This window comes from Yersinia vastinensis, assembly GCF_902726565.1.
GTDB classification, from domain to species: domain Bacteria; phylum Pseudomonadota; class Gammaproteobacteria; order Enterobacterales; family Enterobacteriaceae; genus Yersinia; species Yersinia vastinensis.
Window position 1 is genome coordinate 115,344 of record NZ_CACVAF010000007.1, and the last position, 115,343, is coordinate 230,686.

Below are 115,343 nucleotides of genomic sequence, written 5' to 3' on the forward strand. Positions count from 1 at the left end.
AGCCCTCTACGATGGCATTCAACATTGCACCATTGTAGCGTTGAATTTCGGTATAGCCGGTAACAGGTTGCCCGCCTTGCTGTAAACCAAGGGATTTCACCACCAATGCCAACTGATAACCTTGTTCTTGTACGCTTATCTGATAACGGCCTTCAAACTGAACGTCTTCATCTGCACGGTTCCATTTGATCCAATCAGTTGTCAGCGTTTGGTTGGCATCCTGACGGCTGGCGATCGTCCAGTTTTTGTCCTGAAGAACGCGCGTAACCTGCGTCCACAGATTACGATTCTGCGGGCTATTTTCTAACAATAGCTTGCTGGTATCGTTGGCATTTTCAGCGCGAGAACCGCTTAACAATGCCAGTGGCTGTACAGGAGGACGAATATCCAACTGTTTGCCCACAGCGCCTTGAGAGTTGACGGAACGGACATCATACTCGCCATTTTGCACAGGCAGAATCATCCCCGCCGGTGAGTTCAGAGGTTTTAACCCCGGAGCTTCAAGATAAGACTCGTCACCGCCAACCTGGCGTTTGTAGCGTTGGTCTGTGGTACAACCTGCCAGCAACATTGCCAGCGAGACACCCACAACCGTTACCACCGTCGACTTTTGCAATGATATTGCCATCAAATTTCCCTAAGAGTTACAGCAAACCTGCGCTTTTCAGCGCGTCTTCCACAATCCGTTCCGCCGGAGAGGTCAACGGAGTCATTGGCAGACGCAATGTATCATTTGCCATGAGCCCCAGTCTCTTCGCGGCCCATTTCACCGGAATTGGGTTTGCTTCTACAAATAAATGCTGATGCAACGGCATCAAGCGCTGATTCAAACGGCGTGCTTGGGCAAAGTTACCTTGCGCAGCCAGTGCACAAAGTTCAACCATTTCACGTGCAGCAATGTTTGCTGTCACCGAAATAACACCTTTGCCGCCCAGTTGCATAAAGTCCAGCCCGCTCGCATCGTCACCACTAAGCAGGATGAAATTTTCATCATCAACCAGCACTTGGATCTGACTTACACGACTTAAGTTCCCTGTTGCCTCTTTAACGGCAACAATATTTTTAATCTTGGCTAAGCGGGCAATCGTTGGCGGTAGCATATCGCAACCTGTACGCGATGGCACATTATAGAGAATTTGTGGCAAATCGGTACTTTCTGCGATCGCTTTAAAATGCTGATATAACCCTTCCTGCATAGGACGGTTATAATATGGCGTCACCGTCAGGCAACCCACTACACCGGTATTATTAAAGCGCTGTGTGAGCGAAATGGCTTCGGAGGTAGCATTAGCCCCGGTTCCGGCAATCACAGGAATCCGGCCATCGGCCAGTTCGAGCGTCTGCATGACCACATCAACGTGCTCGTCATGGTTCAGTGTTGCTGATTCGCCCGTCGTTCCCACGGAAACAATCGCCGCAGTTCCACTGGCTACATGATAATCAATAAGTTTCTTCAGGCTCGCACGATCGACAGCACCTTTGTCGTCCATCGGCGTTACCAGTGCAACTATGCTTCCTGTAAACATCGGACTTCCCGTAAACATTGCCCACCCCCTACTTAAACAAGTCCCTCATGGTACTTTTGACCTCTATCCAAAAGCAAGCAAACAACTGTGTTGTAAGCGCTTGGCAGCAGGTTTTTTTTATGTTTACCATGGTAACCCCAAAGAGCATGACAGGAAGAGCGATTTTGCCGCAGCTTGACGAACATTATCTGGTCATTACCGCACTCGGTGCTGACCGCCCTGGAATCGTGAATACCATCACCCGCCATGTCAGTAGCTGCGGTTGCAATATTGAAGATAGCCGGCTGGCCATGTTTGGTGAAGAGTTCACATTTATTATGCTGCTATCAGGCAGTTGGAACGCAATTACCTTATTGGAATCAACCTTGCCGCAAAAAGGGGCAGAGCTTGATTTACTGATTGTCATGAAGCGGACCAATGCTCAAAATCAGAAAGCAATGCCTGCCACAGTATGGGTCAAAGTGGAAGTGAATGACTCCCCTCATATTATTGAACGGTTTACCAACCTGTTCCATTGTCACAATATGAATATTGCGGAGTTGGTTTCTAAGACTCAACCGGCTGAAGGTGACATTCCTCCTCGGTTGCATATCCAGATCAGTGCACACAGTCCCGCCAGCCAAAACAGTTCATTAATAGAACAAGCCTTTTATCAGCTATGTACAGAACTCAACGCGCAAGGCAGTATTAGCGTTGTGAACTATCCACAGCATGACTCACGAATGGAGAGTTAGTAATGAGCCCATTGAAAGCCGGTGATATTGCGCCGAAGTTTAGTTTGCCCGACCAAGATGGCGAGCAGATTAGTTTGGCCGACTTCCAGGGACAACGTGTCTTAGTCTATTTTTATCCTAAAGCCATGACACCAGGCTGTACTGTCCAAGCCTGTGGTCTGCGCGATAATATGGATGAATTGAAGAAAGCGGGTGTCGAGGTGCTGGGTATTAGCACCGATAAGCCTGAAAAACTGTCGCGTTTCGCCGAAAAAGAACTGCTAAATTTCACTCTGTTGTCTGATGAAGACCATCAGGTTTCCGAGCAATTTGGCGTTTGGGGTGAGAAAAGTTTTATGGGGAAAACCTACGATGGCATCCATCGTATCAGTTTCTTAATTGATGCTGATGGTAAGGTGGAGCATGTGTTTGATAACTTCAAAACCACTAACCACCACGATATCGTTATGGATTACTTGCGCCAAAGTGCCTAAGTTATGATGCACGCGTCATTATCCTTCATTGCAAAAAAGAGCGCTTAAGCGCTCTTTTTATTGACACCTGTCAGTGATTCGGGGGAGTGAGTGCAGCTAACACCGCTACAGCATCAAGGGCAATATATCCCCAAAGCCATTGCTGTTGCAGCAAGGCAGCCAACAAACTCATCCCGATGAGCTGACACCTGTCAGTGATTCGGGGGAGTGAGCGCAGCTAACACCGCTGCAGCATCAAGGGCAATATATCCCCAAAGCCATTGCTGTTGCAGCAAGGCAGCCAGCAAACTCATCCCGATGAGCTGACACCGGTCAGTGATTCGGGGGAGTGAGCGCAGCTAACACCGCTGCAGCATCAAGGGCGCAGGGGATAGTCAATCTGCGTCAGGGATAAACTCCTCCGGCCACGCATGAATAACCGCTTTAATCAATGTCGCCAACGGGATAGCAAAGAATACGCCCCAAAAACCCCACATGCCGCCAAAGATGATAACTGACAGAATAATGACCAACGGATGCAGGTTTACGGCTTCAGAGAACAGAACGGGCACCAGTAAGTTGCCATCCAGCCCTTGAACGACCAAATAGGCGACAAACAGAGTCCAGAAATCAGCACCAATACCCCATTGGAATAACGCGACTAGTACGACTGGGATCGTCACAATCACTGCACCAATGTAGGGAATCAGAACAGAAAAACCGACCAATACCGCCAGCAACAACGCATAATTCATGCCCATCACGAAGAACACTAAATATGTGGCAATACCGACCACCACCATTTCCAGCACTTTTCCGCGAATATAGTTGGTAATCTGCTGGTTCATTTCCAACCACACTTGCCCGGCTAAACCACGGTTACGTGGCAAGATACGCCGCACGGCATTCAGCATCTGCTCTTTGTCTTTAAGCAGAAAAAACAGCATCAATGGCACTAAAATCAAATAGATTGCCAACGTCAGTAAGCCGATAAGTGAAGCCAGAGAGATTTTAACCACCGACTCGCCCATGCCAGACAACTTGTTGCGCAGGTTTTCTGCCATCATGTCAACAATGCCAGCATCCACCAATGCGGGATAGCGAGAAGGCAATGTCTGAGCAAAGGCATTGAATTTATTCAGCATTTTTGGCATATCGGATATCAGAAGATTGCCCTGCTGCCAGACAGTCGGCGCCACTACAAATACCGCCAGCAGCATAATGCCACCGAAAACAACCAAGACGATACTGGCCGCCCACGGGCGCGAACAACCGATACGTTGTAACCGAGCCGTTGGCCACTCCAATAAATACGCCAGCACAATCGCGGCCAGCAGAGGCGCCAAGATACCGCTGAAGAAGTAGATAATGCAGAATCCGGCCAACAGAATAACCAGTAAGGCGATAACCTGCGGGTCAGTAAAACGCCGACGATACCATTGTAACAACAGCTCTAGCATCCGAAATTGCTCCTTAAGTACCATGAGAAACCCGCAAGTTGGCGAATTCCTTTAATCGCCCCGATAAACAGAGGCTGAACCCGAAGGCCATTTTTGCGCGACAGCCATTCTTTTATCGCCATTGCCTTAGCCACCATTCCTTTATATAACTGTTCCTTTATAACGATAGGCTGACTAAGATAGTTGCAAGTCTCAGCAACGGATGAAGAGCTTAACCTTTGACCTATTTGAGCCTTTTTTTGTGATCTAACTCGCTTTCGTGATGATTGTACTGGAGAGCAGACCAAGGAAGAAGAACTCTTACACATCTCGGAGTCTAATTGTCATTACATTAGTAGGGGCAACCTCGTTTATGACATATTGGTTACGTAAAACAAGTCGGTTACGTCAAACAGGCCAGTTAAGTAAAACGGGTCGGTTAAGCAAAACAGTGATCGCCACACTCCTGAGTAGTTTACTGCTCACAGGCTCCATGCCTGTGAAAGCTGAGAGTCAAGACTTGCTACCTGATATCGGTACCTCGGCAGGCGCGACCTTGAGCATTGATCAGGAAAAAGCCATGGGGGATTTCTATGTCCGCCAAATGCGCGCTAGCACCCCGCTGATTTATGACCCGCTCTTAACTCAATACGTAAATACGTTAGGCAATCGCCTCGTCGCCAATGCCTACTCTGTACGTACCCCCTTTCATTTCTACCTGGTTAATAACGATCAGATAAACGCCTTTGCTTTCTTTGGCGGCAATGTGGTGCTCCACTCAGCCTTGTTCCGTTATACCGACAACGAAAGTGAGCTTGCTTCTGTCTTAGCCCATGAAATATCCCATGTCACACAGCGCCATCTGGCGCGGGCCATGGAAGAACAGCAACGTATGGCCCCGCTGACATGGGTTGGCGTATTAGGGTCTATTCTATTGACGATGGCCAGCCCTCAAGCGGGTATGGCAGGCTTAAGCGGCACGCTGGCAGGCGCCCAGCAAGGTATTATCAGTTTTACACAAGGCAATGAGCAAGAAGCTGATCGCATTGGTATCCAAGTGCTGCAACGATCAGGATTTGATCCACAAGCTATGCCTAATTTCCTGCAAAAATTAGCCGATCAGTCACGATATGCGTCAAAACCACCCGAAATGTTGCTGACTCACCCCTTACCTGACAGCCGATTATCCGATGCTCGCAACCGTGCCAATCAGATGAAACCGCACCCGATTGCCTCATCGCAAGACTATTTATTTGCCAAAGTGCGTATTCTGGGGATGTATGGTTCAACTGAAAATAGTCTGACGCCAGACCTGCTAGACACCTTGAGTAAAGGCACTACACGTGAGCAACTGGCGGCTAAATATGGCCAAGCCATATTGTGGTATCAAGCCAAAAAGTATGATGAAGCCCGTAACCAACTACAGCCCCTATTAACCCAACAGCCTGGCAATATTTGGTTCCTTGATTTGATGACAGATATCGATTTAGGCCAGAACAAACCAGCACCGGCTATTGAACGGCTACAAAAAGCCATTGCGGCTCAAAAAGTTGAACAACCGGTGTTGCAGCTCAACTTGGCTAATGCGTATGTTCAAGGTGGGCAACCCGCTGCCGCCGTTAAATTATTGAACCGCTATACTTTTGCCAATCCAAATGACCCTAATGGTTGGGATTTACTGGCACAAGCGGCGGCGGCGCAAGGTTTACGCGACCAAGAATTAGCCGCTCGTGCGGAAAGTTTGGCGCTCAGTGGCAAGCTGACACAAGCCATCGGGCTACTCAGTGATGCCAGTGCACGCGTAAAATTAGGGAGTTTGGAACAGGCTCGTTATGATGCCCGCATCGACCAGCTGCGCCAATTGAATGAGCGCTTCCGCAAGTACCAGAAGTCTTAAGGAAAGTTACAATGAAAGACGTCACGATTTATCACAATCCGCGTTGTTCCAAAAGCCGAGAGACCCTCGCTCTTCTGGAACAACATGATATTAAGCCACGGGTGGTTTTGTATTTAGATACTCCCCCCTCGGTGGCTACACTGAAAGAATTACTGCAACAGCTAGATTTTAGTGATGCTCGTCAATTGATGCGCACCAAAGAAGAACTCTACAAAACACTAAATCTGGCCGATAAAGCGCTAACGCAGGCGCAGTTGCTACAAGCGATGAGTGATAATCCTAAGCTTATCGAACGCCCCATTGTGGTCTATCAGGGCCAAGCACGCATTGGCCGCCCACCAGAACAGGTGCTTGAGATTTTATCGTGATTTAGATGGCCTCGAAGAGGCGAAGCCCATGGAGGGGCTGAGTAACTGAATGTAGTTAACATTGCAGCGCCCCAAGGATGCAGAGGGTTACAACCCCAAAATCTCTTTCACAAAAGGAATAGTCAGCTTACGTTGGGCGGTGATAGAAGCGCGATCAAGTTGATCTAGCGTCATAAAAAGGGTGCGCATTTCTCGATCTAGGCGTTTGAGCAGAAAACGGCCCACATCTTCTGGTAATTCAAAACCACGTAATTTGGCGCGCAGTTGCAAAGCCTGCAATTTTTCATCATCTGACAGCGGCTGCAATTTATAAATCTGGCCCCAATCAAGGCGAGAAGCCAAATCTGGCAAACCAAGATTTAATTGGCGCGGCGGGCGATCACCGGTAATGAATAAGCGAGTACGGCCGGTTTCCACAATGCGGTTATAGAGATTAAATATCGCCATTTCCCACTGTTCATCACCCGCAATGCACTCAATATTATCAATACAAACCAGAGCTAACTGCTCCATGCCATCAAGGACTTCCGGCACAAAATAGGCCCGTTTATCTAGTGGAACATAACCGACAGCCTCGCCTTTTTGTGATAACTCAGCGCAAGCGGCATGTAACAGATGGCTGCGGCCACCGCCTTCGCGTGACCAGAAATAGATATAACTACCATGAGACTGGTGAACAGCAGACTGGATCGCCGCTAATAGAGACGGGTTCTCCCCCGGATAAAAACTGGCAAAAGTTTCATCATCGGGAAGATAGAGTGGCAGTGAAAGCTGTGCCGGCGTATTCAGAAGCACCTCAACCAACAAAACGGGCGGGAAAACATGGCAAGCTTACCACAAAAAATTCCAACAGCATAAAAACCTGAACTGAGGCGAAAAACTGGCCGAACCGACAATAACCGCTCGGCCAGATATCACTTTTACTTAAGCACCGATTCTTCTTCCGGCGCGTCAATAATCTCTTCTTCGGTACGAACCATACTGATCACTTTGAACAGCAAACTCAGGCCAATACCTACAACCGTTGCCAGTGCCATACCTTTCAATTCAGTTGCACCGATGTTCACTTTCGCGCCACTGACACCGATAATCAGGATAACTGAGGTTAAGATCAAGTTTTGTGCTTTGTTATAATCAACTTTTGACTCGATCAATACACGGATCCCAGAAGCAGCAATCACTCCGTACAGCAATAATGAGACACCGCCCATGACCGGTACTGGGACCGCCTGAATAGCCGCAGCAAGTTTACCGACACAAGAGAGCATAATGGCCAAAACGGCAGCTCCGCCGATAACCCAAGTACTGTAAACACGGGTAATCGCCATAACGCCAATATTCTCGCCATAAGTGGTATTCGGTGTTGAGCCAAAGAAACCGGAAATGACTGTCGAAATACCATTAGCAAACATAGAGCGATGCAGACCTGGGTCACGAATCAAATCTTTCTTCACAATATTCGCCGTCACTACCAAATGTCCAATGTGCTCGGCAATGACAACCAATGCCGCTGGCAAGATAGTCAAAATTGCGAACCACTCAAAGCGAGGTGTATAGAACGTCGGTAAGGCAAACCAGTGAGCATCACGGATAGGTGTTAAATCCACCACGCCCATCACGAATGACAAGGCATAACCAACCAACACACCAATTAGGATAGGGATAATGGCAAAGAAACCACGGAACAGCACCGACCCAAGAATAGTCACACCCAATGTCACCATTGAGATGATGATGGTGGTTGAATCGACTGTCACTCCTTGAGCTGGCAGTAACCCCGCCATTCCGGCAGCAACGCCGGCTAGCTCAAGGCCAATAACAGCAACAATCGCCCCCATCGCCGCGGGCGGGAAGAGAACATTTAACCAGCCAGTGCCCGCTCTTTTTACAATCAGCGCCACCAGACAAAACAGCACGCCGCACATGATAAAACCACCCAATGCGACTTCATACCCCAGCGGGAGTAACAGCAAAACCGGAGAAATAAAAGCAAAACTAGACCCCAGATAAGCCGGGATTTTTCCCTTACAAATAAACAAATACAGCAATGTACCGATGCCGTTAAACAGTAATACCGTTGCCGGGTTAATCTTAAATAAAATCGGCACTAAAACGGTGGCACCAAACATGGCGAACAGGTGTTGAAAACTCAAGGGAATCGTTTGCAATAATGGCGGACGTTCACTGACCCCAATGGTGCGACGGCTCATTTTCTCTTATCCTCTGGCAAGGTTATTTAATTCTGGACGGCAGACCAAAAAAAAGCCGACTATCAAGTCGGCCATCACTTATTATTTTGTTCCGAAAATCTTATCACCGGCATCACCCAACCCTGGGATAATGTAACCGTGTTCGTTCAAGCCCTGATCGATTGAAGCGGTGTATAGCTCGACGTCTGGATGTGCTTCCTCCAACGCTTTGATACCTTCAGGCGCGGCAACCAATACCAAGACTTTAATACTCTGGCAGCCGGCTTTTTTCAGCAGATCAATGGTTGCAATCATTGAACCACCGGTTGCCAACATCGGGTCGACAACTAATGCCATGCGCTCATTGATATTGGAAACCAGCTTTTGGAAATATGGCACTGGTTTTAGGGTCACTTCATCACGATAAACACCCACCACACTGATACGGGCGCTCGGTACGTTTTCCAATACCCCTTCCATCATGCCCAAACCGGCACGTAGGATAGGCACCACCGTAATTTTCTTACCTTTAATCTGATCTACCTCAACCGGCCCGTTCCAACCTTCGATGGTCACTTTTTCAGTTTCCAGATCAGAGGTTGCCACGTAAGTCAGCAAACTTCCCACTTCAGACGCTAACTCGCGAAAGCGCTTCGTACTGATGTCATTCTCACGCATCAAACCAAGTTTATGTTTTACTAGCGGGTGTTTCACCTCAACGATCTTCATTATTTTTCTCCTGGTTAGGCGGCTGACGGCCAAAAAAATCGCGAGATTATACCGCCTTTTTTTTTGAACGCCACAATGAATAGCCTGATTCAGATCAATAGAAAATCATTATTAAGTCAAGAAAGCTAAAAATCAGGGTGATATCACAAGCTACTCGCAAACGTTTGCCTGCGCTGTTAGAATTGTCGCGTTTTCTTCCTAAGCTCAAACAGCCAACCGCCGTGGGGACCTCGCAGTGACCAACAAAACCTCTCTCAGCTATAAAGACGCAGGTGTAGATATTGATGCCGGCAATGACCTTGTTGATCGCATAAAAGGTGTGGTTAAACAGACCCGTCGCCCTGAAGTCATGGGTGGACTGGGCGGGTTCGGTGCCCTGTGCGCTTTGCCGCAAAAATACCGTGAACCTATTTTAGTTTCAGGCACCGATGGCGTAGGCACCAAGCTACGTCTAGCAATGGACCTGAAACGCCACGATACCATCGGTATCGATTTAGTCGCTATGTGCGTCAATGACTTGGTTGTTCAAGGCGCAGAACCGCTATTCTTCCTTGACTATTTTGCTACAGGCAAACTGGATGTAGACACTGCCGCCAGTGTCATTACCGGGATTGCCGAAGGGTGTAAACAATCAGGTTGTGCACTGGTTGGTGGCGAAACTGCCGAAATGCCGGGCATGTACCACGGTGAAGATTATGACGTCGCTGGCTTCTGTGTCGGCGTGGTCGAAAAATCTGAAATTATCGATGGCAGCAAAGTTGCCCCCGGTGATGTTCTGGTTGCTTTAGGTGCCAGCGGCCCACATTCCAATGGGTATTCACTGGTACGTAAAATTCTGGAAGTGAGTCATACCAACCCGGAACAGACCCAATTAGAAGGTAAATCTTTGGCTGACCATCTGCTGGAGCCGACCAAAATTTACGTCAAATCAATCCTTAGTCTGATTGAGCAACTGGAGATCCACGCTATTGCTCACCTGACCGGTGGCGGTTTCTGGGAAAATATCCCGCGCGTGTTGCCACAAGGGACTCAAGCTGTCATCGACGAAACAAGCTGGCAGTGGCCTGCGGTATTTAGCTGGTTACAGCAAGCCGGCAATGTTAGCCGCCACGAAATGTATCGGACATTTAACTGCGGTGTCGGGATGGTTGTTGCCCTTCCGGCGGAACTGGCTGACCGTGCAGTTGAGTTACTGACGGCATCGGGTGAGAAAGCCTGGAAAATTGGCGTAATTGCTGCTGCGAATGAAGGCGCAGAGCAGGTTATTATTAACCAATAATATTATTTACGGCATTAGCCCCTGCAGCTTCAAGTCGAAGGGTATACCCAAAGTTATTGAAGTGGCAGGTAGGCAGCAAGTAAATGAATCCCGATGAGCCTACTTAGGTAAGTGATTCGGGTGAGTGAGCGTAGCTAACACCCCTGTAGCTTCAAGTCGAAGGGTATACCCAAAGTTATTGAAGTGGCAGGCAGGCAGCAAGTAAATGAATCCCGATGAGCTTACTTAGGTAAGTGATTCGGGTGAGTGAGCGCAGCTAACACCCCTGCAGCTTCAAGTACGAAGGGTATATGAAAAAAATCGTAGTTTTGGTCTCCGGCCAGGGCAGCAACTTGCAAGCACTGATAGACGCCCAGCAGCAAGGGCGTATTGCAGGCACAATCAGTGCAGTGTTCAGCAATAATCCGCAGGCTTATGGTTTGGAACGTGCGGCACAAGCTGAGATTCCGGCTCACGCGCTGGATGCTCAAGCATTCTCTGACCGTGCTAGTTTTGATTTAGCATTGGCGCAGGCTATTGATCAATATCAGCCTGATTTACTGGTGTTGGCGGGTTACATGCGTATTCTCAGCCCGGAATTTGTGCAGCATTATGCTGGCCGGATGTTGAATATCCACCCTTCCTTATTGCCGAAGTATCCCGGTTTGCACACCCATCGGCAGGCTCTGGAAAATGGTGATCAGGAACATGGCACTTCGGTACATTTTGTTACTGAAGAGCTGGATGGCGGCCCCGTTATCCTGCAAGCCAAAGTCCCGATTTTCAGTGATGATAGTGAAGAGGATGTGGTCGAGAGAGTGCAAACTCAAGAACACAATATTTATCCACTGGTAGTTAGTTGGTTCACCGATGGCCGTCTGTTGATGCGTGATAATGCGGCCTGGTTGGATGGTGAGCGCTTACCTATACAAGGTTACGCGGCTGAATAGTCACCAATAAAGCACATAATAAAGGCGCAACCCGTGATAAGGTCTGCGCCTTTTTGCTTATTCTTTTATGATACCCAAAGTCATTAAAATTGCAGGAAGTCGGTAAGGGAACGCATCCCAATGAGCTTACGAAGCCAAGTGATTCGGATAACTGACCGCAACCAACACACCTGTAACTTCAAGTACGAAGGGTATAAGAGTATAATTTTCAGAGGCAGCAATCGCTGTCGCCCTATGAGGAATAAGTATGTCTACCACCAGCAGCGTCCGGTTACGTCCACTGGAACGGGATGATCTGCCGTTTGTTCATCAGTTAGATAATAATGCCAGTGTTATGCGCTACTGGTTTGAAGAACCTTACGAAGCCTTTGTCGAACTGTCTGATCTGTACGACAAACATATTCATGATCAGAGTGAACGCCGCTTTATTATTGAAGGTCAGGGAGTCAAAGTCGGTTTGGTTGAATTGGTCGAAATTAACCATATTCACCGGCGCGCTGAGTTTCAAATTATTATCGACCCAGCCCATCAAGGCAAAGGTTATGCTGGTTCGGCTGCCAGACTTGCGATGGAATACGGTTTTTCTGTACTGAACTTGTATAAACTTTATCTGATCGTCGATAAAGAGAATAAAAAAGCCATCCATATCTATAGCAAATTAGGCTTTGAACTGGAAGGTGAGCTGAAACAAGAGTTCTTTATCAATGGTGAATACCGCACAGCCATTCGTATGTGCATTTTCCAGCCCCAATACTTGGCTAAATATAAAACGCCATCGATAAAGAGTGCTTAGTCGATTGGGGCCACATGGCCCCAATACATATGAATACAATCAATTCAATAAGTTAAGCAAGGTGATATTATCATTCTCATTAACTGCATCTATGTTTGATAACAAAAAGTTTTGGGCACCTTTATTATGTAATCTAAAGATATTATATGAATAAACAATATTGATAATATCGTCCTCACTTAAAGAGTCATTATGTATCACAAAAGCGCTAATAACCGATTTAATAATGAAGTAATCAATAGTATAGGCGTAAAAATCTTTATTTAACGCTTCGGTTTCACTCAATGCAAACTGATTATGGTAGAAGTTATACTGAAATAAATTACGTAAAATATGTGGATGTTGATTAAGTAAAGGCATCACTTTGTTATTCCATGTGGAGCTCAGCAACGCCATGCGTACTTCTAGCTGATTAATATCCACATCATTCATTAAGTGATGAATTAAGAAGGCCATATAATTAAACAACATTTTTTGACCTCTAACCTGTAAAGCGCTCACCGTCCGCCGTTGAAACATCATCAAAAAATGCCAGCGTGCATTTGCATTGAATGGAATATTAACCATTTCATTGCCTATCTCGCCCGATACCAACTTGGTATAAATTGCCTCATATAGCCCTGTGATTGTCGGTATTTTATCTTCTAAATTTTTATCAATATCTTGGCAACAGTGAATAAAAATATTCGCCCCATAAATATTCTCTTCAAAGTTCTCATTAGGGACAAGGATAAGTTGATTGCAATAAAAATTAATCATCTGCCCTTCAGGGCTAATATTCCTCTCGTTAAAATAATTTTTCTGGTTTATCACTTCATGGTTAAAGTGAAATGCATCAGGATTAAACAGGACTAATCGGGTCACCTCTGGGCAGGACAACGTCAACGTATTAAATTTCTCGGATTGATATTGATGATGACTTCGTGGGTAAGTTGAACATGTATGGCTCAATGCCTCCCCCCCCAATCGCTTATGAACTTCACACAAGCGAGCTTCATCAAGATAAGGACAATTGCCATCTTCTTTAAGGCGAATTTTAGCCCAGTCATCTAAGCTAGTACGAGTGACTAAAATATTCTTTATTGCAATATTCCGAATGGTTTTGTTTTGGCTACTTTTATATTTACGATAAGTATTTTTATCGATACCAATATCCCAGCCGTTGCAACAATGATCACGGCAATCTGAACCGATACAATTGAAGTTTTTGACAAAGTCCGGTTGAATAATCTGTAATTCTTTCACGAAATAGAGTCCTGTTTATCACTGCTCATTTATAGATAACTAGCGACACAATCACAGGCCAACTTAAATCGCATGAGAAAATGTTCTTTCACACGAGTAAAGATAATATGGAAAAATCATCTCTTACCGCAAAATCGGTCAGTTGTTGCATAAACTGCTGACTGACGCTGTCAGTGGACTCACGACAAGCATGATACGAATAGATAATATCAACCACATCATCGTCACTAATTTGTTCATTTTTAGCGAGGTGAGCACTGATTAATAATTTTAAATAAAAATAATCAATAATCTGTAGATTAAATACTGTGGCTGCTGGCTTTTCCCCCATAGCTAATTGATCATGGTGAATACGATAGAGAAAATAATGACGAAAGACTAAATTGTGTTGTATGAAAAAAGGCCATATATGCTGCGGCCATAAGTTACTTAATTTCTGTTCATTATTATCAACATCACGATGTCTATCGGCGAAGTTTTCCAGCAATGTATCCGTATAAATAGACAGTGTTTTTCTTCCACGAATATTAGGCAGTTGAGTCATAAAGTCTCGTAAGCAATCTAAGAGTTCACGACGAATTAGCGGTGCGTCATCTACAACCATTAATGCATCAGCAGCCTCCCCCGCCTCTATTTTTGCCGTTAATTCAATGCGCAGATTGTCTATCTCGGCTATTTTATTTTTGTTCACATCATAGCTGACTTGATAACTGTACAAAAATTGGTTTATCGCCCACAGGTTTTCTTCAATAGAGGCCCGTGGAATGGTCACTGTTATTGTGGCACAGGCACGATTGACCAACCGCTCCTCAGTCACAATCTCAGGTGCTTTGTAATAGTCATATTGGTTGATAGTAGAAAAACGTAATGTTAATGCATTAGATGAAAATAAAACCTGCCGGGTAACCTCCGGGCAGGAAAGTAACATACTTTTAATTTTTTGATTTTTATAAATATGGTCAACTTGGGGGTAAGTGGCGCAACGATGACTTAATGCGTTCATACCTGCATGTTTATAAATCTGACATAACTGTTGTTCATCAAGGAAGGGACAATTCCCTTGGTTATCAGGGATAATATTGGCCCAACTCGCAAGGCTGGCTTGAGTGACAGAAATCTCGGTAACGGCAATACGTTTAATATCGGAATAAGGGCTTTTGATATATTTCTGATAACGGTTTCTATCAAGCATGACATGCTGATTTTTACAACAGTGCTCCCGACATGCTGTTCCCGCACAGCGAAATGTATCCATAAAATCAGGCTGAGTTATCAGTAATTCTTTCACTTAACGCTTCCATTCAATAGTCACTTAGATAAGCAGCGACACATGAAAGTGTAAACTTAAATCACGCGAGATAAATAAAGTGAAAACCTGAGAAATGCTTATTGCTACCCAATGACCAGAAGCAGCCAACACCCCTGCGGCTTGAAAGATGTCGACCACATAGACCCAAAAGATGTCGAGTTGCAGGAAGGCGGCAAGAGAGAGAATCCCGATGAGCTTACATCGGTAAGTGATTCGGGTGAATGAAAGCAGCCAACACCCCTGCGGCTTGAAAGATGAAGGGTGCTAGCCATAACGCCCGGTAATATAATCCTCCGTCCGCCGCTGATGCGGTGAAGTAAACAAAGCATCGGTATCATTGTATTCCACCAGCGTCCCTTGATGAATAAAGGCGGTGTAGTCTGAAACTCGGGCTGCCTGCTGCATATTATGAGTGACTAATACCACGGTATATTGCTGCTTTAATGTGGTGATTAACTCTTCAATAGTTAGGGTTGAGATAGGGTCTAGCGCCGATGTTGGCTCATCCAATAACAATACTTCTGGCTCAATCGCAATAGCTCTGGCTATCACTAAACGCTGCTGCTGCCCACTAGAGAGACGAAACGCATTTTCACGCAGTCGGTCTTTGACCTCGTGCCACAAGGCCGCTGCGCGCAGAGAGCGCTCGACAGCATCATCCAGCACCCGCCTATCACGCATTCCTTGTAAGCGCAGGCCGTATACCACGTTTTCATAAATTGATTTGGGGAATGGGTTAGGTCGCTGAAACACCATCCCTACCCGCCGGCGCAATGCGGCAACATCGGTAGTTTTATCTGTGATAATTTCGTCGCCAAGGCGAATTTCACCTTCAAGATGACAGTTATCCAACAAATCATTCATGCGATTGAAACAGCGCAATAATGTTGACTTGCCACAGCCGGAAGGGCCAATAAGCGCAGTAACACGATGTTTGGGCACATTAAATGAAATATCGTGCAGCACCTGTTTATCGCCATAAAATAAATTGAGCTTCTCTACCGCCAGTGCAGTTTGCTCGTGGGTCAATTGCTGCACATCAAATAACGGCAGCGAATCAGGCATCAGAAGTCCCATATGTTATCCTGCGGGTTAAACAATTCAATCACAGCATCAAACCTCGGTATTTTTCACGTAGATGATGACGAATTCCGATAGCGGCCAAATTAAGTCCAACAACAATAATAACCAACAACAGTGCAGTGGCGAAAACTAATGGCCGTGCCGCTTCCACATTGGGGCTTTGGAAAGCCATATCGTAAATCTGGAAGCTTAAATGCATAAATTTGCGTTCTAAATGGAGGAACGGAAAAACCCCATCAACCGGCAGGAGTGGTGCAGATTTGACAACACCAACCAGCATCAACGGAGCCGTCTCCCCTGCGGCACGCGCTACCGCAAGAATTAGCCCGGTAATCATCGCAGGAGCGGCCATTGGTAATACAATATGCCACAAGGTCTCGGCCTTACTGGCACCGAGAGCTAACGAACCTTGCCGCAAGCTGGCAGGAATACGTGATAGCCCCTCTTCCGTGGCCACAATCACCACCGGCAATGTCAATAAGGCCAGCGTTAATGCCGCCCATAGCACGCCCGGCGTGCCGAATGTCGGGTTGGGGAGCGCTTCGGGGTAAAACAGTTTATCCAGCGAGCCGCCAATCAAATAGACAAAGAAACCGAGGCCAAATACACCATAAACAATGGAAGGTACCCCAGCCAGATTCACCACAGAAATACGGATCATCCGAGTGAGCCAGTTTTTACCTGCATACTCATGTAAATACACCGCTGCGATCACCCCCAATGGCATGACCACGATAGACATCAATATCACCATTAATACGGTGCCAAAAATAGCGGGGAATACACCCCCTTCCGTGTTGGTATTACGGGGGTTGTCAGTCAGAAACTTATGTGTTTGTGCCGCCCAATGGCTCAACTTCTGCGAAAAGCTCATATCATTGGGATACCAAGCCCGATTGATCTGGCTCAGTGACAGTGGATGAATTTGCCCATTCATATCTCGCAACAGCAGGGTATAGCGGTCTTGGTCCATTTGCAGACCACGCAATTTCTCCATCATCGCCTGATAACTACGCTGCAACTCCCCCCACTCCGCCTCAAAACGGTCTTGTGATTTGCTGTCAAAATCACCGGTCATTTGCAGGCGTTTTTTCTCCAGCCGAAGTGCCTCAAATTGCTGATTAAGCATATTCATTTGGCGAAACTGAATATCTTTAGACTGCTGAACCAAGGCTTGGACCACCGGAATCCGTTTTTGCAGTTCCTGAGCCAAGTCATTCCCCACCACCGGCTGGCCGTTATCAAGCATTCCTGCCAGAAAACCGTAAGCAGTGCCATTGTGCTGGCGGTCTAATACCAGCAAATCTTTAGGTTGGCTGCGCTGCTGAATATCGCTGTCCAAAAGACGATGGAAATCTTGCCCTTGCACCTCACGGTTACCCGTTTTAATCAGATAACGGGTTACGGTATCTCCCGCCTCTGGCGGTAAAACAACTCCCGATTGCGCTAATTGCTGGCGCGACAGTGATTGTTGTTGGTAAATCTCACCAATCACGTTGACGGGGCCTGCTGCCGTTTGCTTGAGTTCAAACAGATAAACCGGGCTGGGCCAGAAATAGCGCATTCCTTGGCCGGCTAACAATAAGACGATACCTAACAGGGCCAACAAACTGATGCTGACTGCCCCCGCCGTTAGCCAAATCCACGGTGACCCAGATGCAAACCATTTTTTGGTCAACCCCGCCGTTACACTCTTTGTCATCACGCAACCTGCTCCGTCTGATAGCGTTCACGCAACCGCAGACGAATTGACTCGGCAAGTGTGTTGACTAAGAACGTGAAACAAAACAGAACCAAGGCCGTCAGGAATAGCACCCGATAGTGACCACTCCCGACCACAGCTTCCGGCATTTCAATGGCAATATTGGCCGCCATCGCTCGTAACCCCTGAAAAATGCTGCCATCAATAATAGGGGTGTTGCCAGTCGCCATCAGTACAATCATGGTCTCGCCTACCGCACGGGCAAAACCAATCATTAATGCAGAAAAAATACCCGCATAAGCCGAGGGCAATACCACATGAATTAACGTCTGCCACGGTGTGGCCCCCAACGCCAGCGAACCTTGGCTCAATGACGGTGGCACACTGAATAAAGCATCTTCGGCCAGCGAGAAAATGACGGGGATTAGGGCAAATCCCATGGCGATACCAACCACTAGCGCGTTGCGCTGAGAATAGTTATCGCCCAACCATTCATGTAACGGCACGCCCAATACCCCTACGGCCAGTTTTGGTCCCAACCACAATGCCAGCCAACCCGTCAACACAATAACGGGCAGCAATATCATCACATCCCAACCCGCAGGTAATGGCCGCTGTGTTTTTGCCGACAACCAAGCGCTACCCCAACCACACAATAAAATAGTCAGAGCCAATAAGGGCGGTAGCAATAAAACCCCGGTCAGATAATGTTCAATTACCGGTGCTAACCAAATGCCAGCGACCAGACCGATAACCACCGTGGGGAATGCGCCCATCATCTCAATAGTCGGTTTCACGACTCGGCGTAGGCCTGCCGACATAAAATAGGCGGTATAAATCGCCCCTGCTAATGCCAGCGGAACGGCGAATAACATGGCGTAACCTGCCGCCTTTAAGGTGCCGAAGATAATGGGTATTAGGCTGAATTTGGCTTGATAACTCTCTTGTGCTGAACTCGACTGCCAAACATAAGCGGGTTCAGGATAATCTTCGTACCATACCCGTTGCCATAAGCTACGCCAGCTAATGTCAGGGTAGCGATTCTCAACAGAGTAAGCTGACCAACCTGCGGCGTTCTCAACCAGCAGATTATCCCCCCAAGGCGAGAACGCGGCATGGGTGATGCCTTGTGCCAGTTGATGTTGCAATAGCGGCGCTGACTGAATACTGGAGAAGAGTGATAACTCACCTTGTGGAGACAGTGAAGCAAATACCCGACGCGTATTTTCAGTCGTGAGTAAGCCCTTACCTGAGGGAGTAAAGCTACGAATGCGTGTCAGATGGTATTGATTATCTGGCGCTTTTGGCACATCTTGCCATTGGCTTAATACCCCATCAGGCGATTGTACCAACAGTGATTTTCCCCCCACCAGTAAAGAGAGGTTTAATGCACCTTTTAATGGCGATGGGTCATCAAGCAAAGGCACTATTTCGCGCAATGTCGGCTCCGTGCCGAATTGGTAGATATACAGCTGATGCTCGGACAAGAGATAAAGTAAACGCCCATCTGGCGTCAACAATAACTGGTTGATGGTCTTGGGCGCGTTCGCCAGTTCAGTGACCTGCTGCCCCTGCGCGTTAAACCTCCCGGCCATCACTCGGCCATCCTCGGTCACGGCAGCAATAGAAAATTGTTGTGGTTGCGGCTCTGCCAGAACCAATTGACTCAGGCGCTGGCCTGTTAAATCCATAAAACGCGGTGATTCACCAAGCGGAAATTGCCAGCGCGGCGGTGTGGTAGAAAAATCGGGTTGTAGCAGCAGAAAACGGCCATTACTTAGCCCTACACCATACAGCGGTTGCCCACCCGCAGCACGGCTGATCGAGACCGGCGGTGGTGATAGCACCTGTTCACTAATTAAACTCCCGGCGGGATATTCCCCCATGGCCTTGAGTCGAATAAAATAACCTTTGCCTTGTTGATCAATGCGATATCCTATCTGCCCCGAAGCATCAACCCCCAGCACAAGCGTGGGCGCACTGCGATTCACGGCAAAGGGTTCTTGCCACGCGATGGAGGCCGATTTAAACAGGGGCAGCACCGCGTACAATAAATAAACGAAAATTAGCATTAGGGTGAGTAAAACCAGTAGGCCACTACCCGTGACGACCATACGCACAAGACGTTCAATGACAGCCCGGCGTTTATCTCTCCCTGATTGTGTTACTACGCCCGCTTGCTGCATAATCTTCGATTGCCCCATGCCCTTACGCCATATCCCGTCTATCTTGTTATTAATCCAATCAATCATCTATACCCTAAGATGACCGAGTATCTTATGTCAGTTTTGTGGCGTTTGCATGACAATGTTTATGACGGCGGTCAATCAAGTTAACTCATGATATCTGTTGGACTTTCTTGTCAATCTTTCGCAATAATGATTATGGACACTAAATACTCCCACAATAATCTTACTGGAGTTGCAATGGGTCAGGAAAAGCTCTACACCGAAAAAGAACTCAGTTGGTTATCTTTTAATGAGCGGGTATTGCAGGAAGCGGCGGATAAGAGCAATCCACTCATTGAGCGGATGCGGTTCCTTGGTATTTACTCCAATAATCTTGATGAGTTTTATAAAGTCCGTTTCGCTGATCTGAAACGGCGCATTCTGATTAGTGAAGAGCAAGGCTCTGCTGTAACGTCTCGCCATTTGCTGAAAAAAATTCAAAGCAAAGTGGTTAAAGCTGATCAAGAATTTGACGGGCTATATAACGACTTATTGCTGGAGATGGCGCGTAATCAAATATTCTTGATTAATGAGCGGCAAATTTCCGAAAATCAGCAAGTCTGGCTAAAACAATATTTTAAACAGCATCTGCGCCAACACATCACGCCGATCCTGATTAACCACGACACCAATTTGGTGCAATTTCTCAAAGATGATTACACCTATTTGGCGGTAGAGATTATCCGAGGTCAGGACATTGCTTATGCCCTGTTGGAAATCCCGTCAGATAAAGTCCCGCGCTTTGTTAATTTACCACCAGAAGCCCCTCGCCGACGCAAGCCAATGATATTGTTAGATAATATTTTAAGGTATTGCCTTGACGAGATTTTTAAAGGCTTCTTTGATTATGATGCGCTCAATGCCTACTCCATGAAGATGACCCGTGATGCCGAATATGATTTGGTCACAGAAATGGAATCCAGCCTGTTGGAATTGATGTCATCGAGCCTGAAACAACGTCTCACTGCCGAGCCGGTGCGCTTTGTTTATCAGCGGGATATGCCCGATGAAATGGTGGAGTTACTGCGCGATAAATTGGGGATCTCGAACGATGATTCCGTCATCGCCGGTGGTCGTTATCATAATTTCAAAGATTTTATTAACTTCCCCAATGTAGGCAAAAGCAATTTGGTTAACCGGCCAATGCCGCGCCTGCGCCATATTTGGTTTGATAAATTCCGCAACGGTTTTGATGCCATTCGTGAACAGGATGTATTGCTGTATTACCCCTATCACACCTTCGAGCACGTTTTAGAATTGCTACGCCAGGCATCATTCGACCCAAGCGTATTGGCGATTAAAATCAATATTTATCGCGTCGCGAAAGATTCTCGTATTATCGAATCAATGATCCATGCCGCCCATAATGGTAAGAAAGTGACGGTGGTCGTGGAATTACAGGCGCGGTTTGATGAAGAAGCCAATATTCATTGGGCCAAAAGTCTAACGGCTGCCGGTGTACACGTTATTTTCTCCGCGCCGGGTTTGAAGATTCACGCCAAGTTATTCCTTATCTCCCGTCTTGAAGGCGAAGAGATCGTGCGCTATGCCCATATCGGCACCGGCAATTTTAACGAAAAAACGGCGCGTATTTATACCGACTATTCTTTATTAACAGCAGATGCCCGTATTACCAATGAAGTGCGTCGGGTATTTAACTTTATTGAAAATCCATACCGCCCGGTCAAGTTCGATAATCTGATGGTGTCCCCGCAGAATTCGCGCTTAATGCTGTATCAATTGATTGATCAGGAAATTATTCATGCTCAAGCGGGGGAAAGTGCCGGGATTACCCTGAAGATAAATAATTTAGTGGATAAAGGCCTGGTAGATAGGTTATATAGCGCCTCCAGTGCGGGGGTGAAAATACGCCTTTTAGTCCGTGGGATGTGTTCATTAATCCCAAATATGCCGGGGATCAGCGATAATATTCAGGTCACCAGTATTGTTGATCGTTTCTTAGAGCATGACCGGGTTTACGTCTTTGAGAATAAAGGCGACAAACTGGTCTATCTCTCTTCCGCTGACTGGATGACACGTAACATTGATTATCGTATCGAAGTCGCAGTTTCATTGCTGGACCCGAGATTAAAACAGCGGGTACTGGATATTTTAGAGCTGCTATTCAACGACACGGTAAAAGCCCGTTATATTGATAAAGAACTGAGTAATCGTTATGTACCGCGTGGAAACAGGCGCAAAGTACGTGCACAGATTGCCATCTATGATTATTTAAAAGCGCTGGAACAACCAGAGCAGTAAGGCTAAAACTATGCCGCTAACCAATAATTCGACTACCACAAAACCGCAAGAAATTGCCGCTATCGATTTGGGATCTAACAGCTTCCATATGGTGATTGCCCGCGTTGTCAACGGTGCCTTGCAGGTTTTAGGCCGCCTGAAGCAGCGGGTGCATCTGGCTGATGGTCTAGATAGCAATAATATGCTCAGTGAAGAGGCCATCGAGCGAGGGCTGGCTTGTTTGGCGCTATTTGCAGAGCGTTTGCAGGGTTTCTCACCAGACAACGTCTGCATTGTCGGTACCCACTCATTGCGTCAAGCCGCGAATGCTGAGACTTTCCTCAAGCGCGCAGCTGAGGTCATCCCTTATCCGATTGAAATCATTTCTGGTCATGAAGAAGCGCGTCTGATTTTTATGGGCGTTGAACATACCCAGCCAGAGAAAGGTCGCAAACTGGTCATTGATATTGGTGGTGGTTCCACCGAATTGGTTATTGGCGAAGATTTTGAGCCACTGCTGGTCGAAAGCCGTCGTATGGGGTGCGTCAGTTTTGCTCAACAGTTTTTCCCACACGGCGAAATAAGTAAGGCGAATTTCAAACGTGCGCGTTTGGCCGCGGCACAGAAGCTGGAAAACTTGGCCTGGCAGTACCGGATTCAAGGCTGGCAATATGCGCTAGGGGCATCTGGCACCATTAAAGCGACTTACGAAGTACTGGTAGAGATGGGCGAGAAAGACGGTTTGATCACGCCTGAACGCCTCGAAATGCTAGTTGAGCAAGTATTGCAATTTAAGCATTTCTCCGCGCTGAGTTTGCCGGGGTTATCTGAAGATCGCCAGTCGGTATTCGTGCCGGGGCTGGCTATCTTGTGTGGTGTGTTCGATGCTTTAGCCGTCAAAGAGCTACGCTTATCCGATGGTGCACTGCGTGAGGGGGTGCTGTATGAAATGGAAGGCCGTTTCCGCCATCAGGATATCCGTCAACGCACGGCACAAAGTCTGGCCGAGCACTACAACATTGATAGGGAACAAGCCCGTCGAGTGCTAGAAACCACCGAACAACTTTATGGTCAGTGGTTGGCGCAGAATACCAAGCTGGCCTTGCCACAGCTCGAGGCTTTACTGAGATGGGCGGCACTGTTGCACGAAGTCGGTCTGAGCATTAATCACAGCGGAATGCACCGCCATTCGGCTTATATTCTGCAAAACACCAACTTACCTGGCTTCAATCAGGAACAGCAATTATTGCTGGCAACTTTGGTACGTATGCACCGTAAAGGTATTAAGCTCGATGAGCTACCCCGCTTGAATTTATTCAAGAAAAAACACTATTTGCCGTTAATTCAGTTATTACGTTTGAGTACATTGCTGAATAATCAACGTCAGTCGACCACCACGCCGGAAAGTCTGCAACTGATTACCGATGACAGTCACTGGACATTACGTTTCCCAGCCGGTTATCTGGCGCAAAATAATCTGGTACAGCTAGATTTTGAACGCGAGCAAGCTTACTGGGACGATGTGGTTGGTTGGAAACTGATTATTGAAGAAGCACCGCAAGAGACTGAAGCCGAAGCTCCGAAAGCATCATAAGAGTCAATCCCGAATCACTGACTCAAGTCAGTGATTCGGGTGAATGAAAGCAGCTAACATAGCTGAATCGTCAAATACGAAGGGCTTGCCCAAAGTCATTGGTGATGCAGCAAGGCAGCAAACGAATGAATCCCGATGAGCTGACTCAAGTCAGTAATTCGGGTGAATGAAAGCAGCTAACACAGCTGAATCGCCAAATGCGAAGGGCAAGAGATGAAAAGAAGACCCTCAACACAACTCACAAAAATCATCTTGCTGGTGAGTTTTCTCATTTTATTTGGCCGCTTATTGTATGCGGGGATCGCCTCTATTTCTCACCATCAAGAACGTAGGCAATCACAAGAACTTGAGCAAACTGTGGACGGCGAGCTGCCGGGGCCTCATGAGACTGATCTTAGCCCATAGATTCATATCCATAGGTTTCAAGACACAGGATCGCCTTCGAGAAAGACTCGATAAACGAAAGTAGCCAATGCTCCTACAACTTGAAAGTTGAAGGATATATTTAGAATCAAGGACACACTATGCCAGTGCCTATCATCCCAACGCCCCTTTCTGGTGTTGTAAAAAATAAAGCTAAAAATAATGCTAAAAAACTGGCTGAAGTACGCAATCGAATTCTTTCCCTGTTATTGAATAATAAAGACTTGGTTGACAGTATTCTTGGCCGTCAGGATGACAAAAACACACTCAGTGATGAGCAACTAATTGAAAAAACAGCTGAAATAAAAAGCCTGCTTGATGACCTGCACGCAGCTGACCTTGCTGACTTACTCGAAGCATTACCCAATGACGAACGTTTGGCATTATGGCGGTTAGTCAAAAACGAGAAACGCGGCCACACACTGGTTGAAGTCTCTGAAACTGTGTGGGATACCCTGATCAAAGAGATGAGCGATAAAGACCTGTTAAAGGCAATGCGTACCTTGCATGTCGACGAACAGGCTTATCTGGCTGAATATCTGCCGCGAAACTTGATGGGTCGGTTGCTCACGTCATTGGATCCGGCCCAGCGCGCCCGCGTACGTGAAGTGATTCAGTATGCTCGCGATACCGTCGGTCAGATGATGGATTTCGAGCTGGTGACTGTGCGTGCTGACGTTACGTTGGCAACAGTGCAGCGCTATTTGCGCTATCGAAAGAATATTCCTGATGCCACAGATAAACTCTTCGTCATTGATCGCAAAAATACCCTGCTCGGTGAACTTCCCCTGACAGCGATTCTCCTCAATGCACCTGATACCAAAGTTTTTCAGGTGATGGAGAGCAATCCGACAACGTTCCAGCCGGAGCAGAAAGCGGAAGACGCCGCGGGTGCCTTTGAACGTTATGACTTAATCAGTGCCGCGGTCATTGATGCCAAAGGTAAACTGATGGGCCGCTTGACCATCGAAGAGATCGTTGACGTGGTCAATGAAGAGAGTGATACCACGTTAAGACGAATGGGGGGCTTAAGCCCAGAGGAAGATGTGTTCTCCCCCGTCGGCCGCGCGGTTCGGACTCGCTGGTCATGGCTGGCTATCAATCTCTGTACCGCCTTTGTTGCTTCAAGGGTTATCGGCTTATTTGAAGATACCATCTCACAGTTAGTTGCACTGGCAGCATTGATGCCCATTGTCGCCGGTATTGGCGGAAATACGGGGAATCAAACCATTACCATGATTGTTCGTGCTTTGGCTCTACACCATATTCAGCAAGGTAACGTCACCTTCCTAATGCTGAGAGAATTGGGTGTCGCACTGATTAATGGTTTAGTCTGGGGAGGGATTATGGGCGTTGTGACCTACTTCCTCTATAACGATCCCGCTATGGGCGGCGTAATGACGTTGGCGATGATCTTAAACTTATTAATGGCCGCCTTGATGGGCGTGATTATCCCGATGACCATGGCTCGTTTAGGTCGTGATCCGGCCATCGGCTCCAGTGTCATGATCACAGCTATCACTGATACTGGCGGCTTTTTCATCTTTCTGGGGCTCGCCACCATATTCTTAGTTTAGTGGTGATGATAATCAAATAATTAATTGAGCATTGAGTGATGTGAATATCACTTGTTCGTATTCATCTATACTAAACTGCTGAATATGACCGTATTTTAAATATGACGTATTGTTATACGAGGGTTTTTCCTATTCTCGGGCAAAATAAGGCGGTATATGGATCTCAGCGCAGCTGAAAAACCGGCACCTGATAATAATACTCTTATACACATTACTATCATCAGTATAGTGGTGTTTTTGCTCGCACTTTTTTGTATCCAACTCTCTGAGCAGTCTGAAAATTTGGCTCCACTGTGGTTCCCTACCGCAGTATTGATGGTGGCTTTATTCCACCATCCGACACGCTATTGGTCGTTGCAGTTATTGACGGCAGGGATATGTATCGTCGCTGCCAATTTTATTTTATATGGTATCAGTTGGTTCCCGTTGCCATTAACCATCATCAATCTTGCAGAGTCGGCAACTGGGGCTTGGTTGCTGCGCAAATTCCTGCAACCCAAAGATCCGCTTAATAATCTGTTTAGTTGGCTCAAGTTCTCAATTTGTACTGTGGTTATTGTCCCTCTATTGAGTGGATTGGCCGCAGCATGGTACTTGTCGCCCCAAAACGGGTATTTTATGCACGTCTTGACGGTATGGTTTATGTCAGAGGCCATCGGCATGCTGGCTTTAGGGCCAGTCGGGCTACTTTACCGCCGTGGTTACTTCAATATTGCCACTAAAACCAAAGCCCTGTTCGATATGATGTGGATGATGATATTGTCGCTAGCGGCTTGCTATATCGGATTGATTTATTTTCCTTTTCCTTTCACTTTCGTCATCATGGCGTTGATATGGGTTTCCATCCGATTACCGCGATTTGAGACATTTATCCTCTGTTTTCTGTCCACATTGCTCATTGCGCTAATGATCAATTTCAACCTATTTACACTCCCGCCCGACCCCAAAATGTCGGTTCAGGCATTTTCCTTTATTCCACTGTTGATGGTATTGATCCCGCCTCACGCAATGGCAATGGTGATGCACTCATTTCGGATGGAAAAAGAGCATATTGTTGAGAGTGAAAACCGTTTTCGTAATGCCATGGAGTACTCCGCCATTGGCATGGCGCTGGTTTCACCGGAAGGTAAATGGATGCAGGTTAATCAGGCTCTGTGTAAGTTGCTCGGCTACAATCAGGATACCTTGCTCACCCTGACCTTCCAGCAAATTACCCACCCCGATGATCTTTCCGCCGACCTGAAATTACTCGATGATTTGTATTATGGTCGCATCCCCAGCTATTCGATGGAGAAACGCTACGTCCGCAGCGATGGCGAGATTGTTTGGACATTGCTCGTGGTCAGTGTGGTACGGGATCATGAACAACAACCGCTCTATTACATCTCGCAAGTCGAAGATATTAATGATCTGAAAAAGACCGAAATTATTAATCGGCGCTTGATGGAGCGCATCACTCTGGCCAATGAGGCGGGTGGAATTGGTATCTGGGAATTGGATCTCAGAACACAAGTGATCAGTTGGGATAAGCGGATGTATGAACTCTACCATGTCCCGCTAAATACCCCAGTTACTGATGATGTCTGGAAACAATATATTCACCCTGAAGATATCGACTATGTCATCAATGAATACAGTGCCGCACTTAAACAGCGCAAGCCCTACCGCTTGGAATTTAGATTACTGCTGCCGAACGGTGAAATAGTCCACCTGCGCAATCAGGCCAATATGGTGTGCGATAAAAATGGCAATATTCTGCGCCTGATTGGCACCACGCTGGATATGACCGAAATCAGGAATCTGACAGAAGCCCTGCACGAAGAGAAAGAGCGCCTACATATTACACTCGATTCCATCGGCGAGGCCGTGGTCTGTACTGATCAGGAAATGAGAATTACCTTTATGAACCCGGTGGCCGAGAAAATGACCGGCTGGGCAAATACCATCGCGCTAGGCCAGCCCATCAACCAAATCGTCAAGCTCACTAATGGAGTCGATGGCCCGGAAATTGATAACCCGATAGAGCATTGCCTTACCCACCGCCCCTACTCTTCACTGAATGAGTCAATGGTACTGCATCACCGTGATGGGCAGTACTATGACATCCAAGAGTCGGTCGCGCCGTTAAAAACACTGGAAGGAGCCGCCGTAGGGGCCGTTTTAGTTTTCCAAGATGTTGGGGAATCTCGTGCCATGATGCGCAAACTCAGCCATAGCGCGTCACACGATAATCTGACCGGCCTGCCCAATCGTGCCAATTTTGAAAATAAATTGAAGATGGCAATCCAACAAAGCATCGACCAAAACCAGCAACACGCATTGGCCTTCCTGGATTTGGACTATTTTAAAGCCGTTAATGATACAGCAGGGCACCCGGCAGGTGACGCGCTACTCAAAGAACTCAGCCAGTTGATGCGTCAGCATTTGCGCAACAGTGATTGCGTTGCGCGCCTTGGTGGCGATGAATTTGGCTTACTGATGCTTAATTGCACCCTGCCTCACGCCAAAGCCATTACCCAAAATCTGGTCACGTTGATCAACGGCTATCATTTTTACTGGGAAGAGAAGCTGTATCGCATTGGTGCCAGTGCTGGCGTGACTCAAATTAGCAGCAACAACAGCCAGCGCAGTGAAATCATGGCGCAGGCTGATATTGCCTGTTATACCGCCAAGCACAGTGGTCGTGGGCAGGTTTATCTCTATCAGCCACGGCAAAAGCAGCTACTGGCTCGCCAGCACGAGCTGCTCAGTAGAGACGATGTTGAAAGTATTCTCAATCATGACCAACTGCGGCTACAGGTGACTCCTGCCGCCCCCCCCAAAACACCACTCTCAGTGTGTTTTTATCAAGTCAGTTACGAAGTTTATCAACCACAAAGCATGATTGTCAGTCAATCGGCATTTGAAGAAGCTGCGCTGCTGTATCACTTGCAGGGGAACGTCGACGGCTGGGTGTGCGAAAAATTGTTAGTGGGACACGCCGAGGCCATTAGTCACAAAGGGTTGGCGCTGGCAATTCCGCTATCGGAGGTGGCGTTGCTCAAAGAAGACTTCCGCCAATCACTCCTGACCTTAGTACAGAACACGGTGCTACCCGCACAAAGTTTGCACTGGATGGTTGATGAGTCCACCTTGCTGCAATATCCATTTGCAATTGGGAATTTTCTTGCCAAATTACAGCAATTAGGTTGCAAGCTAATCATTAAAGAGTTTGGTCATAATCTGAATGATTTTGAGTTATTGGCGGAACACCATATTGATTATCTCAAATTTAACAGTGAATTAATTGCCCATATCCATATCAATCAAATGGACGAAGTTCTGGTGTCCATTATCAACGGTACAGCACAACGGGCCAATATCGCCACACTAGCAGGCCCTGCAGATTTAGCCCCCACTCTCAATAAATTGATCACAATTGGGGTCGATTTAGCTGACGGCGAAACCATTGGCCGCACACAACCGTTATCCGATGTGCTGAATAATGGCTATTTCGCTATCAAGTAATCCGAGACGATTGCTCCGCTGCTCACTCTAGGGTAAAGTCGGCCCCTTTTATTTGGCCTGGGGGGCAATTATGTTCATCGGATTTGACTACGGCACAGCCAACTGCTCGGTTGCCGTGATGCGGGAAGGTGCTCCCGAATTGCTGACGCTGGAAAATAATGACGTCTATTTGCCATCCATGTTGTGCGCGCCTACCCGAGAAGCGGTAAGTGAGTGCCTGCATCGTCACTGGCAAGTGCCAACAGGCAGTGACGAAAACCAGCAACTCTTACGCCGGGCCATGGCGTTTAATCGCGAAGAAGATATTCCTGTTGCTGCCGATAGCCTGACGTTCGGTCTATCCGCGCTGGCCCAATATATCGAAGACCCCGAAGACGTTTACTTTGTTAAGTCGCCTAAATCTTTCTTGGGTGCCAATGGTTTGAAGCCTCAACAATTGGCACTATTTGAAGATTTGGTCTGCGCCATGATGTTTCATATTAAACGTCAGGCAGAAACCGTGTTGGCATCAGACATCAGCCAGACTGTTATTGGTCGTCCGGTTAACTTTCAAGGTTCCGGTGGTGAAGAAGCAAACCAGCAAGCCGAAGGGATTTTATTACGGGCCGCACAACGTGCCGGTTTTCGTGATATTGCTTTTCAGTTCGAGCCTGTCGCGGCGGGGTTGGATTTTGAGGCGACATTAACTGAAGAGAAAACCGTGCTAGTGGTGGATATCGGCGGCGGGACAACAGACTGTTCAGTGCTCTTGATGGGGCCTAAATGGCAGGGACTGGCAGACCGTCAACAAAGCCTATTAGGCCACAGCGGTTGTCGCGTTGGCGGGAACGATCTGGATATCATGTTGGCTTTTAAACAACTGATGCCACTGTTTGGCATGGGCGGCGAGACTGAAAAAGGGATTGCCCTGCCATCACTGCCTTACTGGAATGCTGTTGCCACTAACGATGTCCCGGCACAAAGCGACTTCTACAGCACCGTCAATGGCCGTTTCCTGCGTGATTTGATTCGTGATGCTGCAAATCCACATCAAGTTGAACGCTTGCTAAAAGTGTATCAGCAACGCCTGAGTTATCGCTTGGTTCGTACCGCAGAAGAGAGCAAAATTGCGTTGTCTGAACAAGAGCACGTCGCCGCTGCACTGGATTTCGTCCAGCCAGAATTGGGTCAGACAGTCAGTCAACAACAACTGGCCGAGGCTATCTCTCAGCCCTTGCAACGCATTCAAGAGCAAGTCAGTCAGGCATTGGCAACCAGCCATATCAAGCCCGATGTGATTTATCTGACCGGCGGTAGCGCACGTTCCCCATTACTGCGGGCAGCTTTGCAACAACAACTGCCGGGTATCCCATTAGTGGGGGGAAATGATTTTGGTTCCGTGACGGCAGGGTTGGCGCGCTGGGCACAGACGCTTTTTCGCTAGAAGTTGATATTGGTTCAGGTGATCCGGTTCGGATGTTGAGTATTGGATCGGGTTTCGGTTGATCTTCATTCAATGATCTCCTGTTCTCCGTCGCCTCAACTGAGTTGGGCCGCAAGGCGGCGGCCCAACTCCCGCGCCTTGTGCGAAATATTGCCCTACGGGTAAACCTACTGTGTCTTTCGGGCTTCACGAGCCAGCGCAACGGGGCATCCTTGCCCGAGTGTGCTTTTCGCCTCCATCCTTGTCGGCAATATTCCTGATTGTGCTTAAGATCAACACCCAAACCAGCGCCCTTCCCCCTCTAATCCCCTAAAATTAAAAACTTTCCCCCCACAAACCCTGACAATATTTTCATATTTCCTCCATTTTGTTCCAGCGCATTACCGCTAAACTAGTAACATATCCAAAAACTCACTTATTGCACCTCTATGTGCAGATAATCAGAACATCAAAAGGGACACTTCAACATAATGAAAGCTCAATCCAAACGCACTTCCCGGTTACTGACGTTGTTGGGAATAGTGGTGGTGATTATTGTTGCGGTGTTTGTCTGGCGTCACTTCAGTACCACACCTGAAACCCAAGCCCCGGGAGCACGACAAGCGGCTGGCAGCAGCAGCCCTGCACGCGCCGGTGGCCGCCGCAATATGCCAATGTCTCCAGTGCAAGCAGCAACAGCAACCGAGCAAGCCGTACCCCGCTACCTCACAGGTTTAGGGACTGTGATTGCCGCCAATACGGTGACAGTGACCAGCCGAGTTGATGGTCAGTTGATGGCTATCCACTTTATCGAAGGGCAACAAGTCAATGCCGGTGACTTACTGGTGGAAATTGACCCGCGCCCGTATGAAGTGCAATTAACCCAAGCTCAAGGGCAGCTCGCCAAAGATCAAGCGACGCTGGACAATGCACGACGTGACTTGGCCCGCTATCAGAAACTGGCCAAAACAGGCCTTATTTCACAACAAGATCTGGATACCCAAGCCTCATTGGTGCGCCAGAGCGAAGGAAGTGTGAAAGCGGATCAGGGGGCGATTGACAGCGCCAAGCTGCAATTGACGTATAGCCGCATTACTGCACCTATCTCCGGGAAAGTCGGGCTAAAACAAGTGGATGTGGGTAATTATATTACCAGTGGTACTGCCACGCCGATTGTCGTGATTACTCAAACACACCCGGTTGATGTGGTCTTTACCTTGCCCGAAAGTGACATCCCGGCAATCATGCAAGCACAGAAAAATGCAGAAAAAAACAAAACGACAGTGCCGGTTGAAGCTTGGGATCGCACCAATAAGCAGATGCTAGCCCAAGGCCACTTGCTCAGTATTGATAACCAAATAGATACTGCTACCGGTACCATTAAACTGAAAGCTCGCTTTGCCAATGAAGATGACGTGCTGTTCCCCAATCAGTTTGTTAATGCCCGAATCAAAGTAGATTTACTGCAAAATGCCGTGGTAGTTCCTACCGCTGCAGTACAAATGGGCAACGAAGGAAGCTTTGTCTGGGTATTAAATGACGAAAATAAAGTCAGCAAGCATCTGGTGACTACCGGGATCCAAGACAGTCAACAAGTGGTGATAAGCGCCGGGCTGGATGCTGGTCAGCGTGTGGTTACCGATGGGATTGATCGCCTGACCGAAGGTTTGCAAGTTGAGGTGGTCACTCCACGTTCCGCAGATGCCACTCAAACCGATGCGGCAGGAAAATCGAGTACCACAGAGAAAGCGGCACACACACGGGGCGGCAGAAAACCGGCAACGGATGCAGCGACTAGCGCTCAACCTGCTGCGGAGAAATCCTAATGCAAGTGATGCCTCCAACACCCGGTGGCGGGCCATCACGGCTGTTTATCTTACGCCCGGTTGCCACAACGTTATTTATGGTTGCCATTCTGCTGGCAGGAATTATCGGTTACCGTGCGTTGCCGGTATCGGCCCTGCCCGAAGTGGATTACCCGACGATTCAGGTCGTGACACTCTACCCCGGAGCTAGCCCGGATGTCGTGACATCCTCCATTACTGCGCCATTGGAACGCCAGTTTGGCCAGATGTCTGGCCTCAAACAGATGGCATCGCAAAGCTCAGGCGGTGCATCAGTCATTACCCTACAATTTCAATTAACTCTGCCACTGGATGTGGCGGAGCAAGAGGTACAGGCGGCGATTAACTCCGCCACAAATCTATTACCCAATGACCTGCCTTATCCACCAATTTACAGCAAAGTAAACCCTGCTGATCCACCGATTCTGACATTGGCGGTCACCTCCACGGCTATCCCAATGACACAAGTGGAAGACATGGTTGAAACTCGTATTGCGCAGAAGATCTCGCAAGTCACTGGGGTCGGTCTGGTCACGATTTCTGGCGGTCAGCGCCCTGCTGTTCGAGTAAAACTCAATGCGCCAGCAGTGGCTGCATTGGGGCTGGACAGTGAAACCATTCGTACCGCCATTAGCAATGCCAACGTCAATTCAGCGAAAGGGAGTCTGGATGGACCAACTCGTTCAGTAACACTGTCTGCTAATGATCAGATGAAATCCGCCGAGGATTACCGTGACCTGATTATCGCCTATCAAAATGGCGCACCAATCCGTTTGCAGGATGTCGCTACCATTGAGCAAGGTGCGGAGAATAATAAGCTGGCGGCGTGGGCCAACACCCAGCAGGCCATCGTGCTGAATATCCAGCGTCAGCCTGGGGTAAACGTCATTGAGACTGCCGACAGTATCCGCGAGATGCTGCCAGATCTTATCAAAAGTCTGCCCAAATCCGTTGATGTCAAAGTTCTGACTGACCGTACAACCACCATCCGCGCGTCTGTCAGTGATGTACAGTTTGAGTTGTTGCTGGCGATAGCACTGGTGGTCATGGTTATCTATCTGTTTCTGCGCAATGCCGCCGCTACGATTATCCCCAGTATTGCCGTACCGCTGTCATTAATTGGCACGTTCGCTGCCATGTATTTTCTGGGGTTTTCGGTCAACAACTTGACGCTCATGGCTCTGACCATCGCCACCGGTTTTGTGGTCGACGATGCTATTGTGGTGATTGAAAATATCTCCCGCTATATCGAGAAAGGCGAAAAGCCACTGGATGCAGCACTAAAAGGGGCCGGTGAGATTGGTTTTACCATTATTTCACTGACCTTCTCATTGATTGCAGTATTGATTCCGCTGCTGTTTATGGGCGATATCGTGGGTCGTTTGTTCCGCGAATTTGCCGTCACACTGGCGATAGCCATTCTGATTTCAGCCGTTGTCTCTTTGACGTTAACACCGATGATGTGCGCACGAATGCTGAGTTATGAGTCATTGCGTAAACAAAATCGCCTGTCCCGCGCTAGTGAAAAATTCTTTGATTGGGTCATCGCCCACTATGCCGTGGCGCTAAAAAAAGTCCTTAACCATCAATGGATCACCTTGAGCGTGGCACTCAGTACGCTGGTGCTGACGGTGCTCCTTTACTTGCTGATCCCCAAAGGCTTTTTCCCATTACAGGACAACGGATTAATTCAAGGTGTACTGGAAGCGCCGCAGTCTGTTTCGTTCAGCAATATGGCAGAGCGTCAGCAGCAAGTGGCCGCGATTATTCTAAAAGATCCGGCGGTTGAAAGCCTGACCTCATTTGTCGGGGTTGATGGGACCAACGCCACACTCAACAATGGTCGGTTGCAAATTAACCTTAAACCCCTCAAAAGCCGTGATGACCGCATTCCAGAGGTCATCACCCGCTTACAAGAGAGTGTCGCTGGCGTACCGGGCGTTAAACTTTATTTACAACCAGTGCAAGATTTGACCATTGATACCCAACTGAGCAGAACGCAATATCAGTTCACGCTACAGGCCACATCGCTGGAAGAGTTGAGTACTTGGGTGCCTAAATTGGTCAATGAGTTACAGCAGCAAGCACCTTTCCAAGAAGTCACTAGTGATTGGCAGGATCAAGGGTTAGTGGCGTTTGTGAATGTCGATCGCGACAGTGCCAGCCGTTTGGGGATCACTATGGCCGCCATCGACAGCGCGCTGTATAACGCGTTTGGTCAACGCTTGATTTCTACCATTTATACCCAAGCCAATCAGTATCGGGTGGTGCTGGAGCATGATGTGCAAGCCACGCCGGGTCTGGCTGCATTCAATGATATCCGCCTCACTGGTAGTGATGGCAAAGGGGTGCCACTGAGCAGTATTGCGACCATTGAAGAACGCTTCGGGCCACTATCTATCAACCATTTGAATCAGTTCCCGTCAGCCACTATCTCGTTTAATGTGGCGCAGGGATATTCTCTGGGTGAGGCTGTTGAAGCAGTGACGCAAGCTGAAAAAGCTATCCAGTTACCCGCAGATATTATGACTCGCTTCCAAGGCTCCACGCTGGCGTTTCAGGCAGCGTTGGGCGGAACATTGTGGCTAATTATCGCCGCTATTGTGGCAATGTATATCGTGCTCGGCGTGCTGTATGAGAGCTTCATTCATCCGGTCACTATTTTGTCGACTCTGCCGACGGCAGGTGTCGGGGCATTGTTGGCGCTGATGCTCACCGGCAATGAACTGGACGTGATTGCCATCATTGGGATTATTTTGCTGATCGGTATCGTGAAGAAGAATGCCATCATGATGATCGACTTTGCGCTGGCTGCCGAGCGAGATCAGGGCATGTCTGCCTATGATGCTATTTATCAAGCCTGTTTGCTGCGTTTCCGCCCAATTCTGATGACCACATTAGCCGCCCTGTTTGGTGCCTTGCCCTTGATGCTCAGTACCGGTGCTGGGGCTGAACTCCGCCAACCGCTGGGGGTGTGTATGGTCGGCGGGTTGATAGTCAGCCAGGTACTGACTTTGTTTACCACGCCGGTCATTTATCTGCTGTTCGATAGGATGGCGCGCAACACCCATGGTAAAGGTGGCCTACATAATGAGGACATTGATTTATCCTGCCCGCAATCTGAGTTACCTCATGGACGGGATCCACAGTGAAATTCTTTGCCCTATTCATCCAGCGCCCGGTAGCGACCATTTTGCTCACACTGGCCATCACCCTCAGCGGGATTATCGGTTTTAGTTTGTTGCCGGTATCGCCGCTGCCGCAGGTGGATTATCCGGTGATAATGGTGAGTGCCTCGATGCCCGGCGCAGACCCAGAAACCATGGCGTCCTCCATTGCCACGCCGCTGGAACGTGCATTGGGAAGAATTGCTGGGGTCAATGAAATGACCTCGACCAGTTCACTGGGCAGCACGCGGATCATTTTACAATTTGACCTTAATCGCGATATTAACGGCGCTGCGCGTGATGTGCAGGCGGCACTGAATGCTGCCCAAAGTTTGCTGCCATCAGGGATGCCAAACCGCCCGACTTATCGCAAGATGAACCCCTCTGATGCGCCAATCATGATAATGACGCTGACCTCAGATACTTTCACTCAAGGGCAATTGTATGACTTTGCCTCCACCAAACTGGCGCAAAAAATCGCCCAGACCGAGGGGGTCAGTGATGTTAGCGTCGGCGGGAGTTCTTTACCTGCGGTGCGTGTTGAACTCAATCCCAGTGCGCTGTTCAATCAAGGGGTATCTCTGGATGCCGTCCGTCAGGCAATCAGTTCCGCCAACGTTCGTCGTCCGCAAGGCTCCATCGACGACAACCAACAGCATTGGCAAGTTCAAGCCAATGATGAGATCAAAACAGCCGAGGGCTACCGCCCACTGGTGATTAACTACAACAATGGCGCGGCGGTTCGGTTGCAGGATGTCGCGAATGTTGTCGACTCGGTACAAGATGTGCGCAATGCCGGGATGTCGGATGGAAAGCCCGCTGTACTGTTAGTGATCAGTCGTGAGCCGGGAGCGAACATCATTGCGACCGTCGATCGTATTCGGGCAGAACTTCCTGCGTTGCGAGCCTCGATCCCCGCCTCGATTCAATTGAGCATCGCCCAAGATCGATCCCCAACAATTCGAGCATCGCTAGATGAAGTAGAGCAATCACTGGTGATCGCCGTAGCATTGGTGATTCTGGTCGTGTTCCTGTTCCTAAGATCAGGCCGAGCCACACTGATCCCTGCTGTCGCCGTGCCGGTTTCACTCATTGGGACGTTCACCGCCATGTATCTGTGCGGTTTTAGTCTCAATAACCTATCGCTAATGGCGCTGACCATTGCCACGGGTTTCGTCGTCGACGATGCCATCGTGGTACTGGAAAATATTTCTCGCCATCTGGAGGCGGGGGTTAAACCGATGGTTGCCGCACTAAAGGGGGTACGTGAAGTCGGTTTTACCGTGCTCTCCATGAGTATTTCACTCGTGGCGGTCTTTATTCCGCTGCTCTTGATGGAAGGGTTGCCGGGCCGCTTATTCCGCGAATTTGCCGTCACACTCTCGGTGGCCATTGGCATTTCACTGGTGATTTCCCTAACGCTCACCCCCATGATGTGCGCCCACTTGCTACGCGCCCAGCCCGCGGGCCAGCAGCAGCGTATTCGCGGTTTTGGTAAGGTGCTGCTGAGTATTCAGCAAGGTTATGGTCGCTCCCTCAATTGGGTGTTGGGTCATACACGCTGGGTAATGGTTGTGCTGCTCTCTACTATTGCTCTGAATGTCTGGCTGTACATCAGTATTCCGAAAACCTTTTTCCCCGAGCAAGATACCGGCCGCATGATGGGTTTTATCCAAGCTGACCAAAGTATCTCTTTCCAAGCAATGCAGCAAAAACTGAAAGATTTTATGAAGATTGTCAGTGATGATCCGGCAGTCGACAATGTCACCGGTTTTACGGGAGGGTCTCGCACCAATAGCGGCTCGATGTTTATTTCCCTTAAACCATTGAGTGAACGTCATGAAAGCGCACAGCAGATTATCACCCGCTTACGTGGCAAATTGTCGAAAGAACCGGGGGCAAGCCTCTTTCTGGCACCGGTACAAGATATTCGGGTCGGTGGCCGTCAAGCTAATGCCAGCTATCAATTTACGTTACTGGCAGACGATCTAGCCGCATTACGGGAATGGGAGCCGAAAGTTCGGGCGGCATTGGCCAAATTACCCGAACTGGCAGATGTTAACTCCGATCAGCAAGATAAAGGCTCGGAAGTGGCACTGACTTATGATCGAGAAACTATGGCACGGCTGGGCATTGATGTTTCCGACGCCAATGCCCTACTCAATAACGCCTTTGGTCAGCGGCAAATCTCCACCATTTATCAGCCGTTAAACCAATATAAGGTGGTGATGGAAGTCGCTCCGCAATACACACAGGATGTCAGTTCACTGGACAAAATGTTTGTAATTAATAACAGCGGCCAATCAATTCCGCTGTCCTATTTTGCCAAATGGCGGCCTGCCAACGCCCCATTGTCGGTAAACCATCAAGGTTTATCCGCCTCTTCGACCATCTCATTTAACTTACCTGAAGGTGGCAGCCTGTCTGAAGCGACTGCGGCTGTCGAGCGGGCGATGACCGAACTGGGTGTTCCAGCCAGTGTTCGTGGCACCTTTAGCGGGACTGCGCAGGTATTCCAAGAAACCTTGAGATCTCAGTTATGGCTGATTATGGCAGCGATCGCCACGGTGTATATCGTGCTGGGGATTTTGTATGAGAGCTACGTTCACCCGCTGACGATTCTCTCAACATTGCCCTCTGCAGGAGTCGGGGCGTTGCTGGCGCTGGAGCTGTTCAATGCGCCGTTTAGCTTAATCGCACTTATCGGCATTATGTTATTGATTGGTATTGTGAAAAAGAACGCCATCATGATGGTGGACTTTGCCCTTGATGCGCAACGCAATGGCAATCTCAGCGCCCGCGAGGCTATTTTCCAGGCCAGTTTATTGCGTTTCAGACCGATTATGATGACCACGTTAGCCGCCTTGTTTGGCGCGTTACCATTGGTATTAGGCAGTGGCGATGGCGCGGAATTACGCCAACCGCTTGGGATAACGATTGTCGGTGGGCTGGTCATGAGCCAATTACTGACCTTGTACACCACGCCAGTGGTCTATCTCTATTTTGACCGACTCCGCAGCCGCTTTAGTCAGAAGCCGTTAATGAGGTTGGAATAATGAATAGGCTATACCCAATAGATTTCAACGTGCAGGAAGGTGGCCAAAGAGTGCAGCCAATGCATCGGCGGGTTGAAAGATGACGAATATACGGTGGCAATTGTGGATAGTTGCCTTCGGTTTCTTCATGCAAACGCTGGATACCACCATCGTCAACACCGCCCTGCCCTCAATGGCTGCCAGTCTGGGTGAAAATCCGCTGCATATGCAATCAGTGATTGTCTCTTATGTATTGACGGTGGCGGTGATGCTGCCAGCCAGTGGGTGGTTGGCTGATCGCGTCGGCGTGAAGTGGGTTTTCTTTTCGGCCATCATTCTGTTTACCCTCGGTTCGTTGATGTGTGCCCAAGCAGAAACTCTGAATGAGTTGATCTCCTCCCGCGTAATTCAAGGGATAGGGGGGGCGATGATGGTGCCCGTTGGCCGCCTGACGGTCATGAAAATCGTCCCGCGTGAGCAATATATGTCAGCAATGGCTTTCGTCACATTACCCGGCCAAATTGGGCCATTAGTCGGCCCGGCACTGGGGGGATTCTTAGTGCAATACGCCAGTTGGCATTGGATTTTCCTGATTAATCTACCTGTAGGTATCATCGGTGCTCTGGCCACGTTGCTGCTGATGCCAAATTACACCATGCGTACCCGACGCTTCGATATTAGCGGCTTTATTATGCTGGCGATCGGTATGGCAACCCTAACACTGGCGTTGGATGGTCATAAAGGATTGGGCTTACCACCACTGGCAATTCTGGGTTTAGTGTTGTGTGGGATAGTGGCTCTGGTGGGCTACTGGTGGCATGCGCGCGGCAATAATTCTGCCCTGTTTTCTCTACGATTATTCAAGAATAAATCTTATGCTCTGGGCTTGACCGCCAGTATGACCGCCCGCATCGGCAGTGGCATGTTGCCGTTCATGACGCCCGTTTTTCTGCAAATCGGGCTAGGATATACCCCCTTTCACGCCGGATTGATGATGATCCCGATGATTATTGGCAGTATGGGCATGAAGCGGATTATTGTACGGGTGGTTAACCGCTTTGGTTACCGGCAAGTACTGGTCAGTGCCACATTGCTGCTCGCGGTCGTCAGCTTAAGTTTACCGATGGTGGCACTCATGGGGTGGACGTTATTGTTACCGGTGGTGCTATTTTTCCAGGGAATGCTCAATGCGCTGCGCTTCTCCACGATGAATACTTTAACCTTAAAAGATTTACCAAACCGCCTCGCCAGTAGCGGTAATAGCCTGTTATCCATGGTGATGCAGTTGTCTATGAGTTTAGGGGTTAGCACCGCCGGGATATTACTCGGGATCTTTGCACACAATCAGGTCGTCACCAATACCCCGGCAACACACAGTGCGTTCCTCTACAGCTACTTGTGTATGGCAATCATTATTGCTTTGCCAGCGCTGATATTTAACCGAGTGCCACCAGATACTGGCACTAACCGCAACCTGTCCCGCCAGCCGGCCAACCGATAAAACAGGTGGAAAGCATGAGAATCGGCATCACCGGAAAACTGTTTATGGCTATATTTGCTACTTGTATGTTGGTACTGATCACCATGCATTGGGGCATTAGAGCCAGCTTCGAGCGCGGTTTTATCGATTATATTAAGCAAAGTAATGAGCAACGGATAAATATGCTGGGAGATGCACTTGAGGTGCAATACCAGCGCTACGGAAACTGGGATTTTTTGCGCAATAATGATCAGGTTGTATATCAGATTATGCGTTCCTTTGACCAAGGCGGTGATAGCAGCCGCAACATGCCGCCACGCGGCTGGCGCTCCCAATTTTGGGTCGTTGATAACCATAAAAATCTGCTGGTCGGGCATACAGGTCAACTCCCTAAAGAAGTCAGTCGCCGAGCAATAACGGTCAATAAACAGATTGTGGGCTGGGTGATGTCGACCCCACCTGCCAAACTGACCCGCAACGCCGATATTAACTTTGACCAACAACAGCGTCGAACCAGTTGGATTATTGTTGGGTTGTCGACCCTACTGGCCGCGGCCGTAACTTGGATTTTATCCCGTGGAATGTTGGCCCCGGTCAAGCGCTTGGTCGAGGGCACCCATCGGCTGGCGGCCGGCGATTTTAGTACCCGTGTGGCTGTCAGCAGCCGTGATGAGTTGGGTCATTTAGCGCAAGATTTTAACCAGCTTGCCCGTTCACTGGAGAAAAATGAACAAATGCGGCGTGATTTTATGGCGGATGTTTCCCATGAATTACGCACCCCGCTGGCGGTGTTACGTGGTGAACTGGAGGCATTGCAGGATGGTGTGCGCCAGCCAACACCGGAATCGTTAATGTCGCTACAAGCGGAGGTCGGTATTTTGACCAAACTGGTCAATGATTTGCATCAGTTATCACTGTCTGATCGCGGTGCTTTGGCTTACCGAAAAACCCAATTAGATGCCGTGCGGCTATTACAAATTGCTATTGCCAGTTTTCGTGGCCGTTTTCAAAGTAAAAATATGGTCATCACCGCTCATCTGCCTGAACATGCGGTTATATTTGGTGATCCCGACCGGCTAAATCAACTGTTTCACAATTTGCTAGAAAACAGTTTGCGCTATACCAACGAAGGTGGGCAATTAGAGATAATCGCTCAATTGCAGGAAAAAACCGTCACACTGGTTTGGCAGGACAGTAAACCCGGCCTTAGCGACGAACAATTACAGCGCATTTTTGAGCGTTTTTATCGCACCGAAAGTTCACGCAACCGTGCCAGCGGCGGTTCTGGGCTAGGTCTGGCTATTTGTCACAATATTGTCGAGGCTCATGGCGGAACGATTAGCGCTGAACATTCACCTTTGGGTGGCTTGCGGATTACGGTAGTATTTCCACTACTCACGTCCATAGGGTAATTCATTGCAATGCACGAGCCACTTCAGTCTACCAGCCAGTCTGGTTACGTATTGATTGTTGAAGATGAACCCAAACTTGGCCAGTTGCTGGTCGACTATCTGCAAGCTGCGGGTTACCGCACTCAGTGGCTGACCAATGGGGCCGAGGTTGCCGGAGCAGTACGCCAAGCACCGCCCTCCATCATTTTGCTGGATTTAATGTTACCCGGTAGCGATGGCATCAGCATTTGTCGTGAAATTCGCCGATTCTCAGATGTCCCCATCATGATGGTCACAGCCAAAACGGAAGAAATTGATCGGTTGCTAGGGCTGGAGATTGGTGCCGACGACTATATTTGTAAACCCTATAGTCCACGAGAAGTGGTCGCTCGGGTGAAAACTATCTTGCGCCGCTGCCAACAGCAGCGAGAGCAGCCCAGTGCTGCCGCGGCACTGATTATCGACGAATCCCGCTTTCAAGCCAGTTATCAGGGGCATCTACTGGAGCTGACCCCGGCGGAATTTCGGTTACTGAAAATATTGGCAACTCAACCGGGTCACGTATTTAGCCGTGAACAATTATTAAATAATCTGTATGACGACTATCGTGTGGTCACTGACCGCACCATTGACAGCCATATCAAAAATTTGCGGCGAAAGTTAGAAGCTCTTGATGGTGAAAAGCCATTTATTCGCGCAGTTTATGGCATGGGGTATCGTTGGGAAGCAGAGATCTGCCGTTTACTGTAATTTCATCTCGGCTAAATTTGCATTATGTTGGTGGAGTATGGGCCGTTGACTACACTCATTAGAGGTACCACAACCAACAGGAGCATCACTATGGCCATGGGTCACTATGAGATTAAAAAGGCAAAGAATGGGCAGTACCATTTCAATCTGAAAGCCAGCAATGGTGAAATTATTCTCTCCAGTGAGATGTATGCCAGCAAAGCTTCGGCGGAAAATGGCATATCATCCGTGCAAAGTAACTCTCCGCAAGAAAGCCAATATGAGCTGAAGCACAATACGAAAAATGAGCCTTATTTCGTATTAAAAGCAAAAAACCATCAGGTTATTGGTGTTAGCGAATCTTACAGTTCCGAAACCGCTGCCAAAAATGGCATAGCTTCTGTAATGAAAAATGGCCCGACCACGACAATTAAAGATCTGACGCTGTAATTTTTAATGATTTGATAGAGCTATTTTTACCTAAGAGTAGATGCGCGGGGTATGTGACCGCGCATTGACTCCGGACTCAGACACATCAGCATGTTTAAAACTCTTTCCCCAGTATTTTTTAATATCTGTTGGTTTCGTAGTAACAATCCAATTATCAAATCAAATGGCCGAAAGGCCCGCCTGAGAACAGAGAATGTCTAGCTCTCTTTGTCCGCCTTAATATCAGATTGTGTTCTCCGGCTAATCTTAACTATCGATGAGAACTCATCCTAAGACATATTCAGCATCTCTTTTCTCAATTGACGCAGTAACTCACCCATTGAAATGTGATCTGGTAAAGTCGCAAAAGTCAGCTCGGCGGCATCATGTCAGGCACCGTGATTAAAAATGGGTATCGTCGACACAACCATTGTCATTCCATGAGTCATATTTGGCTCGGTTGATATGTGATTTTTTTGGGAAAAAACGACCCAAAATAGCTTAAATTGATCCAGATCATTTAAACCTTACAAAGATTGTGCGATGGCTGATTTTCCTGAAGCTCAAGGTTACAATCCCCAGCTTTTATCCCCTTCGTTCTTGAAGTTGCACGGTTGTTTGAAACTCCCGCCCCCGAATCACTGGCCTAAAGCCTACTTATCGGGATGCGTTTACTGACAACCTACTGGTAGCACCAATAACGTTGGGTTAAGCCACGCCTTCAGGCGTGGTTCTGACTTGAACTCAGACTGAGAGCTATTATTTATGTCTTCATCTACACCAGTAAATATGCCTTTTACACCAGAATTATTATCGCCTGCCGGTACGCTGAAAAATATGCGTTACGCCTTTGCTTATGGCGCGGATGCGGTTTATGCCGGTCAGCCACGTTATAGCCTGCGAGTGCGAAATAATGAATTCAATCACGAAAATCTGGCATTAGGTATTCAGGAAGCGCATGCACTTGGCAAACGCTTTTATGTGGTAGTGAATATCGCCCCCCATAACTCTAAACTGAAAACGTTCCTGCGCGATTTAAAACCGGTGATTGATATGGGGCCGGATGCACTAATTATGTCTGATCCCGGCTTAATCATGATGGTACGCGAGGCTTTTCCACAGATGGATATTCACCTGTCTGTGCAAGCCAATGCTGTTAACTGGGCCACCGTCAAATTCTGGCAGCAGATGGGATTGACGCGCGTAATCCTTTCCCGTGAGCTATCACTGGAAGAGATTGCTGAAATCCGTGCACAAGTTCCCGACATGGAATTGGAAATTTTTGTCCACGGCGCACTGTGTATGGCCTACTCTGGCCGTTGCCTACTCTCCGGCTATATCAATAAGCGTGACCCGAATCAGGGAACGTGCACCAATGCCTGCCGCTGGGAATACAATGTCCAGGAAGGGAAAGAAGATGATATTGGCAATATCGTACATATCCACCAGCCCATCGCAGTAAAAAATGTTGAGCCGACATTAGGCATCGGCGCCCCTACTGACAAGGTGTTTATGATTGAAGAAGCCCAGCGCCCCGGTGAATATATGACGGCATCCGAGGATGAGCATGGTACTTACATCATGAACTCCAAAGATCTGCGTGCTATTCAGCATGTGGAACGCCTAACTCAGCTGGGTGTGCATTCACTGAAAATTGAGGGGCGGACTAAATCATTTTATTATTGCGCCCGTACAGCACAAGTGTATCGCCGCGCCATCGATGATGCCGTTGCCGGTAAACCTTTCGACCCGACCCTGTTGACCACACTGGAAGGTCTGGCTCACCGTGGCTATACCGAGGGTTTCCTGCGCCGTCATGTACATGAAGAACAACAAACTTATGAATATGGCTATTCAGTATCCGAGCGCCAGCAGTTCGTCGGCGAGTTCACTGGCGTGCGCCGTGATGGCTTGGCTGAAGTGTTAGTCAAAAATAAATTCTCAGTCGGTGATAGTGTTGAGCTGATGACACCGGGCGGTAATATTCAGTTCACACTTGAAAGCATGCTGGATAAAAAAGACCAACCCGCCGATATTGCTCCGGGAAATGGTCATATCATGTATTTACCGATCCCAGAGGACATTAATGTAGAATATGGCTTACTGATACGTAATCTGAACGGGACAAATAGCCGTAATCCCCATGAAAAAGCGTAACGGAAAGCAATAAAAAATAATGCCATCGCAAAGGTGGCATTTTTAGCAAATATTAGAAATGGATCACATCAATTATAATTACACTGGGGTAGCATAGTTCGAGTACAATCAAGAACTAAAAAAGTTTTAAAGCAAGACTAGGAACCACCTCCTTGGCTAGCCCAATCTCCCTTGGGCTGGCCTTTTCTTTTATCATCTTAACCCATTGATTGTAATGGATTTAAATTAAAACTTTATTATTAATGATTCTTATTAAGGCAGTGACTAATAATAAGAAAAACCTGAAAATTTGAATTATCCCACGCAGAATTATAATTATTCCCGCAAAATAAATGTCGCCATGAAAAATTAAGCCTATCTTTATTAAGCCTAACTATTCGTTATATTTGCCATTATTCTTTGAATAATCTGATAGGTAAATTAAACAGGTATAAGGTATTGTTATCCTTATTGCAGAAATGATCTGGAGCAAGTTATGACGCCAGTACCACATGCCCTTCTCATCCTCAACGGTAAAGAATCGGGTAATATTGATGTTCGCAATGCCGTCAAAAACTTGCGTGAGGAAGGTATTACCCTGCATGTTCGTGTTACTTGGGAACAGGGAGACGCAAAGCGTTATGTTAACGAGGCCGCCAAGCTCAATGTTGATACAGTCATTGCCGGTGGTGGAGATGGCACCATAAATGAGGTCGCCACCGCACTGATGGCCATCCCCGACGCTCACCGTCCCAGCTTGGGCATCGTGCCACTGGGCACCGCCAATGATTTTGCCACGAGCTGCAATATTCCACTGCAAATAGACAATGCAATGCAATTAGCCGTCAAAGGGCGGAGTGTTGATATCGATTTAGCGCAAGTGAATAACGAACACTACTTTATCAATATGGCTACGGGTGGCTTTGGTACCCGAATTACCACCGAAACACCGGACAAACTCAAAGCTGTTCTCGGCGGCGCGTCTTACTTTATTCATGGGTTAATGCGTATGGATGCAATCAAAGCCGATAGCTGTGAAATCCGTGGCCCTGACTTCGAGTGGTCTGGGGATGCATTAGTGATAGGGATTGGTAATGGTAGGCAAGCTGGCGGTGGGCAACCTCTCTGCCCTGATGCGCTGATTAATGATGGGCTGCTGCAATTACGTTTATTGATCGCCGAAGAACTATTACCCGCATTTCTCGCCAGCGTGTTCAGCGGTGAGAAAAACAAAAATGTCATTGAAACCACGTTACCTTGGCTCGAAATCACCGCGCCACATGAAATCACCTTCAATCTCGATGGCGAACCTCTCTCTGGCAAACATTTCCGTATTGCGATTATCCCCAACGCTATTCAGTGCCGCCTTCCCCCTAATTGTGAACTACTGGGCTAGTGACTATTTGATGGGTTACCCTTGGTTAACCCATGATAACACTCAATTTTATTAATTCCTTGGACATAACCCCTTCAACTCAAGCCTAGCTTTTGCTTAGTCTTATATGCTTTTTTACATGAAAACCTTTCATTTCAATTCAATTTTCTTTCATTTTTAATATTCACTTTGAAAGCTTTATCTTTCAAAGTGTGATCTATATGCGATAAATAGATCTAAAAAATGATTATGGTAGTGCACATGGCGACAGACAAGATGATGAAGTTCATTCTGATACTTCAGCATTTTGAAACCGCTTTATCATGCGGTGTCTTAAAATTCTTTTTATAACAAAAGTTTATAAAAAAGATTCATAAAAACAGCCATAACCTCGATTACAGGAGAAGAAGAATGATTGAACTTATAACCCATGGAGCCGAATGGTTTATCGGACTCTTCCAAAAAGGGGGAGAAGTTTTTGTTGGAATGGTCACCGGGATTTTACCTTTATTAATTAGTTTGTTAGTCATCATGAATGCCCTGATCAAGTTCGTCGGCCAGGACAGAATTGAACGATTAGCACAACGTTGCGCGGGCAACCCAGTTTCCCGTTATCTGTTACTGCCACTGATCGGTACTTTTGTATTCTGTAACCCGATGACATTAAGTCTTGGGCGTTTTATGCCAGAAAAATACAAGCCAAGTTATTACGCGGCAGCCTCTTATAGCTGCCATTCAATGAATGGTTTGTTTCCACACATTAACCCTGGCGAATTGTTCGTCTATCTCGGTATAGCCAGTGGCTTAACCACACTGGGCCTGCCATTAGGCCCGCTGGCGGTGAGCTACTTCTTGGTCGGGTTGGTCACCAACTTCTTCCGCGGCTGGATTACTGACCTGACGACTTCCATCTTCGAACGCAAGATGGGTATCCGTCTGGATCGTACTGTACAACTTTAATGTGTCAGTTAACTTTTAATGCCTGTTAACGGCAGACTGTGTGGAGCAGATCATGAGTGAATTTATCCGGATTGAAAAAGGCGAAGGCGGTTGGGGTGGCCCATTAGTATTGCCCATCGTCCCCGGTAAAAAAATTGTCTACATCACTGCGGGGACTCGCCCGGCCATTATTGACCGTATTAGTGAACTGACAGGCTGGGAAGCCGTCGATGGATTTAAAGAAGGCGAACCACCAGCAGAAGAAATTGCAGTCGCCATCATTGATTGTGGTGGCACTTTGCGCTGCGGCCTTTATCCAAAGCGCCGCATTCCAACAGTGAATATCCATTCAACCGGGCAGTCCGGTCCGATGGCACAGTACATACTGGAAGATATTTATGTTTCTGGCGTCCGTGAAAAGAATATTCAAAAAATCAGTGGAACTGACAGTGCCACAGCAACCGTTTCGAAAGTAGAACCTGTTGAAGTTGAACAAAAAGCCACTGAACCCAAAGCCGCTGAAACCCATACCGCCAAGGGCGGCCGAGATTACGATACCAGCAAGAAAATCACCGAACAAAGTGATGGTTTGCTGGCAAAAGTGGGGATGGGCATGGGTTCTGTCGTTGCCGTCTTCTTCCAGTCAGGCCGTGACACTATTGATACCGTACTGAAAACCATCCTGCCATTTATGGCTTTCGTCTCAGCATTAATCGGCATCATCATGGCATCCGGCTTGGGCGACTTTATTGCCCATGGCTTAACACCGCTGGCCAGCAGCCCAATAGGATTAGTGCTCTTGGCACTGATTTGCTCCTTCCCACTGCTGTCACCATTCTTAGGCCCAGGAGCTGTTATTGCACAAGTTATCGGCGTATTGGTTGGGGTACAAATTGGTTTGGGGAATATTCCACCACAATTAGCCCTGCCAGCGTTATTTGCGATTAATGCTCAGGCGGCATGTGACTTTATCCCAGTCGGTCTGTCTCTGGCAGAAGCGAAGCAAGATACCGTCCGCGTAGGGGTTCCATCAGTACTGGTTGGCCGGTTCCTGACGGGTGCACCGACAGTATTGATTGCCTGGGCCGCATCAGCCTTTATTTATCAGTAAGACGTAGAACACCATAACAAAAATTTCTGTAATACATTCAACGGTTAAGGATGTACGTATGAATACTATTTATCAGACAACCATTATCAATATCGGCGACAGCGCCCGCGAGGCGCTGTTGGATGACATGCTCATCACCTTCCGTGAAGGAGCGCCTAAAGATATTGAAGAGTTCTGTTTTATCCACCAGCACAGCACCACCGATGGGGAGTTACAGGCGGGCAACATCATGGAACTGGCACAAAAGCGCTATGTCATCACTGCGGTAGGTGAAGTTGCTACCCAGAATCTACGCGAGCTAGGCCACGTGACAATCCGTTTTAACGGCGATGAGCAACCTGAATTCCCCGGCTCTATACATGTTATCGGCCCGACACCCAGTGATATTCCTGTCGGCAGCTCATTGAAATTTATTCGCTAATTTATTTATTCATTTATACCCAATGTCATTGAAGAAGTCGTAACACTCGAAATGGCGCCGAATCACTGACTCGCACCGGTGATTCGGCGCTAACACCGCGGCAACATCAAGCACAGAGGGTATTGGAGGTGTATATGTCACAAGCACAAGTAGCAGTTGTTATCGGCGGTGGACAAACTCTGGGCGCATTCTTGTGCCATGGTCTGGCCGAGTCAGGTTATAAAGTGGCCGTTGCTGATTTAAATTCAGATAACGCACGGTTGGTCGCCGATCAGATTAATGCCGAGTATGGTGCTGGCAGCGCGCAAGGTTTTCAGGTTGATGCAACCAACGAAAACAGTGTGAAAATGCTGGCTGAAGCTGTCGATCAGAGTTTCCACCAGACAAATTTACTGGTTTACAGTGCCGGTATTGCCAAAGCCGCTCCCATTACTGACTTCCCTCTGGATGATTTCGACCGTTCATTGCAAGTGAATCTGGTGGGCTATTTCTTATGTGCCCGTGAGTTCTCCCGTTTGATGATTCGTGATGGTATTCCCGGCCGCATCATCCAAATCAACTCCAAATCAGGTAAAGTGGGCAGCAAACACAACTCAGGTTACAGTGCCGCAAAATTTGGTGGTGTTGGTCTGACGCAGTCATTGGCACTGGATTTGGCAGATTACGGTATCACCGTGCATTCACTGATGTTAGGCAATCTGTTAAAATCGCCGATGTTCCAGTCACTTTTGCCGCAGTATGCAGCGAAATTGGGCATCAAACCGGAAGAAGTTGAAAAATACTATACCGATAAAGTGCCACTAAAACGTGGCTGCGATTACCAAGATGTATTAAACACTCTGCTGTTCTATGCCAGTGATAAAGCGGCCTACTGCACCGGCCAATCAATCAATATCACCGGCGGGCAGGTTATGTTTTAAAGCCCGTATAACGTTATTGACTCAAAGTTCTTGGTGTTACAGCGCAGCAGCGAACACCGCTGTAGCACCCAGAGCGCAGAGTAAAGAGGCAAAATATGACACCAACATCTGCACTAATTACCGTTGTTATTATTGCCTGGGTACTGCAAATCTTGCTCGGCTGGTGGCAAATCAATCGGTTTAACCGCGCTTTTGACCGATTATGTCAGCACAGTAAATCAGTCGGTGTGGGCCGTTCTGGTGGTCGATTTAAACCCAGAGTGGTGATGGCACTGGCTTTTGATGAAAATATGCGCGTCAGCGACAGCATGATCATGCGCGGAATCAGTGTTTTTGCCCGCCCGCGCACATTACCGCACCTTCATGGACTCCATCAGCAGGATTTAATCCCGGATGTGATCTTCCCTACGGATACCACATGTCAAACTGCACTATCATTAGCGATTAAACCGAAATCATGATATTTTCACAATGAAAGTTATTCTTTTTCATGTGAAAGTTATGCCTGAAAAAGAGGCAATGGAAATACTTGAGCAGGAATCGTTATGAAACCAAAGCAGCGACAAGTCGCTATCCTGGAATACCTCCAGCAGCACGGTAAAACGGCCGTAGATCAACTCGCCGCCAACTTTTCAACGACGGGCACCACTATCCGTAAAGATTTAACTAGCCTTGAAAATGAAGGGGCGGTTATTCGAACCTACGGAGGAGTGGTATTAAATCGCGACGATGTTGAACAACCTATTGATCGTAAAACACATATTAATACCGAAAAGAAAAAACAGATTGCCAAAGCCGCCAGCAAATTGATTAAAGACGGTGATAGTTTGGTTTTTGATGCGGGCAGTACAGTACTGCAAATGGTGCCGCACCTGACAAAATTCAACAACATTACGGTGATGACCAATAGTCTGCACATCGTCAATGAGTTGGTTGAACTGGATAACGACCAAACCATCTTGATGCCAGGCGGCACTTACCGTAAAGGCTCCGCATCTTTTCACGGTAGTCTGGCAGAGTCCGCTTTTGATAAGTTTAGTTTTGATAAGCTATTTATTGGTGCAGATGGTGTTGATCTTAATGCCGGTGTCACCACGTTCAACGAAGTTTATCATGTCAGCACCGCAATGTGTCACGCCGCCAGCCACATTATCCTGTTGGTTGACTCTTCCAAATTTGGCCGTAAAAGCCCCAATGTCGTTTGTCCACTCAGTGCCGTCGATACCCTAATTACTGATAAAGGCATTAGCGACGAATATTTTCAGGCACTATTGAAAATGGGCATTAACATCATTCTGGTTGATAAAGATGACTAATCCACTGATTACCTATGCCCGTGAAACACTGGAGATTGAGCTGACTGAAGCTCAACGTTTGTTATCGCGGTTAGATGATAATTTTGTCCGCGCCTGTGAATTATTGCTGGCTTGTACCGGTAAGGCCGTCGTTTCCGGTATTGGCAAATCCGGTCATATCGGTAAAAAAATCGCCGCTTCACTGGCCAGTACCGGCACCCCCGCCTTCTTTGTTCATCCCGCGGAAGCATTACACGGGGATCTGGGCATGATTGGCCCACAGGACGTGCTAATTTTTATCTCCTATTCAGGTCGAGCCAAAGAGTTAGACTTGATCCTACCTTTGTTAGCCGATAGCCATATTCCGGTCATTGCGATTACTGGGGGGAAAGAGTCGCCATTAGCGCAGGGCGCCGCCTGTGTGCTGGATATCAGTGTTGAGCACGAAGCCTGCCCAATGGGGTTAGCACCAACATCCAGCGCAGTGAACACTCTGATGATGGGTGATGCATTGGCAATGGCATTAATGCGCCATCGCGGTTTCAATGCAGAAGACTTTGCCCGTTCGCACCCCGGTGGCAGTTTGGGCGCGCGGCTGCTTAATCGCGTTCATCATTTAATGAGAACCGGTGATCGCCTGCCAGTAGTCAATGAATCCGACACTGTCATGGAAGCCATGCTGGAGTTGAGCCGTACCGGGTTGGGTCTGGTGGCCGTTTGTGATCCACAACAGCGAGTGGTCGGTGTCTTTACCGATGGTGACTTACGCCGCTGGCTGGTTAAGGGCGGAACACTGCAGCAACCTCTCGCGGGCGCAATGACTCGCCCCGGCTACCGATTACCAGAACAATGGCGTGCCGGCGAAGCGCTGGAAGCGCTGCATCAGCACCATATCAGTGCTGCACCGGTAGTCAATCTTGATGGGAAGTTGGTTGGCGCGATTAATCTGCATGATCTGCATCAGGCCGGAGTGGGCTGACTCTGACACGCCCAGATCACTGGAGCATGGTAATTGAGGAAAATTATCATGCTCCGCGCGATAAATTAGTGCCAGTTTGGGTCTTGTTGTAACTGATTTTTCAGCATGGCTTGCACGCGCTCATCAGGGCGGCCCAACCATTGGTATGTCGCAAACTGGCTTGGGTTATCGAGTGCTTGTGGCTTATCATCTACCGAAACCCGCATCCCCCACGCCTGCCAAACTTGTTTCTTATCCTGACTGAATGCAACCCACATAAATTGATTGCTGCAATCATGAGGTTTGCAGATTCGCCCCACTTTGTACACCTTCCCTTCCCATGTAATGACCTCATACGGTGCGGATGTCCCAACCCCTTTGCGCGCCCACGCTGGCAAGTTTTTCTGGCTCTTCACCATTTTTTGCCAACTGTTTTTATAAACCGGCTGTTGCAAAAGATCGGCGGTGGTCGGAAGCGGCTTGGCAGATGCAGTTTGCGCTGACGCCACAGAGGTCGCTGGCTGCGCAATAGCCCAGGAGCTTGCGCTGAGTATTGCTGCTGCAACAAGACAATGGAGGGCTTTGTGACCTTTCATTATCGAAAATCCTTATTATTTGATTGATCTACTCGCCGGGCCTTGAACTAGCCTCTGTGCAATGAATTTGCAGGCGTGATGTTAGTTTGCATGTCTAGGACCACTAACTGTAGAAAAAGTTGATCCATAGCACGATTTTTCATCCTAATTCTCGGTATACCACAATCTGTATGACAGGTTGATGTAAGCTATAAACCAGATAATGATGAGTCGATCACCCTCTCGTCCATAAACTTTCGAAGAAGGCCATAGCATGTTGACCCTTGAGTTACCCGAAGCTCCCGAGAAACTGTATTACTCTGCCGGGGATGCCCATCCACTGGATAAGCTTGAGAGCGATAAAATCATCCAAATGGTGATAGATCTGGATGTCGCCAACTCAGACAGTGAACACTATGTCACTGGTTGGATGGGGCTAAACAGCGTGGTTGTGGTACGGAATTATCAGAACAAACGTGGCACTGCAAATGGCTTTGTGGTGAATAAAGGGGACAGCTATCGGCTCAGTATCCAGTCGATTGAATTTCGTATTCCTAAAATGGTGCTGTGGATGAGTTTTCGCCGTAAGCCGCGCACGATGGAGTTAATCACTTATGAAACACTGGGTGACCAACCCAGTGGGATGCAGCAGTACCGCAATATTCTTGATGAAGAATTACGCCAACAGTTGGATGATGACTGGCGCGAATTGAATGATTATCTGGGTGCTGCTTGCTGGCAGTTAGAACATGATACTCCGCTGTGGCAGCAAGCACATCAAGACATCACCGCAGATGCAATCAGCCAACTGGCGGCGGCCCCTATTTTCAAGACCAAACATTTGCAAGCTGATGGCGATTATACGGGTTTCTGGGCTGGGGAATATTTCTTTGCCATTAGGCAGCCAACAACAGAAAATCCATTACCTGCAGTACAAATTTCCTGGCGAGAAAATGAAAAAGAGATTGGCAGCTATCAGTTTGACCTCATAAAGGACGAAGCTGGCGAGCCAAAACTGTCACTGCGTATTCGCCCGCGTAAAGGGGCCGATAGCTACCTTCTGAATCGTTTTGATGCACATCATCTACAGCGCGCCATGGCGATGTTTGCAATGACACAGCGTTATTTGCTGGCACAGATAGCGGATATCAATTAAATACAGCATTTAATGTGTTTAATAATAAAGTTTGTAATAAGGCCGAGATACTCGGGCCTAGCACAGCGTGGGGCACTCCGGTGGCTTACGCCACTACGACCCCATCACTGTGCTCTCCCTAAAAATTGACTTTATCAATCAGCAGCCTGACTTAATTATGTTCAACACAATATCAAATCATTGGCACATGAACGCCGCTAACACCGCGGCAATGTCAAGGATGAAGGATATATCCAAAATCATTGGCATTGCGGCAAGGCAGCAAGCGAATAAGTCCCGATGAGCTTACTTGAGTAAGTGATTCGGGCGCATGAACGCCGCTAACACCGCGGCAATATCAAGGATGAAGGATATTACCACCATTGATGAAAATGGTGCACCGGCCCAATCCCCTCACCCACTTCAAGGCTATCGGCCTGCTCCAAAGCCCCTTGTAAATATTGCTTGGCGGCATTCGTCGTATCTGCCCAATTGGTGTACCGGGGGCGCAATGCTGCCAGTGCTGCAGATAACGTACACCCCGTCCCGTGGGTATGTCGGGTGTCAACCCGACGAGTGACAAAGCGCTGTTCGCTGTGTGGGGTAAACAGCCAGTCTGGGCTGTCTTTACCATTTAAGTGGCCCCCTTTCATCAATACACCTTGGCAGCCTAATGCCAGCAGCGCCCGCCCCTGTTCACACATTTCTTGCTCATCTCTCGCTGGTTGAGAATCAAGTAATGCTGCTGCTTCCGGCAAATTAGGTGTAATCAAGGCAACCTGAGGCAACAGTAATCGGCGTACCGCATCGACAGCCTCTGGTGCCAGTAGTGGGTCACCACTTTTGGCGACCATCACAGTGTCTAATACCACAAATGGGATGGGATAACGGCGCAGTTGAGTGGCAACAATATCGACAATATCTGCATTTGCCAGCATACCTATTTTGGCGCTATCAATGCGTACATCGCTTAAAACGGAATCTAATTGAGCCGCCACAAAAGCAGGTTCGATAGAATAGACCGACTGCACGCCACGGGTATTTTGCGCCACCAATGCGGTGATAACGCTGGTGCCATAGGCCTGTAATGCAGAAAATGTTTTCAGGTCAGCTTGAATTCCAGCACCACCACTTGGGTCTGTCCCTGCAATCGTGAGTGCATTAATGCGTTTCATAAATACGCCCTCACACTCGGGTGTCGAGCGAAGGATGAGGTACGAAAGGGGATAACTGAAGAAAAAACGGCAGGTTGAACGAACATATTCCTCCTAACCGGCGGTCAAGAAGGCGGTACACTGCGATACCGAGACTTCCCTACGCTGGCATAATCCAGATCAGGTAATACGGGTAATATCTCAGCCTTATCACTGTTTGTGACAGGCACCCCGAGTCAGAATTGTTATTATCACTAGCAGGTGATAGAAGATCAATCATGTATTGGCTAGCGTAATGATAAATCCGATAAATACGCCCTATCTTGGAGGTATTACCACAGGATGAGTATCAACATTCGTGAGTATGACAAGAGTGACCGCCCGTTTCTGCGCAGCTTGTATTTAGCATCACGCCGCGCGGCATTCACTTGGCTGGACGAAGAGCGTTTTCATCTAGAAGATTTTGACCGCTCCACGATGGGCGAAACTGTTCTGGTGGCTATCGAGGGTGATAAACACGTCGGTTTTGCTTCCATCTTCATGGAAGAAAGCTTTCTGCATAATTTGTTTGTTGATCCCAGAATACAGCATCGCGGGGTGGGCAAAGCGTTATTACAAGCAGCGCAAAACCTATTTAACAGCCATGGTTCATTAAAATGTTTGGCAAAAAACCAGCATGCGTTAGCGTTTTATCAAAAACAAGGTTGGATCGCCATTGCGACCGGTAAAAGCAATGACGGCGATTACATTTTAATGCATTGGCATAATGAAAAGATTAAATAACTTTATATCTGTATAGGATGAAAACCAGATAAAAACCTGAATAGTAAATTTGAATTTATTCAATACAATAGATTTTCAATTCAGTTAATTTTAAAAGGACTATTTATGAGCCCTATATCAAATGCACCGAACCTTACAACAACGCATATCAATCAATTAAATAGTGTATCATCAGAAAAAAACAACCACAGTGAAATATTAGAAAGCAGAAAACATGCAATAGAACATATTATAAATTCAATCAGTCACGCCGCGACTCCCCAATTCGAACCAGAAGACACCGTTGGGAAGTTAGGTGATAGAAAAGTAATCCAGCTTAACTCGGTTAAATTAGAAAGTGGCGAGGAACAATATTACGTCAAGGCAAACATGGGAAGCCCACAAATTTCCGACCTTATGAATAAAAATGTAACATCATTTAAATTCAGTCAGTTAGATACAGATAATAGTCAAGTAAATAAGGTGGTATTTATTTTTGACCCTGATATTTCCTTTGACACCATCCCATCAATTAAGAGACTTTTCACCTATGACACTCGAGTTGAAAATGAAATAAATTATATATCCTGTGGCGGAGGGGTGCGTTTTAATTTAAATGAAGAAAGACTTAGCTCTGACAGAATAAATAAAAAAGCACATACACTAAACAACATAATATTAAACGAAGAAAACAAGTCAAACCTGATCATGCAATTACGAAACTGCGTATCCAACAGCTTACATTGCAATAATGAACAGGCAGTGAAAATTAGCGAGGAATTCCCTAATTTTTTTGATAGTATGAATAATGTAACACCAAACTTGCAGATAAATGCTCATAAACTGGCGAACGAACTTGAAAAGAGCAATTAACGAAAACTCAAAAGGGAGCCTCAGCTCCCTTATATTTTTATAAATAATGAGCGAAATTACTCTCCGCGCAATGTTTTGACATCATCAGCTTTGATATTCAGTGCCGGTTGCCCAAACTGTTGCAGCAAATAATTACTCAAACTCACCACCTGTTCATCCGTCAATGTGTTTGCAAAACCCGGCATAAATACCTCGCCCTCATTAGTTTTACGCGACACGCCGTGGAGAATCACATTAATCAGGTTATTCGGCGCTGATGCCCCCACCACAGAATTCTTCATTAAAGATGGATAGTAACCATCTTTCACTCCGCCCCCTGTAAACCCATGACAAGAAGCACAGTTCCCCAGATACAGGCGCGCACCGTCAGTGGTGTTATCTGCCATGAAAGGCATGCCGCGTAATGTATTGACGCTAGTCGCTGCTTGCCCCCAATCCGAGCGACTCTTGGTTTCATCGTCCGGGTTGAGTGGTTTCAGTGTTCGCAAGTAAACCGCCATAGCATTCAGATCACTGTCAGTCAGATGTCGGGTACTGTTTTCAATCACTTCGGCCATTGGCCCGGCAGCCTGGGCTTTGCCATCAACATGGCCGTTACGCAGGTATTGCACAATCTGCTCCTGACTCCAGCCGCCAATCCCGGCATGGGGGTCTGAGGTAATATTGAATGCCGTCCAGCCATCGACCTCTGTGCCTGCATAAGCTTTACTGTCTTTCATTCCCATCGTGATATTGCGTGGCGTGTGACATTCACCACAGTGCCCTAACGCCTCGACAAAATAAGCGCCTTGATTCCACTGCGCATCTTTACTGCTATCTGGTTCAAAACGCTGTCCGTCGAAGTTCACCAGATTCCAAAACCACAATCCCCAGCGCTGATTAAAGGGGAACGGCATATCATTCTCACGGTTTGGTTGATGCACTGCAGGCAGGCTGAATAGATAGGCTTTAATGGCCTTGACGTCATCATCTTTCAGCAAGGTATAGGAGGTATAAGGGAATGCCGGGTAGAGATTTTCGCCGTTTTTGCCTTTCCCTTCATGTAATGCACGCAAAAACTCCTCATCCGTCCAACCACCAATTCCCGTTTCTTTGTCGGGCGTAATGTTCGGCGAATATAACGTGCCCATCGGGGTTTTAAACGCCAAGCCACCGGCAAAAGGTTTGCCGTCTTTGGTGGTATGACAGGCCACGCAGTCAGCGGCTTTGGTGAGATATTCACCGCGCGCAATTAAATTAGCGTCAGCACTGGCATACCCGCTGATGGCGAATCCTAATGCAACCAGCAGGGGTTTCACTGAGTGACCCAGGTTTTGTTTTGTCATCTTACACCTCGGCCTTTAATGTTTCAGCGATACGCAGAGAGAGCGCGGCAATGGTCAGAGTACAATTCACTGACCCCACCGTTGGCATCACACTGCTACTGGCGATAAACAAATTTTTATGGTCATGGGTACGGCAATCACTGTCCACCACAGAGTCTTTCGGATCATTGCCCATAATAGTGGTGCCGGTAATATGGTTGTTATTGGCAAAATTATTATGGAACTGAACTTCAGTGCCCCCCATTAACTTCGCCGCCTCAGCATAGACTTGTTGGGTGTGCACCGCACTTTTGCGAACATAATCATCCATCGTATAGTAAAACTCGGGTTTTGGGATACCGATGGCATCTTTTTCTGTCGCACTGGGAATAATGCGATTTTCCACGTGAGGCAGAATTTCGTGGAAACTATCGAATTGCACAAAGCGCGCTGCCCGATCACGAATTTTGGCGTCAAGCTGCGGCCCCAGTTGCAAATCACCTTGTTTAAGCTGCTCAATAGTGACTTGGTCCGTGCGTGACAAGTTAGATAAATGGATTTTTTTCGCTGCATACTCAGCGCGGAAAGCCCCATCACGGAATCCAATTAATGAGGTCATCTCTTGCGGCCCGCGCCCCGGCCAGAGGGGTTCATTAGCCATAAAGGTAACGCCAGTCCCCGGATGGTCCATCAGGTTGCGCCCAACCATATCTGAACTGTTCCCGATACCAAGTGGATTTTTATCACTGGTTGACATCAACATCAGCTTTGGAATTTCGATACCATTGGCCGCCAACACAAAATACTTACCTTCAGCACGATGTTCATTGCCTTGCGCATCTTTAAACAGTGCGGCGGTAATCTGCTGCTGGTCGTTCACTTCCAACTTATAGACCACCGCTTGTGGGCGTACGATAGCTCCAGCACGTTCTGCTTTTTCAACATGGGTGATGCCGTTATACATGGCACCAATCGGGCAAATTGGCATGCAGTTATTGTTGCCGCAGCAGGTAGGACGGCCATCGTAAGGGCGACTATTTCGGGCAACAGGCTCTGTTACCACATGAAAAGGGCTACCATTAAAATGGTGGCTATTTAATACTGTTTTGATGCGCTGTTCATTCCAAGATAGCGGCAGCGGGGCCATCGGATAAGGCTCACTGCGGGGTGAACCTAAATCTTCATCGCTCGGCCCCCACACGCCTAATTCCTGTTCTGCGCGGAAATACCACTTTTCCAATGCCGCATACTCAATCGGCCAATCGCGCCCTACGCCATAAACTGTTTTTAGCTTGAAATCATTCGGTAGGAAACGCCAAGCTGATGCAGCCCAATGCCAGGTAGTACCGCCAACAGCCCGGATATACTGTACATCGTAAGGATGTTCACCCTTTTGAATCAGATAGTTATTATTAGGATTAGATTCCGGATGGGGAGCATAAGGTGTTGAAGGGTAAGGTGCCATATTGTCTGACTTATCAGGCTGATTGCGGAAATTCTCCACTATTTCCCAACGTGAAAGACGTGGACCCGCCTCCAAAACCAAGACAGATTTTCCGGCCATGGCTAATTGATGAGCCACTAATCCACCCGCAACGCCCGAGCCAATAACGACGATGTCCGCCTTAAGTGTGTCAGCCATAAATGTATTCTCCAAAATTATAAGGCGACATCAGGCTTTGCAGCCCAGTATCCAGGTTTATTCGGGCAATAAGAGCGAATAACCAACACATCGGATACCGCATCGAACATCAACGCATTTTCATAGCTGATAACAGCAGCGTCAGTCCCTTCACCAATCACGCCGACATACCAACCTTGTAAAATCTGACGAGCAATTTGCTGTTGTAGTGACGACCACTGATCGGGTTCACCGGCAGGCAAGGGTTGCAATAAAGCCAGTTTCTGGTCAAAACCACCGATTTTACCCAGCAAGACCTGATAAATACGCTGGCCTACCTGTGCATTAAGCTGGCGTTTTCCGGTCAGTGCCCGGGACACCAACATGAATCGTTCCAAATTCTGCGGTGAACTTTGGGTAGATGCGGCGAAAGCATCCAGAGAGAGAGGATTCATCAGGCTACTAACCAGCCCGACACCGACATACCCCAGTAAACGACGGCGTGAAATACCGCGCACCTGAGGTATCGGAGAGAGAGTGACCGACATGTTTTTTCTCCACAAAAGAGCACGCGCGCAGTATTCATCCGTTACATTTATGGACATGCTGTTAAGAGACATGGCGTTAACAGATGCGGGTTACTGCGAGCTAAACTACCGTGCGGTTTACGCAGCAGCAGTGGCAATCTTGACTAATAATGAATGGATTCCTCGCCTTGTTGGCGATGTGAATTATAAAATGAAGATGTTAAACATTTAGTTTAGTTGTAAAGATTCGTCAAGATTATACCGCCCTCAATGAGAGGGTAAAGTTAAATGTGATGTGAGTCACATTTCGTAACTATACCGACTAATTTTTCCCCCACTCGATTAATACATCAACACGGTTAAGGACATAGGCAACTTGATCCCAAATTTTGGAGTTTTTAGTTGAGTCTTCATTACGCAAAAACGCGACTAATAGTGTTTTAACTTGTTGTAATGCGGCATTGTCAACCAACGAGTCACTATTTTGTGCAAAAAGACGCGCTAATGTTGTTGCTTGCTGTCGCAGAGCAGTAGCCACAGCACCATGATTAAGTGACGCATTCATTATTTGTGATAACACCCAAGGTATATAGAAACGGCAAAGACTCGCCTTCAGTACGTTATAATCCGTTGAGGACCAAGATGTATTTAGCCCACCGCAAAGAGTGCCATTATTTTGTGCTCTGGCACTCATTTCACAGACTCCCTTTTCCACATCGAGCACATGCATCAGTGATTCATTACCAATAAATATTGCATCTTGAGGTTTTCGTTCATTAAAATCGACAGCCAGACCAATACGCTCCCCTAATTTAGGGCCGGTTAAAGCACCACGAAAAGTCACTCTTTGCGGTTTATCATTAATATAAAAGTGCAAAACTTTATTTTCATGACCATTAACTAAGTAACGATAACCTTGATCTGGCATAAAATACCATCGGTGCGTATACATATTATAAGCGGTGCCATTATCACAGCGATATGAAATTGAGTCATCGCTATAACTACTGCGATTATAGGTGAAGGAAACGGGTGAGCCACCGTCACTCTTATTATTGACTAACGAAAGGCAGGATGCCTCGGTTAACATTCCTTCTTCATTTAATTTATTATAAGCAATCAAATATTGCGTTTCAGCATTATAGTAAACATCCCACCGTTTTTTCTCATCTGAACCCCAATAGATATTAATATCATCAAGCTCATCTAAATGATGGAAAACAGCATCACGATGCCCTACGTCATTTAGCATTTCAAACGTTTCTTTGTATTGTAGAAATGGTCTAACTGCAGATGATTTTAATTTTTCAATGTATTGATCATCAAACCATATTGTATCTATATCCATTTCATCTTCAGGATAGTAACTCCTCACTCTTCGGCCTGAGAGATGATTGACTAAACTCTCCCTGGCATTTAAATCAACATAAAATCCTTTTTCATCCAATAACAGAGGAGTACCCGTTCCCTGATTGACTAATACATTTTTCCCTTCTATTTTTTTGGGGAGCCAACGTTGACCTAGATTAGAAAAGTCACAATAAGAAAAGGTAACCTCAGCACTTAACTTATTCTTTCGTCGATCTGTCGTATGCAAGCAATAGAGATTACGGTCAAACCCTTGCCCGGTGAATGCTGTCATAATTTGCCCAGCATGGCTGTAAAATATAGATGAACTTTGCCCGTCAGCATCTGTAGGATGATGTTTTCGAGTTAGGATAATGCTGTGCCCATGGCTAATATAGTAATTATAGCCAAAATATTTTTCTGGAAATAAATCTGAATGGTAATTAAATACGATTCGTTTACTGGCTGGATATAATGTTTTTGGCAATACACGATAAGAGCTGATATCTGACATTAATCCATACTTTCTCAAATCATCAGCATTAGTATCTTGATAGAGTGATTTTGCATTTCCGGTAAATGAAAAATCACTGAATATATCGACCTGAATATTTAAGGGAATTTTAATAGAGGATATATTATTATTCCACTGACTAAATAGCCATTCATCCTCCGTATAATATGGCACACAAAACCTTTTAGAATCACTTCTTTCAACATAATTATCAGCAGAATAAAAACAGACATTGTCATCATTAAAATGATCGGACATTGCATTGAGTGAGATGAAAACTAATACATATAATATCTTACCTGATTGATTAATATCCATATTTCACCTTTAAACACAAGCAAAAATAAACATGCTTTTTTTTGCATGACCCGGTGTGTAGTGACTTACTTTTTCATCCTCTCATAGAGAGACTTAAGTGAATAGAATAATCCACAGAGAATTAACTCATTTTTTATTGACAATAAAATATAAAAACAAAAAATAGTTTTTATACTGACAAAAACATAAAACAAAAAGCCTCTGAAATATCAGAGGCTTTCATTCAATTACATAAAACTATGCTATCGAGAAAAAACGATATTTATTCCCACTCGATCGTTGCTGGTGGCTTACCACTGATATCGTAAACTACACGGGAAATACCATTCACTTCATTAATGATGCGATTTGAAACGCGACCAAGGAAGTCGTATGGCAGATGCGCCCAATGTGCGGTCATGAAATCGATAGTTTCAACGGCGCGCAGTGACACAACCCAATCGTATTTACGACCATCGCCCATCACACCAACTGAACGAACCGGCAGGAAGACCGTAAAGGCTTGGCTAACTTTATTGTACAAGTCCGCTTTATGTAGCTCTTCAATAAAGATGGCATCCGCGCGGCGCAGCAAATCGCAATACTCTTTCTTCACTTCGCCCAACACACGTACACCAAGGCCCGGCCCCGGGAATGGATGACGGTACAGCATGTCGTATGGCAGGCCCAATTCCAGACCAATTTTACGGACTTCGTCTTTAAACAACTCTTTCAGCGGCTCTACCAACCCAAGTTTCATCTCTTTTGGTAAACCACCCACATTGTGGTGAGATTTAATCACATGAGCTTTACCGGTAGCAGATGCAGCAGACTCAATCACGTCTGGATAGATAGTACCCTGTGCCAGCCACTTCACTTGCTCTTGTTTACAGGCTTCTTCATCGAACAATTCAACAAATACGCGACCGATGATTTTACGTTTTGCTTCTGGCTCATCAACACCCGCCAGTGCCGCGAGGAAACGGTCTTCTGCTGCAACATGGACAATGTTCAGACCGAATTTATCGCCAAACATCTCCAAGACTTGTTCCGCTTCGTTCAGGCGAAGTAAGCCGTTATCAACAAACACGCAAGTCAGGCGTTTACCAATAGCACGATGCAGCAGCATTGCAGTGACGGATGAGTCAACACCACCTGATAGCCCTAGGATGACATGGTCTTCACCGATTTGCTCACGCAGGCGAACAACAGCATCTTCAATGATAGTAGCCGGGGTCCACAATGCTTCACAGGCGCAGATATCCAGAACAAAACGTTCTAACAAGCGTTGGCCTTGCTTGGTATGGGTCACTTCAGGATGGAACTGTACACCGTAAAAATGTTTTTCTTCGTTGGCCATAATGGCAAACGGGCAGGTATCCGTGCTGGCAACCGTCACAAAATCAGATGGGATTGCCGTGACTTTGTCACCATGGCTCATCCAAACATCCAGCACCGCTTCGCCGGCTGGATTGATAGCATCTTTGATATCACGAATCAGTGCACATTCAGTTTTAATTTCAACCTGTGCATAACCGAACTCGCGCTGATTAGAGCCTTCAACTTTGCCGCCTAACTGGGTTGCCATGGTCTGCATGCCGTAGCACACACCTAATACCGGCACACCCGCAGTGAAAACATAATCTGGCGCGCGCGGGCTATCATGCTCCGTGGTGCTTTCAGGGCCACCAGAAAGAATGATACCGCTTGGATTAAACTCACGGATCTGGGCTTCGGTCACGTCCCACGCCCATAGCTCACAATAGACACCGATTTCACGAACACGGCGCGCGATTAACTGGGTGTATTGCGAACCGAAATCAAGAATAAGGATGCGATGTTTATGAATATTTTTTGTCATGTGCGGCATGTTCCACAAGTTTTTAATAAAATAATTGAAAGCATTCCCGTGGCATAACCAAGAACTTGGTTAGCGCCCGCAGCACAGTATGCGCAATTGACACCCAGCCAATGAGCAATACGAGCAGCGGGCGATGTCCATATTCGCCGGTTTACGCCCCTGAAATTAGCCCATGCGATAGTTTGGTGACTCTTTAGTAATCGTCACATCATGCACATGGCTTTCTTGAATACCTGCACCACTGATGCGAACAAACTCAGCTTTGGTGCGTAATTCATTGATGGTGCCACAGCCGGTCAAACCCATACATGAACGCAGGCCTCCCATTTGCTGATGCACAATCTCTTTCAACAAACCTTTATATGCCACGCGCCCTTCGATACCCTCTGGCACCAATTTGTCGGCCGCATTATCGGTCTGGAAATAGCGGTCTGAAGATCCTTTGGACATAGCACCCAAAGAACCCATACCGCGATAAGATTTGAATGAACGCCCCTGATAGAGTTCGATTTCACCCGGAGATTCTTCAGTACCTGCCAGCATGGAGCCGACCATCACACAGGACGCGCCTGCTGCAATGGCTTTAGCAATATCGCCAGAGAAACGAATACCGCCATCGGCAATCACCGGGATCCCAGTACCTTCCAATGCTTCAACCGCATCAGCAATAGCCGTTATCTGTGGAACACCAACACCGGTCACGATACGAGTCGTACAGATTGAACCAGGGCCGATACCCACTTTAACTGCGCTAACACCCGCATCAGCCAAGGCTTTAGCCCCTGCCCCAGTCGCGACATTACCGCCAACAATTTGCAGGTTAGGATATTTAGCACGAGTTTCGCGGATACGTTGCAGAACGCCTTCAGAGTGACCATGAGATGAGTCAATCAACAAAACATCGACGCCAGCAGCAACCAGAGCATCGATACGCTCTTCATTACCCGCACCGGCACCAACCGCAGCACCGACACGCAGACGGCCATGCTCGTCTTTACAAGCATTAGGTTTGCGCTCTGCTTTTTGGAAGTCTTTTACAGTGATCATGCCGCGCAGATGGAAGCTATCGTCCACAACCAACGCTTTTTCGACACGTTTTTCATGCATTTTTTGCAGAACAACTTCGCGAGCTTCGCCTTCTTTAACCGTAACCAAACGCTCTTTCGGTGTCATAACCGCCGTCACGGGTTGGTCCAGATCAGTAACAAAGCGAACATCACGGCCAGTAATGATCCCAACCAGTTCGTAATCTTCGGTCACGACCGGATAACCGGCAAAACCATTACGGGCGGTCAGTTCTTTAACTTGGCGGAGAGTGGTGGTTGGTGTCACTGTTTGTGGCTCGGTAACAACGCCACTTTCATGTTTTTTCACCCGACTGACTTCTTCAGCCTGGCGCTCAATGGACATATTTTTGTGGATGAACCCTAAACCGCCCTCTTGTGCCAGCGCAATGGCCAGACGAGACTCGGTTACGGTATCCATTGCTGCGGACAGCATAGGGATATTCAGGCGGATAGTTGCAGTCAGTTGAGTACCAAGTTCTGCCGTATTAGGCAAGACTGTGGAGTGGGCTGGAACCAGGAGAACGTCGTCAAATGTTAGAGCTTCTTTCGCGATACGTAGCATGGGCAATATCTCACCAAGGTGAATGTAAAAAGATAAAATATTGCCGTGGCATTATACAGAGCGTAATCGGTTGCCTCCAGCACTTTCTCATTATTTTTCTTGCCAAGCAGTTTGAGGCAGGTAATATCGATCAATTAAGTGCTTGTTTAAAAACTTGATCCAGGTCACATGTCACAATCTTCTGCGCCATCAATTTTTACTGTCAGCCGCCTGAATCAGACGGTGCGACAACTGCTGGAAATGGAAATGGGCCTGATTTGGCTCACTGCCGAGATTTCCAACTTCTCGCAGCCTTCGTCTGGTCACTGGTATTTCACCTTGAAAGATGACCGGGCGCAGGTGCGTTGCGCGATGTTCCGCAACAGTAATCGCCGGACAACTTTTCGTCCGCAAAATGGCCAGCAAGTGTTGGTCAGGGCCTCAATTACGCTGTATGAACCGCGCGGCGATTACCAATTAATTGCAGAAAGCATGCAACCCGCCGGTGACGGATTACTGCAACAACAGTTTGAGCAACTTAAACAGCAACTCGCCGCTGAGGGGCTTTTTGACCAGAGCCACAAGCAATCACTGCCTAATCCGGCTAAACAAGTCGGGGTTATTACTTCATCCAGCGGTGCCGCACTGCGCGATGTTTTACAGGTTTTACAACGCCGTGATCCTTCACTGCCAGTCATTATTTACCCGACCCCCGTGCAAGGCGTCGATGCTCCTGTGCAAATTGTCCGTGCGATTCAATTAGCTAACTTGCGTGGTGAATGCGATGTGTTAATCGTCGGGCGTGGTGGCGGTTCGCTGGAAGACTTATGGAGTTTTAACGACGAACGAGTGGCTCGTGCCATCTTTAACAGCCGCATTCCTATTGTCAGTGCCGTCGGCCATGAAACCGATGTCACTATTGCTGATTTTGTCGCTGACCTACGCGCCCCAACGCCTTCAGCTGCCGCAGAACTAGTCAGCCGCAACCAAATCGAGTTAGTTAGGCAAATACAGGGGCAGCAACAGCGAATGGAAATGGCGATGGATTACTATCTGGCGCAACGCAGCCAACAATTCACTCGCCTTGAGCACCGGCTCCAACAGCAGCACCCGCACCTGCGCCTTGCTCGCCAACAGACGCTTTTGTTGAAGTTGCAACGCCGGTTGGAAGAGAGTGCACAAGCGCAGATTCGCCAGTTAAGTCGACGCACTGAACGCCTTGGGCAACGTTTGGTTCAGGTTCAGCCGCAAAACCAAATTCACCGTTATAACCAACGTGTACAGCAGCAGGAATATCGTTTACGTCAGGCATTAGAACGCCAACTCAATGGCTATCGCCAACGCTTTGGCATCGCCTGTTCGCAATTGGAGACGGTCAGCCCATTGGCGACACTGGCCCGTGGCTACAGTGTCACGCAAACCCCTGAGGGCACATTACTCAAAACCACCAAGCAAGTGCAGGCTGGCGATAAGTTAACGACCCGATTGCAAGATGGTTGGGTGGAAAGTGAAATCACTCACATCAATGTGGCAAAAAAAACACGTCAGCGTAAAGCAGCAAAATAACGCCAAACCGCCCGGCGTTGTCATTCAATAAAAGCCCTGCCGGCTATCACACCGTCGGCAGATAGCTAAAGTGGACGCGGCTTTTCGAAATCAGCCCATGACCCTGCTGACAAAAATAATCAACCGCACCACAAGCTTTCAACACTTGCAGCGGTTTGCCACAATCAGGGCAATCCGCCTGCTGCTGATAGTTGCCATGACAGTTAGAACAATGAAAGTGATCACTCACTTGCACCATAACCTGTTGGCAAACTGGACATAACGCTTCCATAATTTCTCTCCTAGGTGTTTGTCAAAATTTACATCACGCCCAATGAACGTAAGAAATAAATCCCCAGTGCTGTAGTGAAAAATGACCCCACAGTAGTGAGAGCGATAATGTTCGCAGCCAATACCGCATTCCCTCCCATCGCCCGAGTCATGACATAGCTACCTGCGGCGGTTGGCGTCGCAGAAAAGAGGAAAATAATCCCTAAGGTTGCACCACGGAACCCCATCAGTAAACCACCCAGCGTCATTAAGATAGGCACCACAAATAGTTTTGCTGTTGAGGATAACGCCGCTACATTGGAGGAGCGGAACATGGCATGCCAATCAAGGCTTGCTCCGGTACAGAGCAATGCCAGTGGAAGTGCCAAGGCTGAGATATAACTGCCAGTTTGTGCAATCACTTGAGGAATAGGTAAATAGGTTCGAGCATAAACCACACCACACAGTAAACCAATAATCAGTGGGTTAGTGACAATACTGCGCAACAGTGCCAATTTACTGATTTTCCCACCCTGCCCAGTTTGCAAGCTGCGGGTCAGCGTTATAACTGACAACATATTGAATAATAGTACAGTCACTGTCAGATACATTGACCCCAGCGCCACGCCTTCATCACCATAGGCGGTCATAGCGAACGCTAACCCCATAATCGCTGTATTGGCCCTAAAACCGCCCTGCACAAACACGCCGCGTTCTCTCGGGTCTTTGACTAACCACTTAGCTGCAACCTCAAGCAATAAAAAGGTCACTAAGGTGCCAACCGCGCCATAGATAGCCAAAGGCAAGTTATCCATCAGATTGACGTGATTGGTGGCAACGCTGAAGAACAGCAGACAGGGAAGCGCCAAATTGAAAACTAACTTGGTTGCACCATCGCAGAAACGGTCATCCATCAGACCAAAGCGCCGTAATAGCACACCGAGCAACATCATCAATAAGCTGGGGACGGTGACACTAAACGCAAAACTCCAGGTTTCCCAAGACATGGCTGACGTTCAACTCCTTTTGTTTACCGCTAAGTGGTTCAGAATGTAGATTAGCCAAAAATGCAAAAAGCGCGGAATACCCGCGCTTTGCTGTTATTACTTCGCTTTTTTCAGATGCGACATCAAACGTTTACGCTTACGCATCTGGTTTGGCGTCAAGGTATTGCGCTTACCTGCAAACGGGTTCTCACCCTCTTTAAACTGAATACGGATTGGCGTCCCCATCACTTTCAGTGAACGGCGGAAGTAATTCATCAGATAACGTTTATAAGAATCTGATAAATCAGTCACCTGATTGCCATGGATAACCACGATAGGTGGGTTATAACCACCGGCATGCGCATATTTCAATTTCACACGACGGCCACGCACCAATGGAGGCTGATGATCTTCTTCTGCCATTTGCATAATGCGGGTCAGTAAGGAAGTCCCCACACGCCGGGTAGAACAGTCATAGGCTTCCTGTATAGATTCAAACAGGTTGCCGACACCACTACCGTGCAAGGCAGAAATGAAGTGAATGCGGGCAAAATCAACAAAGCCAAGGCGCAGGTCAAGCATATCTTTAACCTGTGTGCGGGCTTCTTCTGTCATGCCATCCCATTTATTGACCGCAATAACAAGTGAGCGCCCACTATTGAGAATAAAGCCTAACAGAGACAAATCTTGGTCTGAAATACCATCACGGGCATCAATTACCAACAGCACCACGTTGGAATCTTCAATTGCCTGCAAGGTTTTAATGACCGAGAATTTTTCAACCGCCTCAGTAATCTTGCCGCGCTTACGCACACCCGCTGTATCAATCAGAATATATTCACGTTCATCGCGAGTCATCGGAATATAAATGCTGTCACGCGTGGTGCCCGGCATATCATAAACCACCACACGATCTTCACCGAGGATACGGTTAGTTAGTGTGGACTTACCTACGTTAGGACGCCCGACGATTGCCAGCTTAATTGGCAGACTCAGCGGATCAAAGTCATCCTCTTCATCTTCAGGAATGGTGTCTTCTGTCTCTTCCTGTGCAGCCCAATAGGCGGCATTGGCTTCTTCTTCAGTTAACTCAGCTTCTGGCTCTTCGGCGTCCATATAAGGCGCCATAACATCTTCAATCAGTTGAGTCACACCACGACCATGGGAGGCCGCAATTGCATGAACTTCACCCAAACCTAATGAATAAAAATCGGCTGTGGCAGTATCTGGGTCAATCCCATCAGTTTTGTTGGCCACCAGAAAAGTCGCTTTCTCACGACTACGCAGATGTTGGGCAATACCCTGATCCGCAGGCATCAATCCAGCACGTGCGTCCACCATAAACAGAACAATATCGGCTTCTTCAATCGCTAATAACGATTGACCCGCCATTTTGGTTTCGACACCGTCCTCTGTGCCATCAATACCACCGGTATCAATAACGATAAACTCATGACCCTCGACCTCGGCACGACCATATTTACGGTCACGCGTTAGCCCGGGAAAATCCGCGACTAACGCATCTCGGGTATGCGTTAAGCGGTTAAATAGTGTGGATTTACCCACATTCGGGCGCCCGACCAGCGCGATGACAGGTATCATTGTTGAAGCCTCATTACTTAATTTTCAAATCATTACAGCGCTGTACCAACACTTCAACAGCGCAGTTTTTAGAAGACAAACGGCCCCTGAATCTCAGGAGCCGCTTAAATTCCTTCATCCGTGACTTTACGTTTTGACGTATTATTGGCCCTAACGAGGCCCTAAGTCAGGATTAACGGGTGAACGCGTATACCGTGCCGCCTCTCGCCTGAACCAGTAATTTATCGCTTGCAACGACTGGTGCACTCAGGAAGCCGGAGCTATCAACGCTCTGTTGAGCAACAAAACGGCCATCATCGGTATTCACCCAGTGCAGATAACCTTCGGCGTCACCGACAACCAAATAACCATTATACATCACTGGCGCAGTCAAGTTGCGATGTAATAAATCGCTTTGACTCCAAAGGGTTATACCGCCATCAGTTTTCAAGGCGACAATGCGGTCATTCTGATCGACCAAATAAATGCGGCCACCGTCGACGATGATGTCATTAACTGACCCCATCTCGCGTTTCCACAGAATCTGACCAGAGCGCAGATCCAATGCCGTCAGGTTACCGTTGTATGCCAATGCATAAACAACACCATCAACCACAACAGGCGTCGTATCGACGTCATTTAGGCGGTCAATTTCAGTTGTCCCGGTCACCTGAGAAATACGTTGCTGCCAGATTAACTGACCTTGCTCCATCATCACAGCACTGACACGGCCATTATCGCCACCGACAATCGCAGCACCGAATGCAACCGCAGGTGCGGATTCACCACGTAAGGATAATGCTGGAGTATCCAGATTTAACGTCCACTTGATGGCGCCGTCAGATTCATTCAGCGCTTGCAGCATGCCATTTGAGGTATGGACCAGCACCACACCATCGCTGACCACTGGGCGTGATAATGCTTCGCCTGCAACCACGGTTTGCCATGCCACTTGACCATCGTCTGAGTTCAATGCATAAACAACCGCTTTCTCACTACCTACATAGACATGCGCACCTGAGGCTGTTACGCCACCGGATAACATTGCCGAGCGGTTACTGGAGAGGAAGTTAGTTTTCTCAGACAGATCGGTTTGCCAAATTTGCTTACCCGTATCGGCTTCCATGGCCTTTACCAGACCTTTACGGTCAGCGGCAAAGACAGATGTTCCCTGCCAAGCTGGGCGCAGATGAGAGTAATAGTCACCCACTCCACCACCAACAGAAGTGCTCCACACTTTGGTTGGTGTGAATTGGTTTTCAACTTTTGGCAGTGGCGACATGGTAACCACATCTTCTTCACTGTTGAACAGTGAACAACCGCTCAATAGGGCAACAGATACCAGTCCTACTAAGAGTGTTTTACGCAATTGCATGGGAATACCCCTTAGCTGGACAAATTATTCAATTTCATGCGCAACAAGGCTTGCAGCGCCTGAGAAGCATTTGATTCGACGCCTTTACTGTAAGCTGCCCGTGCACCTGCGGTGTCACCTTTGCTTAATAATGCATCGCCACGAACATCTTGAGCCATTGCTGTCCAACCATCACCTTTCACTGCATCCAGCGTTTTCAATGCTTCGTCTGGCTTTTTCAATTGCAGTTGCAAACGAGCAAGACGGAGATTGATCAATGACAGTAAGTTTTCATCTTGTGTCTGACCTAATGCTTGAGTCAGTTGCTGTGCGGCTTTATCGAACTCATTTTGTTCAACAAAATGATGTGCCAGCTCTAACCCGGCAAGCACGCCGTAGTTATTTTTATTGCCCTGAACAAATTTTTCAGCGAGAGCAACACCATCAGCGCTATTGGCTGACAAAGCATCGCTGGCTTGCTGATAGGCAGAGGAGGCTTCCGTCATGGCAGTATTTTGATGACTTTGCCAATAACGCCAACCCACTAATGCACCAATCCCGAGCACCACACCCACGGCCAGCGCTTTACCATTCTCACTAAAGAAACGGCGCACTGCATCAACCTGGTCATTTTCAGTGGTATAGACTTCCACGGTGTCTCTCTCCTTAACCCAACATCAAAGCCAGACGCGCAGCAACATCAGCTTGCGCCAGCGTTTCTTGTTCACCATTCCGCAAATCTTTTACGACCACTTTCTGTGCAGCCACTTCACTTTCGCCAAGCATTAAAGCGACGCGTGCGCCCCACTTATCAGCGCGGGTAAATTGCTTTTTGACATTACCGCCGCCGTAATTAGTCATCAACTTCAGCGTTGGCATGGCATCACGCAAATGTTCAGCCAGTAACATTGCCGCACTTTGAGTATTTTGACCAGACGAGATGACATATACATCAACCGTTGCAGGCACTTGGAAGTCAGGATTGACCGCTTGCACCAGCAGAACCAGTCGTTCAAGCCCCATAGCGAAGCCTACTGCTGGTGTTGCCCGACCGCCCAGTTGCTCAACCAGACCATCATAGCGCCCACCAGCACAGACAGTGCCTTGTGCGCCTAAGCTGCTAGTAACCCACTCAAATACTGTGCGATTGTAATAATCTAGTCCACGAACTAAACGTTCGTTGACGGTATATGGGATACCGGCCTTGTCCAAAAGTTCACACAAGCCTGCAAAATGCTGTTTGGACTCTTCATCCAGATAATCAGATAACTTAGGCGCATCATTAAGCAGCAACTGAACATCAGGATTTTTGGAGTCCAGCACGCGCAATGGGTTGCTGTACATGCGGCGCTTACAATCTTCATCCAGCACGTCAACATGTTGCTCAAGAAAGGTCACCAACGCCTCACGGTAATCTGCCCGCGCGTCCAATGATCCAATAGAGTTCAGTTCAAGTTGCACATGCTCAGAGATCCCTAAAGCACGCCACCAACGGGCACTCAATAGAATCAACTCGGCATCAATATCAGGCCCTTGCAGCCCGAAAACTTCCGCACCCAACTGATGAAACTGGCGATAGCGGCCTTTCTGTGGACGCTCATAGCGGAACATCGGGCCAACGTACCACAGACGTTGTTCCTGATTGTACAGCAGACCATGTTCAATACCGGCGCGTACGCACCCTGCGGTCCCCTCTGGGCGCAGTGTTAGACTTTCGCCATTGCGATCGTCAAAGGTATACATCTCTTTCTCAACCACGTCGGTAACTTCACCGATGGCGCGCTTGAATAACGGGGTCTGCTCTACAATCGGCATGCGGATTTCGCTGTAACCGTAGCCTGCCAGCACTTGCTTTAAAATGCTTTCTATACGCTGCCATACTGCCGTTTCGGCTGGCAGGTAATCGTTCATACCACGAATGGCTTGAATGTTCTTTGCCACGTCTGTTCTCTGTAGTTTTATACCCGATTGACCGGATATTGCAGCACTGTAAGCAACAATATCAATGACGTCGGGCATAGTGCAAAAAATAAAGCCGATTATAGAGGCTTGCCGTCTACATATTCAATGGCGACAATTTGTAACCTCTTACTGGCGCAATATAAAGCGGGCCACGCCCGCTTTTTTCATTCCTACCGATAACACTGCATCAGCAATGCTTACTTGTCATCTAATTGATTGATAGTAATCCGATTATTTGCATCAAGCATGGATGCTTTAGCACGAATTTTAGCTTCCAACTGATCAATCATCGCTTTGTTATCAAAGCGTTCTTTTTGACGGACACCGTCTTCGTAGAAGCCACTCTGATTACGTGCGCCAGTCACACCAATGGTTGAAACCAGTGCTTCACCCGGCCCGTTAACTACACAGCCAATGATCGAGACATCCATCGGAGTAATCAGATCTTCTAACCGCTGTTCCAGCGCATTTACGGTGCCAATCACATCAAATTCTTGGCGAGAACAGGTTGGGCAGGCGATAAAATTAATGCCACGGGAACGAATCCGTAGCGATTTAAGAATATCAAAACCGACTTTAACTTCTTCAACCGGATCCGCCGCCAGCGAAATGCGCAAAGTGTCGCCAATCCCTTCGGATAATAACAGCCCCAAACCAATAGCAGATTTAACTGAGCCACTGCGTGCGCCGCCCGCTTCAGTTATCCCTAAATGCAATGGGTTATTAATTTGCTTGGCTAACAAACGGTAGGAATTTACCGCCAGAAAAACATCGGAAGCTTTTACGCTGACTTTAAACTGATCAAAATTGAGGCGGTCGAGGATGTCGACATGACGCATCGCGGATTCAAGCAGGGCTTCCGGCGTAGGTTCGCCATACTTTTCCTGAATATCTTTTTCCAGCGACCCGCCATTGATACCAATACGGATGGGGATGTTGTGATCACGAGCACTGGCAACGACCTCACGAATACGAGATTCGTTACCAATATTGCCGGGGTTAATTCGCAAACAATCGACACCGTATTCCGCTACTTTCAGAGCAATACGGTAGTCAAAGTGAATATCGGCAACCAGCGGAACATTCGACTGCTGTTTGATCAACTTAAATGCCTCAGCCGCATCCATGGTCGGTACTGAGACTCGCACAATATCCACGCCAACACGTTCCAATGCCTTAATCTGGGCAACAGTCGCATCAACATCAGTGGTTTTGGTATTGGTCATCGATTGCACAGCAATCGGCGCACCATCGCCAATAGGCACTTTACCGACGTAAATCCGGGTAGATTTACGTCGGATAATTGGGGATTCGTTATGCATTCCACACTCTCCTTTACAGTCGTGTAGTTTTCGCAACCCGCAGTCTATCAAAGCTGCAATAGCAGTTTGTCAGCACCACAATGTTGTTTATCAAAAACACAATATTACTCTACACCGACAGTCAGGCGGGCTACGCGATTAGCCTTAATAAACTTACTCAGATCTACGGGATTCCCTTGATAAGTGATCGTTAATGCACTTGGTGCACCAATAGTCAGCTTATAGGGTGATTTACCGGATAGATTGAGGGTCGCGCCCCCTTTTTGAATACCGCTAAATAATGTCTTTCCGCTCGCATCAACAACCTGTAACCAACAATCCGCTGTAAAGTTCATGACTAATGAACCCACAGATGATGCAGCACCGTTCACCCCAGCATCTGCCGTTGGTAAAGGTGGTTGCGCGGTGGATACCTCAGGCAAAGGTGCCTGGCTTGGAGAAACAACCACAGACTCCGCTGGAGTTGTTCCTTGAGAGGCAGTTGTGTCGGTTGGGTTATTCGCCGCATCCACAGGTGCCGCACTGTTCGTCACAGGTGCAGTACCGTTTGCTGTTGGAGTAGAAGGCGGGTTATTCACAACCGGGACATCCGTCGAGGATGCCGCCGAGTCACTATTATCATCAGCTAGCGGCACAGATTGGCCACCATTTTGCGACAGTTGGGCAGAAGATTGATCAGCCATAGTGGCTATCTCCGCTTGCTGCGCCTGATGATTTTGCCACCACCATGCCCCTGTCAGACCGAGCACAACCAACACAATAAGCCAGGTGAAACTCATCAACCAGCCATCACGTTTTTTATGCTTTTTACCCAATGAGAAACTTTGCATTGGGGCGACCTTAGCCGCTCTGATTGGAGCCTGCTTTGCCAGCATGGGCAACAGTTCATCTTCAGGAAGATGAACCAGTTTAGCGTAAGAACGAATGTAACCACGGTGGAATGTTGAGGCGAGATTAGCTTGTGCTTTATCCTCCTCAATATCACGGATTGTGGATACTTTCAGACACAGACGTTCTGCAACCATCTGCTGAGTTAACCCGAGTGCTTCACGGGCTTGACGCAGGCGCACACCTGTCGTCTCTGGAACAGTTTGATCTTGGGAGGCTTCAGTATTCATTAGCTAGAAAATGCTGGTACTGTTTGGATTGTGGAAAACTTCGCGCAAGCTGCTTGCCATAGCGTTGTACACTATCTTGACGGCCTGCTAGCGCGGCGAAACGAATTTGTAGCCATAAACTTTCAGCACTGGCTGGAAGTACATGTTGATAAACATCCAGTAATAGTTGCGCCTGAGCGCGATTCCCTTCTCCAAAATGCCGTTGAGCTTCTGCAAGCAGTGGCTCACCTTTGTCCGGATCATACTTCAATGCCCGACTCAAGAGAACTCGAGCCTGATCATTTTGATTCGCCCGCAAAAAGCAATATCCCGCGTTTTCCAGACTATCTGCAACCTGACCGTAATCAGGCGACAGCACCGCTGCGCTAAACTGTTGTTGAGCCGGTACATACTGCCCTAAACTACACAGAAACGCACCGTAATTATTCAGTACAGTGCCATTTCCCGGTGCCAGTTTCATCGCTTGTTGATAACGCTGCTCTGCCGCATCATTTTCACCAATGCGTTGCTCATAAAAAGCCATGCCCAATTGAGCGCGATAATCCTGTGGATCCGCCGCTACAGCCTTCTCAAGATTCTGCCGCGCAGCATTCAAATCACCTTGCGCCAGATATTCTAAACCCAGTTGTAACCGTGTTTGCCCTGCGGCAGGTTGACTCACGTTTTCCGGAGGTGAACCGGAACAACCAGCCAATACCGTTGTGATTAGGCAAACTCTCCACAGTTTTGTCAGCTTCATGCTTTCTCAATTGTCCTTATGTGTGAAGATAAGTACCGATATCAGGTACTCATGTTATTCCCATTACTGACTTTTGAATAACCTTTTTAGCATCGATTATCTAACAAATTATAAGTTTAATAACAAATAGTTATACACAGATAGCTGGCATCAAAAATCAGACTGTTTTAATAGCGATAGGTTCACCCGCCATTTTCTTTTTCAACGTCCGTTTAGTTCGGTCAATAACTTCACCGGCCAATTGTCCACATGCCGCATCAATATCATCACCGCGAGTTTTACGAACGATGGTCGTAAACCCATATTCCATCAATACTTTAGAGAAACGATCTACTCGGCTATTTGAGCTACGGCCATACGGTGCTCCTGGGAACGGGTTCCATGGAATCAAGTTAATCTTGCATGGAGTGTCTTTCAGGCATTCAGCCAGTTGATGAGCTTGCTCGGTGCTGTCATTGATGTGATCCAGCATAACGTATTCAACCGTAACCCGCCCACCATTGGCATTAGATTTCGCTAAATAGCGACGAACCGCCGCGAGGAAGGTTTCAATATTGTATTTCCGGTTAATTGGCACAATTTCATCACGGATATCATCCGTAGGTGCATGCAGTGAAATGGCCAGAGCAACATCAATCATATCGCCCAATTTATCCAGAGCCGGGACCACACCTGAGGTGGACAATGTCACGCGGCGTTTGGATAAACCAAAACCAAAGTCGTCCATCATGATATCCATCGCAGGGACCACGTTATTCAGGTTCAGCAACGGCTCACCCATGCCCATCATCACCACATTGGTAATGGGGCGCGTACCGGTTGATTTTAATGAACCGATAATCTTCGCGGCGCGCCATACTTGACCGATAATTTCAGAAACACGCAGGTTGCGGTTGAAACCTTGCTGGGCCGTGGAACAGAATTTACATTCCAATGCACAACCTACCTGAGAAGATACACACAATGTGGCACGGTCGCCTTCAGGGATATACACCGTTTCGACTTGCTGATCGCCAACTTTAATGGCCCATTTAATGGTGCCATCGGTTGAGCGCTGTTCTTCTGCGACTTCGGGTGCACGGATTTCAGCAACACGCTGTAACTTGGCACGTAACCCTTTATTGATATCGGTCATTTGCTCGAAATCATCAAAGCAATAGTGATACATCCACTTCATGACCTGATCTGCACGGAAAGGCTTTTCGCCCATCTCGGCAAAAAATTCGCGCATTTGCTGACGATTTAAGTCCAGCAGATTGATTTTGCTGGTGACGGGGGCGGCGGTGTTAACCGCATTGTCAGACTGAGGGGCAGCATCAATCGGCATTGATGCAGTTAATAATTGTTCGGACATGAGTTGTCGTGGCCTCGTTGTTACACTTTACGGCGCTGCGCTTTAAACCGGGTACGGCTTTCGAAACGGCGATGAATAAATAATAGAACGCCCCGGGAGAGATGTCTCCACCGGGGCGCGGCATTGTACGAATTTTAAAGCATGTATTCCATGATTGGAAAGGCGCCCAGTCAACTTTATTGTTTCAGTTGATTAAATCGCAGCCATTCCCATCTAGAATCAATTAATTAGCTGCGTGGAAAAATTTCATCTGCGGCGAAGAAATAAGCAATTTCACGCTGAGCGGATTCGACAGCATCAGAACCGTGTACCGCATTAGCGGTGAAGCTATCAGCAAAATCAGCACGTAAAGTCCCTGCCAGAGCATTATCTGGGTTAGTAGCCCCCATGATATCGCGATGGCGTTGAACCGCATTTTCACCTTCCAGAACTTGAACCATAATGGGGCCAGAAGTCATAAACTCAACCAGGCCATCGAAGAATGGGCGGCCTTTATGTTCAGCGTAAAAACCTTCAGCTTGTTCTTTGCTCAGGTGCAGCATTTTGGCAGCAATAATTTTGAAGCCAGCACTTTCAAAACGCGCATAAATAGCACCAATTTTATTATTGGCAACGGCGTTTGGTTTGATAATGGAGAAAGTACGTTCTAAAGCCATGATAACCTCTATTGGATTTCTAATATTGACCGGACTTGGAACCCACCCCGATAAGTATCATAAATGAGGACTTACGTTTGGCTGGCGGACGGTTCCTTTATTACAAAATCATGCCGACCTGTACAGTGGCCGCCGATTATATGTGTGTGTTTGGCGCTTGCATACGGGAATTACAACATTTTATTAAAAAACATTTATCTTAATTGCTTATTTTTATGCACAAATCACATTTCACATAAAAATCAGATGGCTGCACCGAAAAAAACAACAAATTAAAGAGATATCAGCTCAAAGCTCGCCAATAAACCTGAAACCCACTTTCTTTTTCACTATCGCTGATGGCTTGCTAATGACATCTGATACCAAAGAGCGTTTGCCTTTTTTACTCAGATAATCAGCCAAAGCCCTGATTGCTGCTGTTCCCGCCCCTCTTATCGTCCCCTCAGCATTTGGGTGTAGCACGTAATCAGGATGAGTTAATGAGCCGGCAATGCCCGAATTTGATTCACTGATATCCATGGCCATGGTGATACTGATTATTCTTCCCGCCAAACGGACAACAACAAATATATAGTTATCGTGACAGCTTCTTAGCCAACTTTGAGCAACATCACTCACCAGACGAGCAGCTTCAATCGCGGTATCATTGGTCGCCAACCAAGGTTGAACAGTATCACCACCAGCCGAGTGTGCATTCTCAATTGCAGCATCATCAATCGCGATAACATCAGCGATAACGTCTTGATTATCACTATGTCGCCCCGATGTAGACGCCACTGATGCTGTTAATGGCCGTACTTTCGTCTGATAGTATATTTGTCGCCATTCATTAATCACTGGCATCACATTTTGTCTGGCTGCCAACGTATCATTGACTAACCCGCTAATGACTTCTGTTTCAAAATGCAACAGAGGATCATCTACCCACTCCCCTGCACGGCGTATCCGCGGTACCGTTTCAATAAATTGGAAATTTTGCAGTGCCAACTCATAACGTCCTAAGGGCAGGCCCTGAGCAGTCACTGGCGGATGTACTTCAACTTCTGGATCATGGTGCTGTAAATAATCAGCATAACTCAGTTGCGAAAAATTAAAGGCCGTTTTTATGCCAATCAAATCACTATCATGTGCAGCCAAATGCGTCTGAACATTTTCAATTAAGCGTCTTTCCACTTCGTTATTTGGCAATGCATGGCCTATATCTCCCTCTTTCATAATACGCTCAATAACACGACCAAAATTTGCAGCATTCCAAGAGGCAAGACTACTACCAAATAACAAGGTGAAATCACTCAGAATATTTAGCGTCCATTCAACACAGGCGGGGCTTAAATCACGACGATAGCGTAAATTAGGCAGTAACTCCTCTTTCATAGAGATATTACAGGACAATGCTGTTGCTGGCACGATTAAAGCAGCCCCCATCATATCTGTATTAATATGCGTTAATGTGGCTTCAACTTTAGAAGAGAATTCTGCAGATGGCCCTTCAAAATCATTGGGATCGTTAGCATTTATTTTGGGATAGGGTTTTGCTGTACCAGCAATTTGTAATATTTTATTCTCATTGCCCGCAAAGAAATCATGTACATTCTGGATAAATTTATCTACCTGATTACATCGCCCCTGAACAATGTAGTTATAAATGCTTATAATAGGCACTAGCCAGCAAGACGTTATTCCAGCAATACTCCGCTCCGTTCTAGTGAAGTTCTTCATTATATTAAGAACAATTTTATTAATGATAAGTGGTTTTATTTTATTAATATTATTGACTCTAAAAATAAAATCCACAGAACCAAGACTAAATAAAGACCCAACCAGAGGTGAAATAGATACCACTTTAGTCCCTATGGATTCAACGAACTGTACTTCATAATAATCCCCGTTAAATCGTAACAAGAATGATAATGTATCTGTTTTTTCATCTAATTCAAAAACAAAACTATTTTCTGGATGGTATTTATGAAGAAATAATATTAATCTTCCGGCAACTTTAATGATTCTTTCCTCAAAAATTTCAATAGAATAATCATCTTCGCCACTAAAACTAAAACTAATCAAGGCATCTTTATATTTAATTCTATCATCTAACCAATAGGTTCCAAAAGCCCGCCCAAGTGGAATAGAGACTACTCCCTTGACAACACAGTATTGATCGCAAACAAAGTACTCCTGCTGAGAAACCTTGATACTGGTGATACCAGCACTCATGTTTATTTCGTCTAAATCATCAAATAAAACATCCTTCATTAAAACAAAATACTGCCCGCGGTAACCATCGTCTTTATAGATAGTGACTTGAGTATCCTGTGGTAATTTTATCGAATGAACGCGGTCATTAAATGGATTTACAACATGACGCTCCTGATCATTGGTATACAGATCGATAGTTTCATTACCAGATAAACAAAATGAATTACCAGCAAACTTGTCTAGTTCATAAAAACACGCTGCACTTCTGACTTTAAAAGAACTAATTTCGTCATCTAAGTTTACCCATCGCACTAAGGATAATGAATCAACATTATCTTTAAAAGTAATTGTTTGACCTGAGAAATTATCATCTTTGAATACTGAAACAACCATACCCTTGGGTATTTTAATAGATGAAATGTTATCATTCCATTTCGTGGGAAGAACATCTATAGCATTACCTTCTGTGGTACAAAGTGACTCTCCTTGATAGTCTTCATCAAGGTAAAAACAGACTTTGGGTTCATTGGCATATACGTCAGAGCTTAATATAGAAAAAAACAACATCAACAAGAATAAATATTCATGCTTTATCATGCCCCCTCCATATTTTATGTTATTTCTCAATAAAATTAATAATGTAGAAATGTATAAAATACACCTTACCGTAAATACAGGTTAATTATTAATATATTTTTTATTATGAAAATATTATATTAAGAAGAAATATAATGAATGAAAGGTTACTTGTAATTAGTTTATGTAAATCCGCTGTTAGTCCAACCGAAATACCAAATTACTGACTTGCCCACTTTCATCTAATACATTGAGCTGATAGCTACCGGGTAGAGATAATGTTTGAACCCATGATTGGTTATTTTCAGTGGTAGCAACTTGCTCTCCATTAAGGAACCACCAATGTTGCCCACGGCCACCTTGTACTTCCAATCGAAGGTCAAGGCGATGCTGACCCGGCAACCGTTTCACTACTGCACCATCACGTATACCCAAAATCAGTAGCGGGGCCACATTGATATCACCTTGTGGTGGGCATTCAAGACTAGCCGCAGGTAGTCGCTGGCGGCGGCGTTCAGTTAGAGGTAGCCACGGCTCAAGTGGCAGTGGCCACAGGGTTAATAATACCGCCGTAGCGCCTTGGCAATCAGCGGCAACTCGCTGCCCCTGTGAATTTAGCCAAATACTAAGCTGACTACCCTGCATATTTTCCTGCCCTAGAGCCGTGAGTGTTGGCGGGAGCGTGCCATCAAGCACCCAGCTTTGCCGCCGTTGTCGGCAGTTACTGTCTCCGGCGGCCAAGGGCTGCCCCCCCGGCCAACAAATCTCATCTCGGCTGACGGACTCGGGCCGAGGATCGACAGGTAAGCGACGGCCATTTTGCTGTAAGCGCGTCATCAATACGTTATTGACCTGATTGAGAATGGGTATCGCGGTGGCGTAGCCAAATTGACCTGCAACCGGTGTGCCATCAGGCCGCCCGACCCAAACTCCAATGGTATAACGAGCATTAATACCTATCGCCCATGCATCACGATAGCCATAGCTGGTACCGGTTTTCCATGCCAACGGCACTGTTGCAGGCAAAATATCATCCGGCAACGGTCGCGCCTCCCCCGCCATAATGCGCCGAGTAATCCATGCCGCTCCTGGTGAGAATAACCGGCGTTCCTGTACCTGTTGTTGCGGCTCAAAACGTAATGTGGCAGCCATGCCACCGCGTGCAAAAGCACTATAAGCCGCAACCAGCTGATCCAACCGTGAACCTGTCCCGCCAAGGATCACCGCCAAACTCGGCTCACTGTGTGCGGGAAAGCGTAAGTTCAGGCCACCATTGCGCAAATTAGCTGTGAAGCGCTTCGGGCCATAAGCTTCCAGCAATTGCACTGCGGGGAGATTCAATGAGCGCACTAATGCCTCACTGGCACTGACAGGACCATGAAATCCGGTATCAAAATTGCCGGGACGATAATCACCAAAACGGCGCGGGACATCTTGTAATAGTGATTCTGCATGAATCAAGCCGTCATCCAATGCCATAGCGTATAAAAATGGCTTCAGTGTTGATCCTGGTGAACGCCAAGCGCTGACCATATCAACATGCCCGAAGCGGCTGTTGTCCTGAAAATCAACGGAGCCGAGGTAAGCACTCACATTCATGGTGGTATGGTCCACCACCAACAACCCTAGCGACGTTTTTTCGGGTAGCTGATGACGCCACCCTGCCGCCATATCTTCTAATTGCCGCTGCAACCCGGCATCCAGTGTCGTCTGAATCACTTCTCGCTGATTGCCACTGGTTAAACGTCGGGCCAGTAACGGGGCTAATTGCGGTACCTGCCGTGGAGCCAGCCAGATATCTTCTTGTTTAATATCAGCCACCTGCTCAGTTGACCACACCTGATAATCGGCCAACCGACTTAAGACTTTATCGCGCGCGGCTTTAGCTCGCAGTGGATAGCGATCGGGCCGCAGCCGGCTTGGGGCTTGTGGCAACGCCGCCAATAATGCCGCTTCTGCCGGTGTTAATTGTGAGGGGGGTTTGCCCAGATAGGTCCAACTGGCGGCTGCAATCCCTTGTAGCGTGCCGCCAAAAGGGGCGCGGTTTAGATAAATTTCAAGAATTTGGTCTTTGGAGAAATGCCATTCCAACTGAGCGGTACGCCAAACCTGACGTAACTTACCAGTTAACGTGCGAGGATGCGGGTCGATCAGGCGGGCAACTTGCATCGATAATGTACTACCGCCAGACAGAATTTTTCCTGCACGCAGATCCTGCCAAGCAGCGCGAACAAGTGCTAACGGATTCACACCAGGATGCCGGTAAAACCAGCGGTCTTCAAAGGTCAGAAGTGCTTGCAGGTAATAAGGGGAAACATCTTGCAGGGTGACAGGATAGCGCCACACACCATCAGCATCGGCAAAACGCCATAATGGCGTGCCATCCTCCGCCACGACAACGCGTGCAACCTGAGCCTCGGTCAATGGCAGCGGCCAACGTTTATCCGCCAGCCACAAAACAGCTGGGGAAAGCATAGTCATTAGCGCCAAGACCCAAATTTTGCGGCGATGACGAACAAAAAATGTTTTTGGCATCAACGATAGTCACCTCCCCCTTACAGTAGCTTATCGCCAACCATAAAGGGGAGTATGTATTTACTTGGAAATTTCAAGCTGCGACACGGTATTCCCCAGCGCCCGCCAATCCGGGACATACATAGATTCAACCTGTGGCGCTGGGACTTGATAAACACCCGGCGTTACTGCACGTGCCAGATAGAGCAAAGTGGTATGACGATAAGGGTCAACATTCACCGCAGCAACGTAGCGATCATCGCGGAATTCCTGATGCTTGATATCTGACTGCTGCATATCTTGCAATAACTCCGTCACGCTGCTGGCGCTTTCCCCCAGACTGGCGCTACTGTCACCCAAATTCTGGTTTTCCAGTTCCAAACCTGCTGGCAGCAAATCAACCACCAGTGCATCTGGCACCCGTTTATCAGCCCAGACATCTAAGTGCACCAGAACCAGCTCCCCGCTTTTAAGGTTGGATAACTGCAGCGGTTTACCATCAAGCCCGATATAACTGCGGCTGATATGTAAGTTATTGCTAAAAGGTGTCGGTGTTTGCTGAGAATACCCCACCACATCCACTCGGCTATACAAAGTCACATCGCCTCGATTTTGTAGTTGCATCCCACCCGCCAGCTGTTGCGCTGACCAGTTTTGGTTCAAGGCGGTATTCTGAGTTAATGTCTGGCTGGCTGCGATTGGCTCCACCTGCTGAGCTATTGCCACCTGCCACGGTGTTTCCGCACCATTCATCAGCGTACGTCCAGCCAGGAATATGGCGTTACTCTCTTGCGTGGACAGATAGTTACGGCTCACGAGCGCATTGGACAAATCCAACAACCGTGTATCGCGAGCTTGCGGCAACAGATTATTGTCCGTCAGCAAGGCCAAAATTAGCGCGTCGTCACGCAGTGAGCTGCCGTAATCTTCCAGCCAATAATCTTTATCACTACGAACGGTATTTAGCCCCTGAGTAATGGATTCTTTGGCTCGCGGCATATCTCCCATCAATTTCAATGCCACCCCTAATTGCACTAACGGCAAACCAGAGCGCGCATCATTGCTGCGAGTATACAATTGACGTAATGCGCCGAGAGAAGCTTGTTGCTGTTGTGCCAACACCAATCCTGCGTAGGCTTGCACTGCAAAGCGAGTATGCCGGCTTTGCTCGCTATAGCGAATCTCAACCTGATTAGGATCCTGCAAATAACGTTGCAGGCGATTGTTTGCAGCCGTGAGTGCCGCCACCGGCACACTGTATCCCTGCTGGCTGGCACGATAGAGGAAATCGGTGGCATAAGCTGTCAGCCAAAACTCTTCTGGGCTATCGTTACTCCACAGGCCAAAACCCCCGTTGTAGCGTTGCATACTGAGCAGATGTTCAATACCGACATCGATACTTTTACGCCGTTTTTCATCCGTGTCTGCCTTGATACCCAATGCTGTTAGCTGTGCATAATTGCTGTACAACGAAGGATATAACCCGCTCACTGTCTGCTCCAGACAACCATAAGGATAGGCATATAATTCAGTGATATAGCGGGCAAGATTGAGTGGCGGACGGCTAGTAATAAGCAACCGCCCTTGCAGTGTCTCAGGTGCCAACCCCTCAATCGCCTCGACTGGTAGACTCCAGCTATCACCACTGCGCAGTACGTTGGCGAAGTGACGCGTTTGCGCGGGATAAGCAGGCCGTACCCCTATTTTCCAATGGTGCTGGTAATCCGGCAGTTTTTCATCCGGTAAAACCATCCCCGTGATAGTCAACCCAATATCACCCTGACCAAAACCGTTCAGCGCCCGAACCGGAATCAGCACCGTCTTACGCTCACCATTGGCCAGCGAAACAGACTGGCTCTGTGCGCCGGTTAATGCCAGTAAATCACTGGCAGCCCAGTTGAGTGACAGCGTCTGTGATTGGCCGGATAAATTACTCAAATCTAGCGCCAACTGAGTGCTATCCCCCCCCGCCAAGAAGCGCGGAGTGGCCAATTGCGCAATAAGCGGAGCGGCTACCACGACTTTTGCCTCAGCTTTGCCGAAGTCTTCATCACTCCAGGCTTGTGCCATTAAGCGTAATTCACCATTAAAGTCAGGGATAGCCAGTTCAACGGTGCCTTCACCCTGTGCATTTAAAGTCACCGGTTGCGCTTGTTGTGCAACGATCATCACTTCAGTAATGGGTTTTTTACCGCCACGAGACAGCGCATCTTCGTCATCACCATCACCACCAAAACGCAAGCTTGCCAAGCGCCCCTGCCCTTCAATGAGCTGCCCATAAACATCATATTGATCCGCGCTGTAGCGTTTACGGCCAAAGAAGGCGTCGTAAGGATCTGGCGTGGCGTAATCGGTGATATTCAAGATCCCACTGTCAACTGCGGACAGCAATACCTGCACTTTTTCAGGCAATGGCGCACCGGTACGGCTGGCTTTCACTTTTACCGTTAGCGTCTGATTAGGGCGAATACGAGCAGGCGCGTCCAATTGCAACGCCAGTTTGCGCGTTTCATCAACCAGTGGCAGATGAAGTAAGCCAATCGCCCGTTTTGGGGTGGCCTGCTGCGACTTATCACCGGGGCGAATGACCGTGGCACTGAGATAGAGGTCATGGCGATTCCAATCCGCGTTAATAGGCACGTCAACCTCAGTACCGCCTACCGGGATAGTCACTTCCTGCCACCACAATGGGCCATCACTGGACTCCACCAGCAAATAGCCGTTACCCGCCGCCGGCGCTTCAATATGCAGTTTCACTTTCTCTCCCGGCCGATAAGCCGGTTTATCCAGTGTCAGCTTAACCTGATCAGGCCGAACAGCGCCGCTGCCCGCCGTATTATCCTGCCAGCTATACCCAGCCCAGAAACGGGAACTACTGACCAGTTGATTATCTGGGTTGCTCACCTCAATACGGTAAGCGCCCCACTCCACCGGGAAACTGACTTTAGCACTACCATTATCAGGAATATCCACTGACTGCTCTGCCAGCGTCAGATCCTTTTTATCAAACAGCGACTGCCAACCATCACTTTCTGACCACTGCCAGTAATAATCGCGACGCTCACGAACCAGCTTCACTTTTAGGCCATTGGCTGCCAGTTTTTCACCATCAGCATTGGCATAAACAATTTCAAAATCGGCTTGAGTATCTTGGTCGACCATAGCCTGAGATTTATAGCTGTCGCTGCGATAATCATAAACTTGTTGCTTGTTGAACAGTGGGCGGATACCGGCAAGCGCCTCAGCTGGCCACAAGGCCTGTTCAGCACGGCGAGTCACCGGTCGTCCACCTGACTCCAACAAACTGGCCTGTAAAATTAATTTCAGCGGAGATTGCGCCCCTTGCCAGCTATTATCTACAGCGATATCCGTTTCCCCGTCGCTGTCCAGCGTGGTCTCAAACTCATCTAAGGTACGTGAGAGATTTTCTTCCGTTACCGAACCAAATTCAAAACCGGGGAGTGTGGCGACCGCTTCACGCAGTGGTCGCAGGAAAAGCTGACCTTGCAAGCGGTTGCCTGAGGCTGGAGCACCATATAAGTAGCGACCCGTCACAGCAAAACTTGCTTCACTGTCAGTACCAATCGGCTCTTTACTCGTAGCAATCTCCAAAGCCATACGTTCCGGCAGGAAATCTTCTACTTTAAATTTATATAAACGCGGTTGGTTGTCGCCAAGGTCCAGACGTAGTGACCACTCACCAGTGGGGCCGTTTTCAGGAATGGCATATTGGTATTGATACAAACCGTCTTGTGGCTGCCAGACCAAGCTACGCACTACCTGATTATCCGGTTTGAGAATATCCACTTTAACGGGTTGAGTAGCGAGTATTTTTCCGTCTGCATCACGCAGTAACCCATTGACGATTAAAGTCTCGCCGGGGCGATACAAATCACGCGGGCCAAAGACAAAAAACTGCTTCTGAAAGCCCTCTGGCCCAGCGATATCAAACTCCGCCAGATCCAACGCGGGGGAATTGAGGTCAATCAGACTGGTCTGCCCGTCTTGCGAGGCCAATAATAATTTCGCTTTGGTGTTTTTTTCCAACTGTGCATGGCCCTGCCCGTCAGTCTCGGTCTGAACCAACACTTGGCCTTTCTCATCCAGCAATTGCAATGACACGCCCTTCAAGGCCGCCCCACCCACTAATGCCTGAGTGAATACATCCATCCGGTTATGGTAACTGTGCAGCGAAACACCAATATCACTCAGAGTAAATAAGGTGGCAGCATTGGTATAGCTGTAGTGCCCTGCTTGTTGCATCACTGCCAGATAAACACCGGACTCTTGCAACGGTTTGATATCGGCTAAAGGAAGCAGCAGTTTTTCGCGGGTGTTAGCGGCGGGATTAAGATCAAACCGACCGGTATAGACCAAATCTGCCATTTTCAGTAAATCGTCTGATTCCCAGTTAGACAGCGCACTGCGGTACTGCCAGTTCGCAAGGAAATTGGCCAGGCTGCCTTGTTTAATGCGGAAAAAGTTAACATCGACGCTATTCACATTGAGCGCCATCACAGGTAACCCCTGAGCCAATTTACCCGGCAACAGAGAGCCTTTGCTGGCAAAACCGACGCTCGGTTTGATATCACGGGTGGTGATTTTTTGCTGTTGTTGTTCACCTAATTGAGCACCACCAATACCCTTTAGGGTGCTATCGACCGTCAGCAGCAATTTACGCTCAGGTTTAAGGTGGCGTAAACGTAGCTCCATCATGTTGTCAGATAGCTCCCAAGCACCGTCAATTTTACCGCTCACGGTATCAACCAGATGCACTTGCGAGGCAAAGTCCTGATTAGGGGCCAATGGCTGCGAGAACGTCAGTACCATAGCACTGGCACCATCAAGCTGTAGCTCAGAGGCATCCAGTAAAGTCAAAGGCTGACCTGCATGGTGTTTTTCCAATTCAGCCAGTGTGGCCGCATCGGTTTTTTTCACCAATGGTGCGCTGGTGGTTGTTGTCACCTCAGGAGCATCTGCCGGGCTGGCAACCTCCTTATTACTGCCATCATCACAGGCCACCACCATCAGGGTAGCGGCAGCCAAAATGGCAACCCGACATCTTTTAAGCACTGACTGCAACCTACGCAAACTGAAATGATTCATATATTGCTCCCTGGAAGACTCAGTGATTATAGCATTGGCCTGAACGGGATTATAGATAAGGAAAATCTGGATTTATTTTCTAAGATGCATTCTCATTTTTATTAAAAATAAACATCATGAACACAATAAAACCTCAACGAAATTCATCTTTAATCCATTAAGACAAAGACCAATCTTTCTGTTTAATTTTTTTAAAAAAAATTTAATTTATTTTTTTCAGTCTATTTTCATATAAAAAAACCTTTCAAATCATTTAAAAACAACTAGATAGATAAGTATAAATAAAAAATAAATATATCACTTGAATTTAATCTTTTAATAAATAGCAACCCGCCCAGCCCTTGGTTATATTCCGCAAAGTTTTTACATCATTAAAAATACCAATATTTATTTTATGATACTTCCCTATAAATAGGATTTATAAAGCAATGAATCATCGCAATACATTAAATACGCGTCTATTACCGCTCTCTATTCTTATTTCATCACTGGTTTCTGGCGGGGCAATGGCTGCGCACACAACACCAACAGGTGACTTTCAACGCGTCGCAAATGGTGGTAGTTTTCAAGTTATTAGTAATTCTCAAATTACGGGCAATAAGACTCACCCCGTTTCCTTAATAGAATCTATGTTTCCTGCCAATCAACCTGTTACGGAGGAAATGAAGAATCAGGCTAAACAAGATCTTACTGATTTAAAAAAAAGTCTGGATGAAGAAATTGCAAGACTGCAAAGTCTACCTATTCCGCCCCAAGCTAATGATAAAGAGCTAATCAAAATTAAAGCATCTTTTGAGAGCAAGATTCAGTTCCTTGAAGCCGTCGTTGCTTATACTGAAGATCAAAATCAAGGCAATTTGGATAATCTTAATAAAGAGCTAAAAAATACAGTCACTAACTCTATCACTTCGCATTCTGCTGCAGGTCAATTCACGGCTGAAGAAATCCAGTCACTGGTCGGTGCTGCGTTAGCTAACGATATGTCAGCGCTACCCCCCACCGTGGCACAAAAAGTAGAAGGCATCAAACAACAGCAACAAGCCGAATATAATATGTTCGATAAGTTGCAGAGTTTTGTCGCTCAGAAAGTCCTCACTGCTGAACAGGCTGAAAAACTCCAACAGAACGTGAAAGATAAGTATGAAAAACTGAATGCACAAGCTGTGGCTAAGACAGTTCGGGACGAAGCTAAAGAAGATGAGGTTAAAGCCATCAGGAAGAAAGTGAACGCTCAAATTGCATTAGTTATGCTTAAAAGAGAAACAATAAAAACTGAAGCAAGCAAAACTGAAGCTGAAAAAAAATCAAGCACTCTCAACACCGAAAAAGAAAAGGCCATTAAAGCTGTAAATTCTAATTGGAGTGCTAGTACTCCCGATATCGAAATAGAACTAGAGACACTCATTAATGCTAACGGCACGGAAAAAGATAAAGCCGAAATAGCCCTAAAAGCCATCAAAGAGGCTAAAGATGCAGAGCAAGAAGCTCAAGAGGCTAGCGATAAACACACTACCGCAACGGCTGCCGTTACAGCACAAGATGCTGAATATACCCAGACTCAAACGGCTAGAGCAGATGCGGCCTCTAAGCTGCAAACTAAAACTGCCGAACTGACAACTGCGACAAGTGCAGTGACTCAATTAAGCTCATTGGCTAATCCTACTGCTGATGTGCCCGCTTTTGAGCAAACTATTGCCAAAAATCTTCAACAAGACGTTGCTGCCGATACTGTTGCAGTCAATACCAACGTTGCCGGTGGTACACAGAATGTGGCTGATAAAGGCAAGATCCTAAACAGCGCCATCACCGAAGATGGCATTATCAACTTAGCCATTGGCGCACAAGCTCATCACACCGAGGTTAACAAAGGCACCCTGAATAACAACGGCGGTACCGATTTCAACACCATCATCCACGATGGCGGCGCACTGATACTGAAAGGTGAAAAAGTAGCAGGAACAGCCGGGGTGAAAGACACAATCCATATCGCTGACTCCTTTGATGCGAAAATCTCTGAAGGGGGCAAAGCCGTTGTAGGTGAATACGCAGAGATTCATAACCTGCACAGCACGGGTGGCGAGGTAGCGTTGCACAAAGGCGCTCTGGCCCAAAATACCCAAATTAATGGCGGCACATTGACTATCGCCGCGGGGGCAACGGCGAAAAACACCACGCTAATTAGCACAACACTGGATTTGGTTGAAGGTGCAACGGCGGATAACACCCAAGTACATAAAGACGCTCATTTCACACTCAAAGCGAAAGCTAAAACCAGCGGAACTCACGTAAATAACGACGGGAAATTTACCCTTGAGCAAGGCTCTTCAGCCACTTTATCCTACGTTACTGATGGAGAAATGACAGTTAATGATGGTGCCAGTATCAATGACACCAATCTGGTAGGTGACACTGCGGAACTGATTCTTCAGTCCGGTGCCAATGCGACTGATACCAAAGTACACGAAGGCGGTGTATTGACTATCGAATCAGGTGCAACAGCGACTAACACACAGTTGCATTCTTCTGAGCTGGAGTTGAACGCTGGTGCAACGGCTAATGATACAAAACTCTATGATGGCGCTCAATTTACACTGCTGGAAAACGCTAAAACAAAAGATACCTATATCCATGACGGTACTTTCACGGTTAATGCTAACGCAGAAGCCGAAAATACTCGCATCGCGGGCGGTAAATTTAACCTTATGGCACGTGCTCAAGCACATAAGTTGATGGTTGAGAGCGGCGAAGCCTTAATTGCCGGTACATTAATGGGCGCGACTTCGTTGAACGGTGGGGTAACGACTTTTGAAAAAACGGCAAAAGTCAGCGGCAACATTAAAGCAGCTAAAGATAGCATCATTCATGTGTATAACGGCGCAACGACCAACAACGCAGACTTGAGTTTAGCGGGGAATATGGTATTGCTTAATCCGACCCCCGTCGCTGCCCGAATGAATGCCCGTGCGGCTTTTGCGGGTCACAACGGCAAGCCTACACAGTTTGCCTTTAAAGATGTGAAACTGGCTGGCGGTACTGTTGATATGAGCCAGTCTAATGCGCAGTTAACCATGGCGTCCTTGGCTGGCAAAGGTCACTTTAATTTAGGTTCGACCCTGAATAACCACAGCAGCGCCCCACTGCAAGTCACCGGTAATGCTGAGGGGACTTTTGACATCCAGATTAACAACAGCGGTGTTGTGCCAACCAACCTGAATGTGATGGATGTTCAAGGTGATAATCGTGCCAATGTTAAGTTGGCCAACGGGCCGGTAGACTTAGGTAGCTATCAACACACTCTGGTCAGCGATGCAAACGGCGGCTATAAACTGGTTGCCAATAAAGAGGTACTAACACCGGGTTCTGCTGGTGCTTTAGCGGTGGCGAATACCACGCCAGTCATCTTTGATGCCGAACTCAGCTCCATTCAAAACCGTCTGAATAAACAAAGCACGGCGGCCAATGAAAGTGGTGTTTGGGTCACTTATCTGAACAACAACTATCAGGTGAAAGGCACTGCTGCTAATTTCAATCAGAAACTGAATGGGTTAACTTTTGGTGGTGATAAAGCCATTGAATTGGGCAATGGTGTACTAAGTCTCGGTGGTTTCGCCAGCCGCAGTAGCTCAAATATTAAATCTGACTACCAAAGCAGCGGGAGTGTAGAAAGTAACTCTCTGGGGGCTTACGCTCAATATCAGGCAAGCGAAGGTTATTACTTTAATACTGTGTTAAAAACTAACCAGTTTAAACAGAATCTGAGTGTCACATCAAAAGGGAACAACGCGAGCGGCACAACTAACTTCTCTGGTCTGGGGCTGGCGGTTAAAGCCGGTAAACATATCAATGTAGATGCAATGTATATTTCCCCTTATGTTGGCCTGAGCAGCTTTACCGCAGGTAAGAGCAAGCAAAAACTGTCTAACGGAATGGAGATTGAGAACCAAGGTTCGCGTACCACGACTGGGACACTGGGCCTCAATACCGGTTATCGCTTTGTGTTGAACAGCGGTGTCGAGATTGCACCATACAGCTCTTTATCATGGGCTCATGATATTAGTGCGCGTAATGATGTGATAATTAACAATGAGAAGTTTGATAATAGCCAGAAAGGCTCCCGCGCCAATGCTGCGGTGGGTCTCAATGTGAACCTGACACGCAACTTGTCAATCAACTCTGAAGTTGCTTTATCTAAAGGTAAAAAAGTTGAGACACCAATGACCATTAATCTTGGGGTTGCTTACACTTTCTAAGCTGCACAATAAGTTATTCATGTAGCAATGATAATTAGGTCTCATAAATGTAGTAAATAGCAAAAGGGAGCCAATATAGGCTCCCTTTTCTATTATAAGAATTCACAGATATAAGAATTTACAGACTAGTGATTGGTCGACGGAATAACATTTCTGAGCCAACTGCCCCATCTGCGCTGGTAAAATGCTTGAGTGTGAGTCATCAAATAGTGACTAACGCCACGTTCTTTCTCATTCACCACGCAAAAATCTACTGGCCCATCATCTGGCGCATGATCACTGGCTACATTACCGGCTTCTTGAATCAGTTGGTCAATTTCATCATCAGAACCATCAACCTCCAACCCGACCAATAAGTTAGGCTTTTCATCGACGCTTTTATCGTGCATCAGCGCCAAGAAAGCGCGCCGTACAGGTTTACGCTGACTAAATAGCTGGATCAAGGCATCAACCATTGCTGCTGGATATTCTTCTGGTTGCCCCAACAGAATCTGGCTCTCTTTATCCACCACCATTTCAGCCGGTTGGGCCAGACCACCATTTTCCAGTAACATCGCCACTTCTTGCGGCCAGAACTCTTTACCGTGCTCCGATTTTGGATTCAAGAACAGGTGTGCGCCTTGTGTCATTTCAAATAACACCCGCACTGGCATGGCAATAAAAGGCTGTTTTTCACTGTCAATCTGCTGGTCTTCGGCAATATCCAGTGCCTGCTGGAGTACCTCAACCGAGGTGAAGAACGGGATGACAGATTCACCATCCTGTTTTTCCCAATGCAGAATATTCACCCCGTTGCCTGCCGTAAAGGTCATTTCACCCTCTTCGCCGTGCTGTTGCGAATCGTCGACCAGCACTAACACCGTCGCATCTAATAATGCACGGAAAAAGGCAGTGCGATGAATGGACTCGGTCGCCGCCAGTTTTAACAGAGATTCCAGGCTTTGATCACTATCATCGTGGTGATGATGGTCATGGCTATCATCAACAGGGGGTTGCGGCAAACTCATACTCTGCTCCAGAAAACAATCAAACAAAGGGACGCTAACGCGCCCCAAACGACATTTTAAATGACTAAAATTACTGTTTTGCTTTTGCTAATAGCAAGTTAGCAATGGTGCGCACACCTAAACCCGTCGCACCGGCGGACCATTGTTCAACCGCACCTTTACGGTAAGTCGCAGAACAGTCAATGTGCAACCAACCTTGCTGATAATTTTTCACGAAATGCGACAAGAAAGCAGCCGCAGTGCTGGCACCAGCGCTGTAAGCCGCCCCCGCCACGTTGTTCAATTCAGCAAAATTGGAGGGCAATTGGCTACGATGGAATTCTGCCAGTGGTAAGCGCCAGAAAGGTTCGTGCTCGGTTTTCGCACTGCTTAATAGCTCTTGCGCCAGTTCATCATCAAAGCTGAACAGCGCATGATAATCATTGCCCAATGCCGTTTTCGCAGCACCCGTTAAGGTGGCAGCATCAATAATCAGCGGAGCATTCTGTTCCGCAGCATCAATCAAGCCATCAGCCAATACCAAGCGCCCTTCTGCATCGGTATTCATGATTTCAACTGTCTTACCATTGCGATAACGAATAATATCGCCCAGTTTAAAGGCATTGCCGCTCACCATATTGTCGGCACAACACAAATACAGTTTCACTCGCTCTTTCAACCCACGGGCTGCCGCCAATGCCAATGCACCGGTCACTGTCGCCGCGCCCCCCATGTCAGACTTCATGGAATCCATAAATGCACTTTGTTTCAGGCTATAGCCCCCGGAATCAAAAGTGATTCCTTTACCGACCAAGCAAGCCATTACTGGTGCATCAGGATTCCCGGTTGGGTTGTAGTCCAGCGCCAATAATACCGGCGCGCGATCAGATCCACGACCAACCGTATAGATCCCCGCATAGCCCTGCTCGCGCAGGTCTTCACCTTTAGTTATACGGTAGCTGACGGCATCACAAGACACCGCACACAGCAGATCAATCGCATTTTTAGCCAGTTGTTCTGGCCCTAAATCTTCTGCGGGAGCGTTAATCGTATTGCGCACCCAGTCAATAATTTTCAGCCGGTGTTCCAGCTCAATTTTTTCGTTCTCTGGCAGTTCTGCCCACTCCACGCTGCGCTGACCTTTTGGCCCACGGAACCCTTGCCAGAATGCCCAACTCTCCTCCAGCCCCCAGCCCTCTCCGGCCAGTTTAACTTGTTTGATACCTTGCCCATCAATTTTACGGGCGGCACGTTGAATCGCGCCTAATTTACCATTGCCGATCAAGTGAATGGTCATCCCCTCAGCATCAGTACTGAGCAGCGCTTTCTCGCCCCAACGGACATCAGCCGGATTATGGGATAGGGAGACTTGCATCATTTCTGTTGTCATGAACTACCTCTTCATTATTATTTTTTGCTGTTATTCAGCTGCTTATACGCAAGTCTATATTGACTGCGGCGGTTACCCATCTTGCTGTAAAATACCCGTCTTAGCGGGACGTAACTCTAAGGTATCAGATCAGGTACAAAAAAGGGCCGCTAACGCGACCCAATTTTCACTCAATAGATTTCAAGATGCAGGAAGGCGGTATGTGATTCGGGTGCAGGTGCGCGAGCGCAACCAGCACACCTGCAACGAAGAAGATGACAAGTGGAGTCATTCAAATTCATCTAACCAAACGAGCAAAATCGCTTCCAGTATCTTTTCATTTGACCCCTGCGGAGAGTCATCAAAATCTTCCAGATCACAAATCCATTGATGCATATCGGTAAAACGCACAGTCTTGGGATCCGTATCCGGGAATTGATCATAAAGGGCTTCGCCAATTGCGCGAGTGTCTTGCCACGTTAAGCTCATATCAATGCTCTCTTGCATGGTTAATGGTATAACGCGGGATCTCAACCACCAGATCTTCGTCAGTCACCTTGGCCTGACAACTCAAGCGGCTTTCTGGCTCCAGACCCCAAGCTTTATCCAGCATGTCATCTTCCAGTTCACTGCTTTCAGGCAGAGAATCAAATCCTTCTCGCACGATACAGTGACAGGTAGTACAAGCGCAGGATTTCTCGCAGGCGTGCTCGATGTCAATTCCATTACGTAAGGCAACGTCCAATATCGTTTCACCTTGGGTTGCTTCCAGCACTGCGCCATCCGGGCAAAGGTCTTTATGGGGCAGAAATACTATTTTAGGCATGATTAAACCTCATCCACTGAATGGCCAGCCAAAGCGCGGCGAATAGAAGCATCCATCCGGCGCGCGGCAAAATCTTGCGTTTGTGCATCTAACGCTTTTATCGCAGCTTCGATGGCGTGCGGGTCAGTGCCCTGCATCTGCTGCTGTAATGCCGCCATTGCCTGAGCGATAGCGGTACTTTCTTGCTCACTGAGTAATGCTGCGTCTGCGGCCAATGCGCCTTGTAAACTCTCTAGCACACGAGAGGCTTCAACTTGTTGTTCCGCCAGCTTGCGCGCGCCAATATCACTTTGCGCATTTGCCATCGAATCTTTAATCATATTGGCAATTTCATCATCAGACAGCCCATAAGAGGGCTTCACCTGAATCGAGGCTTCAACGCCAGTGGATTTCTCCATCGCTGTAACACTCAATAAGCCGTCTGCATCCACCTGGAAAGTGACGCGAATATGTGCGCCTCCGGCAGGCAGTGGCGGCAGCCCCCGTAGCGTAAAGCGGGCTAAAGAGCGGCAATCTTGCACCAACTCACGCTCACCTTGCAGCACGTGGATACTCATCGCACTCTGACCATCTTTAAAGGTGGTGAACTCTTGTGCGCGAGCTACGGGAATAGTGGTATTGCGTGGAATGACCTTTTCCACCAAGCCGCCCATAGTTTCTAGCCCTAATGACAGCGGGATAACGTCAAGCAGCAACATGTCACTGTCAGGTTTATTCCCAACCAGAATGTCAGCCTGAATAGCTGCACCAATGGCGACCACTTTATCAGGGTCAATCGAGGTCAGTGGCGTGCGGCCAAAGAATTGCCCAACTTGCTCGCGCACCAAAGGAACACGAGTCGAGCCGCCAACCATTACCACTTCCAGCACTTCATCAGCACTAACGCCAGCATCTTTTAAGGCTCGACGGCAGGCCATTAAAGTACGTTTAATTAATGAAGCAATCAGGGATTCAAACTGCGCACGGGTAATTTCCCCTTGCCAGCCCGCGACAGAAACTTCAGCCGTATCAGCCTCACTTAACGCAATTTTGGCAGCAATTGCCGCATCAAGTAATTGCCGTTGGATCCCATGGTCATCACGAGAATCAATACCGGCTTGCTCACGCAACCAGTCTGCCAATAAATGGTCGAAATCATCACCGCCCAACGCCGAGTCACCACCGGTTGCCAGCACTTCAAACACACCACGGCTCAGGCGCAGGATAGAAATGTCAAATGTCCCGCCACCCAAATCATAAACGGCAATCACCCCTTCCTGACCTGAATCTAAGCCATAAGCGATGGCGGCCGCTGTCGGCTCATTAAGCAAACGTAATACATGCAGCCCCGCTAAACGGGCAGCATCTTTTGTGCCCTGACGTTGAGCATCATCAAAATAGGCAGGAACAGTGATCACGACGCCGTCCAACTCCCCTTCCAACGTCGCCTGTGCCCGCAGTGCCAAAGCTTTGAGAATATCCGCAGACACCTGCACCGGATTGACCAATCCGGCAGCCGTCTGGATCATTGGTAAGCCATTTTCACTCGGTTGAAATTGATAAGGCAGGTTGGGGTAGCGCTGTACGATATCCGCCAAAGAGCGACCCATCATACGTTTGACTGAGCTGATAGTATTGACCGGATCCAGAGCCGCAAAATTACGCGCATTCCAACCGACGTCAATGCCATTGGGTTGATAATGAACCACTGACGGTAAAAGATCCCGCTGCTGTTCATCTGCCAGCGTTTGCGCTTTACCGCTGCGCACTGTGGCAACCAATGAGTTGGTGGTACCTAAATCTATTCCTGCGGCCAACCGACGTTGGTGCGGCGCAGCAGTTAAACCAGGCTCACTAATTTGTAATAAGGCCATGTTGAGCTTCCATCAATCATGAGTCTAAAAAGTAAAATCTATTTGGCGATATCGCTCTAATAAGAATTAGTCGGGCATTATAGTAATCAATAGATTGAATGTTATTTATTTTTATCAATCAGGTACTCAGGAAAAATCGTCAAACAAACGATCTTCCAATTGCTCGACCTGTTGCTGTAATTTATCCAAAAAACGTAATTTTCGGACTGTATCAGCCGCCAGTTCCCACTGTTGCTTACCTAGCTGTTCGATCATCTGCTGACTGCGTGTTTTCGTCATCAGGGCAAGGCGACGACTGAAAGCCGCGAGCTGTTCCTCGGCATCGGGTTTACGTTCGATAGCATCAAGCTCTTCCCGCAGTTCCAATTGCTCCATCAGAAACGCAGTATCACGCATCGTGTGCTGTTCGTTGCTCAAATCAAAACCCTGCAAAGATAGCATATACTCAGCCCGTTTTAATGGATGCTTGAGGGTTTGATAGGCATCATTGATGGTTGCCGCTTGCTGCAAAGAGGCCAAGCGTTCTCGTTCAGGCTGGTTTGCAAAGCGATCAGGATGAAATTGGCGCTGCAATTCTTGATAACGGGCAGTGAGTTGGTTGCCGTTAATCAGATACTGAGCTGGCAGCCCGAATAATGTAAAATAATCCATAGCATGCTCTGGGAGTTGTCGTGATGACTGAGCTGAGATATAAACAGCTCTCTGTTAGTCAAGAGAGCTGTATTCGGCATCAAGTGCCTGAGATAGGGGCAAAAACAGCAGTCAGACGTTAAAGCTTTCGCCACATCCGCACTCGCTTGAGACGTTCGGATTGTTGAACTTAAAGCCTTCGTTTAGCCCTTCTTTGACGAAATCCAATTCAGTCCCGTCAAGATAGACCATGCTTTTGCCGTCGATGATCACTTTCACGCCTTTGTCTTCAAAAACGATATCGTCATCGTTCATTTCATCAACAAATTCCAGGACATATGCCATACCGGAACAGCCTGAGGTTCTGACGCCCAAGCGCAGACCCAAACCCTTACCACGGTGATTTAAAAAGGCGCTGACCCGTTGTGCAGCACTGTCGCTGATTGATATCGACATACACCTTCCTCAACTCTTGGAAGCCGCCCATATAAGTCATAACACCATACGGGCAAGCTATTCATTAATAACCTATTCTACAACTACTTAGCAGTATGTTTGCTTTTGTAGTCGGCGATAGCTGCTTTAATGGCATCTTCAGCCAGAATCGAGCAGTGAATTTTGACTGGCGGTAACTCTAGCTCTTCAGCAATCTGAGTATTTTTGATTGCTTCAGCTTGATCGAGAGACTTGCCCTTCATCCATTCAGTTACCAGCGAGCTGGAAGCAATAGCAGAGCCGCAACCATAAGTCTTAAAACGCGCATCTTCGATGATGCCAGCGTCGTTGACTTTGATCTGCAATTTCATAACGTCACCACAAGCAGGTGCGCCAACCATGCCACTGCCGATGGTAGGATCTTCGTTGTCGAATGATCCAACGTTGCGTGGGTTTTCGTAATGATCGATTACTTTTTCACTGTAAGCCATGTGATTGCTCCTGATTCTTAAAGTCTGGAATTAATGGTGAGACCATTCAATGCTGCTGATATCCACGCCCTGTTTGAACATATCCCACAATGGTGATAAGTCACGCAGACGGCCAATGGATTTACGTACCAGCGCAATGGCGTAGTCGATCTCTTCTTCTGTGGTGAAACGCCCCAGCGAAAAACGGATTGAACTGTGAGCCAGTTCGTCGTTCATCCCTAATGCACGCAACACATAAGAAGGTTCCAGACTCGCGGAGGTACAGGCAGAACCGGATGAAACTGCCAGATCTTTCAGTGCCATAATGAGCGATTCACCTTCAACATAGTTGAAGCTGACGTTAAGAATGCCGGGTGCGCCATTCTCCAAATCGCCATTCAGGTAAACTTCTTCAATATCTTTAAAACCGTTCCACAGACGATCACGCAGTGTACGCAGGCGTGCTGCTTCGCTTGCCATTTCTTCTTTGGCGATACGGTATGCTTCACCCATACCAACAATCTGGTGTACTGGCAAAGTACCAGAACGCATGCCGCGCTCATGACCACCACCATGCTGCTGTGCTTCAATGCGGATACGAGGTTTGCGGCGAACATAGAGTGCGCCAATCCCCATCGGACCATAGACTTTGTGGGCAGAGAAAGACATTAAATCGACTTTCAGTTTGCTCAGGTCAATCGGTAATTTACCAACACTTTGAGTCGCATCGACGTGGAAAATGATCCCGCGACTGCGGCACATTTCGCCAATTTCAGCGATATCCTGAACCACACCGATTTCATTATTCACATGCATGATGGAAACCAGAATGGTGTCTTCACGCATTGCAGCTTCTAAGTCTTTCAGGTTGATAATACCGTTAGACAATGGTGCCAGATAAGTCACTTCGAAGCCTTCACGCTCCAATTGGCGACAGGTATCCAGCACTGCTTTATGTTCGGTCTTACAGGTGATGATGTGCTTGCCTTTCTTCTGATAGAAGTTGGCCGCACCTTTAATAGCGAGGTTATCAGACTCAGTTGCACCAGAGGTGAAAACGATTTCGCGAGGGTCAGCCCCCACTAATTCAGCAATCTGATTACGTGCAATATCAACAGCTTCTTCTGCTTGCCAGCCGAACTTATGAGAACGAGAGGCAGGGTTACCGAAGATACCGTCCATCGTCATATACTGCATCATTTTTTCAGCGACACGAGGATCTACCGGGGTCGTTGCTGCATAATCCAGATAGATCGGTGTCTTTACTTTTGATTCGGTCATTGCTCTTATGCTCCGTACATCACTTCCAAAACGTAAAATTCCGCAGATTCTGCTTATGCGCGCAGATTGACGTTAATCGTCTCTTGCGGTCGGCCATTAGCCGTACGGCGCGTATCGTTATTTTGACGATCCGCAACCTCAAGAATATCTTGGTTATTAACCAGTTCTGCCAACGTGATGTTGTTAAGGAAGCTGCTAATACGCTCGCTCAAATCACGCCATAAGGTATGAGTCAGGCAACGATCGCCACCTTGACACCCTTCTTTACCCTGACAGCGGGTAGCATCGACAGATTCGTCAACGGCGGTGATCACTGCACCGACCGCGATTGCTGATGCATCTTTACCCAGCAGGTAACCGCCACCTGGACCACGAACGCTGGCAACTAAGCCATTTTTGCGTAACCGTGAAAAAAGCTGTTCCAAGTAGGATAATGAAATCCCCTGACGCTCAGAAATATCTGCCAGAGGAACTGGCCCGTCCTGGGAATGTAATGCCACATCAAGCATGGCGGTCACGGCATAACGGCCTTTGGAAGTCAGTCTCATAGCTAAAGTTACCTGTTGGTGAAAACAAGCCAGAATTCTGACATTCTTGAGTGTTTTAGTCAACTATTTAACCTAGTGATTCACTCAAGTATTATTGACTGATTCCATTTTCAACAATATCAATTAGTTTTCATAATAACCAATTGATATAAAGCATTATTTTTTGTCGTTTTGCGCGTTGGTATCTGTGCCACGCTGTGGGTATTTATCTTGTTTTTCAATGGATGTCAGCATCCCACGCAGGATATTAAGCTCCTGTGCCTCTGGTCGTGCACGTGTAAACAGACGGCGCAATTTACTCATAATCTGGCCCGGATGTGCCTGACGGATAAAACCAGTGTGGGATAAAACTTGCTCCAGATGCAGATAGAAACGCTCCAGATCATCCACGAGTGGATAAGGTGCTTCCTCTTCTTCTACTCTCGGTGCTGCGGCTTGCTGGCGATCAAGGAATGCCACCCGGACTTCATAGGCTAATATTTGTACTGCCATCGCCAGATTCAATGAGCTGTATTCTGGGTTTGCCGGGATAGCTACGTGATAATGACATTTTTGCAGCTCCTCGTTAGTGAGGCCCACGCGTTCACGGCCAAACACTAGCGCAACAGGAGCATGCTCTGCTTCGCGTGCACTGCGAACACCGCATTCACGCGGCTCTAGCATCGGCCAAGGCAATGTGCGAGAACGAGCGCTGGTGCCAACCACCAAGCTGCATCCTGCCAACGCGTCATCTAAGGTCTCAACAATAGTGGCATTGCCAATCACATCACTGGCACCAGCGGAGAGCGCAATCGCTTGAGAATCCGGTTTTACCAAAGGATTGACCAGATACAAATTGGTTAATCCCATTGTTTTCATGGCCCTGGCTGTTGAACCCATATTGCCGGTGTGTGAGGTCTCAACCAAAACGATACGAATATTGTGTAACATACAAACTCTAAAGATAACGGGGAATCACCATATCTTAACACAGACATAGGCATTTATCAGATCCCCTGCTATACTATGCGCCGTTTCTCGTTCTTTAACATCCTAGTGGAAGATACCCATGCATCCGATGCTGACTATCGCCATACGCGCTGCGCGTAAGGCCGGTAACCTGATTGCCAAAAATTATGAAACCCCGGACGCTGTCGAAGCGAGCCAAAAAGGCAGTAATGACTTTGTTACTAACGTTGATCGTGAAGCAGAGCGCCTAATCGTTGAGATTATCCGTAAATCTTACCCGAAACATACCATTATTGGTGAAGAGTGCGGTGAGTTAGAAGGCGAAGACAAAGATGTACAATGGGTTATTGATCCACTGGATGGCACTACTAACTTCATCAAACGTCTTCCTCATTTCGCTGTTTCTATTGCAGTACGCATCAAAGGCCGTACTGAAGTTGCCGTTGTTTATGACCCAATGCGTAACGAACTGTTTACGGCGACTCGCGGTCAAGGCGCTCAGTTAAATGGTTATCGTCTGCGTGGTACCAACGCGAAAGATTTAGACGGCACTATTCTGGCAACCGGCTTCCCATTCAAAGTTAAACAACACGCACCAGCTTACATTCGTGTCGTGGGCAAACTGTTTGAACAATGTGCAGATTTCCGCCGCACCGGTTCTGCGGCACTGGATCTAGCCTATGTGGCAGCAGGTCGCGTAGATGGTTTCTTCGAGATCGGTTTAAAACCTTGGGATTTTGCTGGGGGCGAGCTGTTAGTGCGTGAGTCTGGTGGTATCGTGACTGACTTCGTTGGTGGCCATAACCATTTCAGCTCAGGAAATATTGTTGCCGGTAACCCACGCGTTGTAAAAACCATCCTTAGCGAAATAAGAGATGAACTCAGTGATGCATTGAAACGTTAATTCCACGCGAATAATAGTTTCAAATCAAAAGCCAGTCAGGGTCAACCGACTGGCTTTTTTGTGGGGGAAATTTAGCGCCCAAAGGGCCGAATGCCACCGATGAAGTCCGGCTGACTGGAGAAATAAAGCAGTATCCCGGCAAACAGCAAGATGATGCCGCCAGTGAGAGCCAATGTGCCCCATGCTATTGCCCCCCAGGCCGCAGGTGCCCTATCACGGCTTAAGCGCACCGCCAGCCGCCGTGCATAGTGGACGAACAGGGCTAATAACGAAATAGTTAATGATGTTCCTATTGCCATGGCGATGGCTGACAAAATTCCCCACCAGTAAACACCAAGCACCTTGGAAAATAACAGCACCATAATTGCGCCAGAACAAGGCCGCATTCCCATTGCCAGAATAATCGCCAGACGGGTGCGCCAATCATCCCCCGCTTGTAGCTCTTGGGTGCTCGGCATATGGCGATGCCCACAGCCGCAGTTATCACTGTGAACATGATCTGCACTCAAAGGCTGTATTTGCTGGATATTCATTTTTTGCGGTTTTAATCTTTTTATCTGTAGATAAAGCCGCTTTATCGCTCGCAAGCACAACAAAATCCCCAGCGCGATAACCAGCAGAAAGCTGCCTTTTTCCAACCAGAAGCTGCTTTGGTGTAAATAGCGAGAGGAAAGTCGCAATATACCCAATAGCACCGTCACCAGCAGAATCGCCACCCCGCCTTGCAGTACTGATGCAGCAAAAGTGAGCTTTAAACTGCTTTTTAACTGGGCAGGATGAGTCGCTAAATAGGTCACGATCACCACTTTTCCATGCCCTGGCCCCATCGCATGCAGCACACCATAAATCAGGCTAAACACCATTAACGCTAACCCTGTCTGATGCGGATTAACTTTAACTTGTTGTAGTAACTGTGCCATCTGCTGATGCATGCTTTTTTGCCAAACTACAGTCTTGAACAGCAACTCCGGCCAATAGAGCCATGCAACATAACCGCCGCCGGCCAAGAACACCAAAAATAGCAACAATGGCCATAAATTAACTAACCAGTGCCGAGGCCGTGAAACCGCAGAGATCCCTACTGACATTGCACTGTGACCCGCTGTGCAAATTGTTTCCCAAGTTCCATATCTTCTCCTGGTGAATCACTCTTATCCAATGACAGCGCATAAGCCTGTAATGAAGCATTCGGATTTGGTGTAAATAGGGTTAATTTACAGTTTTTCTCCATTTCGGCCGATAACCTGACCGCTTTATCTTCGGCATATGTCATATCCACAAAGTAGGTAGGATCGTATGTCGAGATAATAAAAGGCTTTCCGACTAAGGGTTGCGGTTCCGCCAATGGCAAAACAAACGTCAATACAGCCTGATGGCCCTTACGGGACAGATGATATTCTGTCGGCAAATTTTTATATTTCACCGGATGACCATCCCGGTAAATATCGGTGAAATAATGTTGTCCAAGCACGTTGGCCATAACTTCGGCCGCCAGTTTTTTCCAGATTTCAGAATCACTTTTGGCATTTTCTGCGTCATACAGCAGATCTGCAGACGTCATTTCATCCATCGTCCATACCATTTTTATTCCCACCAGCGTCTCTTTTTCACTGATGAAAGTCGCATCCATATCGATAAAGCTATGCGGATGAGCCTCTACTAACTGGCTATAAATCAAAGCACCGCCAGCGAACAGCATGGCTATCAGCCGTTTAATGACAGATGACGTGTTATAACATAACATACGTGAATCAATCCTTGGAAATTCCGCGATAACTGTGATGTAAGTTGTAAGTCGATGTAAAAGCCTCTGACTTCAGTAAACCGAATAGAATCTCTTTTGCTATGCTTAATAATGATGAATAACAACAGAATCCATCACAGAAGGTTATATGCGCTTGGACACGTCTACTGTGCCCCAGTTACTTGATCAACCACTATCCGGTCAACAACGCCGTTGTCATATGTTACTGATGCTATTTATGCCTGCATGCACAGTAAAACTGGACACGATCAGCCAATTTAATGGCGTCGAACTGCCAACTACCCGGCAAGATATAGCCGAGGTTGCCAATGAAATCCAGCGTTTCTACCATTTGCAGCTCAATAGCGATAACCACTGTTTGATTCAGGGTAGCCGGCTCGACAAAAGGCTCTGCTTTATCCATTGGCTGCGCCGTGGGCTACGCTATTGTCCTCAGTTTGTTGAGCACTATTTTGCCCCCAGTTTATATGATGCTTTATCATGGAGTAACCCTCTGATATCTGAGGATTTGCCCCATATTATCAGCCAATGTGAACCTTTTCTTAATCGCCAACTCAATGAGAAAGATCGTCAGTTTTTGCAACTGTATTTGGCCTATTGCGCTTGGGAAAACCGCCAGCAAGTTCTCCCTGAACTGACGCCCCCTCAGCGCCAGTGGCTAACCCGCAAGCCAGCATTAACTGCAGCAGACAATTTATTTCATTCATTTAATCCGTTGTTAGGTAACCCCCTCGATACCATTGAACGGGATGTACTCATTCTGATGCTAACAATGATTAAGGCACACAGTTATCACAGTACTCAATCAGCGGAAGATTCGCGATTGATCAAGGCTATCGACCAGTTAGTCACGCGTTTTCAACAGCTTTCCGGTATGACTTTAGGCCGTAATGATATGTTGATGAACCAGCTTTTTGCTCATCTGGCTCCCGCAATTGAACGCTGTTATTTCAATATCGGCATTGATAATTCATTACTGGAAGAAGTCATCCGTAAATACCCTCGGCTACTGCGCACCACCCAACAAGCTTTGGCAGATTTTGAGCAGGAATACCAGATTCAATTCTCGGTTGATGAAGTTGGCCTGATTGCAATCAGTTTTGGTGCCTGGTTAATGCAGGAGAATGCATTACAGGAAAAGCAGATTTTATTGCTGACGCGGAATAACCCGGCATTGGAAGAGCAAGTCGAGCAACAGATTCGTGAGTTGACACTCTTGCCGTTGCACATTAAATACTTGCCCTATGGGACGTATTTGCAATCCGGCGCCCCTGCAGGGACTGCCGTGGTACTAACTCCATACGCCGTGCAGCAACCTGAATCAACCCCTCCGCTGATTCAGGTATTATTACCGCTGACAACACAACAACATGAACAATTACGCCATTTATTGGCGTTACCCTAGCTGGCGAGATCCTCGGGTGTCGCAACGACTCGCGGTCGGATAAACAGCGCGGGGATAACAATCAATGCCATGACCCAGAATACTCCGCCCTGATAATGCTCAAACAGGAAACCTGAAATAACCGTCATCACCGCAATCCCTCCCCCCATCGCCAGAGCAGAGTAAACCGACTGCAAGCGGATAACATCCGGCCCTCGTCGGGCAGCAATAAAGCGCATTGCGGCCAAATGGCAAACGGTGAACGAACCACAATGCAGGATTTGAATCAAAATAAGCCATGGCAACTCAGTTGTTGAGGCCATCAGGCTCCAACGAATAATGCCACTGATGGCGGAAAGCAGTAACAGGCTGCGGGCAGTCCAGCGGCGGAAAAGAACATTACTGAAGGCAAAGACCAAAATCTCGGCCACAACGCCTAACGACCATAAATAACCGATGGTGGCGGCGGAGTAGCCCGCGTCTTTCCAGTAAATAGAGCTAAAACTGTAATAACCCGCATGTGCGCCCTGCAATAAAGTGACGCAGAGTAAAAAACGCCAGACTTGCGGCTCAGACAGCAATTCTTTCCAGCGAGTCGCTGCAACATCACGGTGCTTAATTTCCCCCTGTGGCATCACGCTTGGCTTCAGCAATGCTCCCAACAACATAGCGGACACACCGAAAAGTAAGCTGTAAAGAATGGCCGGATGGCCCCAAACAGAGACCAGTTTCCCCGTCAGCGCAGAGCCAATCACGAAAGCAAGTGACCCCCACAACCGGACTTTACCGTAATCCATGGTTATCTGTTTTTGCCAAGTGGCTGCCAGCGCATCAGTCAATGGCACTAATGGGCCAAAAAACAGGTTAAAGCCAGCAATAATCACCATCAACCAGGCCCAGCCATTGCCAAACCAAAAACCAACAGCAAAAGCCAATGTCAGCAAGGCCAAGATACGGATGGCCGTCACCAAATAGGAGGGGTCTTTAACACTCGGAGCAATAATTAGGCTGCCGAGAAAGCGGGAAATTAATCCGGCGCCCAGCAAAATACCAATAGTTTCAGGTGGTATCCCTTCCCCTTGCAACCAGATGCCCCAAAAAGGCAGGAAAATGCCATAAGAAAAGAAATAGGTGAAATAGCTGAGCGACAGCCAGCGTGTTGATTGCAATACCATGAATCCCTCCGAGGTCAGCCAGTTACTGTGACAGAGGCCTCGCCTGCTAGCAACGTTGTAATCATGTAAACATCGAGTTTGGTACGAAGTTCACATTTAAAGCGGGTAAATAGCACAATACTGACAAGTTATGCAGCCATCTTTGCATGATAAACCAACACCATTCATCCGTCAGGTAGGCATAAAAAAACCCGCAGATGCGGGCTTTTTTAGGAACAAATCATTCTAACAATATTAAGCGTAGACCGGGAAGCGAGCGCAAATAGCCAGAACTTTCTGTTTGATACGCTCGATAGTTGCTTCGTCGTTGATGTTATCCAGCACATCACACATCCAGCCAGCCAGCTCGCGAGATTCTTCTTCTTTGAAACCACGGCGGGTGATGGCCGGGCTACCAATACGTACGCCAGAAGTCACAAACGGACTTTTCGGGTCGTTAGGTACGCTGTTTTTATTCACGGTAATGTTGGCGCGACCTAAGGCTGCATCGGCATCTTTACCCGTGATATTTTTATCAACCAAATCAAGCAAGAACAGATGGTTATCCGTCCCGCCGGAAACGACTTTGTAGCCGCGTTCCAAGAATACCGCCACCATGGCTTTTGCGTTCTTCGCCACTTGCTGCTGATAAACTTTGAACTCAGGTTCCATTGCTTCTTTCAATGCGACTGCTTTACCAGCAATAACATGCATCAATGGGCCACCTTGGTTCGCAGGGAACACAGAGGAGTTCAGTTTCTTATACAGCTCTTCGTCACCGCCTTTCGCCAAAATCAAGCCGCCACGTGGGCCAGCCAATGTTTTATGCGTGGTCGTCGTCACGATGTGTGCATGTGGAACTGGGTTAGGGTAAACACCAGCAGCCACCAGACCGGCTACGTGAGCCATGTCCACAAAGAACCATGCGCCGATGCTATCAGCAATTTCGCGCATTTTTGCCCAATCAACGATACCGGAATAAGCAGAGAAGCCGCCGATGATCATTTTTGGTTTATGAATTTCGGCCTGGCGCGCCATGTCTTCATAGTCAATCTTGCCAGACTCATCGATGCCGTAAGGCACGATATTGTACAGTTTACCGGAGAAGTTAACCGGAGAGCCGTGGGTCAAGTGACCGCCGTGCGCCAAGTTCATACCCAGAACGGTATCACCGGGTTGCAGCAAAGCAGAGTAAACGGCTACGTTCGCCTGAGAACCGGAGTGTGGCTGAACGTTCGCATAATCAGCGCCAAACAACTCTTTAGCACGGTCAATTGCCAGCTGCTCAACGATGTCGACATACTCACAGCCACCGTAATAACGCTTGCCCGGATAGCCTTCAGCATATTTGTTTGTTAACTGAGAACCTTGCGCCTGCATAACACGCGGGCTGGTATAGTTCTCAGAGGCAATCAGTTCGATGTGCTCTTCCTGGCGCACCACTTCTTGCTCCATTGCACGCCATAGATCTGCATCATAATCGGCAATGTTCATTTCACGCTTTAACATCCGGCTCTCCTGACTTAGCTAACATTTGGGTTCTGCCACACAGTGTAAACTGTTTCCCCCCCGTTAAGATAGGTCTTGACAGAGGTTTTTACGCAAACGATTGGCTCTAGGCTGCGTAAGGCTTTGACCTGTTCAGAGTTCATCCAAAGCAACGGAAATATCCTCATATTCATTATGTGATTTTTTCATATTCTGTGAATTGATACGACGATGTAATCCCCTATAAGCGCAATGTGCATTTACAAGTTAGGCTGCGCTCTATAAGATGCATTCAAAATGCATGTATTGATTTGTATCTTATAACCCCCAGTCATTAACGTTGTCGTTGCCGATGATGAAGGGGAGAAAATAGTTAAGGAGCGCCACATGCTGGACCAACAAACCATCGCGACTGTTCAATCTACCATCCCACTGCTTGCCGCCACTGGGCCGAAACTGACAGCACATTTCTATGATCGTATGTTCGAGCACAACCCTGAACTGAAGCATATTTTCAATATGAGCAACCAGTTCAATGGCGATCAGCGCGAAGCCCTGTTTAATGCCATTTGCGCCTATGCGGCAAATCTTGAGAATCTGGCCGCCTTACTCCCCGCCGTTGAACGAATCGCCCAAAAACATACCAGCCTGAATATTCAACCGGAGCATTACTCTATCGTTGGTCACCATTTAATAAGCACGCTGGATGAAATGTTCTCCCCAGGCCAAGAAGTTTTAGATGCTTGGGCTAAAGCCTATGGTGTACTGGCGGATGTTTTTATTACACGGGAAAGCCAGATTTACGAGCAGGGCGAAACCAGTACCGGGGGTTGGCGCACCTTACGTCGTTTCCGCATCACCCAAAAAGAGATGCAAAGTGAGATTATTTGCAGTTTTGTATTAGCACCCGAAGACGGTGGACGAGTTCTGGATTTCAAACCCGGCCAATATTTGGGTATCTATATTGAAGATGAGCAACTTGAATATCAGGAAATCCGCCAATATTCTCTGACTGCCGCGCCAAACGGGAAAACATACCGCATTGCAGTGAAACGTGAGGAACAGGGAACGGTTTCTAACTATCTGCACCAAAAGTTGGATGAAGGTGACACCGTCCGTGTTGCTCCTCCGCGTGGCGACTTCTTCTTAGATATTTCATCAGCTACGCCGGTGGCCTTGATTTCCGCAGGTGTGGGCCAGACACCAATGTTAGCGATGCTAAATACACTGCATAATCAACAGCATTCTGCGCCAGTACATTGGTTGCATGCGGCTGAAAATGGGCGAGTTCATGCATTTGCCGATGAAGTTTCCACTATTGCAGAAAACATGCCGAACCTTAGCCGCCATGTGTGGTATCGCGAACCTGAAGCGCAAGATATTCAGGGTGAAAGCTATCACAGCAAAGGGTTGATGGATCTGAGCTCACATCAGTGGTTGGCAGCAGATCCCAACAGACATTATTACCTTTGTGGTCCATTGGGCTTTATGCAATTTGCTGCTCGCCAGTTATTGGCACAAGGTGTGGCTGCTGAGCGAATTCATTACGAGTGCTTTGGCCCACATAAAGTTATTTAAGTATTGAATTTATTTACTTTGTCAAAGGGAGCATATAAGGCTCCCTTTTCATCTCTGCTATAAAAAATCCGTCTGCTTATTGTTTTTAAATGTGGTAGAACGTGATTTAGATCTCATATATCCTGCTTTAATATTGCCACGATGAGATATTCAGACGAATGTCTAAATATTCATATAACTGAAAATTAATCGTACGGCTAAAATTATCCCCTGATTGTTTATTGCCCAGAGGCATCATTTAGTGTCGGGCGAATTAAGGCTGAATTGACCTACCATGAGTAAGAAATTCATTAAAAAAGAAGGGTTAGCATTGGTGTCCATGGCGCGCTATTTAATTGGTGAGTGCGCGGGCAATCGGCTTAAAACTATCGATGAATTATCTGATGATTTCGGCATTTCTGTTGGTGTCGTTCAGCATGCATTAAAAGTGCTGGAAGCGGATGGCGCGATTATTGTTGAACGTCGGGGCCGGAATGGAACTTTGCTTATTGACCTGAATATGCCGTTGTTACTGCAACAGGCAGATTTGGGCAATATGGTCTGTGCTATGCCCCTGCCCTATACCAAACTTTATGAAGGTCTGGCGAGTGGTTTAAGGGAACAATTCACTCTACTTCCTCTTTATTTTGCTCATATGCGTGGCGCGCAAGTGCGTATCGAATGCCTGATTGACGGTATTTACGATATGGCGGTCGTCTCACATCTGGCAGCAAAAAGTTATCTAGATCAAGGGAAAGTCACCGTCGCACTGAATCTAGGCCGTGGGTCTTATGTTGACGGTCACCAACTTATTTGTCGCCGCGGTGAACAACATAATATCCGCCGGGTAGGATTGGATCCACGTTCACCAGACCAATGTCTGTTGACTGAAATTAAATTTTCCGGGCAACCTATCGAGATAGTCGAATTACCCTATAGTGACTGCATTGCACACATTAATCGTGGCGATATTGATGCTGCCATTTGGAATCTGGCAGACGACATTCCTCATGAACATTTGCAAGCCATCAAGCTACAAGGCGATGAACGCTATATTCAAGCTTCGCAGGCGGTGATCCTCATCCGGCCTGATAATCACCCAATTAAATTGCTACTGGAAAAAGGCATTAATGAAACGTTACTGCTGAACCACCAGCGAGCAGTACAGAATGGCGAGAGAGAACCTCGTTATTAATCATAGCCATCTGGCGGCAAGCCAAATTATTTTCTGGGGGTTACTCTTTGGAGATGTGTATTGATGCACGACTGAATATTTTGTGCCAATCAGGGGTTATTGACCCTGATATCGGCCAAGGGTTAGACAAAGTTATCAATCGGTTAGAACATTTTTGGCAGTTACCTGTTCATAGTTCCCAAGGCGTCATGACCATGACCCATCTGGCGAGTGCATTAATGCGTACCCGCCGTGGTGAAGAGATTCATGCACTGGATCCAGCGATACTAGCGGAAATTATTCAAAGCGAAGATATTCACTACATCCGTGAGATAAATCAGGATCTATTGGCTTATTTTTCACTAAAACCAGCAGAAAATGAAATTGGATATTTACTCGCGAACCTTTACGGTCTATACCTTTCCAGTGATATGCCCACGTTGCGTTAAATAAAATATATCGGGCATAGTGATAGAAAATACAACATCAGGGTCTCTTTATAATAAATATTCAAAATAATGATAATTTAATAAAAATAATTATGCCGTAGCTAATCAGGACATAAAATGTTTTTAAAAACACTATTAAAACAAAATACTAAATTGATTAATGCGGCTATCTCTTTCTGGCTTCAAGGGAAAATCTATCCTGATAGCTACGTAATAGATGTTGAACAAACTGAAGCTAATGCTCGTTTACTGCTGGAAACAGCAAACCACTATCAGATAAAACTGTATCTGATGAGTAAACAGTTCGGGCGTAATCCTGAATTATGCCGTCGCCTGTTGGCTTGCCATTACCAAGGCACAGGTTATCAAGGCATTGTCGCTGTCGATTTTAAAGAGGCGCGGCAGCTTTATCGCCATGGGTTACCGATTGCCCACATCGGCCATTTGGTACAACCGCCTTCTGGCATGATAGATGAAATAGTCCGCCAGCAGCCCGATGTTATTACCGTCTTCTCGTTAGAAAAAGCGCTGGAAATATCTCAAGCAGCACTTCGCCAACAGAGGGTCCAGTCACTCATGTTGAAAGTGTGCCAACCGGGCGATTTGCTCTATGCCGGGCAAGAGGCTGGTTTCGAATTAGATAATCTACCAGTCGTGATTGCCGCTATCGACAACATGCCAGCGGTGAAATTAGTTGGGGTAACACATTTCCCCTGCATGCTGTATGACAGCCCATCACAGCAAACGCTGCCCACCGCCAATATGCATACTTTGTTGGCCGCCCGAGATATTTTGCGGGCACAAGGGGTGAATATTGAGCAGGTGAATGGCCCCTCAGCAACCAGTTGCACCACCCTGCCCCAATTGGCCCAATGGGGGATCACCCACAGTGAGCCCGGACATGCCCTCACGGGCACCATTCCAGCTAATCAGCACGGCGACCAGCCAGAACAGATCTCCATGCTTTATCTGTCTGAGATTTCCCATCATTTTGCTGATAACAGCTATCTTTTTGGTGGTGGCTATTACCGGCGCGGCCATTTGCAAAATGCCTTGGTTTGGCATAATGACCAATTTAGCCAAAGCAAAGTATTACCGATTGATGATGATAGTATCGATTACTGTCTGCGGTTGAAGGGGAAGTTCCCCATCGGCAGTCCGGTGATCATGAGTTTTCGCACCCAGATATTTGTGACCCGCAGTGACGTTGTTTTGATTGATGGCATTAAAAGTGGAAACCCACGCATACTTGGCTGCTATGACAGTCAGGGTAATCAGTTGTCAGAAAAGTAAGTAATACCAATGGAATACTCCTTCCATCGTCACAGTGTCGATGGGAGGGTGAGATTACGCTCACATATACCCCAAATAATTCTAAATGCAGTAAGGCGGCAAGCGAATGAATTCCGATGAGCTTACTTGAGTAAGTGATTCGTGTGATCGAGCGCAGCCAACGCACATGCAAATTGAAGTATGAAGGGTATACTGACTTTCTTCGGAGCCTGCCCGATGATCAATCCCAATGGATATACCTATGCTCATGAACATCTCCATATAGATTTATCCGGATTTAAAAATAATCTGGATTGTCGACTAGACCAATATCAACCCATCTGTGACGAAATGCGGGAATTAGTCAGCAAAGGCGTCGTCAATATTGTTGAAGTAACCAACCGTTATATGGGCCGCAACCCCCAGTTCTTATTAGATCTGATGCGTGATAGTGGCATAAATATCATTGCATCAACCGGTTACTACACTGACAGCTTTTACCCGCCGATGGTGCGCGAGAGTAGCGCTCAACAATTAGCGCGAACCATGATTGATGAGGTTGAAATTGGCATTGATGGCACTGAACTGAAAGCAGGCGTAATTGCTGAAATCGGTACCAGTGAGGGAGTGGTAACCCCTGATGAGGCCAAAGTCTTCCATGCCGCAGCACTGGCTCACCATGCAACCGGCCTGCCTATTTCTACCCATACCAGTTTCAGCACCATGGGGTTAGAACAAATCGCCCTACTTAAACACTACGCGGTCCCACTCGATAAAGTGGTTATTGGTCATTGTGATCTGAAAGAGCAACCAGATCTTATTATGAAAATGATCGATATGGGCGTATATGTTCAATTCGATACCATCGGTAAAAATAGTTATTTTCCTGACGAACGTCGCATTGCGATGTTAGTGACGCTTGCTGAGCATGGATTATTGGATAAAGTCATGCTTTCGATGGATATCACTCGCCGCTCACATTTAAAAGCCAATGGCGGTAGCGGGTTTAGTTATTTAGTTGATTCGTTTGTTCCCATGTTATTGGCCGCAGGGTTTTCCCACCATCAGGTGGAAATGATGTTGCGCCACAATCCTAATAAATTTTTCAATACGCAAGGAAAGTGATTATGAAGAAGATTGGCATTGCCGGGCTGCAACGAGAGTTAATACGCGAAATGGTTGAGCAGACGGCACCGAATACTTTTGAAACCTTTATTCTCTCGGATATGGATGCTGCTTTAAAAGTGAAAGAAGGGCAGTTGGATTATTATATCGGCGCCTGTAATACCGGGGCTGGAGCTGCATTATCAATGGCTATCGCGATTATCGGCTATAACAAAAGTGCCACTATCGCCAAACCTGGAATTAAAGCCAAACCAGAGCAAATTGAAAAATGGGTCACTGAAGGGAAAGTGGCGTTTGGCTTGTCAGTCGAACATATTGAACATGCTATTCCACTGTTGATTACGCAATTGCGCTAAGGGGAGCACCGTGGATTATATTCATATTGTTGTGGTGGCCCTCCTGACAGGAATGACCGCCCTACTTTCTCACCGTTCTGTCGCCGTATTTCATGATGGCATCCGCCCTATTCTTCCACAATTGGTGGAGGGAAATATGAGCCGCCGTGAAGCGGGCAGTATCGCCTTCGGCCTGAGTGTCGGTTTTATTGCCTCCGTGGGTATCTCATTTACCCTCTCCACGGGTTTACTTAACTCTTGGTTACTGTTCCTGCCAACAGATATCATTGGGGTATTGGCTATCAACAGTTATCTGGCCTTTGCGCTAGGTGCTGCTTGGGGAATTTTAGCCCTCACCAGCTTACCCGCGGTGAACACCGCATTGACCTCATTGCCGGTGAACTTTA

92 protein-coding genes and 1 riboswitch (2 of these 93 cut by a window edge) are annotated in these 115,343 nt (G+C 47.4%); of the genes, 44 read left to right on the plus strand and 48 right to left on the minus strand.

All coding sequences use genetic code 11. From position 1 onward, the window contains the following. Nucleotides 1-628, minus strand: partial view of an outer membrane protein assembly factor BamC gene (gene bamC, locus HUZ92_RS12385; RefSeq protein WP_145579805.1) — the 5' portion only. It extends 431 nt beyond the left edge of the window; 628 of the gene's 1,059 nt are visible here — the first part of the coding sequence; its start codon is at nucleotides 626-628; its stop codon lies off the left edge, out of view. A gap of 16 nt (nucleotides 629-644) precedes the next feature. Beyond that, complete coding sequence (gene dapA, locus HUZ92_RS12390; RefSeq protein ID WP_050101424.1) at nucleotides 645-1,526, minus strand: 4-hydroxy-tetrahydrodipicolinate synthase; 882 nt, start codon at nucleotides 1,524-1,526, stop codon at nucleotides 645-647. A gap of 164 nt (nucleotides 1,527-1,690) precedes the next feature. Here dapA and HUZ92_RS12395 point away from each other — a divergent pair, with 164 nt between their 5' ends. Both HUZ92_RS12395 and bcp read left to right on the plus strand, forming a co-directional pair. Beyond that, nucleotides 1,691-2,260 (plus strand): glycine cleavage system transcriptional repressor, encoded by a 570-nt coding sequence (locus HUZ92_RS12395; RefSeq protein ID WP_050101448.1) that lies wholly within the window; start codon nucleotides 1,691-1,693, stop codon nucleotides 2,258-2,260. 2 nt (nucleotides 2,261-2,262) lie between these two features. Further along, nucleotides 2,263-2,733, plus strand: a complete 471-nt coding sequence (gene bcp, locus HUZ92_RS12400) for a thioredoxin-dependent thiol peroxidase (RefSeq protein ID WP_050101423.1) — start codon at nucleotides 2,263-2,265, stop codon at nucleotides 2,731-2,733. 374 nt (nucleotides 2,734-3,107) lie between these two features. Here the strand turns inward: bcp and HUZ92_RS12405 are convergent, their stop codons facing one another. Continuing rightward, a complete protein-coding gene (locus tag HUZ92_RS12405; RefSeq protein WP_050101422.1) occupies nucleotides 3,108-4,172 on the minus strand; it encodes an AI-2E family transporter in 1,065 nt (354 codons plus the stop codon). Between the two features lie 352 nt (nucleotides 4,173-4,524). Between HUZ92_RS12405 and bepA the strand changes: the two genes are divergently transcribed. Then, entirely contained in the window at nucleotides 4,525-6,048 is a 1,524-nt protein-coding gene (bepA, locus tag HUZ92_RS12410) for a beta-barrel assembly-enhancing protease (RefSeq protein ID WP_050101421.1), read from the plus strand. Between the two features lie 11 nt (nucleotides 6,049-6,059). Next, nucleotides 6,060-6,416: an arsenate reductase (glutaredoxin) gene (gene arsC, locus HUZ92_RS12415; RefSeq protein WP_145579806.1), complete on the plus strand. Its 357-nt coding sequence runs from the start codon at nucleotides 6,060-6,062 to the stop codon at nucleotides 6,414-6,416. Between the two features lie 87 nt (nucleotides 6,417-6,503). On the opposite strand, the gene hda is transcribed toward arsC, so the two are convergent. From hda to upp, 3 genes are all read right to left on the minus strand, one after another. Beyond that, nucleotides 6,504-7,211 carry a DnaA inactivator Hda gene (gene hda, locus HUZ92_RS12420; RefSeq protein ID WP_050101447.1) on the minus strand — a complete coding sequence of 236 codons (708 nt, stop codon included), beginning with the start codon at nucleotides 7,209-7,211 and terminating at the stop codon, nucleotides 6,504-6,506. 125 nt (nucleotides 7,212-7,336) lie between these two features. Then, nucleotides 7,337-8,626, minus strand: coding sequence for a uracil permease (gene uraA / locus HUZ92_RS12425; protein WP_050101419.1), 1,290 nt, complete (start codon nucleotides 8,624-8,626; stop codon nucleotides 7,337-7,339). Nucleotides 8,627-8,707: 81 nt separating this feature from the next. Next, nucleotides 8,708-9,334 carry a uracil phosphoribosyltransferase gene (gene upp / locus HUZ92_RS12430; RefSeq protein WP_050101418.1) on the minus strand — a complete coding sequence of 209 codons (627 nt, stop codon included), beginning with the start codon at nucleotides 9,332-9,334 and terminating at the stop codon, nucleotides 8,708-8,710. 235 nt (nucleotides 9,335-9,569) lie between these two features. Here upp and purM point away from each other — a divergent pair, with 235 nt between their 5' ends. The 3 genes from purM (at nucleotide 9,570) to speG (ending at nucleotide 12,335) form a co-directional block, all read left to right on the plus strand. Further along, on the plus strand, nucleotides 9,570-10,613 hold the full coding sequence (gene purM, locus HUZ92_RS12435) for a phosphoribosylformylglycinamidine cyclo-ligase (RefSeq protein ID WP_050101417.1): 1,044 nt from the start codon (nucleotides 9,570-9,572) through the stop codon (nucleotides 10,611-10,613). A 290-nt stretch (nucleotides 10,614-10,903) separates the two neighbouring features. After that, nucleotides 10,904-11,542: a phosphoribosylglycinamide formyltransferase gene (gene purN / locus HUZ92_RS12440; protein ID WP_050101416.1), complete on the plus strand. Its 639-nt coding sequence runs from the start codon at nucleotides 10,904-10,906 to the stop codon at nucleotides 11,540-11,542. Nucleotides 11,543-11,789: 247 nt separating this feature from the next. Continuing rightward, a complete protein-coding gene (gene speG / locus HUZ92_RS12445; protein ID WP_004707799.1) occupies nucleotides 11,790-12,335 on the plus strand; it encodes a spermidine N1-acetyltransferase in 546 nt (181 codons plus the stop codon). Between the two features lie 39 nt (nucleotides 12,336-12,374). On the opposite strand, the gene fliB (HUZ92_RS12450) is transcribed toward speG, so the two are convergent. The 5 genes from fliB (HUZ92_RS12450) to HUZ92_RS12470 all read right to left on the minus strand — a co-directional run bounded on the left by fliB (HUZ92_RS12450) (nucleotide 12,375) and on the right by HUZ92_RS12470 (nucleotide 19,860). Further along, a complete protein-coding gene (fliB, locus tag HUZ92_RS12450) occupies nucleotides 12,375-13,580 on the minus strand; it encodes a flagellin lysine-N-methylase (RefSeq protein ID WP_145579807.1) in 1,206 nt (401 codons plus the stop codon). 88 nt (nucleotides 13,581-13,668) lie between these two features. After that, nucleotides 13,669-14,868 carry a flagellin lysine-N-methylase gene (gene fliB, locus HUZ92_RS12455; protein ID WP_145579808.1) on the minus strand — a complete coding sequence of 400 codons (1,200 nt, stop codon included), beginning with the start codon at nucleotides 14,866-14,868 and terminating at the stop codon, nucleotides 13,669-13,671. 285 nt (nucleotides 14,869-15,153) lie between these two features. Further along, nucleotides 15,154-15,966, minus strand: a complete 813-nt coding sequence (gene pstB, locus HUZ92_RS12460; protein ID WP_145579809.1) for a phosphate ABC transporter ATP-binding protein PstB — start codon at nucleotides 15,964-15,966, stop codon at nucleotides 15,154-15,156. Nucleotides 15,967-15,994: 28 nt separating this feature from the next. Beyond that, the gene (gene pstA, locus HUZ92_RS12465) at nucleotides 15,995-17,674 is read right to left on the minus strand and encodes a phosphate ABC transporter permease PstA (protein ID WP_050101413.1); all 1,680 of its coding nucleotides are present in this window, start codon (nucleotides 17,672-17,674) and stop codon (nucleotides 15,995-15,997) included. After that, nucleotides 17,674-19,860: an ABC transporter permease subunit gene (locus tag HUZ92_RS12470; protein WP_050295837.1), complete on the minus strand. Its 2,187-nt coding sequence runs from the start codon at nucleotides 19,858-19,860 to the stop codon at nucleotides 17,674-17,676. The genes pstA and HUZ92_RS12470 overlap by 1 nt, the downstream gene beginning before the upstream one ends. Before the next feature lie 240 nt (nucleotides 19,861-20,100). Here HUZ92_RS12470 and ppk1 point away from each other — a divergent pair, with 240 nt between their 5' ends. The 22 genes from ppk1 (at nucleotide 20,101) to gutQ (ending at nucleotide 51,897) form a co-directional block, all read left to right on the plus strand. Further along, nucleotides 20,101-22,164 carry a polyphosphate kinase 1 gene (gene ppk1 / locus HUZ92_RS12475; protein WP_050101412.1) on the plus strand — a complete coding sequence of 688 codons (2,064 nt, stop codon included), beginning with the start codon at nucleotides 20,101-20,103 and terminating at the stop codon, nucleotides 22,162-22,164. A 10-nt stretch (nucleotides 22,165-22,174) separates the two neighbouring features. Continuing rightward, nucleotides 22,175-23,737, plus strand: coding sequence for an exopolyphosphatase (ppx, locus tag HUZ92_RS12480; RefSeq protein WP_050101411.1), 1,563 nt, complete (start codon nucleotides 22,175-22,177; stop codon nucleotides 23,735-23,737). A 213-nt stretch (nucleotides 23,738-23,950) separates the two neighbouring features. Then, nucleotides 23,951-24,142 carry a YfgG family protein gene (locus HUZ92_RS12485; RefSeq protein WP_050101410.1) on the plus strand — a complete coding sequence of 64 codons (192 nt, stop codon included), beginning with the start codon at nucleotides 23,951-23,953 and terminating at the stop codon, nucleotides 24,140-24,142. A gap of 119 nt (nucleotides 24,143-24,261) precedes the next feature. After that, nucleotides 24,262-25,737, plus strand: coding sequence for a magnesium transporter (gene mgtE / locus HUZ92_RS12490; RefSeq protein ID WP_050101409.1), 1,476 nt, complete (start codon nucleotides 24,262-24,264; stop codon nucleotides 25,735-25,737). Nucleotides 25,738-25,893: 156 nt separating this feature from the next. Beyond that, nucleotides 25,894-29,244: a diguanylate cyclase gene (locus HUZ92_RS12495; RefSeq protein WP_145579810.1), complete on the plus strand. Its 3,351-nt coding sequence runs from the start codon at nucleotides 25,894-25,896 to the stop codon at nucleotides 29,242-29,244. Between the two features lie 70 nt (nucleotides 29,245-29,314). Beyond that, nucleotides 29,315-30,667, plus strand: coding sequence for a molecular chaperone (yegD, locus tag HUZ92_RS12500; protein WP_145579811.1), 1,353 nt, complete (start codon nucleotides 29,315-29,317; stop codon nucleotides 30,665-30,667). 470 nt (nucleotides 30,668-31,137) lie between these two features. Then, the gene (locus HUZ92_RS12505; protein ID WP_145579812.1) at nucleotides 31,138-32,472 is read left to right on the plus strand and encodes an MdtA/MuxA family multidrug efflux RND transporter periplasmic adaptor subunit; all 1,335 of its coding nucleotides are present in this window, start codon (nucleotides 31,138-31,140) and stop codon (nucleotides 32,470-32,472) included. Continuing rightward, complete coding sequence (locus HUZ92_RS12510; RefSeq protein WP_050101405.1) at nucleotides 32,472-35,642, plus strand: MdtB/MuxB family multidrug efflux RND transporter permease subunit; 3,171 nt, start codon at nucleotides 32,472-32,474, stop codon at nucleotides 35,640-35,642. The genes HUZ92_RS12505 and HUZ92_RS12510 overlap by 1 nt, the downstream gene beginning before the upstream one ends. Next, nucleotides 35,639-38,713 (plus strand): multidrug efflux RND transporter permease subunit MdtC, encoded by a 3,075-nt coding sequence (gene mdtC / locus HUZ92_RS12515; RefSeq protein WP_050101404.1) that lies wholly within the window; start codon nucleotides 35,639-35,641, stop codon nucleotides 38,711-38,713. Before HUZ92_RS12510 ends, mdtC begins: the two co-directional genes overlap by 4 nt. Before the next feature lie 79 nt (nucleotides 38,714-38,792). Then, on the plus strand, nucleotides 38,793-40,193 hold the full coding sequence (gene mdtD / locus HUZ92_RS12520) for an MFS transporter (protein WP_050101403.1): 1,401 nt from the start codon (nucleotides 38,793-38,795) through the stop codon (nucleotides 40,191-40,193). A 14-nt stretch (nucleotides 40,194-40,207) separates the two neighbouring features. Beyond that, entirely contained in the window at nucleotides 40,208-41,584 is a 1,377-nt protein-coding gene (gene baeS / locus HUZ92_RS12525; protein ID WP_050101402.1) for an envelope stress sensor histidine kinase BaeS, read from the plus strand. A gap of 9 nt (nucleotides 41,585-41,593) precedes the next feature. Continuing rightward, nucleotides 41,594-42,313, plus strand: coding sequence for an envelope stress response regulator BaeR (baeR, locus tag HUZ92_RS12530; RefSeq protein WP_050101401.1), 720 nt, complete (start codon nucleotides 41,594-41,596; stop codon nucleotides 42,311-42,313). A 90-nt stretch (nucleotides 42,314-42,403) separates the two neighbouring features. Next, entirely contained in the window at nucleotides 42,404-42,742 is a 339-nt protein-coding gene (locus HUZ92_RS12535) for a YegP family protein (protein WP_050101400.1), read from the plus strand. 768 nt (nucleotides 42,743-43,510) lie between these two features. Next, a complete protein-coding gene (trhP, locus tag HUZ92_RS12540; RefSeq protein WP_174846832.1) occupies nucleotides 43,511-44,878 on the plus strand; it encodes a prephenate-dependent tRNA uridine(34) hydroxylase TrhP in 1,368 nt (455 codons plus the stop codon). A gap of 475 nt (nucleotides 44,879-45,353) precedes the next feature. Continuing rightward, complete coding sequence (gene yegS, locus HUZ92_RS12545; protein ID WP_050101399.1) at nucleotides 45,354-46,253, plus strand: lipid kinase YegS; 900 nt, start codon at nucleotides 45,354-45,356, stop codon at nucleotides 46,251-46,253. Nucleotides 46,254-46,643: 390 nt separating this feature from the next. Continuing rightward, nucleotides 46,644-47,192 (plus strand): PTS glucitol/sorbitol transporter subunit IIC, encoded by a 549-nt coding sequence (gene srlA, locus HUZ92_RS12550; protein ID WP_050101398.1) that lies wholly within the window; start codon nucleotides 46,644-46,646, stop codon nucleotides 47,190-47,192. A 52-nt stretch (nucleotides 47,193-47,244) separates the two neighbouring features. Then, nucleotides 47,245-48,282 (plus strand): PTS glucitol/sorbitol transporter subunit IIB, encoded by a 1,038-nt coding sequence (gene srlE, locus HUZ92_RS12555; RefSeq protein WP_050295793.1) that lies wholly within the window; start codon nucleotides 47,245-47,247, stop codon nucleotides 48,280-48,282. Nucleotides 48,283-48,340: 58 nt separating this feature from the next. Continuing rightward, nucleotides 48,341-48,703: a PTS glucitol/sorbitol transporter subunit IIA gene (gene srlB, locus HUZ92_RS12560; RefSeq protein ID WP_050101396.1), complete on the plus strand. Its 363-nt coding sequence runs from the start codon at nucleotides 48,341-48,343 to the stop codon at nucleotides 48,701-48,703. Between the two features lie 134 nt (nucleotides 48,704-48,837). Then, complete coding sequence (gene srlD / locus HUZ92_RS12565) at nucleotides 48,838-49,623, plus strand: sorbitol-6-phosphate dehydrogenase (RefSeq protein WP_050140679.1); 786 nt, start codon at nucleotides 48,838-48,840, stop codon at nucleotides 49,621-49,623. A gap of 95 nt (nucleotides 49,624-49,718) precedes the next feature. Next, complete coding sequence (gene gutM / locus HUZ92_RS12570; RefSeq protein WP_145579814.1) at nucleotides 49,719-50,084, plus strand: transcriptional regulator GutM; 366 nt, start codon at nucleotides 49,719-49,721, stop codon at nucleotides 50,082-50,084. Nucleotides 50,085-50,168: 84 nt separating this feature from the next. After that, nucleotides 50,169-50,939 carry a glucitol operon DNA-binding transcriptional repressor SrlR gene (srlR, locus tag HUZ92_RS12575; RefSeq protein WP_050101393.1) on the plus strand — a complete coding sequence of 257 codons (771 nt, stop codon included), beginning with the start codon at nucleotides 50,169-50,171 and terminating at the stop codon, nucleotides 50,937-50,939. Then, nucleotides 50,932-51,897: an arabinose-5-phosphate isomerase GutQ gene (gene gutQ, locus HUZ92_RS12580; protein ID WP_050101392.1), complete on the plus strand. Its 966-nt coding sequence runs from the start codon at nucleotides 50,932-50,934 to the stop codon at nucleotides 51,895-51,897. The genes srlR and gutQ overlap by 8 nt, the downstream gene beginning before the upstream one ends. A 65-nt stretch (nucleotides 51,898-51,962) precedes the next feature. Here the strand turns inward: gutQ and HUZ92_RS12585 are convergent, their stop codons facing one another. Further along, nucleotides 51,963-52,472 (minus strand): inhibitor of vertebrate lysozyme family protein, encoded by a 510-nt coding sequence (locus HUZ92_RS12585; RefSeq protein ID WP_050101391.1) that lies wholly within the window; start codon nucleotides 52,470-52,472, stop codon nucleotides 51,963-51,965. Nucleotides 52,473-52,725: 253 nt separating this feature from the next. Between HUZ92_RS12585 and HUZ92_RS12590 the strand changes: the two genes are divergently transcribed. Continuing rightward, a complete protein-coding gene (locus tag HUZ92_RS12590; protein ID WP_050101390.1) occupies nucleotides 52,726-53,607 on the plus strand; it encodes a hypothetical protein in 882 nt (293 codons plus the stop codon). Nucleotides 53,608-53,960: 353 nt separating this feature from the next. Here HUZ92_RS12590 and thiD read toward each other — a convergent pair whose 3' ends face one another. Beyond that, entirely contained in the window at nucleotides 53,961-54,761 is an 801-nt protein-coding gene (gene thiD, locus HUZ92_RS12595; RefSeq protein WP_145579815.1) for a bifunctional hydroxymethylpyrimidine kinase/phosphomethylpyrimidine kinase, read from the minus strand. Nucleotides 54,762-54,880: 119 nt separating this feature from the next. Next, nucleotides 54,881-54,984, minus strand: a riboswitch (TPP riboswitch). Between the two features lie 98 nt (nucleotides 54,985-55,082). Here thiD and HUZ92_RS12600 point away from each other — a divergent pair. Both HUZ92_RS12600 and HUZ92_RS12605 read left to right on the plus strand, forming a co-directional pair. Next, complete coding sequence (locus HUZ92_RS12600; protein ID WP_050101387.1) at nucleotides 55,083-55,523, plus strand: GNAT family N-acetyltransferase; 441 nt, start codon at nucleotides 55,083-55,085, stop codon at nucleotides 55,521-55,523. Nucleotides 55,524-55,628: 105 nt separating this feature from the next. Then, the gene (locus HUZ92_RS12605) at nucleotides 55,629-56,375 is read left to right on the plus strand and encodes a hypothetical protein (protein ID WP_145579816.1); all 747 of its coding nucleotides are present in this window, start codon (nucleotides 55,629-55,631) and stop codon (nucleotides 56,373-56,375) included. A 56-nt stretch (nucleotides 56,376-56,431) separates the two neighbouring features. On the opposite strand, the gene HUZ92_RS12610 is transcribed toward HUZ92_RS12605, so the two are convergent. The 3 genes from HUZ92_RS12610 to HUZ92_RS12620 are packed head-to-tail and all read right to left on the minus strand — an operon-like array spanning nucleotide 56,432 to nucleotide 59,848. After that, complete coding sequence (locus HUZ92_RS12610) at nucleotides 56,432-57,700, minus strand: cytochrome c (protein ID WP_050140676.1); 1,269 nt, start codon at nucleotides 57,698-57,700, stop codon at nucleotides 56,432-56,434. A 1-nt stretch (nucleotide 57,701) separates the two neighbouring features. Then, nucleotides 57,702-59,321, minus strand: a complete 1,620-nt coding sequence (locus HUZ92_RS12615) for a GMC family oxidoreductase (RefSeq protein ID WP_145579817.1) — start codon at nucleotides 59,319-59,321, stop codon at nucleotides 57,702-57,704. Between the two features lie 17 nt (nucleotides 59,322-59,338). Continuing rightward, nucleotides 59,339-59,848 carry a sugar dehydrogenase complex small subunit gene (locus tag HUZ92_RS12620; protein ID WP_050140674.1) on the minus strand — a complete coding sequence of 170 codons (510 nt, stop codon included), beginning with the start codon at nucleotides 59,846-59,848 and terminating at the stop codon, nucleotides 59,339-59,341. On the opposite strand from HUZ92_RS12620, the gene HUZ92_RS12625 reads away from it, so the two are divergent. Further along, the gene (locus tag HUZ92_RS12625; protein WP_164908354.1) at nucleotides 59,838-60,059 is read left to right on the plus strand and encodes a hypothetical protein; all 222 of its coding nucleotides are present in this window, start codon (nucleotides 59,838-59,840) and stop codon (nucleotides 60,057-60,059) included. The two genes, HUZ92_RS12620 and HUZ92_RS12625, sit on opposite strands and share 11 nt — an antisense overlap. Nucleotides 60,060-60,149: 90 nt before the next feature. Here HUZ92_RS12625 and HUZ92_RS12630 read toward each other — a convergent pair whose 3' ends face one another. From HUZ92_RS12630 to guaB, 3 genes are all read right to left on the minus strand, one after another. Then, nucleotides 60,150-62,006: a hypothetical protein gene (locus HUZ92_RS12630; protein ID WP_145579818.1), complete on the minus strand. Its 1,857-nt coding sequence runs from the start codon at nucleotides 62,004-62,006 to the stop codon at nucleotides 60,150-60,152. 262 nt (nucleotides 62,007-62,268) lie between these two features. After that, nucleotides 62,269-63,846 carry a glutamine-hydrolyzing GMP synthase gene (guaA, locus tag HUZ92_RS12635; RefSeq protein WP_050101380.1) on the minus strand — a complete coding sequence of 526 codons (1,578 nt, stop codon included), beginning with the start codon at nucleotides 63,844-63,846 and terminating at the stop codon, nucleotides 62,269-62,271. A gap of 165 nt (nucleotides 63,847-64,011) precedes the next feature. Beyond that, nucleotides 64,012-65,475: an IMP dehydrogenase gene (guaB, locus tag HUZ92_RS12640; protein WP_050101379.1), complete on the minus strand. Its 1,464-nt coding sequence runs from the start codon at nucleotides 65,473-65,475 to the stop codon at nucleotides 64,012-64,014. A 168-nt stretch (nucleotides 65,476-65,643) separates the two neighbouring features. On the opposite strand from guaB, the gene xseA reads away from it, so the two are divergent. Continuing rightward, the gene (gene xseA, locus HUZ92_RS12645; RefSeq protein WP_145579819.1) at nucleotides 65,644-67,020 is read left to right on the plus strand and encodes an exodeoxyribonuclease VII large subunit; all 1,377 of its coding nucleotides are present in this window, start codon (nucleotides 65,644-65,646) and stop codon (nucleotides 67,018-67,020) included. Between the two features lie 46 nt (nucleotides 67,021-67,066). Here xseA and HUZ92_RS12650 read toward each other — a convergent pair whose 3' ends face one another. The 14 genes from HUZ92_RS12650 to HUZ92_RS12715 all read right to left on the minus strand — a co-directional run bounded on the left by HUZ92_RS12650 (nucleotide 67,067) and on the right by HUZ92_RS12715 (nucleotide 88,733). Then, the gene (locus HUZ92_RS12650; protein ID WP_050101377.1) at nucleotides 67,067-67,291 is read right to left on the minus strand and encodes a zinc ribbon domain-containing protein; all 225 of its coding nucleotides are present in this window, start codon (nucleotides 67,289-67,291) and stop codon (nucleotides 67,067-67,069) included. 28 nt (nucleotides 67,292-67,319) lie between these two features. Further along, the gene (locus HUZ92_RS12655) at nucleotides 67,320-68,276 is read right to left on the minus strand and encodes an AEC family transporter (RefSeq protein WP_050101376.1); all 957 of its coding nucleotides are present in this window, start codon (nucleotides 68,274-68,276) and stop codon (nucleotides 67,320-67,322) included. Nucleotides 68,277-68,372: 96 nt separating this feature from the next. Continuing rightward, nucleotides 68,373-69,857: a ribosome biogenesis GTPase Der gene (gene der, locus HUZ92_RS12660; protein WP_050101375.1), complete on the minus strand. Its 1,485-nt coding sequence runs from the start codon at nucleotides 69,855-69,857 to the stop codon at nucleotides 68,373-68,375. A 172-nt stretch (nucleotides 69,858-70,029) separates the two neighbouring features. Further along, a complete protein-coding gene (gene bamB / locus HUZ92_RS12665) occupies nucleotides 70,030-71,211 on the minus strand; it encodes an outer membrane protein assembly factor BamB (protein ID WP_128451383.1) in 1,182 nt (393 codons plus the stop codon). Nucleotides 71,212-71,222: 11 nt separating this feature from the next. Continuing rightward, nucleotides 71,223-71,843 (minus strand): YfgM family protein, encoded by a 621-nt coding sequence (locus tag HUZ92_RS12670; protein WP_050101373.1) that lies wholly within the window; start codon nucleotides 71,841-71,843, stop codon nucleotides 71,223-71,225. Between the two features lie 13 nt (nucleotides 71,844-71,856). Beyond that, entirely contained in the window at nucleotides 71,857-73,131 is a 1,275-nt protein-coding gene (hisS, locus tag HUZ92_RS12675) for a histidine--tRNA ligase (protein WP_050101372.1), read from the minus strand. Between the two features lie 218 nt (nucleotides 73,132-73,349). After that, complete coding sequence (gene ispG / locus HUZ92_RS12680) at nucleotides 73,350-74,474, minus strand: flavodoxin-dependent (E)-4-hydroxy-3-methylbut-2-enyl-diphosphate synthase (RefSeq protein ID WP_145525458.1); 1,125 nt, start codon at nucleotides 74,472-74,474, stop codon at nucleotides 73,350-73,352. Nucleotides 74,475-74,578: 104 nt separating this feature from the next. Beyond that, nucleotides 74,579-75,592 carry a cytoskeleton protein RodZ gene (gene rodZ / locus HUZ92_RS12685; RefSeq protein WP_050101370.1) on the minus strand — a complete coding sequence of 338 codons (1,014 nt, stop codon included), beginning with the start codon at nucleotides 75,590-75,592 and terminating at the stop codon, nucleotides 74,579-74,581. Then, nucleotides 75,582-76,331 carry a type IV pilus biogenesis/stability protein PilW gene (pilW, locus tag HUZ92_RS12690; protein WP_050101369.1) on the minus strand — a complete coding sequence of 250 codons (750 nt, stop codon included), beginning with the start codon at nucleotides 76,329-76,331 and terminating at the stop codon, nucleotides 75,582-75,584. Before pilW ends, rodZ begins: the two co-directional genes overlap by 11 nt. Before the next feature lie 157 nt (nucleotides 76,332-76,488). Then, nucleotides 76,489-77,658 (minus strand): bifunctional tRNA (adenosine(37)-C2)-methyltransferase TrmG/ribosomal RNA large subunit methyltransferase RlmN, encoded by a 1,170-nt coding sequence (locus tag HUZ92_RS12695; protein ID WP_230678355.1) that lies wholly within the window; start codon nucleotides 77,656-77,658, stop codon nucleotides 76,489-76,491. Nucleotides 77,659-77,912: 254 nt separating this feature from the next. Next, complete coding sequence (ndk, locus tag HUZ92_RS12700) at nucleotides 77,913-78,341, minus strand: nucleoside-diphosphate kinase (RefSeq protein WP_050101367.1); 429 nt, start codon at nucleotides 78,339-78,341, stop codon at nucleotides 77,913-77,915. Nucleotides 78,342-78,629: 288 nt separating this feature from the next. Continuing rightward, nucleotides 78,630-81,134 carry a peptidase inhibitor family I36 protein gene (locus tag HUZ92_RS12705; RefSeq protein ID WP_072086752.1) on the minus strand — a complete coding sequence of 835 codons (2,505 nt, stop codon included), beginning with the start codon at nucleotides 81,132-81,134 and terminating at the stop codon, nucleotides 78,630-78,632. A gap of 177 nt (nucleotides 81,135-81,311) precedes the next feature. Next, nucleotides 81,312-83,648 carry a peptidoglycan glycosyltransferase PbpC gene (gene pbpC, locus HUZ92_RS12710; RefSeq protein WP_050100765.1) on the minus strand — a complete coding sequence of 779 codons (2,337 nt, stop codon included), beginning with the start codon at nucleotides 83,646-83,648 and terminating at the stop codon, nucleotides 81,312-81,314. A 60-nt stretch (nucleotides 83,649-83,708) separates the two neighbouring features. Further along, the gene (locus tag HUZ92_RS12715) at nucleotides 83,709-88,733 is read right to left on the minus strand and encodes an alpha-2-macroglobulin family protein (protein WP_050100767.1); all 5,025 of its coding nucleotides are present in this window, start codon (nucleotides 88,731-88,733) and stop codon (nucleotides 83,709-83,711) included. A 428-nt stretch (nucleotides 88,734-89,161) separates the two neighbouring features. Here HUZ92_RS12715 and HUZ92_RS12720 point away from each other — a divergent pair, with 428 nt between their 5' ends. Further along, a complete protein-coding gene (locus HUZ92_RS12720; protein WP_050140671.1) occupies nucleotides 89,162-92,983 on the plus strand; it encodes an autotransporter outer membrane beta-barrel domain-containing protein in 3,822 nt (1,273 codons plus the stop codon). Between the two features lie 125 nt (nucleotides 92,984-93,108). Here the strand turns inward: HUZ92_RS12720 and sseB are convergent, their stop codons facing one another. From sseB to trmJ, 11 genes are all read right to left on the minus strand, one after another. Further along, nucleotides 93,109-93,990: an enhanced serine sensitivity protein SseB gene (gene sseB / locus HUZ92_RS12725; RefSeq protein WP_050100770.1), complete on the minus strand. Its 882-nt coding sequence runs from the start codon at nucleotides 93,988-93,990 to the stop codon at nucleotides 93,109-93,111. A gap of 70 nt (nucleotides 93,991-94,060) precedes the next feature. Next, a complete protein-coding gene (gene pepB / locus HUZ92_RS12730; RefSeq protein WP_050100772.1) occupies nucleotides 94,061-95,359 on the minus strand; it encodes an aminopeptidase PepB in 1,299 nt (432 codons plus the stop codon). Between the two features lie 267 nt (nucleotides 95,360-95,626). Beyond that, the gene (gene iscX, locus HUZ92_RS12735; protein WP_050100773.1) at nucleotides 95,627-95,827 is read right to left on the minus strand and encodes a Fe-S cluster assembly protein IscX; all 201 of its coding nucleotides are present in this window, start codon (nucleotides 95,825-95,827) and stop codon (nucleotides 95,627-95,629) included. A 1-nt stretch (nucleotide 95,828) separates the two neighbouring features. Continuing rightward, complete coding sequence (gene fdx, locus HUZ92_RS12740; RefSeq protein WP_050100774.1) at nucleotides 95,829-96,164, minus strand: ISC system 2Fe-2S type ferredoxin; 336 nt, start codon at nucleotides 96,162-96,164, stop codon at nucleotides 95,829-95,831. Nucleotides 96,165-96,166: 2 nt separating this feature from the next. After that, nucleotides 96,167-98,017 carry a Fe-S protein assembly chaperone HscA gene (gene hscA / locus HUZ92_RS12745; protein WP_050100776.1) on the minus strand — a complete coding sequence of 617 codons (1,851 nt, stop codon included), beginning with the start codon at nucleotides 98,015-98,017 and terminating at the stop codon, nucleotides 96,167-96,169. A gap of 126 nt (nucleotides 98,018-98,143) precedes the next feature. After that, a complete protein-coding gene (gene hscB / locus HUZ92_RS12750; RefSeq protein ID WP_050100778.1) occupies nucleotides 98,144-98,668 on the minus strand; it encodes a co-chaperone HscB in 525 nt (174 codons plus the stop codon). A 111-nt stretch (nucleotides 98,669-98,779) separates the two neighbouring features. Continuing rightward, entirely contained in the window at nucleotides 98,780-99,103 is a 324-nt protein-coding gene (gene iscA, locus HUZ92_RS12755; RefSeq protein ID WP_004707910.1) for an iron-sulfur cluster assembly protein IscA, read from the minus strand. An 83-nt stretch (nucleotides 99,104-99,186) separates the two neighbouring features. Further along, nucleotides 99,187-99,573 carry a Fe-S cluster assembly scaffold IscU gene (gene iscU, locus HUZ92_RS12760; RefSeq protein ID WP_042548040.1) on the minus strand — a complete coding sequence of 129 codons (387 nt, stop codon included), beginning with the start codon at nucleotides 99,571-99,573 and terminating at the stop codon, nucleotides 99,187-99,189. Nucleotides 99,574-99,603: 30 nt separating this feature from the next. Next, nucleotides 99,604-100,833 (minus strand): IscS subfamily cysteine desulfurase, encoded by a 1,230-nt coding sequence (locus HUZ92_RS12765; protein WP_050100780.1) that lies wholly within the window; start codon nucleotides 100,831-100,833, stop codon nucleotides 99,604-99,606. Between the two features lie 53 nt (nucleotides 100,834-100,886). Beyond that, a complete protein-coding gene (gene iscR / locus HUZ92_RS12770) occupies nucleotides 100,887-101,381 on the minus strand; it encodes a Fe-S cluster assembly transcriptional regulator IscR (RefSeq protein ID WP_004707916.1) in 495 nt (164 codons plus the stop codon). A 156-nt stretch (nucleotides 101,382-101,537) separates the two neighbouring features. Further along, nucleotides 101,538-102,311: a tRNA (cytosine(32)/uridine(32)-2'-O)-methyltransferase TrmJ gene (trmJ, locus tag HUZ92_RS12775; protein WP_145579614.1), complete on the minus strand. Its 774-nt coding sequence runs from the start codon at nucleotides 102,309-102,311 to the stop codon at nucleotides 101,538-101,540. 118 nt (nucleotides 102,312-102,429) lie between these two features. Here trmJ and suhB point away from each other — a divergent pair, with 118 nt between their 5' ends. Next, entirely contained in the window at nucleotides 102,430-103,233 is an 804-nt protein-coding gene (gene suhB / locus HUZ92_RS12780; protein WP_050100784.1) for an inositol-1-monophosphatase, read from the plus strand. 71 nt (nucleotides 103,234-103,304) lie between these two features. Here suhB and HUZ92_RS12785 read toward each other — a convergent pair whose 3' ends face one another. Then, nucleotides 103,305-104,321, minus strand: coding sequence for a nickel/cobalt transporter (locus HUZ92_RS12785; protein ID WP_050100786.1), 1,017 nt, complete (start codon nucleotides 104,319-104,321; stop codon nucleotides 103,305-103,307). Next, a complete protein-coding gene (locus HUZ92_RS12790) occupies nucleotides 104,312-104,977 on the minus strand; it encodes a DUF1007 family protein (protein WP_050100788.1) in 666 nt (221 codons plus the stop codon). Before HUZ92_RS12790 ends, HUZ92_RS12785 begins: the two co-directional genes overlap by 10 nt. Before the next feature lie 148 nt (nucleotides 104,978-105,125). Here HUZ92_RS12790 and csiE point away from each other — a divergent pair, with 148 nt between their 5' ends. Beyond that, nucleotides 105,126-106,403, plus strand: a complete 1,278-nt coding sequence (gene csiE, locus HUZ92_RS12795) for a stationary phase inducible protein CsiE (protein ID WP_145579615.1) — start codon at nucleotides 105,126-105,128, stop codon at nucleotides 106,401-106,403. Here the strand turns inward: csiE and HUZ92_RS12800 are convergent. Both HUZ92_RS12800 and glyA read right to left on the minus strand, forming a co-directional pair. Continuing rightward, nucleotides 106,400-107,557, minus strand: coding sequence for a 3-phenylpropionate MFS transporter (locus HUZ92_RS12800; RefSeq protein ID WP_050100791.1), 1,158 nt, complete (start codon nucleotides 107,555-107,557; stop codon nucleotides 106,400-106,402). The genes csiE and HUZ92_RS12800 overlap by 4 nt on opposite strands. A 234-nt stretch (nucleotides 107,558-107,791) precedes the next feature. Next, complete coding sequence (glyA, locus tag HUZ92_RS12805) at nucleotides 107,792-109,045, minus strand: serine hydroxymethyltransferase (protein WP_050100792.1); 1,254 nt, start codon at nucleotides 109,043-109,045, stop codon at nucleotides 107,792-107,794. A 366-nt stretch (nucleotides 109,046-109,411) separates the two neighbouring features. On the opposite strand from glyA, the gene hmpA reads away from it, so the two are divergent. The 7 genes from hmpA to HUZ92_RS12840 all read left to right on the plus strand — a co-directional run. After that, a complete protein-coding gene (hmpA, locus tag HUZ92_RS12810; protein ID WP_145579616.1) occupies nucleotides 109,412-110,602 on the plus strand; it encodes an NO-inducible flavohemoprotein in 1,191 nt (396 codons plus the stop codon). Between the two features lie 274 nt (nucleotides 110,603-110,876). Further along, entirely contained in the window at nucleotides 110,877-111,776 is a 900-nt protein-coding gene (yhfZ, locus tag HUZ92_RS12815) for a GntR family transcriptional regulator YhfZ (protein WP_050140668.1), read from the plus strand. 47 nt (nucleotides 111,777-111,823) lie between these two features. Beyond that, the gene (locus HUZ92_RS12820) at nucleotides 111,824-112,204 is read left to right on the plus strand and encodes a PRD domain-containing protein (protein ID WP_050295803.1); all 381 of its coding nucleotides are present in this window, start codon (nucleotides 111,824-111,826) and stop codon (nucleotides 112,202-112,204) included. A gap of 117 nt (nucleotides 112,205-112,321) precedes the next feature. After that, entirely contained in the window at nucleotides 112,322-113,497 is a 1,176-nt protein-coding gene (locus HUZ92_RS12825; protein ID WP_050140667.1) for a YhfX family PLP-dependent enzyme, read from the plus strand. 216 nt (nucleotides 113,498-113,713) lie between these two features. Beyond that, entirely contained in the window at nucleotides 113,714-114,601 is an 888-nt protein-coding gene (locus tag HUZ92_RS12830; RefSeq protein ID WP_050140666.1) for a phosphotriesterase-related protein, read from the plus strand. Nucleotides 114,602-114,603: 2 nt separating this feature from the next. Beyond that, nucleotides 114,604-114,957 (plus strand): DUF2620 domain-containing protein, encoded by a 354-nt coding sequence (locus HUZ92_RS12835; protein WP_050100806.1) that lies wholly within the window; start codon nucleotides 114,604-114,606, stop codon nucleotides 114,955-114,957. A gap of 10 nt (nucleotides 114,958-114,967) precedes the next feature. Continuing rightward, nucleotides 114,968-115,343, plus strand: the 5' end (the start) of a protein-coding gene (locus HUZ92_RS12840) for a YhfT family protein (RefSeq protein WP_072086691.1). The gene runs 920 nt beyond the window's last position; the window shows 376 of its 1,296 coding nt (coding positions 1-376); its start codon is at nucleotides 114,968-114,970; its stop codon lies beyond the right edge, outside the window.

Coding starts and splice junctions, on each gene's coding strand:
- dapA (WP_050101424.1), bottom strand. CDS start 1,526: ATGTTTACAGGAAGCATAGTTGCACTGGTAACGCCGATGGACGACAAA.
- bcp (WP_050101423.1), top strand. CDS start 2,263: ATGAGCCCATTGAAAGCCGGTGATATTGCGCCGAAGTTTAGTTTGCCC.
- HUZ92_RS12405 (WP_050101422.1), bottom strand. CDS start 4,172: ATGCTAGAGCTGTTGTTACAATGGTATCGTCGGCGTTTTACTGACCCG.
- bepA (WP_050101421.1), top strand. CDS start 4,525: ATGACATATTGGTTACGTAAAACAAGTCGGTTACGTCAAACAGGCCAG.
- arsC (WP_145579806.1), top strand. CDS start 6,060: ATGAAAGACGTCACGATTTATCACAATCCGCGTTGTTCCAAAAGCCGA.
- uraA (WP_050101419.1), bottom strand. CDS start 8,626: ATGAGCCGTCGCACCATTGGGGTCAGTGAACGTCCGCCATTATTGCAA.
- upp (WP_050101418.1), bottom strand. CDS start 9,334: ATGAAGATCGTTGAGGTGAAACACCCGCTAGTAAAACATAAACTTGGT.
- purN (WP_050101416.1), top strand. CDS start 10,904: ATGAAAAAAATCGTAGTTTTGGTCTCCGGCCAGGGCAGCAACTTGCAA.
- speG (WP_004707799.1), top strand. CDS start 11,790: ATGTCTACCACCAGCAGCGTCCGGTTACGTCCACTGGAACGGGATGAT.
- pstB (WP_145579809.1), bottom strand. CDS start 15,966: ATGGGACTTCTGATGCCTGATTCGCTGCCGTTATTTGATGTGCAGCAA.
- pstA (WP_050101413.1), bottom strand. CDS start 17,674: ATGACAAAGAGTGTAACGGCGGGGTTGACCAAAAAATGGTTTGCATCT.
- HUZ92_RS12470 (WP_050295837.1), bottom strand. CDS start 19,860: ATGCAGCAAGCGGGCGTAGTAACACAATCAGGGAGAGATAAACGCCGG.
- ppk1 (WP_050101412.1), top strand. CDS start 20,101: ATGGGTCAGGAAAAGCTCTACACCGAAAAAGAACTCAGTTGGTTATCT.
- ppx (WP_050101411.1), top strand. CDS start 22,175: ATGCCGCTAACCAATAATTCGACTACCACAAAACCGCAAGAAATTGCC.
- HUZ92_RS12485 (WP_050101410.1), top strand. CDS start 23,951: ATGAAAAGAAGACCCTCAACACAACTCACAAAAATCATCTTGCTGGTG.
- mgtE (WP_050101409.1), top strand. CDS start 24,262: ATGCCAGTGCCTATCATCCCAACGCCCCTTTCTGGTGTTGTAAAAAAT.
- HUZ92_RS12495 (WP_145579810.1), top strand. CDS start 25,894: ATGGATCTCAGCGCAGCTGAAAAACCGGCACCTGATAATAATACTCTT.
- yegD (WP_145579811.1), top strand. CDS start 29,315: ATGTTCATCGGATTTGACTACGGCACAGCCAACTGCTCGGTTGCCGTG.
- HUZ92_RS12505 (WP_145579812.1), top strand. CDS start 31,138: ATGAAAGCTCAATCCAAACGCACTTCCCGGTTACTGACGTTGTTGGGA.
- HUZ92_RS12510 (WP_050101405.1), top strand. CDS start 32,472: ATGCAAGTGATGCCTCCAACACCCGGTGGCGGGCCATCACGGCTGTTT.
- mdtD (WP_050101403.1), top strand. CDS start 38,793: ATGACGAATATACGGTGGCAATTGTGGATAGTTGCCTTCGGTTTCTTC.
- baeS (WP_050101402.1), top strand. CDS start 40,208: ATGAGAATCGGCATCACCGGAAAACTGTTTATGGCTATATTTGCTACT.
- baeR (WP_050101401.1), top strand. CDS start 41,594: ATGCACGAGCCACTTCAGTCTACCAGCCAGTCTGGTTACGTATTGATT.
- HUZ92_RS12535 (WP_050101400.1), top strand. CDS start 42,404: ATGGCCATGGGTCACTATGAGATTAAAAAGGCAAAGAATGGGCAGTAC.
- trhP (WP_174846832.1), top strand. CDS start 43,511: ATGCCTTTTACACCAGAATTATTATCGCCTGCCGGTACGCTGAAAAAT.
- yegS (WP_050101399.1), top strand. CDS start 45,354: ATGACGCCAGTACCACATGCCCTTCTCATCCTCAACGGTAAAGAATCG.
- srlA (WP_050101398.1), top strand. CDS start 46,644: ATGATTGAACTTATAACCCATGGAGCCGAATGGTTTATCGGACTCTTC.
- srlE (WP_050295793.1), top strand. CDS start 47,245: ATGAGTGAATTTATCCGGATTGAAAAAGGCGAAGGCGGTTGGGGTGGC.
- srlB (WP_050101396.1), top strand. CDS start 48,341: ATGAATACTATTTATCAGACAACCATTATCAATATCGGCGACAGCGCC.
- srlD (WP_050140679.1), top strand. CDS start 48,838: ATGTCACAAGCACAAGTAGCAGTTGTTATCGGCGGTGGACAAACTCTG.
- gutM (WP_145579814.1), top strand. CDS start 49,719: ATGACACCAACATCTGCACTAATTACCGTTGTTATTATTGCCTGGGTA.
- srlR (WP_050101393.1), top strand. CDS start 50,169: ATGAAACCAAAGCAGCGACAAGTCGCTATCCTGGAATACCTCCAGCAG.
- gutQ (WP_050101392.1), top strand. CDS start 50,932: ATGACTAATCCACTGATTACCTATGCCCGTGAAACACTGGAGATTGAG.
- HUZ92_RS12585 (WP_050101391.1), bottom strand. CDS start 52,472: ATGAAAGGTCACAAAGCCCTCCATTGTCTTGTTGCAGCAGCAATACTC.
- HUZ92_RS12590 (WP_050101390.1), top strand. CDS start 52,726: ATGTTGACCCTTGAGTTACCCGAAGCTCCCGAGAAACTGTATTACTCT.
- thiD (WP_145579815.1), bottom strand. CDS start 54,761: ATGAAACGCATTAATGCACTCACGATTGCAGGGACAGACCCAAGTGGT.
- HUZ92_RS12600 (WP_050101387.1), top strand. CDS start 55,083: ATGAGTATCAACATTCGTGAGTATGACAAGAGTGACCGCCCGTTTCTG.
- HUZ92_RS12605 (WP_145579816.1), top strand. CDS start 55,629: ATGAGCCCTATATCAAATGCACCGAACCTTACAACAACGCATATCAAT.
- HUZ92_RS12610 (WP_050140676.1), bottom strand. CDS start 57,700: ATGACAAAACAAAACCTGGGTCACTCAGTGAAACCCCTGCTGGTTGCA.
- HUZ92_RS12615 (WP_145579817.1), bottom strand. CDS start 59,321: ATGGCTGACACACTTAAGGCGGACATCGTCGTTATTGGCTCGGGCGTT.
- HUZ92_RS12620 (WP_050140674.1), bottom strand. CDS start 59,848: ATGTCGGTCACTCTCTCTCCGATACCTCAGGTGCGCGGTATTTCACGC.
- HUZ92_RS12630 (WP_145579818.1), bottom strand. CDS start 62,006: ATGGATATTAATCAATCAGGTAAGATATTATATGTATTAGTTTTCATC.
- guaA (WP_050101380.1), bottom strand. CDS start 63,846: ATGACAAAAAATATTCATAAACATCGCATCCTTATTCTTGATTTCGGT.
- guaB (WP_050101379.1), bottom strand. CDS start 65,475: ATGCTACGTATCGCGAAAGAAGCTCTAACATTTGACGACGTTCTCCTG.
- xseA (WP_145579819.1), top strand. CDS start 65,644: ATGTCACAATCTTCTGCGCCATCAATTTTTACTGTCAGCCGCCTGAAT.
- HUZ92_RS12650 (WP_050101377.1), bottom strand. CDS start 67,291: ATGGAAGCGTTATGTCCAGTTTGCCAACAGGTTATGGTGCAAGTGAGT.
- HUZ92_RS12655 (WP_050101376.1), bottom strand. CDS start 68,276: ATGTCTTGGGAAACCTGGAGTTTTGCGTTTAGTGTCACCGTCCCCAGC.
- der (WP_050101375.1), bottom strand. CDS start 69,857: ATGATACCTGTCATCGCGCTGGTCGGGCGCCCGAATGTGGGTAAATCC.
- bamB (WP_128451383.1), bottom strand. CDS start 71,211: ATGCAATTGCGTAAAACACTCTTAGTAGGACTGGTATCTGTTGCCCTA.
- ispG (WP_145525458.1), bottom strand. CDS start 74,474: ATGCATAACGAATCCCCAATTATCCGACGTAAATCTACCCGGATTTAC.
- rodZ (WP_050101370.1), bottom strand. CDS start 75,592: ATGAATACTGAAGCCTCCCAAGATCAAACTGTTCCAGAGACGACAGGT.
- pilW (WP_050101369.1), bottom strand. CDS start 76,331: ATGAAGCTGACAAAACTGTGGAGAGTTTGCCTAATCACAACGGTATTG.
- HUZ92_RS12695 (WP_230678355.1), bottom strand. CDS start 77,658: ATGCCGATTGATGCTGCCCCTCAGTCTGACAATGCGGTTAACACCGCC.
- ndk (WP_050101367.1), bottom strand. CDS start 78,341: ATGGCTTTAGAACGTACTTTCTCCATTATCAAACCAAACGCCGTTGCC.
- HUZ92_RS12705 (WP_072086752.1), bottom strand. CDS start 81,134: ATGATAAAGCATGAATATTTATTCTTGTTGATGTTGTTTTTTTCTATA.
- pbpC (WP_050100765.1), bottom strand. CDS start 83,648: ATGCCAAAAACATTTTTTGTTCGTCATCGCCGCAAAATTTGGGTCTTG.
- HUZ92_RS12715 (WP_050100767.1), bottom strand. CDS start 88,733: ATGAATCATTTCAGTTTGCGTAGGTTGCAGTCAGTGCTTAAAAGATGT.
- HUZ92_RS12720 (WP_050140671.1), top strand. CDS start 89,162: ATGAATCATCGCAATACATTAAATACGCGTCTATTACCGCTCTCTATT.
- sseB (WP_050100770.1), bottom strand. CDS start 93,990: ATGAGTTTGCCGCAACCCCCTGTTGATGATAGCCATGACCATCATCAC.
- pepB (WP_050100772.1), bottom strand. CDS start 95,359: ATGACAACAGAAATGATGCAAGTCTCCCTATCCCATAATCCGGCTGAT.
- iscX (WP_050100773.1), bottom strand. CDS start 95,827: ATGAGCTTAACGTGGCAAGACACTCGCGCAATTGGCGAAGCCCTTTAT.
- fdx (WP_050100774.1), bottom strand. CDS start 96,164: ATGCCTAAAATAGTATTTCTGCCCCATAAAGACCTTTGCCCGGATGGC.
- hscA (WP_050100776.1), bottom strand. CDS start 98,017: ATGGCCTTATTACAAATTAGTGAGCCTGGTTTAACTGCTGCGCCGCAC.
- hscB (WP_050100778.1), bottom strand. CDS start 98,668: ATGGATTATTTTACATTATTCGGGCTGCCAGCTCAGTATCTGATTAAC.
- iscA (WP_004707910.1), bottom strand. CDS start 99,103: ATGTCGATATCAATCAGCGACAGTGCTGCACAACGGGTCAGCGCCTTT.
- iscU (WP_042548040.1), bottom strand. CDS start 99,573: ATGGCTTACAGTGAAAAAGTAATCGATCATTACGAAAACCCACGCAAC.
- HUZ92_RS12765 (WP_050100780.1), bottom strand. CDS start 100,833: ATGACCGAATCAAAAGTAAAGACACCGATCTATCTGGATTATGCAGCA.
- iscR (WP_004707916.1), bottom strand. CDS start 101,381: ATGAGACTGACTTCCAAAGGCCGTTATGCCGTGACCGCCATGCTTGAT.
- trmJ (WP_145579614.1), bottom strand. CDS start 102,311: ATGTTACACAATATTCGTATCGTTTTGGTTGAGACCTCACACACCGGC.
- suhB (WP_050100784.1), top strand. CDS start 102,430: ATGCATCCGATGCTGACTATCGCCATACGCGCTGCGCGTAAGGCCGGT.
- HUZ92_RS12785 (WP_050100786.1), bottom strand. CDS start 104,321: ATGTCAGTAGGGATCTCTGCGGTTTCACGGCCTCGGCACTGGTTAGTT.
- HUZ92_RS12790 (WP_050100788.1), bottom strand. CDS start 104,977: ATGTTATGTTATAACACGTCATCTGTCATTAAACGGCTGATAGCCATG.
- csiE (WP_145579615.1), top strand. CDS start 105,126: ATGCGCTTGGACACGTCTACTGTGCCCCAGTTACTTGATCAACCACTA.
- HUZ92_RS12800 (WP_050100791.1), bottom strand. CDS start 107,557: ATGGTATTGCAATCAACACGCTGGCTGTCGCTCAGCTATTTCACCTAT.
- glyA (WP_050100792.1), bottom strand. CDS start 109,045: ATGTTAAAGCGTGAAATGAACATTGCCGATTATGATGCAGATCTATGG.
- hmpA (WP_145579616.1), top strand. CDS start 109,412: ATGCTGGACCAACAAACCATCGCGACTGTTCAATCTACCATCCCACTG.
- yhfZ (WP_050140668.1), top strand. CDS start 110,877: ATGAGTAAGAAATTCATTAAAAAAGAAGGGTTAGCATTGGTGTCCATG.
- HUZ92_RS12825 (WP_050140667.1), top strand. CDS start 112,322: ATGTTTTTAAAAACACTATTAAAACAAAATACTAAATTGATTAATGCG.
- HUZ92_RS12830 (WP_050140666.1), top strand. CDS start 113,714: ATGATCAATCCCAATGGATATACCTATGCTCATGAACATCTCCATATA.
- HUZ92_RS12835 (WP_050100806.1), top strand. CDS start 114,604: ATGAAGAAGATTGGCATTGCCGGGCTGCAACGAGAGTTAATACGCGAA.